This is a genomic window from Pseudoalteromonas sp. UCD-33C, from assembly GCF_001306895.1.
In the GTDB taxonomy this organism is placed as follows: domain Bacteria; phylum Pseudomonadota; class Gammaproteobacteria; order Enterobacterales; family Alteromonadaceae; genus Pseudoalteromonas.
Map to the genome: position 1 here is coordinate 1 of NZ_LJTB01000008.1, position 115,343 is coordinate 115,343.

82 protein-coding genes (1 of these 82 running past the window's edge) are annotated in these 115,343 nt (G+C 41.3%); 41 read left to right on the plus strand and 41 right to left on the minus strand.

Annotated elements, in window-relative coordinates; all coding sequences use genetic code 11:
• A partial coding sequence (locus AOG26_RS14685; protein ID WP_054563191.1) for a substrate-binding periplasmic protein occupies positions 1 to 582 on the plus strand: 582 nt, incomplete at its 5' end.
• On the opposite strand, the gene AOG26_RS14690 is transcribed toward AOG26_RS14685, so the two are convergent.
• The 3 genes from AOG26_RS14690 to udk all read right to left on the minus strand — a co-directional run bounded on the left by AOG26_RS14690 (position 579) and on the right by udk (position 3,339).
• A complete protein-coding gene (locus AOG26_RS14690; RefSeq protein ID WP_054563192.1) occupies positions 579 to 1,310 on the minus strand; it encodes a substrate-binding periplasmic protein in 732 nt (243 codons plus the stop codon). The two genes, AOG26_RS14685 and AOG26_RS14690, sit on opposite strands and share 4 nt — an antisense overlap.
• Before the next feature lie 157 nt (positions 1,311 to 1,467).
• Entirely contained in the window at positions 1,468 to 2,691 is a 1,224-nt protein-coding gene (locus AOG26_RS14695) for a NupC/NupG family nucleoside CNT transporter (protein WP_054563193.1), read from the minus strand.
• A gap of 18 nt (positions 2,692 to 2,709) precedes the next feature.
• Entirely contained in the window at positions 2,710 to 3,339 is a 630-nt protein-coding gene (gene udk, locus AOG26_RS14700) for a uridine kinase (RefSeq protein ID WP_054553619.1), read from the minus strand.
• Positions 3,340 to 3,530: 191 nt separating this feature from the next.
• On the opposite strand from udk, the gene AOG26_RS14705 reads away from it, so the two are divergent.
• The 5 genes from AOG26_RS14705 (at position 3,531) to AOG26_RS14725 (ending at position 9,896) form a co-directional block, all read left to right on the plus strand.
• Positions 3,531 to 4,760, plus strand: a complete 1,230-nt coding sequence (locus AOG26_RS14705) for a phosphopentomutase (RefSeq protein WP_054563194.1) — start codon at positions 3,531 to 3,533, stop codon at positions 4,758 to 4,760.
• Positions 4,760 to 5,461 (plus strand): purine-nucleoside phosphorylase, encoded by a 702-nt coding sequence (gene deoD / locus AOG26_RS14710; RefSeq protein ID WP_036972525.1) that lies wholly within the window; start codon positions 4,760 to 4,762, stop codon positions 5,459 to 5,461. The genes AOG26_RS14705 and deoD overlap by 1 nt, the downstream gene beginning before the upstream one ends.
• A gap of 281 nt (positions 5,462 to 5,742) precedes the next feature.
• Positions 5,743 to 8,100, plus strand: coding sequence for an Ig-like domain-containing protein (locus tag AOG26_RS14715; protein WP_054563195.1), 2,358 nt, complete (start codon positions 5,743 to 5,745; stop codon positions 8,098 to 8,100).
• A gap of 165 nt (positions 8,101 to 8,265) precedes the next feature.
• Positions 8,266 to 9,006 carry a ferredoxin--NADP reductase gene (locus AOG26_RS14720; protein WP_054563196.1) on the plus strand — a complete coding sequence of 247 codons (741 nt, stop codon included), beginning with the start codon at positions 8,266 to 8,268 and terminating at the stop codon, positions 9,004 to 9,006.
• 71 nt (positions 9,007 to 9,077) lie between these two features.
• On the plus strand, positions 9,078 to 9,896 hold the full coding sequence (locus AOG26_RS14725) for a nuclear transport factor 2 family protein (RefSeq protein WP_054563197.1): 819 nt from the start codon (positions 9,078 to 9,080) through the stop codon (positions 9,894 to 9,896).
• Positions 9,897 to 10,295: 399 nt separating this feature from the next.
• On the opposite strand, the gene AOG26_RS14730 is transcribed toward AOG26_RS14725, so the two are convergent.
• The 3 genes from AOG26_RS14730 to AOG26_RS14740 form a co-directional block, all read right to left on the minus strand.
• Complete coding sequence (locus AOG26_RS14730) at positions 10,296 to 11,507, minus strand: type II toxin-antitoxin system HipA family toxin (RefSeq protein WP_054563198.1); 1,212 nt, start codon at positions 11,505 to 11,507, stop codon at positions 10,296 to 10,298.
• Positions 11,497 to 11,796, minus strand: a complete 300-nt coding sequence (locus AOG26_RS14735; protein WP_054563199.1) for a helix-turn-helix transcriptional regulator — start codon at positions 11,794 to 11,796, stop codon at positions 11,497 to 11,499. The genes AOG26_RS14730 and AOG26_RS14735 overlap by 11 nt, the downstream gene beginning before the upstream one ends.
• Positions 11,797 to 12,140: 344 nt before the next feature.
• The gene (locus AOG26_RS14740) at positions 12,141 to 13,031 is read right to left on the minus strand and encodes a tetratricopeptide repeat protein (protein WP_054563200.1); all 891 of its coding nucleotides are present in this window, start codon (positions 13,029 to 13,031) and stop codon (positions 12,141 to 12,143) included.
• A 271-nt stretch (positions 13,032 to 13,302) separates the two neighbouring features.
• Here AOG26_RS14740 and AOG26_RS14745 point away from each other — a divergent pair, with 271 nt between their 5' ends.
• Positions 13,303 to 14,676 carry a GAF domain-containing sensor histidine kinase gene (locus AOG26_RS14745; protein WP_054563201.1) on the plus strand — a complete coding sequence of 458 codons (1,374 nt, stop codon included), beginning with the start codon at positions 13,303 to 13,305 and terminating at the stop codon, positions 14,674 to 14,676.
• Positions 14,677 to 14,739: 63 nt separating this feature from the next.
• On the opposite strand, the gene AOG26_RS14750 is transcribed toward AOG26_RS14745, so the two are convergent.
• A complete protein-coding gene (locus AOG26_RS14750; RefSeq protein ID WP_054563202.1) occupies positions 14,740 to 14,997 on the minus strand; it encodes a hypothetical protein in 258 nt (85 codons plus the stop codon).
• A 264-nt stretch (positions 14,998 to 15,261) separates the two neighbouring features.
• Between AOG26_RS14750 and katG the strand changes: the two genes are divergently transcribed.
• Positions 15,262 to 17,439, plus strand: a complete 2,178-nt coding sequence (katG, locus tag AOG26_RS14755; protein WP_054563203.1) for a catalase/peroxidase HPI — start codon at positions 15,262 to 15,264, stop codon at positions 17,437 to 17,439.
• Between the two features lie 527 nt (positions 17,440 to 17,966).
• On the opposite strand, the gene AOG26_RS14760 is transcribed toward katG, so the two are convergent.
• Both AOG26_RS14760 and AOG26_RS14765 read right to left on the minus strand, forming a co-directional pair.
• Positions 17,967 to 19,892, minus strand: coding sequence for a hypothetical protein (locus AOG26_RS14760; RefSeq protein WP_054563204.1), 1,926 nt, complete (start codon positions 19,890 to 19,892; stop codon positions 17,967 to 17,969).
• A 138-nt stretch (positions 19,893 to 20,030) separates the two neighbouring features.
• Positions 20,031 to 21,629, minus strand: a complete 1,599-nt coding sequence (locus AOG26_RS14765; RefSeq protein WP_082401694.1) for an ABC-F family ATPase — start codon at positions 21,627 to 21,629, stop codon at positions 20,031 to 20,033.
• A 994-nt stretch (positions 21,630 to 22,623) separates the two neighbouring features.
• Here AOG26_RS14765 and AOG26_RS14770 point away from each other — a divergent pair.
• Positions 22,624 to 24,249 (plus strand): methyl-accepting chemotaxis protein, encoded by a 1,626-nt coding sequence (locus AOG26_RS14770; protein WP_054563205.1) that lies wholly within the window; start codon positions 22,624 to 22,626, stop codon positions 24,247 to 24,249.
• Between the two features lie 56 nt (positions 24,250 to 24,305).
• On the opposite strand, the gene AOG26_RS14775 is transcribed toward AOG26_RS14770, so the two are convergent.
• The 4 genes from AOG26_RS14775 to AOG26_RS14790 form a co-directional block, all read right to left on the minus strand.
• The gene (locus AOG26_RS14775; RefSeq protein ID WP_054563206.1) at positions 24,306 to 24,713 is read right to left on the minus strand and encodes a hypothetical protein; all 408 of its coding nucleotides are present in this window, start codon (positions 24,711 to 24,713) and stop codon (positions 24,306 to 24,308) included.
• Between the two features lie 12 nt (positions 24,714 to 24,725).
• Positions 24,726 to 25,871, minus strand: a complete 1,146-nt coding sequence (locus tag AOG26_RS14780; protein ID WP_054563207.1) for a porin — start codon at positions 25,869 to 25,871, stop codon at positions 24,726 to 24,728.
• Between the two features lie 536 nt (positions 25,872 to 26,407).
• The gene (locus tag AOG26_RS14785) at positions 26,408 to 27,409 is read right to left on the minus strand and encodes an alpha/beta fold hydrolase (protein WP_054563208.1); all 1,002 of its coding nucleotides are present in this window, start codon (positions 27,407 to 27,409) and stop codon (positions 26,408 to 26,410) included.
• Positions 27,410 to 27,731: 322 nt separating this feature from the next.
• Entirely contained in the window at positions 27,732 to 28,502 is a 771-nt protein-coding gene (locus AOG26_RS14790; protein ID WP_054563209.1) for an EAL domain-containing protein, read from the minus strand.
• A gap of 307 nt (positions 28,503 to 28,809) precedes the next feature.
• Here AOG26_RS14790 and AOG26_RS14795 point away from each other — a divergent pair, with 307 nt between their 5' ends.
• Positions 28,810 to 29,403, plus strand: coding sequence for a class I SAM-dependent methyltransferase (locus tag AOG26_RS14795; protein WP_054563210.1), 594 nt, complete (start codon positions 28,810 to 28,812; stop codon positions 29,401 to 29,403).
• A 64-nt stretch (positions 29,404 to 29,467) separates the two neighbouring features.
• Here the strand turns inward: AOG26_RS14795 and AOG26_RS14800 are convergent, their stop codons facing one another.
• Positions 29,468 to 29,728 carry a hypothetical protein gene (locus tag AOG26_RS14800; protein ID WP_054563211.1) on the minus strand — a complete coding sequence of 87 codons (261 nt, stop codon included), beginning with the start codon at positions 29,726 to 29,728 and terminating at the stop codon, positions 29,468 to 29,470.
• A 395-nt stretch (positions 29,729 to 30,123) separates the two neighbouring features.
• Here AOG26_RS14800 and dptF point away from each other — a divergent pair, with 395 nt between their 5' ends.
• The 6 genes from dptF to AOG26_RS14830 all read left to right on the plus strand — a co-directional run bounded on the left by dptF (position 30,124) and on the right by AOG26_RS14830 (position 42,459).
• Positions 30,124 to 31,713 carry a DNA phosphorothioation-dependent restriction protein DptF gene (gene dptF / locus AOG26_RS14805; RefSeq protein WP_054563212.1) on the plus strand — a complete coding sequence of 530 codons (1,590 nt, stop codon included), beginning with the start codon at positions 30,124 to 30,126 and terminating at the stop codon, positions 31,711 to 31,713.
• A 3-nt stretch (positions 31,714 to 31,716) separates the two neighbouring features.
• Positions 31,717 to 33,015 carry a DNA phosphorothioation-dependent restriction protein DptG gene (dptG, locus tag AOG26_RS14810; RefSeq protein ID WP_054563213.1) on the plus strand — a complete coding sequence of 433 codons (1,299 nt, stop codon included), beginning with the start codon at positions 31,717 to 31,719 and terminating at the stop codon, positions 33,013 to 33,015.
• Positions 32,996 to 38,044: a DNA phosphorothioation-dependent restriction protein DptH gene (gene dptH, locus AOG26_RS14815; RefSeq protein ID WP_054563214.1), complete on the plus strand. Its 5,049-nt coding sequence runs from the start codon at positions 32,996 to 32,998 to the stop codon at positions 38,042 to 38,044. The genes dptG and dptH overlap by 20 nt, the downstream gene beginning before the upstream one ends.
• A gap of 1 nt (position 38,045) precedes the next feature.
• Positions 38,046 to 39,167: a PIN-like domain-containing protein gene (locus tag AOG26_RS14820; protein WP_054563215.1), complete on the plus strand. Its 1,122-nt coding sequence runs from the start codon at positions 38,046 to 38,048 to the stop codon at positions 39,165 to 39,167.
• Positions 39,168 to 39,295: 128 nt separating this feature from the next.
• Positions 39,296 to 41,245: a DNA sulfur modification protein DndB gene (locus AOG26_RS14825; protein ID WP_054563216.1), complete on the plus strand. Its 1,950-nt coding sequence runs from the start codon at positions 39,296 to 39,298 to the stop codon at positions 41,243 to 41,245.
• A gap of 2 nt (positions 41,246 to 41,247) precedes the next feature.
• A complete protein-coding gene (locus AOG26_RS14830; RefSeq protein ID WP_054563217.1) occupies positions 41,248 to 42,459 on the plus strand; it encodes a hypothetical protein in 1,212 nt (403 codons plus the stop codon).
• 31 nt (positions 42,460 to 42,490) lie between these two features.
• Here AOG26_RS14830 and dndE read toward each other — a convergent pair whose 3' ends face one another.
• The 7 genes from dndE to AOG26_RS14860 form a co-directional block, all read right to left on the minus strand.
• Positions 42,491 to 42,841 (minus strand): DNA sulfur modification protein DndE, encoded by a 351-nt coding sequence (gene dndE / locus AOG26_RS14835; RefSeq protein WP_054563218.1) that lies wholly within the window; start codon positions 42,839 to 42,841, stop codon positions 42,491 to 42,493.
• On the minus strand, positions 42,841 to 44,832 hold the full coding sequence (gene dndD / locus AOG26_RS14840; protein WP_054563219.1) for a DNA sulfur modification protein DndD: 1,992 nt from the start codon (positions 44,830 to 44,832) through the stop codon (positions 42,841 to 42,843). Before dndD ends, dndE begins: the two co-directional genes overlap by 1 nt.
• The gene (locus AOG26_RS14845; protein WP_054563220.1) at positions 44,829 to 46,454 is read right to left on the minus strand and encodes a DNA phosphorothioation system sulfurtransferase DndC; all 1,626 of its coding nucleotides are present in this window, start codon (positions 46,452 to 46,454) and stop codon (positions 44,829 to 44,831) included. Before AOG26_RS14845 ends, dndD begins: the two co-directional genes overlap by 4 nt.
• Positions 46,451 to 47,536 carry a DNA sulfur modification protein DndB gene (gene dndB / locus AOG26_RS14850; RefSeq protein ID WP_054563221.1) on the minus strand — a complete coding sequence of 362 codons (1,086 nt, stop codon included), beginning with the start codon at positions 47,534 to 47,536 and terminating at the stop codon, positions 46,451 to 46,453. Before dndB ends, AOG26_RS14845 begins: the two co-directional genes overlap by 4 nt.
• A gap of 119 nt (positions 47,537 to 47,655) precedes the next feature.
• Positions 47,656 to 49,695 (minus strand): DNA phosphorothioation-associated putative methyltransferase, encoded by a 2,040-nt coding sequence (locus AOG26_RS14855; protein ID WP_054563222.1) that lies wholly within the window; start codon positions 49,693 to 49,695, stop codon positions 47,656 to 47,658.
• 8 nt (positions 49,696 to 49,703) lie between these two features.
• Complete coding sequence (locus AOG26_RS20875; protein WP_200907871.1) at positions 49,704 to 49,856, minus strand: hypothetical protein; 153 nt, start codon at positions 49,854 to 49,856, stop codon at positions 49,704 to 49,706.
• Between the two features lie 329 nt (positions 49,857 to 50,185).
• Entirely contained in the window at positions 50,186 to 51,211 is a 1,026-nt protein-coding gene (locus AOG26_RS14860) for a nuclease-related domain-containing protein (RefSeq protein WP_082401698.1), read from the minus strand.
• A 235-nt stretch (positions 51,212 to 51,446) separates the two neighbouring features.
• On the opposite strand from AOG26_RS14860, the gene AOG26_RS14865 reads away from it, so the two are divergent.
• The gene (locus AOG26_RS14865; RefSeq protein ID WP_152966975.1) at positions 51,447 to 52,172 is read left to right on the plus strand and encodes a hypothetical protein; all 726 of its coding nucleotides are present in this window, start codon (positions 51,447 to 51,449) and stop codon (positions 52,170 to 52,172) included.
• 74 nt (positions 52,173 to 52,246) lie between these two features.
• On the opposite strand, the gene AOG26_RS14870 is transcribed toward AOG26_RS14865, so the two are convergent.
• Entirely contained in the window at positions 52,247 to 53,101 is an 855-nt protein-coding gene (locus AOG26_RS14870) for a LysR family transcriptional regulator (RefSeq protein WP_054563224.1), read from the minus strand.
• 81 nt (positions 53,102 to 53,182) lie between these two features.
• On the opposite strand from AOG26_RS14870, the gene AOG26_RS14875 reads away from it, so the two are divergent.
• The 3 genes from AOG26_RS14875 to AOG26_RS14885 all read left to right on the plus strand — a co-directional run bounded on the left by AOG26_RS14875 (position 53,183) and on the right by AOG26_RS14885 (position 54,723).
• Positions 53,183 to 53,404, plus strand: coding sequence for a DUF2798 domain-containing protein (locus AOG26_RS14875; protein WP_054563225.1), 222 nt, complete (start codon positions 53,183 to 53,185; stop codon positions 53,402 to 53,404).
• Positions 53,401 to 53,682, plus strand: coding sequence for a putative quinol monooxygenase (locus AOG26_RS14880; RefSeq protein ID WP_054563226.1), 282 nt, complete (start codon positions 53,401 to 53,403; stop codon positions 53,680 to 53,682). The genes AOG26_RS14875 and AOG26_RS14880 overlap by 4 nt, the downstream gene beginning before the upstream one ends.
• 348 nt (positions 53,683 to 54,030) lie before the next feature.
• Positions 54,031 to 54,723 carry a hypothetical protein gene (locus tag AOG26_RS14885; RefSeq protein WP_150114732.1) on the plus strand — a complete coding sequence of 231 codons (693 nt, stop codon included), beginning with the start codon at positions 54,031 to 54,033 and terminating at the stop codon, positions 54,721 to 54,723.
• 995 nt (positions 54,724 to 55,718) lie between these two features.
• On the opposite strand, the gene AOG26_RS14890 is transcribed toward AOG26_RS14885, so the two are convergent.
• On the minus strand, positions 55,719 to 58,295 hold the full coding sequence (locus tag AOG26_RS14890; protein WP_054563228.1) for a hypothetical protein: 2,577 nt from the start codon (positions 58,293 to 58,295) through the stop codon (positions 55,719 to 55,721).
• A gap of 109 nt (positions 58,296 to 58,404) precedes the next feature.
• Positions 58,405 to 59,862 carry a dGTPase gene (gene dgt / locus AOG26_RS14895; protein ID WP_054563229.1) on the minus strand — a complete coding sequence of 486 codons (1,458 nt, stop codon included), beginning with the start codon at positions 59,860 to 59,862 and terminating at the stop codon, positions 58,405 to 58,407.
• Between the two features lie 218 nt (positions 59,863 to 60,080).
• Between dgt and AOG26_RS14900 the strand changes: the two genes are divergently transcribed.
• From AOG26_RS14900 to AOG26_RS14915, 4 genes are read left to right on the plus strand one after another with little or no spacing between them, the layout of a single operon-like run.
• Positions 60,081 to 61,493 (plus strand): glycerophosphodiester phosphodiesterase, encoded by a 1,413-nt coding sequence (locus AOG26_RS14900; protein ID WP_054563230.1) that lies wholly within the window; start codon positions 60,081 to 60,083, stop codon positions 61,491 to 61,493.
• Between the two features lie 10 nt (positions 61,494 to 61,503).
• The gene (locus AOG26_RS14905; RefSeq protein WP_054563231.1) at positions 61,504 to 63,819 is read left to right on the plus strand and encodes a PEGA domain-containing protein; all 2,316 of its coding nucleotides are present in this window, start codon (positions 61,504 to 61,506) and stop codon (positions 63,817 to 63,819) included.
• A 17-nt stretch (positions 63,820 to 63,836) separates the two neighbouring features.
• A complete protein-coding gene (locus AOG26_RS14910; RefSeq protein ID WP_054563232.1) occupies positions 63,837 to 65,594 on the plus strand; it encodes a hypothetical protein in 1,758 nt (585 codons plus the stop codon).
• A 12-nt stretch (positions 65,595 to 65,606) separates the two neighbouring features.
• Entirely contained in the window at positions 65,607 to 66,800 is a 1,194-nt protein-coding gene (locus AOG26_RS14915; RefSeq protein WP_054563233.1) for an alkaline phosphatase family protein, read from the plus strand.
• A gap of 883 nt (positions 66,801 to 67,683) precedes the next feature.
• On the opposite strand, the gene AOG26_RS14920 is transcribed toward AOG26_RS14915, so the two are convergent.
• The gene (locus AOG26_RS14920; protein ID WP_054563234.1) at positions 67,684 to 68,220 is read right to left on the minus strand and encodes a hypothetical protein; all 537 of its coding nucleotides are present in this window, start codon (positions 68,218 to 68,220) and stop codon (positions 67,684 to 67,686) included.
• A gap of 450 nt (positions 68,221 to 68,670) precedes the next feature.
• On the opposite strand from AOG26_RS14920, the gene AOG26_RS14925 reads away from it, so the two are divergent.
• Positions 68,671 to 69,819, plus strand: coding sequence for a benzoate/H(+) symporter BenE family transporter (locus AOG26_RS14925; protein ID WP_054563235.1), 1,149 nt, complete (start codon positions 68,671 to 68,673; stop codon positions 69,817 to 69,819).
• Between the two features lie 60 nt (positions 69,820 to 69,879).
• Here AOG26_RS14925 and hemH read toward each other — a convergent pair whose 3' ends face one another.
• Positions 69,880 to 70,902, minus strand: a complete 1,023-nt coding sequence (gene hemH / locus AOG26_RS14930; protein ID WP_054563236.1) for a ferrochelatase — start codon at positions 70,900 to 70,902, stop codon at positions 69,880 to 69,882.
• Positions 70,903 to 70,980: 78 nt separating this feature from the next.
• Positions 70,981 to 72,288, minus strand: a complete 1,308-nt coding sequence (locus AOG26_RS14935; protein WP_054563237.1) for an HD domain-containing phosphohydrolase — start codon at positions 72,286 to 72,288, stop codon at positions 70,981 to 70,983.
• Positions 72,289 to 72,383: 95 nt separating this feature from the next.
• Between AOG26_RS14935 and AOG26_RS14940 the strand changes: the two genes are divergently transcribed.
• The 3 genes from AOG26_RS14940 to AOG26_RS14955 all read left to right on the plus strand — a co-directional run bounded on the left by AOG26_RS14940 (position 72,384) and on the right by AOG26_RS14955 (position 76,935).
• Positions 72,384 to 73,343: a sensor histidine kinase gene (locus AOG26_RS14940; protein WP_054563238.1), complete on the plus strand. Its 960-nt coding sequence runs from the start codon at positions 72,384 to 72,386 to the stop codon at positions 73,341 to 73,343.
• 82 nt (positions 73,344 to 73,425) lie between these two features.
• Positions 73,426 to 74,076, plus strand: coding sequence for a UPF0149 family protein (locus tag AOG26_RS14945; protein WP_054563239.1), 651 nt, complete (start codon positions 73,426 to 73,428; stop codon positions 74,074 to 74,076).
• Positions 74,077 to 74,391: 315 nt separating this feature from the next.
• Positions 74,392 to 76,935 (plus strand): TonB-dependent receptor plug domain-containing protein, encoded by a 2,544-nt coding sequence (locus AOG26_RS14955; RefSeq protein WP_054563241.1) that lies wholly within the window; start codon positions 74,392 to 74,394, stop codon positions 76,933 to 76,935.
• Positions 76,936 to 77,793: 858 nt separating this feature from the next.
• Here AOG26_RS14955 and AOG26_RS14960 read toward each other — a convergent pair.
• Positions 77,794 to 79,665, minus strand: a complete 1,872-nt coding sequence (locus AOG26_RS14960) for a monovalent cation:proton antiporter-2 (CPA2) family protein (RefSeq protein WP_054563242.1) — start codon at positions 79,663 to 79,665, stop codon at positions 77,794 to 77,796.
• A 233-nt stretch (positions 79,666 to 79,898) separates the two neighbouring features.
• Here AOG26_RS14960 and arfA point away from each other — a divergent pair, with 233 nt between their 5' ends.
• The 5 genes from arfA to AOG26_RS14985 all read left to right on the plus strand — a co-directional run bounded on the left by arfA (position 79,899) and on the right by AOG26_RS14985 (position 89,415).
• A complete protein-coding gene (arfA, locus tag AOG26_RS14965; protein ID WP_054563243.1) occupies positions 79,899 to 80,090 on the plus strand; it encodes an alternative ribosome rescue factor ArfA in 192 nt (63 codons plus the stop codon).
• 464 nt (positions 80,091 to 80,554) lie between these two features.
• Complete coding sequence (locus tag AOG26_RS14970; protein ID WP_054563244.1) at positions 80,555 to 83,719, plus strand: glycosyl hydrolase family 18 protein; 3,165 nt, start codon at positions 80,555 to 80,557, stop codon at positions 83,717 to 83,719.
• Positions 83,720 to 83,771: 52 nt separating this feature from the next.
• On the plus strand, positions 83,772 to 85,379 hold the full coding sequence (locus AOG26_RS14975; protein WP_054563245.1) for a lytic polysaccharide monooxygenase: 1,608 nt from the start codon (positions 83,772 to 83,774) through the stop codon (positions 85,377 to 85,379).
• 65 nt (positions 85,380 to 85,444) lie between these two features.
• Positions 85,445 to 88,078, plus strand: coding sequence for a glycosyl hydrolase family 18 protein (locus tag AOG26_RS14980; protein ID WP_054563246.1), 2,634 nt, complete (start codon positions 85,445 to 85,447; stop codon positions 88,076 to 88,078).
• 584 nt (positions 88,079 to 88,662) lie between these two features.
• Complete coding sequence (locus AOG26_RS14985) at positions 88,663 to 89,415, plus strand: substrate-binding periplasmic protein (protein ID WP_054563247.1); 753 nt, start codon at positions 88,663 to 88,665, stop codon at positions 89,413 to 89,415.
• A gap of 18 nt (positions 89,416 to 89,433) precedes the next feature.
• Here the strand turns inward: AOG26_RS14985 and AOG26_RS14990 are convergent, their stop codons facing one another.
• The 3 genes from AOG26_RS14990 to AOG26_RS15000 form a co-directional block, all read right to left on the minus strand.
• Positions 89,434 to 90,939, minus strand: a complete 1,506-nt coding sequence (locus AOG26_RS14990) for a phospholipase effector Tle1 domain-containing protein (protein WP_054563248.1) — start codon at positions 90,937 to 90,939, stop codon at positions 89,434 to 89,436.
• Between the two features lie 126 nt (positions 90,940 to 91,065).
• Positions 91,066 to 94,587 carry an ATP-binding protein gene (locus tag AOG26_RS14995; RefSeq protein WP_054563249.1) on the minus strand — a complete coding sequence of 1,174 codons (3,522 nt, stop codon included), beginning with the start codon at positions 94,585 to 94,587 and terminating at the stop codon, positions 91,066 to 91,068.
• A 52-nt stretch (positions 94,588 to 94,639) separates the two neighbouring features.
• Positions 94,640 to 95,590 carry a GGDEF domain-containing response regulator gene (locus AOG26_RS15000; protein WP_235575503.1) on the minus strand — a complete coding sequence of 317 codons (951 nt, stop codon included), beginning with the start codon at positions 95,588 to 95,590 and terminating at the stop codon, positions 94,640 to 94,642.
• A gap of 146 nt (positions 95,591 to 95,736) precedes the next feature.
• Between AOG26_RS15000 and AOG26_RS15005 the strand changes: the two genes are divergently transcribed.
• Positions 95,737 to 98,184 (plus strand): EAL domain-containing protein, encoded by a 2,448-nt coding sequence (locus AOG26_RS15005; RefSeq protein WP_054563297.1) that lies wholly within the window; start codon positions 95,737 to 95,739, stop codon positions 98,182 to 98,184.
• On the opposite strand, the gene AOG26_RS15010 is transcribed toward AOG26_RS15005, so the two are convergent.
• The 4 genes from AOG26_RS15010 to AOG26_RS15025 form a co-directional block, all read right to left on the minus strand.
• A complete protein-coding gene (locus AOG26_RS15010) occupies positions 98,181 to 98,753 on the minus strand; it encodes a manganese efflux pump MntP (protein WP_054563298.1) in 573 nt (190 codons plus the stop codon). The two genes, AOG26_RS15005 and AOG26_RS15010, sit on opposite strands and share 4 nt — an antisense overlap.
• Positions 98,754 to 98,838: 85 nt before the next feature.
• Positions 98,839 to 99,510, minus strand: a complete 672-nt coding sequence (locus AOG26_RS15015) for a hypothetical protein (protein WP_054563251.1) — start codon at positions 99,508 to 99,510, stop codon at positions 98,839 to 98,841.
• 227 nt (positions 99,511 to 99,737) lie between these two features.
• Positions 99,738 to 100,961, minus strand: coding sequence for a hypothetical protein (locus AOG26_RS15020; RefSeq protein ID WP_054563252.1), 1,224 nt, complete (start codon positions 100,959 to 100,961; stop codon positions 99,738 to 99,740).
• Positions 100,962 to 101,081: 120 nt separating this feature from the next.
• The gene (locus AOG26_RS15025; RefSeq protein WP_054563253.1) at positions 101,082 to 102,386 is read right to left on the minus strand and encodes an NAD(P)/FAD-dependent oxidoreductase; all 1,305 of its coding nucleotides are present in this window, start codon (positions 102,384 to 102,386) and stop codon (positions 101,082 to 101,084) included.
• Between the two features lie 259 nt (positions 102,387 to 102,645).
• Here AOG26_RS15025 and AOG26_RS15030 point away from each other — a divergent pair, with 259 nt between their 5' ends.
• Positions 102,646 to 104,580 carry a RecQ family ATP-dependent DNA helicase gene (locus AOG26_RS15030; protein ID WP_054563254.1) on the plus strand — a complete coding sequence of 645 codons (1,935 nt, stop codon included), beginning with the start codon at positions 102,646 to 102,648 and terminating at the stop codon, positions 104,578 to 104,580.
• A gap of 51 nt (positions 104,581 to 104,631) precedes the next feature.
• Here AOG26_RS15030 and AOG26_RS15035 read toward each other — a convergent pair whose 3' ends face one another.
• The gene (locus AOG26_RS15035) at positions 104,632 to 105,999 is read right to left on the minus strand and encodes a TrkH family potassium uptake protein (protein ID WP_054563255.1); all 1,368 of its coding nucleotides are present in this window, start codon (positions 105,997 to 105,999) and stop codon (positions 104,632 to 104,634) included.
• A complete protein-coding gene (locus AOG26_RS15040) occupies positions 105,996 to 106,655 on the minus strand; it encodes a potassium channel family protein (protein WP_054563256.1) in 660 nt (219 codons plus the stop codon). The genes AOG26_RS15035 and AOG26_RS15040 overlap by 4 nt, the downstream gene beginning before the upstream one ends.
• A 177-nt stretch (positions 106,656 to 106,832) precedes the next feature.
• Between AOG26_RS15040 and AOG26_RS15045 the strand changes: the two genes are divergently transcribed.
• The 3 genes from AOG26_RS15045 to AOG26_RS20575 all read left to right on the plus strand — a co-directional run bounded on the left by AOG26_RS15045 (position 106,833) and on the right by AOG26_RS20575 (position 109,796).
• Positions 106,833 to 108,137 carry a DUF4118 domain-containing protein gene (locus AOG26_RS15045; protein WP_054563257.1) on the plus strand — a complete coding sequence of 435 codons (1,305 nt, stop codon included), beginning with the start codon at positions 106,833 to 106,835 and terminating at the stop codon, positions 108,135 to 108,137.
• Positions 108,130 to 108,798, plus strand: coding sequence for a response regulator (locus tag AOG26_RS15050; RefSeq protein WP_054563258.1), 669 nt, complete (start codon positions 108,130 to 108,132; stop codon positions 108,796 to 108,798). The genes AOG26_RS15045 and AOG26_RS15050 overlap by 8 nt, the downstream gene beginning before the upstream one ends.
• Positions 108,799 to 108,893: 95 nt before the next feature.
• Complete coding sequence (locus AOG26_RS20575; protein WP_082401700.1) at positions 108,894 to 109,796, plus strand: diguanylate cyclase; 903 nt, start codon at positions 108,894 to 108,896, stop codon at positions 109,794 to 109,796.
• Positions 109,797 to 109,869: 73 nt separating this feature from the next.
• Here the strand turns inward: AOG26_RS20575 and AOG26_RS15060 are convergent, their stop codons facing one another.
• Entirely contained in the window at positions 109,870 to 110,487 is a 618-nt protein-coding gene (locus AOG26_RS15060; protein WP_054563259.1) for a glutathione S-transferase family protein, read from the minus strand.
• Between the two features lie 48 nt (positions 110,488 to 110,535).
• Complete coding sequence (locus tag AOG26_RS15065; protein WP_054563260.1) at positions 110,536 to 111,567, minus strand: NADP-dependent oxidoreductase; 1,032 nt, start codon at positions 111,565 to 111,567, stop codon at positions 110,536 to 110,538.
• A gap of 186 nt (positions 111,568 to 111,753) precedes the next feature.
• Here AOG26_RS15065 and AOG26_RS15070 point away from each other — a divergent pair, with 186 nt between their 5' ends.
• From AOG26_RS15070 to AOG26_RS15075, 3 genes are read left to right on the plus strand one after another with little or no spacing between them, the layout of a single operon-like run.
• Positions 111,754 to 112,161: a hypothetical protein gene (locus AOG26_RS15070; protein WP_054563261.1), complete on the plus strand. Its 408-nt coding sequence runs from the start codon at positions 111,754 to 111,756 to the stop codon at positions 112,159 to 112,161.
• Between the two features lie 11 nt (positions 112,162 to 112,172).
• Positions 112,173 to 112,472 (plus strand): hypothetical protein, encoded by a 300-nt coding sequence (locus AOG26_RS20990; protein WP_235575504.1) that lies wholly within the window; start codon positions 112,173 to 112,175, stop codon positions 112,470 to 112,472.
• Entirely contained in the window at positions 112,436 to 113,014 is a 579-nt protein-coding gene (locus tag AOG26_RS15075; protein ID WP_235575505.1) for an SMP-30/gluconolactonase/LRE family protein, read from the plus strand. The genes AOG26_RS20990 and AOG26_RS15075 overlap by 37 nt, the downstream gene beginning before the upstream one ends.
• On the opposite strand, the gene AOG26_RS15080 is transcribed toward AOG26_RS15075, so the two are convergent.
• Together AOG26_RS15080 and AOG26_RS15085 are read right to left on the minus strand one after the other, a co-directional pair.
• A complete protein-coding gene (locus AOG26_RS15080; protein WP_054563262.1) occupies positions 113,011 to 113,244 on the minus strand; it encodes a helix-hairpin-helix domain-containing protein in 234 nt (77 codons plus the stop codon). The genes AOG26_RS15075 and AOG26_RS15080 overlap by 4 nt on opposite strands.
• Before the next feature lie 143 nt (positions 113,245 to 113,387).
• A protein-coding gene (locus tag AOG26_RS15085) for a TonB-dependent receptor domain-containing protein (protein WP_054563263.1) crosses the window boundary here: on the minus strand, positions 113,388 to 115,343 show its 3' portion. 780 nt of this gene lie beyond the right edge of the window; only the last 1,956 of its 2,736 coding nucleotides appear in the window; its start codon lies beyond the right edge, outside the window; its stop codon occupies positions 113,388 to 113,390.

A 115,343-nucleotide genomic window follows, 5' to 3' on the forward strand; every position in this document is an offset into this window, starting at 1 on the left:
GCAGACATTGAATGTCAATTCGAGCTCTTACCTTGGTCTAGGGCGTATCACTTAGCTCAGCAAAAGCCGCTGTCAGGTCTGGTCTCTACGGCACGTATTCCCGACCGTGAAGATTTATTCAAGTGGATTGGTCCAATGGCATCCTCTCGTAACTTTTTTTATCGTTTACAATCAAATGACCGTATTAATCCTATCGATTTATCGCAAGTGAAAGATCATAGCCTGTGTGTTGTTAGAGACAGTATTTACGAAAAATTTGTAGAGAGCATTGGCTTTGAAGGGGATAAAAACCTCCTCAAAGTGAGTCACTATTACGAGTGTATTAATTTATTTTTCAAAAATAAAATAGAGCTCATTATTGGATCTGAGCTTTCGTTTAAGTACCAATTAATGCAGTACGGTCACCAAGGGCGAGAAGTGGTTAAGTTAGTTGAGTTGCCTCTAAATGGCACGGTAGGAAACTTTCTAGCCTTAAATAAGGCCTTACCCGAAGAGCTAGTCAGCCGATTACAGGCAAGTTATGACAAGCTGAGTAAGCAGGGCTTGTTAGAGACTTATATTGAGCAATATAAAGCAAATTAAGGGCGCTGTGCTAGCATCATCACAGCATTGTATTTAGGTGTCATTATTACTTCATTAAACGCTGCTTTTAAGGCATCGATATAGCGTTGGTCGGTATTAATATTTGCTGCGAGATAACCTTTCATGGTTAAAAAGTCGATTGCATGAGCAAAGCTGAAACGAGCTTCATCCAGTGCTAATTGCTCAGCCATGGCCGCTATATAGTTCTTATCATCAATGATTAAATCAACCTTGCCCGACATCAACAGGTGATACGACTTATTAATATCAGAGGTATATACTACAGTGTAACCTCGTTCTGTTAGGCGCTGCGCTGCTAGGTCATGACGTTGTACCGCTATCTTATATTGCTTGGCTTGCTCATTTGAAGTGATGTTTATATCGCTGCGAGAGCTCAACTTAACAAAGCCCATTTGATAGGTTGCCACTTCACCAATCCAATGAAAGTGTTTTTCGCGTTCAGCAGTTTTCGCCATACTATAAATAAATATATTCGGTTTCTTCAGTGCCATATTGTAGGCACGGGCCCAAGGGTAAAGTTCTATATTCGCGTTCAAATTAGCTTTAGCAAAAATGGCTTTCACAAGCTTGGTGCTCTCACCGGCAACTTGGTTATTGATTAGAGTTTGATTAGGTGGCGACAGTTCAGTCACAACGGTTAGGGTCGGCTTACTCAGTGCTGGCCAACTAAAGAAAAGAATTAGCAAATAAAGTCGTAAATAGTTCATTTATGTACTTAAAAGGACTTAGTAATTAAATCTTAGCACATAAAACGATAAAAGGGCCTTGCGGCCCTTGGTGAAGTATCGTTCAAGTCAGATAGACCTTTAACCCCTTAAAGTCCTATCCTATTGTTTTGCAACTACGGCTCATCTCATTAAGTTTCTAAGCTAGCGAGAGGAAAAAACCTGCAATTGCTGCACTCATGAGGTTAGCCATAGATCCTGCTAACACTGCTCTGAGCCCTAAGCGTGCGATATCCTTTCGCCGACTAGGCGCCATACCGCCTAATCCACCTAGTAAAATTGCTATCGATGATAAGTTAGCAAACCCACATAACGCGAATGTGACAATCGCTTGTGTGTGCGCACTTAACGTATCGCGATAATTAATAAAGTCGAGGTAAGCAACGAATTCGTTAACTACCACCTTCTGACCTATAAAACTGCCTGCGATTACTGCTTCGTTCCAAGGTACACCTAATAACCATGCAACTGGAGCGAATACGTAACCTAAAATTTCTTGTAGCGTTAATGTTGGATGATCAAACCAACCACCAATACCGCCTAATAACCCATTTAGAAGTGCAATAAGTGCTACGAAAGCAAGTAACATCGCACCTACGTTCAGTGCTAGTTGCATACCGTTTGCGGCACCTGATGCAGCTGCATCAATTACGTTAACCGGTTTTTCTTCTTGTACGTCTAAATCAGCTAAATCTTCTTTTGGTGTTTCGGTCTCTGGCACAATCATTTTTGCCATTAAGAAACCACCAGGTGCCGCCATAAAGCTGGCTGCAATTAAGTATTTAAGCTCTACACCAATTGTTACGTAACCTGCCATAACAGAACCTGCTACGGTAGCCAGGCCACCTACCATTACCGCAAATAGCTCTGACTTTGTCATGCTGGCGATAAATGGTTTAACAATCAATGGTGCTTCTGTTTGGCCAACGAAAATATTGGCGGTTGCAGAAAGCGATTCTGGGCGCGAGGTTTTCAATAGCTTTTGTAAGCCACCGCCTAGAATCTTGATTATCCAATCCATCACCCCGATGTGATACAAAACAGCAACGAGTGCTGAGAAAAACACGATAACGGGTAATACTTGTATCGCAAAAATGAATCCTAAGGTATCTTGCGATGCCAGTGAGCCAAATAAGAAGCTAATCCCGTCATTGGCATAACCAATAACTGATGAGACCCCTCGTGACATACTTGCCAGTACGTTTTTGCCCACTTCGAAGAACAAGACAAAGCCACCAATTAACACTTGAAGTAAAAAGGCGATGCCTACAGTTCTTAAATTAATTGCTTTACGGTTCGTTGAAGCCGCAAAAGCAATGCCTAGTAGCACAACTATGCCTACTAAGCTCATAAATGTTGTCATACTGACTATTTCCCGTTGTTATTGTTGCAGTAAATATTTTATTTTACTTTTAATTATATCAATGGCAACGCGATTCATACCGCCGCGTGTGACTACGAGATCAGCTTTGTGCTTTGATGGCTCAATAAACTGATAAAACATAGGTCGCACTGTCGCTTGATATTGATCAACAACGGACTGTAATGTTCTGCCACGCTGCTCCATATCTCGTTGCATACGGCGCATAAGGCAGATATCTAAAGGTGTATCAATAAACACCTTAATATCAAATTCTTTTCGAAGTGCCGGATCACTCAATAGCAAAATACCTTCAACGATAAGTACTTTTGCAGGTGCCACTCGACGCGTTTCATCGCTACGGGTATGCATTGCATAGTCATAAGTTGGTACGTCTACTGATTTTCCAGCGCGCAATTGAAGTAAGTGCTCATGCAAAAGCTCATGCTCGAAAGCATCAGGATGGTCGTAATTGGTTTGCGTTCGATGGTCAAACGGCAAATGCGACTGGTCTTTGTAATAAGCATCTTCTTCGATCACTGCGATCGCGCCCGGTTCAAGCTCATTGACTAATTCGTTATAAATTGTCTTGCTAAAAAGAGACTTGCCCGACGCAGATGCGCCAGCAATAGCTATAATTGTTCGTGTCACTAAAGTTCTCGCCCACACAGAAGGAAACATTGTTAGGTAGATCACAATAGCAAAAAAGACACGATTAATCTCTTTTGCTTCGCTTAGAGATGCAAATTTATAATGTTTCTGTTTTATGAAACAGGACTTATGTCCTGTACCAAAAATTCGAAGAGCATATAAAGTATTCACATATTGATAACGAGGTACCCATGGCAAGAGCACTCATCTTAATGGCAGATAGCCTAGGAATTGGCGCAGCACCTGACGCAGAGAAGTTTGGTGACGTAGGCGCAAATACCTTTGCTCATTTACTTAAAGCCTACGCAGAAGAAACAGGTGAGCACTTATCGCTACCTAATCTTACCCGTTTAGGTTTAGCTGATGCATGCGAAGCCGCAGGTAAAGAGCCTTGTTTAGTCAGTGACCGACAAGCACCTATTGGCGCATGGGGTTACGCTAAAGAGTTATCAAGTGGCAAAGACACGCCTTCAGGGCACTGGGAAATGGCCGGTGTACCTGTGTTATTTGATTGGGGTTACTTCCCTAATACACAGCCGTGTTTTCCACAAGAATTTGTTGACGAGCTAATTGCTCGCGCTGAGATTCCTGGCATTTTAGGTAACTGTTATGCATCAGGAACAACCATTTTAGAACAGCTAGGTGAAGAACATATGCAAACCGGTATGCCGATTTGCTACACCTCTGTTGATAGCGTGTTTCAAATAGCCGCGCACGAAGAATCATTTGGACTGGAGAAACTTTATCAGGTTTGCGAAATCGCACGGGCGCTGCTTGATGAAATGAACATAGGAAGAGTGATTGCGCGGCCATTTTTGGGTTCGAGCCGTGACGATTTTGCCCGTACAGGCAATCGTCGTGACTATTCGGTGCTGCCACCGTCGCCAACCTTGCTTGATAAATTATCGCAAGACGGCGGTGAAGTGATCAGTATTGGTAAGATTGCCGATATCTATGCGCACCAAGGCATCACCCAAAAACACAAAGCGCCAGGGCTAATGAACTTACTTGAGAAAACCTCAGAAGTCATCGCAAGCGCACCTGACCATAGTTTGATTTTTACAAACTTAGTTGATTTTGATGAAAAGTACGGTCATCGTCGTAATGCAGTTGGCTATGCCGAAGCATTAAAAGAGTTTGATGATTACCTACCGACTATTTTAAATCAGCTAAATAGTGATGATGTATTAATTATCACAGCCGATCACGGATGTGATCCAACAGCAGCAGGCACTGACCATACACGTGAATACGTGCCAGTACTTGCATACCAACCGGGAATGACAAACACCCCGCTTGGAGAACGAGCTAGTTTTGCAGACATAGGTCAAACCCTTGCCCAGTGGTTTAATCTTCCTGCACTTGAATACGGTGATAGTTTTAACGACAAGCTATTAGCGAACAAAAAAGGAAACCAATAATGAGTACTCCTCATATCAGCGCCAATGTAGGCGAATTTGCAGAAACGGTATTAATGCCGGGTGATCCGCTTCGCGCTCAATACATTGCTGAAAACTTTTTAGATGACGCAAAACAAGTAACAGGCGTTCGTAATATGTATGGTTTTACCGGTACCTACAAAGGTAAACCAGTGAGTATTATGGGCTCTGGGATGGGTATTCCATCAATGTCAATTTATGCCCGTGAATTGATCGTTAGTTACGGCGTTAAAAATCTAATCCGTATTGGTACCTGTGGCGGTATTGGTAGCGATATCAAAATCCGTGACGTTATCTTTGCACAAGGTGCAAGCACAGATTCAAACGTAAACCGTGCGCGAGTACGTGGTTACGACTTTGCCGCAATTGCTGATTTTGGTTTATTACTTAACGGTGTTAACGCAGCAAAAGAATTAGGTATTGAAGCGAAAGTAGGTAATGTATTTACAACAGATACATTCTACCAAGCAGATAACACATTCTATCAAGAATTAGACAAGCTAGGCGTACTTGCTGTTGATATGGAAACAGCTGGCATGTACGGCGTAGCTGCTGAATACGGCGCAAAAGCGATGGCACTATTTACTGTAAGTGACCACGTAATCACTGGTGAAGCAACACCAAGTGAAGAGCGTCAAAGCACCTTTAACGAAATGGTTAAAATTGCTTTAGAATCAATTTAAATAAGTTCCTTGGTAACGTATTCACTGAAATTTGGAAACACGCCCAAAGTGAAGTGAGACTAACCTCAAAGCCGCATTTATGCGGCTTTTTTTATAGCTGCTTATTTACCTCGCGTAAAATCCTGCCCGCATCTCGCATCTCGCATCTCGCCAATTTAAGCCTAAATTGTTAAAAAATAGTTGTATTCGTAAGCAATTATACTTTATTGTTAGGTTTCAGTTTTGTACCTGAAATGTAAATAATAAAAAGTAAATTTTCGGATTAAATACTAAGGAATAGTATGAAATATAAATACCTACCTCTAAGTCTCGTCTTTTCATCTTTACTTGCTGGCTGTGGTGGCAGTAGTGGTGGTAAAGAGGAACCTAAACAACAAGAATCAACAAACTCAGCACCCGTTGCAGTTATTGATACTAGTTCAACCCTTAATGGTGAAAGTGTTGCAATTAGTGTTCTGGAAAATGACACAGATAGTGATGGTGATGCGTTAACTGTTGCGCAAATATTAACGCAGCCAACTCACGGAACAGCAGCGATTTCAAATAATGAAGTGCTTTATACTCCGCTTGATGCAAACTTTGCAGGAAAAGATAGCTTTAGCTATCAAATAACAGATGGAGAAAAAACGTCACAAGCAAGCGTTGAGCTAACATTATATCAGCAGTTGACTTTACAAGGGCAAGTGGTTGATAAACCAATTGCAAATGCTGATGTCTCTCTAACAGTTAATGGCGAAACATTTGAAACTCAAGCTGATAGTAATGGCTTTTATCAGTTAGATGTTAAAACGTCAGATATAACCGATATGCTTTTATTAAAGGCGATTGGTACGGCTAATGATCAACAACACGTCGAGTTAGTTAATTTATTTGGGAGTTTTGAAAATGTGATGCTTACTTCAGGTGAGGACCGCATTTATTCATATGAGCAAGGAAATAATGCCAACATCACCCACTTATCGACTGCCCACTATTTATTGGCTGAAGAACAAAATGCTGAAGACACAATAACTACCCAAGAAGCTTACGATAGTTTATCTGCACAAATATCACCAAAGGAATTATTAGATACTGCAAGTTTTATAAAACTGCTGGTCGATAATGATAACTATACAATTGCTGAAGGTACATCGTTGACTTTACTAAACACTGGTGAAGTTAAAGAGGCAATAAATGCTTACTTAGTGAGTATTGCTGCAATGGATACGCAAGGTAATCTAACCGAGCAGTATGAAGCTGATTTCACACAAGCGAAAAATGACTCCATCAGCAGTACTGATTTGGCCTTTACTGAACAAGAGCTCATTGAGCAACCACTATTCACATTTTCAGCGTACCGTAAAAAGTTAATGCCGCTATATGCAGATAAAACACTTATTTTGAATAGTGATCATCAAGGTAAAAGTATAATCGCTAACAATAACAATATTCTAGAGGCTAGTGTTGAGTGGAAAATCGAACAAGGTAAGCTTGTATTCGATTTTTCAGAAGACTCTGTTTTACTGAATTTAATTGATTTAAGTTTCAATATTGACAATGCATTAACGGAGATTTCTCAAAAATGGGGCGAAGATATCGCCATGGCAATATATGATGCTTACACTGAGGAAAAAATAAATTCATTTATTACTTTTAAAAAGTACCCACTAAAAAGAACGGTTTCTAAATTAGCCAATGATAAGTCAGGTGTTTTAGCATACATTTCTGGGGTAGATGTTGAAGAGTTAGTGATCCCGGATGCCGTTGAATGGGAAACAGATACTTTAATTTACGAAAAACCAATTGATGGAGCATTGAAAATTGTTAACGGCACCAACGATGAATTTTCATTGCTTAGTTCAGAACAGTTAGTTGGGGAGTGGTCAGTCCCATCACTGTATGCCTCAGAGGAAATTTCAGGAAGCATTCTTAATCATGAATACTTAACAATTTCAGGCGCGACAGCAACTGCGAAACACACTGGTAAATCTTATGTAGTAGAACGCTTAGAAAATAGCTTGGTTCTTTCTAGCTCTACAGAAAAAGTGACTTATACGCCGATTATGTCTGATGGTAATCGTTACTTAACCTTTGTACAGCAATGGGAAAATGGCGAGCTAATTTTTCAAGGTACAGGCTCCGTTGTTAAGGTACAAGACGATGCTGAATTGTTTTTCGAAAATATGATTACAGAGCTACCAAAGGTGTATCAACCTATGATTACAGTAATGAATCATGGTAGTGAAAGTGTATATGAAGATGACTTAATGAATATTGATTATCTAAACGCTTATCAGTTTGATTCGAACAATACTGTAAAACGGGCTATTCGTTCAGCTCATTTAATAGATGGGCCTGATAACTATTTTCACATTGGTACCGAATGGACGTGGAGCAGAACAGATAACCAAATTAAAATGGGCTATGAAAGCGACTTTGAAATGCGCTATAGATTTTGGGACGTATTAGCGTATGTTCCTGAGTCAAATTCTGCATTAGTACATGAGTTTTCTCTTTATGGTTATGATGAGGATAATAATGGTGAAATTTCTGAGGATGAAATTGAAAACTTAATTTATCCTCGCATTAACTTTATCAAACTAGAAGATCTTAGCCTTTGGGAAGCTGCATGGCAAAACACGGTTAATAAAGGCTTATAACCTAATTAATGAAACCCTATCAAAGCCGCATTTATGCGGCTTTTTTTATAGCTGCCTGTTTACCTCGCGTAAAATCCTGCCCGCATCTCGCAACCGGCCCTTAAAACTTGAAAATTCAACCAATTGTTGCCACTTTTAATAGAGGAACAATAATTGAGGATGTGTATGTCTAATTGGGTTGAAGCTAAGGTAAAAGACGTTAAATGGTGGACCGACTCATTATTTAGCTTAATCGTTAATGCCGATGTTGAGCCATTCACGGCGGGGCAGTTTACAAAGCTAGCGATGCAAGTGGGTGATAAACGTGTAGCTCGTGCATATTCTTATGTGAATGCACCGAACAATCCCGACCTCGAGTTTTATCTTATCAATGTCAAAGACGGTCAACTTTCTCAACAACTCGCACAATTAAAGCCGGGTGACTCAGTGACTATAGAGCGCCGCGCGACAGGCTTTTTTACCCTTGATGAAGTACCAAGCAGTGAGCAGCTCTATATGCTGAGTACAGGTACTGCGCTTGGGCCTTTTATTTCAATATTAGAGCAGGGCGAAGTGTGGCAAAAGTTTGAGCATGTTCATTTAGTGCATGGAGTTCGTCTTAATGAGGACTTAAGTTATCAGGAGCGCATTAAAGCACTACAGCAGCAGTTTCCAAATCTTTACTATTCGCCTGTAGTCAGCCGAGAGTCAGCCACAATCGGTTTTAATGGCCGGATCACAGACGTAATTAAAGATCATCGTTTATTTGATGTAATAGGGTGCCCAACTGTACCTGATACCGCACAATTTATGATTTGCGGTAACCCACAAATGGTAAAAGATACTACGGCTATTTTGTTAGAGCTTGGTTTTAGCCGCAACAGACGCCGTGAACCAGGGCAGATCACAGTAGAGCAATATTGGTAAAAAACTATGCCAAACAGCTAGAATTTGCTACCTTAGCGCCTCAAATCAGGAATGATGCATTTAGGAAAAGTATGAAACCGTTATTTTTTGCAATCAGTTTATTACTCTCTTGGCAGTCAATTGCAAGTGACGAAACCACCGAACAAACCCAACCTCAAACGAGCAATGAACAAAAAGCCGAAAAGAAGGACGTACCTAGCTTAGAGTTTATTGAAGAAAAGCCAGCTACAGAGCAAAAATCAGCGTCTGAAACTGAAAAAGCGACTGTAGAATCCGCTCAAGTAGAAGAAAAAGCTGAAGAAGCCGCGAAGGCAACGAGTGAAACAACCACAAGCAGCGACGAACAAAAAGCGACAGCCGCAGCCTTAAAAGCGGTTGCAGAAGTTGATGATAGCAAAGTACTCGGTACACAAACCCCAGCACCTGCAGAGCAACCAAAAACAGTTGCCGAAAAACAGCAAGCCGTTGCAGAAGCAGAAAAAGCCGTTAACCAAGCTAAAGAAGCACTAACAGCGAAGCAGCAAGAAAAAGCACGTCAGTCACGTGAATCGATGGCGGTGATTGAACAGCTGATTGCAGCTTATAATGCTCGTAACATTGATGCTTTTATCAAGATGTACGATGAAAACGTTGAGTTTTATACATTCCCGAATGAGTTGATGTTCACCGGTAAAGAAAAACTCATTGCACGATACGGCATCATGTTCAAAAAGCTAAAGTGCATTAAATCATCGCCGATTAAACGCATTGTACTTGGCAACATCGTGATTGATCACGAACTCTCTGAAACCTGTACACAAGACCCTAAAGTCGTCGACAAGCGCTCTGAGTTCGTCACCAGCTACAAAATAGAGAATGGTAAAATAACTAAAGTGTTATTCTTCCGTTAGAAAAAAGAGCAGCTCAGCTGCTCTTTTTTTATGGGTGAAAGTTAGCAAGAGTAAAGTTAGCGAGAGTAAAGTTAGCAAGAGTAAAGTTAGCAAGAGTAAAGTTAGCGAGGCACGAGATTCGAGGTAGCAGCGATTTTACATCGCGTCCTAGAACCCAAAGCCTAGCGCCTAATGTTTCTCACGTAGGACTGGCTTTAGCCGGGAATTGTCTTAAGTTAGCGAGAGTAAAGGTACGAGTAACGAGATGCGAGATATGAGATGCGAGATATGAGGTAGCAGCGATTTTACATCGCGTCCCAGCGCATAGGATATCTAGAACCTAAAGCCTAAATCCTAGCGCCTAAATCCTAGCTCCTATGACGCGGGATAAAACGTAGGCGTGAAACTTGTTTCGCGCTATTAATCTTCATTAATTTCAGGAATTACACCTTTTAAACGGGTGATATCTTCATCACTAACGTCTGCAAAATGTTTAAAGTGAGTCGGCCAATCTTTGCAATATTCTTCAATCTCTTTAATGATGTTTTTTGCTGCTGAATTTGCTAACCCAAATCGCTTAGCCTGAGATAAAAAATTGCTTTTACTTGCATAACGCCCATCATCACCAAAGCCAAGACCGTGTTGTTTTGAGTTGTTGATTGGAGTGATGTCATAGGCTGGACTTAATCGCCAATTTTTTTGTGAAAATGAATATAGGAATGCATGATTGCGAGTGTGATCATCTGTATTACCAATATACGCATTGAACACCATTCGCTTAAACAACTCTTCAGCATCACCTGCATTTTGCATTGTTTGGTGCCTAATAAATTCAGCTAATTGACCATATGAGTAGTCATTTGAAAGATCACTCATAGCAACTTTGGGTTTTTGAAGTAAGCTATTCGCACTTAAAAAGTGGTGTGTTGGTAACCCATTACTAACATCAAACCGCTCAACAAGTAGCACATCACCGGTATGTGTTTTATGAATAAAGGTAGGAGCCGTTCGAATACCAAGCTGTTCCGCCATTTTCATTGCAGCATGTTCAGCTCTGACTAGATTGAATAAATCATCTTGGCGATTGAATTTTGCTAAGTAGAGTTTGTTGTCAATTTGGATAGAGGTCTTTGGTCTAGCTCCCCCCATGCTTTGGCCAAATTCAAATGCTTTCTTAGCTTCATCAGAAATTGTTTTATTCGCCAGCAAGTCATCTTTAGCTTGGTCTAGCAAGGCTAAATCAGACAAGGTATTTTTGTTAGTTTTATGCTTTGAGGCACTTCGCGAGAGACTAAAAACAAGAGCTCCTACGCCATACCCAGACCCGGCTAATAAAAATTCTAACTCGTTTTTGGGTTTTGTAGTATGAAGCGAAAGAATTAACTTGCGCCCCCACGAGTCGGCTCCTGCATCACTTAATACGCCAAATACACCTCTGTTTGCCCTGTAACTGAAAATCCCCGACTTTAATGGCAGATGTATTGGATCTAGAGCAAAGGCATCGCTTCGGGCTAAATAGCTCTTACCATAGTTGAACTCACCTCGACCTGATTGATTATCTAATTTAAAGTAACCACAGATAACGGGTTTTTCTTCTAAACCATCTATAAAAACATAGCACTCAGAAGTCATCATTGATTTCCTGTGGTGAATTTCGTTTGCGCTGGCGAGCATTGTATCCACCTACGTCGGCCGCTAATTCATTTATTTCATCAAGAAGCGATCCCTGTAAGTTAAGTACAACCAGCGCTTCAAAAAGAATGTCACTTTTCACAACATCACCTTGCTCTAACTTTTGTACAGTCGAACGTGATACCCCAATCATTTTCGCAAATGTACTTTGCGTATAATGAAGTGTTCGGTGCTGGCGTATCAAATCTCCCAGCTTTTGTGCCATTTTTGTAGCCTGTTCAGAACGCATATTGATTACTTTTATAATCATTAGATGTTTAATGATTAGTTTAGCGGTATTTAATGTTTTTGCAATAGAGGGGAATAAAGTTACAAGTTAGCGAGTTTCAAGGGGGAAGAGTAAAGTTAGCGAGTTTCGAGGTACGAGATACGAGGTAGAAGCGATTTTATATCGCGTCCCAGTGCCTAGGACCTAGAACCTAAACCCTAGCGCCTATGACGCGGGATAAACCCGCTGCTACATGTAGGCGTGAAACTTGTTTCGCGCGTCTGAGAGCTTACGGCTGACAGCTGACCGCTTCTATACGTTGGGCCTTGCTCTGCTCGGCCCAACGCATCCTTCTTTCGTCTTGGCTATGCTGTTTCGTTTAACAACGAATTAAAGCTGTCGTTGTCGTGTAGGCTGGCAAACGCGCTTTCGTGTAATAGCTCGTTACGTAGGTTAGGAGAATACTCAAGGGCCATACGAATATCAGCCATTGCATCGGCGTGTTTGTGCAGTAACGCATAGGCGCAAGCACGCTGCCAGTATGCGTAGCCGTAGTCGCTATCAATTTCTAATGCTTGATTACAAAGCTCGATAGCTTCACCTGTTTCGTTAATTTCTAACAGTGCATCTGCTTTATAGGCAATGGCTTCTACGTCTTCTGGTTTACGTTTTAAAATCTCGTCAAAAATCTCAATCTTATTCGCAACGTCGCTTTCTAAATTGGCACGCATCCATAAAGAGTGAACTTCATTAGTGATTGAGATCTTTTGTTGGTTTAATAAGATCTCTTCAGATCGCTCACGTAGCTTTTCTTCAAGTACTTTTAGGCGCTCTTCGTATTCTTGTGTAATCGCACTAACACGTGAGTTTACTATGTCTTCTACTTTGTTTTTCACATCACGCAGTGAATTCCAACCAACTAAAACCAAAATTGAAGCAGTAATCGTAATAATGAAAAACACATTATTAATGGTGTCTGTTGTATAAGTTAATGCTCGATCGGCAGTATCTAGTTGCGTATGAGCAACTTGTTTTGTCACATCTTCGCGCAGTTTTTGTTGGTCTTGGCGCACAGATTTTAATTCATCAAGAATATAGCGCTCTAACAATGGCTTATACATAGGTTCTTGAAGCTTATCGAGAGCTTGTTGTTGCTCTGCTTCGGTTAAAGCAGGGCGGTTTTCTGGCTCATTTTGAGCTGCTGCAAATGTACTAAAGCTCATTAAAAAAGTGATTAAAATTAAGGTATAACGCATGACATATTAATTTTTAGTGATTTCTGAGGTAACTGTAACATGCGTGAGCATTGTGGACTAGGCAAAAAAAAGCCAGCTCGGGGGAGAGCTGGCCAAACTGCTTAAACAACATAAAGTCGTAAGGGGTATCAACAGGAGTTAGGTACAATATACCCATTTTAATCTGAACAACTACTTAATACTTAATGAGTTTTTAAAAACTTATATTCGTTCTGTCAGAATCACAATGTTCGTCTAGACTTAAGGAGTCGTAAAACTAAAAGGTGAGAGTATGCGCCAACAACTAGTCCAACTGCTGTATGGAGTATCGATTTCTTCTGATCTTGATAGTGGCAATGTTGAATTAGCTGAACGCTTAATTCTGAATGCTGTACTTGATGGCCTAGAAATTGGCCGAGCTGGGATCTGGCTGTTAAACGACGAAAATACGGCGATTGAATGCCGTTTATTACTTGATAGAGAAAACGGCAAAGAAATTCAAATGTTAGTGCTCCCTCGTGATGCATATCCTGCCTATTTTAAAGCGCTCGACACCCAACGTACGATTACCGCAGTAGATGCTCATACCGACCCTGCCACCTTTGAATTTAGCGAAAGTTACTTAACACCTCTTAACATAGGTGCAATGCTCGATGCGCCAATTCGCTATAAAGGAAAAATGATCGGAATATTTTGCTGTGAGCACATAGGTGGAACAAGGCAATGGACAGAAGATGAATGCTCATTCATCGGTGCTTTGGCAGATCTTTATGGCAGAGCGCTCTCGGCACAAGAAAACGAACGTATCAATGCTGAACTTGAGCGTGCCAATCAGCATCTAGAACAACGTGTTGCAGAACGAACTCGTACGCTTGAAAAAACCTTATCTGAACTGACTGCGATGCAAGAAAAACTCATTGAAGCCGAAAAAATGGCTTCACTAGGTAACCTTGTTGCGGGGATTGCTCATGAGGTAAATACGCCGATTGGCATAGCTGTCACAGCAAATAGCTCAGCAAAAGATAAGCTAAACACGCTTAATAAACACATAGATTCAAATACCTTAACAAAAGCGGCCTTACTTGAAGGCATGAATCATTTAAACGAGTGTATCAAAATATCGTTTACCAACCTTGAGCGGGCCGCAAAACTGATTAGTGACTTTAAACAAACGGCGGTTGATCAATCATCCCTTAATTTACTCGAAACCAACATTAAAGATTACTTTGAAAATATTTTACATAGCTTAATGCCACTTACACGAAGTCATAATGTTGAAGTAAACATCAACTGTGTTGATGACTTTTCGCTTATAACTGTTCCGGGGGCGCTTAGCCAAATATTCTTAAATCTTGTAAATAACAGCTGTGTGCACGGATTTGTTGGCCGTGAGCAAAACCGCATAGATATCGCTGTAAGTATCGATAACGACACCAATAGTTACACCATAACCTATAAAGACAACGGTCATGGCATGACCGAAGATGTAATGTACAAGGTATTTGAGCCATTTTTCACTACCAAGCGAGGTAATGGTGGCAGTGGTTTAGGTATGTCGATAGTTTATAACCTTGCAACGCAAGCGCTGCAAGGCGAAGTGAACATCGATAGTAAACCTGATAACGGCGTTACTGTCACCTTCAAATTGCCGCAAAAACTCACATAACTAATTAATATTTATACAAGTTGTTGGCTAAATAATCTGGTGACTGGGTAATAAAATTAAAAATTAATCAGTTTGCTTAGCAAGGCAAGAAATATCAGTGCATTTGTTGTCTTTGCAAAACTGTTTGATACGTTTTTTAGAATATAAATAATTTATGCTTAAAGGTGTGATTAACAGTGCCAGCCAAAACAACACCGAACTTCTAAAGGTTAGCCCCACAAGCGAAGCAACTACCAGCCCCGTTAACATTAAAATAGGTAAATTGGCGATAAAAAAGTTAATGCTTAGTTGTCTAGCAACGTCAGGATTAATAGTTTTCATAAGGGCTACTCGCTGTTAAAAAATACCCTTATAAAATGGACGGTTTTACAAAATGAATCAAATCAGATTTTTCTATCGGTGCAATCGATTTAAAACCATGATCTAGATCTAGCTTTATTTATATACAACTCCTATAGTTTTAAACAACAGGAACTTATTTGCTATTAGTTATTCATAACTATTAGAAAATCTCTCTTTATGACGAAAGGGATAAAAGCGACTTTTTAGCGTTTCGTCATATTTTTAGCTTATGAGGAGCATATAATGAGTAATGGAAAAACGGGCCAATGCCCGGTAATGCATGGTAGTAACACTGTCACCGCTCAATCAAATACTGACTGGTGGCCAAACGCGCTCAATTTCGACATTCTTCATCAACACGACAGCAAAACGAATCCTTACGGCAAAGACTTTAATTACGCAGAAGCTTTCAAATCTCTTGACCTTGAAGCTGTTAAAACCGATTTAAAAAATCTAATGACCGAAAGCCAAGAATGGTGGCCGGCTGACTGGGGCCATTACGGTGGTTTAATGATCCGTATGGCATGGCACTCAGCGGGTTCATACCGTTTAGAAGATGGCCGTGGTGGCGGTGGTACAGGTAACCAACGTTTTGCGCCATTAAATTCGTGGCCAGATAACGCTAACTTAGACAAAGCACGTCGCTTACTTTGGCCAATCAAAAAGAAATACGGTAACAAGCTTTCTTGGGCTGATTTAATGATCTTAGCCGGTAATATGGCATATGAATCAATGGGTTTAAAAACCTTTGGCTTTGCCGGTGGCCGCGAAGATATTTGGCACCCAGAAAAAGACGTTTACTGGGGCGCTGAAAAAGAATGGTTAGCACCTAGTGATGAGCGCTATTCAAATGTAGCTAAACCAGACACCATGGAAAACCCATTGGCAGCGGTACAAATGGGCTTAATTTATGTAAACCCAGAAGGGGTGAATGGTAACCCAGACCCGCTTAAAACGGCAGAACAAGTTCGCGAAACATTTGCCCGTATGGCAATGGATGACGAAGAAACTGCAGCGCTTACAGTCGGTGGCCACACTGTGGGTAAAACTCATGGTAATGGTAGTGAAGAAAACGTAGGCCCTGAGCCAGAGGCAGCTGATGTATTTGAGCAAGGCCTTGGCTGGAACAACCACAATTCACGTGGTATTGGTCGCGATACCATGACGTCGGGCATCGAAGGCGCATGGACAACTCACCCAACTAAGTGGGATAACGGCTATTGCTACTTACTGCTTAACTACGAGTGGGAACTTAAGAAGAGCCCGGCAGGTGCGTGGCAGTGGGAGCCAATCGATATTAAAGAAGAAGACAAACCAGTTGATGTAGAAGATCCATCAATTCGTTTAAATCCTATTATGACCGACGCCGATATGGCGATGAAGATGGACCCAACCTATCGTAAGATTATCGAGCGTTTTAACGATGATTTTGAATACTTTAGTGATGTGTTTGCACGTGCATGGTTCAAACTAACGCACCGTGACCTAGGTCCTAAATCACGTTATTTAGGTGCCGATGTACCAAGCGAAGATCTGATCTGGCAAGATCCGATCCCAGCAGTGGATTACACCTTATCAGACAGCGAAATTAGCGAGCTTAAAACCAAGCTACTTAACTGTGGTGTAAGTCAAGCAGACTTAATTGCAACAGCATGGGATAGCGCCCGTACTTACCGTGGTTCAGACCATCGCGGTGGTGCAAATGGTGCTCGTATTCGCCTAGCACCACAAAAAGATTGGCAAGGTAACGAGCCTGAGCGTTTAGCTAAAGTATTAAGCGCACTCGAGTCAGTACAAGCGGGTTTAAGTAAACCAGTAAGCCTCGCTGATTTAATTGTACTTGGTGGCTCAGCAGCGGTTGAACAAGCAGCAAAAGCAGCGGGTGTTGATATAACCGTGCCATTTGCGCCTGGCCGTGGTGATGCCACAGACGAGATGACAGATGCAGATTCGTTCGACGTACTTGAGCCAATTCACGATGGATTCCGTAACTGGCTCAAAAAAGACTATGCGGTTTCAGCAGAAGAGCTAATGTTAGAGCGTACGCAATTAATGGGCTTAACAGCACCAGAAATGACCGCTCTTGTTGGTGGCATGCGTGTTCTTGGTACTAATCATAACGGTACTTTACACGGTGTATTTACAGATAACGTAGGCACACTCAGTACTGACTTTTTCGTTAACCTAACCGATATGGCTAATACGTGGAAGCCACTAGGTAAAGGCTATTACGACATCATTGATCGCAGCACAGGTGTAACTAAATGGACAGCAACACGCGTTGATTTAGTGTTTGGTTCAAACTCAATCCTACGCTCATACGCAGAGTTTTACGCGCAAGACGACAACAACGAACGTTTTGTAAAAGACTTTGTCGACGCATGGGTCAAAGTAATGAACGCCGATCGCTTCGATATTTAATCTAAAATTCCGTTAAGTACAAAGGCCACACAGTTTAACTGTGTGGCCTTTTTTGTTAGTTACGAGTTACGAGGGGAAAGAGTAAAGTTACGAGGGGAAAGAGTAAAGTTACGAGGGGAAAGAGTAAAGTTACGAGGTAAGAGATGCGAGATTCGAGGTGGCAGCGATTTTACATCGCGTCCTAGAACCCAGAACCTCGCTGATGACGCGGGATAAACCCGCTGCTACACGTAGGCGTGAAACTTGTTTCGCGCGTCTGATCGCTGAAGGCTGACAGCTGACCGATTCTATATGTTGGGTGTCGCTCCGCTCGACCCAACTTACCTGGAAAGTGAAAAGGTCGAATGCTGAGAAGGACACTCGACCTAAATAACCCCACAGATCTGCTGACATCTAACATCTGACCTCTATCGACTAAAAGCCTGCGATTTTACATCGCGTCCTAGCGCCTAGAACCTAGCACCTAATGTCTTCACCGTAGGCGTGAAACTTGTTTCGCGCGTCTGACCTGAAGGCTGAAAGCTCCTCTACTTCTCAACCCCAAACCAATAACTATTTTGAAAAATACTCTCTTTTAACTCTCTTTCACTATAAGCATACGTGCTTTGCCAAAATAGACGATCAAAAAGGTACTTATCACCCTCTTTAGCAAGAATTTTAAAATTGAGTAATGATGAATAGGCAACTTCTTGATTTGCTAACACTTCATTTTTACAGCTAGCATAATCAACTGCACCTGGGCACTGTGACATCATTGCAAAGCTAATGCTGTTATCAGCTTCTAATTGCCAATAACTACTTGGCGTAAAGTTAGCTCTGTTTTCTAGGCCATATTGGTCAGCATAATAGAAGCTGCCTTTACCATCATCATTTATATACCAGTATATCTTCTGGTTGCCACTGGTATAGCCTTGACGTAAGTAACTAAATAGCTGCTTATAGTCATCAAGTGTGATGGTTGAATCATCAATCACTTCCATAAATTCATACCCTAAGCGAGCTTGGCGTTCGTCTTTATTTCGTTCGCGCGCCATGATCATTTTGCCATCAGGCTGAGTGAAAAATTGTAAGCTAGTATCTAGGCCATTGCCTGTTACTTTAACTGTTTCGCCATTATTGTCTAAGTCGTAATGCCACTTAAACGAGTCAGTATTTTCAGGCGTATTAAATGTTACCGTTGCAGTATCGGCGGCAGTGATGGTGAAAAATGTTGGTAAATAGCGGAACGTTAGGCCTTCACCTGTATCTGAATTTTTGTTATTCAAACGGCCTGTATATGATTTGCCTACTGTAAGCTCAGGAACCGCAATAGGAGTAAGTTTGCGCAGTGTGCTAATCGTTGTTTTTACTTGCAATGCTTCAGCAAGTTCGGCTGACTCATTAATATAATTCTGAGCACTTTCATCTTGATAAGTTAGAGCATGACGTAGTTTTAGCACTAAAAAGTCATCAAATTGGGCAATGACTTCTGCATCAACAAGATCAAGATCAAATGCGACATCTACCTCATGACCAAGGTTACTAAATTGTTTTGTGTTTTGAGTTACAACTAATGTATCACTGTCAATTTTTAATGTTTTGCCATCTAATGTCGCCGAAAATTCAGCATGAGGGAATGACGTAGTATTTCCTGAAGCCGTCGGAATAAAGCTTGCTAAAGGTACTTCAAAGTAACTTTCTTCACCTGCTGCACTTAAAAAATTAACTGAGTGGAATGAGCTTTGCTCTACATCAGCGTAGTACGCAGAACTAAACTCTGTATTTGATTTATAAAGGGTAACGACTTCGCCTTTATCGGTTGAAACATTAAAAAGCTCAACACGAATAGCATCAGCGCGCTTAGCCAACACTTCCATTTCAAGAAGGGCTTGTTGATTACATTCTTGCAAGCAATCAATCGCTTGGGTATTTAATGCAATCACATCAGGGTTCGACCAATCAAAACGGCTTAGCTCACCATTTTGAGCAATTACCCCGACACCTTCAGTAGCAAATACCAGCTCTACGCTACCATCGCTTGATTGCCAATTACCCATCACTTCGCTATTGCTAAGCTCAATAGGTTGCCATGCAGCACGATTCTCGGCGACATTAACGGTTAGGGTATATTGATTACTCGCTTTACCGTCAGACACTTCCACAGTAAAAGCGTGGTTAGCTACTTCGAATAAGCTCGGCTCTGCACTAAAAGTTACTTGATTACTGCTGGTGGTTACAGTCAGCCACTCTGGTTTATCAATAATCGTTGTTGTCACACTGTCGTTTTGCTCATCTTTTAAATCAACAACTAAATTAGTTGATTCAAGCGCTTTGGCTGAGAGAGTGAGTGAGCCAGAAAGCGTCGGTGCAGTATTTTGCTCTACTTTTACATCTGGCGTTTTATCTGTTGATGAACCGCCACCACAGGCTGTTAGAGCCAGAGTAAGTGCCGATACGCTGAGAAGTTTTTTCATTTAGGTCCCTTAAATTTATTGTTCTATTGAAGTCAAAGAAATTTAAGTTACCTAAAACGGGTAATTCAGTAAAGTGAATATGTAACTGAACGTAAACAAAAAAGGTGAGCTAACTTGCTCACCTTTTAGGGGAAAGGGTTATTGCGCTTGTTGCGCAACATGGTCCATATATTCGTCAAACGTGCCCTGAAAATCGATAAGCTGTTGATCTTTAATATCGATGATCCGAGTCGCTAAAGACGATACAAACTCACGGTCGTGGCTTACAAAAATCAGCGTGCCTTGGTAATCTTTTAATGCATTATTGAGTGCTTCAATGGCTTCCATATCCATGTGGTTGGTTGGCTCGTCCATAATGAGCACGTTGATGTCTTGCATCATTAACTTACCAAATAACAGGCGGTTCTTTTCACCACCCGAGCAGTTACGTGCTTTTTTGTTAGCGTCGTCTGCGGTAAATAATAAACGGCCTAACATAGCACGCACCATTAAATCGTTGTGCTTAGCGGTGCGCCACTGCGACATCCAATCAAATAAAGTTAAGTCGTTATCAAAGTCTTTACTGCTGTCTTGCGGGCAATAACCAATGCTGGCATTTTCTGACCACTTAACCACACCTTCGTTACTTTGTAATTCATTCACTAGGCAACGTAGTAGGGTGGTTTTACCAACACCGTTTTCACCAATAACTGCAAGCTTAGCACCCGCTTCAAGTAATATCTCACCGCCGCTGAACAGAGTTTCGCCATCAAAGCCATGACCTAGCTTAGTAAGCTCTAATGCTTGGCGATACATCTTTTTGCCTTCATCAAAACGAAGTGATGGGCTAATACGGCTTGATGATTTTACCTCATCAAGCTTAATTTTATCCATGCGCTTAGCACGAGAGCTCGCTAGTTTTGCTTTTGATGCGTTAGCACCAAAACGGTTTACGAACTCTTGTAGCTCGTCAATTTCGGCGCTCTTCTTTGCGTTTTCAGCAAGTAGCTGTTCGCGTTGCAAGCTTGAAGCTTCGATCCACTTTTCGTAGTTACCTGGGTAAATTCTTAGCTCACCGTAATCGATATCGGCCATGTGTGTACATACCGAGTTCAAGAAGTGACGGTCGTGCGAGATGATAATCATCGTACATTTACGCTGGTTAAGCTCGTTAGCTAGCCATGTAATGGTGTGAATATCAAGGTTATTGGTTGGCTCATCAAGCAGTAAAATATCAGGGTTTGCAAATAGCGCTTGTGCTAACAGCACACGAAGTTTCCAGCCCGGCGCAACGTTTGCCATTAAGCCATAATGAAACTCTTGCTCAATACCCGCTTGGATCAAAATTTCTTCTGCGCGGCTTTCTGCTGTGTAGCCATCCATTTCGGCAAAAATGCTTTCAAGCTCAGCGACTTTCATGCCGTCTTCTTCACTCATTTCTGGCAGTGAGTAGATACGGTCGCGCTCTTGTTTAACTTTCCATAGTTCTGCATCACCCATGATCACCGCATCAACCACAGTGTATTGCTCAAATGCAAACTGATCTTGGCTTAGCGTGCCTAGCTTTAAACCCGGTGCAATCGACACATTGCCAGACGTTGGCACAAGCGCACCACTTAGAATTTTCATAAAGGTCGATTTGCCGCAGCCATTCGCACCAATTAAACCATAGCGGTTACCGTTACCAAACTTAGCTGAAATGTTCTCAAACAGAGGCTCTGCACCAAATTGCATGGTGATATTTGCGGTTGAAATCAACGAATTGTTCCTAGAAAAATACTGACAGGGTTATGGGCGCAGCAACTGCGAAAATAAACAAGCAATAGGGTAAATAATAGGCCGCGGATTATACAGATCAGCCCCTAATAACGCTATTAAAAAAGGAAAGTTTCATGTTACGAGGGGAAAGAGTAAAGGGGAAAGTTAGCGAGTTTCAAGGGGAAAGAGTAAAGTTACGAGATGCGTGGTGCGAGATTCGAGTCTGTAGCAGCGATTTTACATCGCGTCCTAGCGCCTAGAACCCAGATCCTAGCGCCTATGTTTCATTCGTAGGCGTGAAACTTGTTTCGCGCGTCTGACCGCTGAAGACTGAAAGCTCTTTTTATGTTCGATTCGGCACTAAAGTACCTCCTACAATAACTCCTAAAGGGTTGTCATTGCAGAGAAGAGAACCCGACCTACATAAACCCGCAGCACGCCTGACATCTAATATCTGACGTCTAACGACTAGAAACCAGCTATTTCATATAGCGTCCTAGCACTCAGAGCCCAGACCCTAGCACCTATGTTTCATTCGTAGGCGTGAAACTTGTTTCGCGCGTCTCACCGCTGAAGACTGAAAGCTCTTTTTATGTTCGATTCGGCACTAAAGTACCTCCTACAATAACTCCTAAAGGCTTTTCATTGCAGAGAAAACATTCGAACTAACCAACCCCGCAGCACGCCTGACATCTAATATCTGACGTCTAACGACTAGAAACCAGCTATTTCATATAGCGTCCTAGAGCCTAGCACCCAGCGCCCAGACCCCAGCACCTAGCGCCTATGTTTCATTCGTAGGCGTGAAACTTGTTTCGCGCGTCTAAGAGCTGAACGCTCTTATTTATTTTTGGTTCGGCACTGAAGTACCTCCTACAAGACCTCCTCCAAACAGAACAAATTACGAAAAAAACCTGAAAATATATAAATATAGTTAATACTTTAGGGAAATCAGGCGATAATACTAAGTAATATGACAACAAAGGTGGATTCAATGTCTGCAGGTATTTCTTTCAACAATTTGAGCATCACAAAAAAAATACACGCTATAACATGCATTGCCATAACGGCATTTGTCATTATCGTGGTGACGAACTATATCGCGATGAATGACAATAAAATCTCGCTCGACGAGTTAGAAAAGTCGTCTTATCAGGTAGTAAAACTTACTTCAGAAAATGTAGCATTACTCGAAAAACTAGATGAGTTATACACTCAAGCAGTCACGTTTGGTGAGTCAGACTTAGTCGATAGTGCTTCACAAACGTATAAAAAGATTAATGAAAACCTACAAAACATCATCAGCATTAACGACAGCTATGTGCAAGCCGATACAAAAAAACAATTAGAGCTTTATGCGCAAACCTCGTCGATGATTGCCACTTCAATGATCGATGGCACCGCTGACTTTAGTAAAATTCAGCAGCAAGCACAGCAAAAAACACAGCAATATGAGGCTGTTTTAGCGGGATTTAAACGTGCACAAACCCGTGCAGACGACCGCTTTTTTGAACTAGTGCAAGCAACTAAAGCCCGTTCAGACAATGCACTAAACTTAATGCTTATTGTGTCTGTAGTGTCACTGATTCTGCTTATTGCTACCTCAATTTGGATTGCTCGAGGAATTGGCTCATCAGCAAGTGCTGCGGCAAATAACTTACGTCTATTAGCTGACGGTAAAGGCTCACTAAGCACACAACTTGAAGTACACGCTAAAGATGAAATTGGCCAAGTGTCAATTAACTTTAATGCGTTTATACAGCTGTTAAAAGCGGCGGTACTTGAGGTAATAGCGGTTTGTGAACCATTAATGGAGAACTCAACGCGACTTGTGCAAGGTATGGAACGTGCAGAGCGCGCAACAACCAAACAAACATCAGATGCCGAAATCGTTAAACAGTCGATGGAAGAAATGCGTCAAAGTGTTGCTGATATTTCTCATTCAGCGGCAAATGCATCACAAGCTGCACAAACAGCCGAGCGCGAAGTTGAGCAAAGCAGAACGCAAATACAGCGCTCTGTGACTGAGTCAAAAACATTAAGTGATGAGATTAACCAAGCGGCATCAACAATTAACCAGCTGGCAAATGACACTAAAAATGTGACTCAAATCTTAAATGTAATTACCTCGATTGCAGAGCAAACCAATTTGCTTGCTTTAAATGCGGCTATTGAGGCTGCGCGTGCCGGTGAACAAGGCCGTGGCTTTGCGGTTGTAGCAGATGAAGTACGTGAGCTTGCCTCAAGAACGTCGCACTCAACTAACGAAATCAGGGAGCTGCTTTCAACTTTGACAACCGCAGCAAGCCATGCGGTAAATGCTATGAATTCGGCTCGTGATATGGCTACAAACAATGCCGAAGCAGCAGAAAATACAGGGCAATCGATAGATAAAATCTCTGAGCAGATTTTAGAAATTAACGGTATGAATTCGCAAATCGCCGCAGCCACCGAAGAACAAACATCAGTTGCTAGTATGGTTGTTGAGAACGTGTCGAATATGCATATGTCGTTTGAAGAAACAATGGATTCATTGTCGGCGGTACGTGATGTCGCGAAAAACCTTCATTACCTTTCTGATTCGTTGCTCGACGCCACAGCTAAATTTAAAATTGAGTAATTTAAGCGCATAAAAAACCAGGCATTGCCTGGTTTTTTATTAATGAAAGTAAAGACTTAAAAAGTACCGACTACTTTAACTTTATCAGTTACTTTTGCTGCATCGATATAACCAATGGCGTCGCCGTTGGCTGCAACAAAATCAATAACAGCTTGATCGTTTGCTAGTTTCTCAGGTGGCGTACCTTTACCGGTAAATACCAGTTTTGACCAATAAGCGTTAAGCTGGCTGCCCGACTTACCAACCACCTTATCGTTAAACTCATCGCTTACGCTGTTGCCGTCTTGGTTTACCGGGTTTACTTTAGTGCCATCGTCAAACGATTTTGTCTTGCCAAGGTAAATCTTTTTGATTGTTCCTTCATCAATAGCATTGCCATTTGCAGGATTTACAATAACAGCAACCTCAGCAAATGCAGCGTGCGAGCAAAGAGTCATTGCTGTAGCGATTAATAATTTTTTCATCATGAGCTCCAATTAAAAAACTAAATCAACAGCAACAGCAACAACGTCGGTTTCTGTATCTGAAATGTCATCTTTAAAGCGGCTGAAATCTACTTTTAATGCAGCAGATGGGTGGAAGTCATAACGAGTACCAATGGTATACACATTGCTTTTTGCTCTAACGCCTTCAAGCACCTGATTAATACCCGCGTTTAAAGCAGGTACTGCAGGTAGCGCGTTGTAGCGATTGCTATCGTGTTTGTCGTCGTTATTTTCGTAAGTTAAGTGCACAATCCACTCATCCATACGGTAACCAACAGACGTGTAGTATTGAGTTTGTTTAGCAAGAGCACTGTTTTCTACTTCAAACTCAGTGTATTCCGCATCAAACAAAATGTCGTTGTAATCAATTGAAAAGCCCACAGCGAAGAAAGAACCATCATCTTCGTCTACCGCAATATCATCTGCTTGATCAACAAAGCCGGCAGTGCGAAGAGTTTGCTCAAGGCCATTAAGTGCAACACCTGCATCTGTGTCGTTTTCAATTGCAATTGTTGTATCGGCTACAAAGTACGCAGCACGAGCACTGAACCAGTCATAGCTCATCGTCCAGTTGATACCAGCAATATCATTAAGCTCTGTATCGCCATTAACCGATACCACAGCAATGTTGCCATCGAAGCTACCGTAAATAACTTGAACGGTTGAATCCCAATCACCTAATTGCGTGTTATGTAACAGGCTTAGGCCTTCATACGTTGAAAATGGAAGGTTATAAACAGATTGCGGCGGACGAACCCAACGGTAAGTGTAACCAACGTCTAAGAAGTCTGAATAACGGTAAAAAGGCACGCGCATTTTACCAGCACTTACTTGTAGCTCATCGCTGAACTCATAAGTTAAATAAGCCCATTCAAATTCAGCATCAAAATCATCACTACCACGCGCCACAATTTGTGCCGTAGCGCTCAGCTTTTCTTGTAAATCTGCAGAAAGCTGTAATGCGAACATACTTTCGTTTTTAAACGAAATATCGTCATCGTAACCGTAAAGAGTAGCGTCGTCGTCAAGGGCTTTACCGCCAACAATAGAAGCAAAGCCGTTTATGCGAACCTCTGCCATTGTGTTTGCAGACACAAAAGCAGCACATAGAGCCAATGCAATAGGAAGTTTTTTCATTGTGTATCCCTAGTATTTAGTATGAAAATGTTGATTTCGCTTAATATTATAGTCGTGCGTAGCGAAATGGGCGACACAAGTTACAGATAAATTGTAACTACATCAACGAATACGTCGTTATTTTTCACAAAAACGGTACTAAAAGTGGGGAAAGAGTAAAGTTGCGAGATTCGAGATTCGAGATGCGAGATGCGAGATGCGAGATGCGAGATAAGAGTTTCGAGATGCGAGATGCGAGATGCGAGATGCGAGATACGAGATACGAGATAAGAGTTTCGAGATACGAGATAAGAGTTTCGAGATACGAGATAAGAGTTTCGAGATACGAGATAAGAGTTTCGAGATACGAGATAAGAGTTTCGAGATACGAGATAAGAGTTTCGAGATACGAGATAAGAGTTTCGAGATGTAGGAGGCGTTTTAACGCCGAACAAGTAGCAGCGATTTAACATCGCGTCCTAGCGCCTAGCACCTGATGACGCGGGATAAAACCGCTGTTACACCGTAGGCGTGAAACTTGTTTCGCGCGACCAAAATTAAAATGATAACGCTTTGTCTAATGCACCTTTAAAGCGTTCAAAATCCTCGATGTGAGGTAGGTGGCCAATATCGTCTAATTCAATTAATTGCGATTTTGGGATCATATTTGCCGCGGCTTTGCCTAATTTATCGTAACGGCCAAGCTCATGGTCAACATTTGCTTTTTTCCAATTGCGGCCAGGGCCTGTTCTATCGCGGGTGCCTATAATTAAAGACACAGGCATGTTTAACTGATCAAACTCCGTTATGACGGGTTGCGTAAAAATCATATCGTAGGTTTTAGCATTAACCCACGCCATATGCTTATGATCAGGGCCTTGAATTTGACCACTAATAAAATGGGTTAATTGCTCGTAAGAGCTATTCCATTTACCGTCGTAATAGTTTTTCTTCTGGTAAGCAATAACCTTTTCAGGTGTTTTAGCCAATTCATTTTTAAAGAAAAAATCGGTGTCTTTGTATTGCACATAATTTAAATAGTTCTCTAAACCAATTGGGTTTAGCAAAATGAGTTTACTAACTTGGCTAGAAAACATTAGGCTGTAACGGCTTGCTAGCATGCCGCCCATTGAGTGGCCAAGTACAATAGGGTTTTCAATATTTAAAGATGACACTAGCTGATGAGTGTTATTGGCTAATACAGCAAACGAAAATTGATAATCGGCAGGCTTTGATGATTTACCAAAACCAATTTGATCTGGGATCAATACACCATAGCCTTTGCTATTAAGGTATTTGGCATTATTGGTCCAATAATGACCGTTAAAGTTTTTGCCATGCATGAGCACAACGGTTGGCATATTATTACTTGATTTAAGGTAAGAGTAAGCCATTTTTAATGGCGTATTTTGTGACGAAAAATTAAAAAACTGTACAGGTAAGTCGTATTGATAATTGCTTAACTCAGCATCAAAACTAAGAGCCTGCTCTTTAGAGACTAGGCTTGCAGAAGACCATAAAACAAGTGCTGAGACTAACAGTATGCGTAAAAACATCATTATCCTTTCTCAATATGCTTAAAGAATATTCAGCCTAGCATCCTAAATAAAAATTTATAATACAAATACGATTAAATACTGGAAGAAGTTAGCAAGGTACGAGTTATAAGTTTTAAGCTACAAGCTACAAGGGGGAAGAGTAAAGTTACGAGATGCGAGATGCGAGATGCGAGATGCGAGATGCGAGATGCGAGATGCGAGGTAGCAGCGATTTTACATCGCGTCCTAGCGCCTAGCACCTAGCACCTAATGTCTTCATGCGTCTAATGGCTTACGGCTGAAAGCTCTTGTTTTGTCGCAACTCGATTCTCGTTTCAACCACTTACCCCAACTTACTAAAATCAACTTCTGGCAGGCTTTCAAACCCTGGGCGAGCGAAGAAATACCCTTGCATTAAACTTACGCCGGCTTGGCGCAACCATTGATACTCTTCAACTGTCTCAATGCCTTCGGCGAGGGCAGTGATGTTGAGCTCTTCAAACATAGCAATACAATGGTTCACTATGATTTGTCGTGCTTTATTTAAATGAATATCGCGTATCAGCTCCATATCGAGCTTAATAATATTGCTCTGAAAATCAGCCAATAAATTTAAACCAGAATACCCTGAGCCAAAGTCGTCGGTTGCGGTAATAAACCCGAGTGATTGGTAATACTCAACAACACGTTTGATGTGCGTACTGTCTTCAACCTTTTCAACCTCGGTAAACTCAAACATAATTTGTTCTACCGGAAAGTCATATTGTTTAGCAGCTTCAAGGGTTGTTCTAATACAGCGCTCAGGTTTGTAAATCGCGTTAGGTAAAAAGTTAATACTCAAAATAGAATCAAGCTTCAGCTTAGCTGCAAGCGAAATAGCTTTAATACGACAAAGCTGGTCGAAGGTATAACGGTTCTCATCGTTAACTTGTGAGATAACAGAATAAGCCGACTCATTATTAGGCCCTCTAACTAAAGCCTCATAGCCAAAAATATGTTTATCGGTGCAATCAATAATTGGCTGAAAAGCCATTGTAAAATCAAAACCAAGTTCTAATTTGTCTTTACAGTTATTGCAACCTGTTGGCTGGCAATGAGTTTGCTTGTCGTGCATGCTTACCTCAGACTAAAGTCTTCTTAATACATAATAGTGCTAGTAAATTGCCAATTGTGCAATGTTGTTGAGTTAAAAGTATAAAACCTCGCATCTCGTCCCTCGCATCTCGTCCCTCGCATCTCGTCCCTCGCATCTCGTTCCTCGCACCTCGTAACTACTACCTTTTTCCTCCCTCCAACTAACTTCTAATATCCATTCTAAAAGCTTTGATTCTTAGCATCTAAAATCACATTTCATCCTTTGCGTTACCTAGCTTTAATGGTATTTTAGCGCCAAGCAATCTTGCCAATATAAAGGAAGTAAAATGGCATCCAAAACCGTCGAATACTACAACCAAAATGCGCAAGCATTTGTTGATGCCACACTCGATGTAGACCTCAATGAACTTTACGACGAGTTCTTACCGCTGATCCCAAAAAAAGGCGCTTTACTCGATGCCGGTTGTGGCTCTGGCCGCGATGCTTTTATCTTTAAAGAGCGTGGTTATAGCGTAGATGCATTCGATATCAGCCCAGCTATGGCAAAGCTGGCGTCAGAATACTTAAACCAAGACGTAACAGTAAGCAGCTTTCTAGAGCTAAACGACGTTGCCAAATACGACGGCATTTGGTGCTGCGCAAGCCTTATTCACGTAGCAAAAAACGACTTAACCGACGCATTCAACAGCCTTGCCCGCGCATTAAAGCCACAAGGCATCGTGTATGTATCGTTTAAATACGGCGAAGGCGAGCGCGAACACAACGGTCGCGAATTTACCGACCTAAACGAACAAGCCCTTGAGAGCATTATTAAAGGCACAGACCTGTTTATCCTCAAGTCATGGCAAAGCGCCGACCAACGCCCAGAGCGCGCCACAGAAACATGGCTAAACGCCATTCTGCATAGAAGAACGATATAGTCGTTTGGCTGCTTAACTCTAGCGCAAATAATAAAAAAGGTCGGCAATTGCCGACCTTTTAGCTTTAGTAATTAAACTCTTTTGCATCAAGTTCACTTCTGCGTTCTTGCAGCGTTAATTGATGCTTTTTTGAATTCCATTTATTGTTTCTTGGGTTTGAGCTAAGTGCCGAAGTAATACACTTTGCAGTGTTAGCATAAAAACCAATTTTGCTTTCAAGTGCACTGCGCCAATCGTTTCTGCTATGACCAAAGTAAGACTGGTTTACAACTTTACTCTTTAATCTAGCGTAATGATGACGCCTTAATGAGCGCGATTTTTTCATATTTTATCTCCACGTTGGAAGTGGCTACTGCTTCCAGTAACCGCCTAATCGGGAGATGAAATACAATATTAGGTATTTGCATAGAGCTTGATATCCTTAAAAGCTCAATAACACGTGGTTATCATAAAAAAGAGTTCAAGTTTTAGATAGTTCTTTAGTCTGATAAAACAAAACTTGAAAATTGATTGTAACCCGTTGCAGTGCATTTCTGCACTAAAATCCTCTTCAATAAATTAGAGCTATTATTTCATTCATCGAAAAAACCTATATTTTTCATGGTTATTCATGCTAGATTGTTCCTAAACTTAATGCTGGCTTAACGGCTCGTCATTTAGTATCAAGAAATAACCATGGAGCGGTTTATTCATTTAAGCCGCAGTAACAGGATTTAGTTTATGCGCTTAAAAGAAGCACTCAGCGTTTTATCAAAGTCTTCACCTTACGCTGTTTCTACAGAAAGAAACGCTCAGCGTCAGTCTCTACTTGATGAAATCAAGTCATACCTGTACATCCAAATGCCAATTGAGATAGCAGTAAATAAAGCTATTTCGAGCTTTGGTGCAAATGATAAAAAAATTCTATTTTTATGTGGTAGCAGTGGTGATGGTAAATCAGAACTATTAACCAAAGCTAAGCAACAATACGGTCAACGAATTAACTTCCACTTAGATGCAACTCATAGCTTTGAGCCTCAAGGTACTGCTATTGAAACGCTCGACAAAGTCTTTGAAAAATTCAATCAAGGATCAACACCTCTTGTTGTAGGCATCAATGCTGGCATGATGGGCAATTATGCAGAGGAAGGTAAAGATCAAAACATTAAAACTGTTATAGCTCGCTATTTAACTAATCGTAAATCAATAACTGAAGACATTATCTTTATTAACTTTGAAGATTATCCTAAGTTTGCAATCCACGAGCATGGCTACGACTCAGAGTTTGCGCAAAAGTTATTAGATCGAATCACCCAGCCAAATGACAATATAATCAGGCAATTAGTCGAAAAAGAAAAACAACTAAATGATTTTGGCTCACAACGTATTATCACAAACTTTGAGCTTCTGAGTATCCCATCAGTACAACGAGTAATTGTTGATTTACTATTTAAAGCGAGATTAATGCGTGATCAATTCTTAACAGCGCGGGCGTTACTCGATTTTATTCATGAACTTTTGGTTTCAGATGGCTACTTGTTTGATAACTTATTTGCAGGCGGTGACAATGAGCTTGCAAATAAGATTGAAGATTTTGATCCTGCAAACTTAAGAACAAAAGAAATCGACCGTTTTATTCTTGCCTATGACTTAAACTTGCCAGATGAAGAATTCCACGCATTTAAAGGTGCTCTTCAAACCTTTGGAATTTGTGGTTTAAATACCGGTGCGCAATATTTAAGGTTGTTTTATGTTCTTAAATATGAAGATTTTGCTAACGACTTCCATAAACAATTCAAACCTGACTTCAGTGCTACTTTGATTGATAAATACATTGAAATTTATCAGCTCCATAAAGATTTCAAAGATACACCAGAGCAAAAAAGTGAAATAAAAGCTTTTTATCGCGAAATATTAATTGCAGCAATTAGAACTTACATAAATAGAAACGCACCTAAACTAGGTAAAAAGTACTTCTTACTGTCAGATTTTGGCGAGTACCAAGTGGCTGCTCCTGCTGATTTATCAATGGACTTAGCTGAAGTTAAGTTGAATACAACATCGAGTAGTGCTTTTTTTAATGCGCGACTCAAGTTGAAAAACACAAAATTTACCTTGCCAATAAACATCAACTTATTAGCGTTGTTAATGAATATTAATAATGGCTATCGCCCAAATAAGCACGACAAAAACTCAGTTATTCTATTGGATGAATTAGCCAGTGAAATTATTCAAGAAGCTAAATCGTCAAATGAGTTGGTCATTACCGGCGATGGGCAAAAGTACCTCTTAGAGTTAGATGACGAAGAAATAATGGTAAGTGAGGGATAAGCAATGCCATTAGTTGAACAATTAAAACCTAAAAATAACAGTGCAGCTAGCTATTTTCCTGTTTCAGCCAACAGTGCAAATAATAAGTATGAATGGGAAACCGTTGTTGGCTTTTTTATCAAGTCATTGCATAACATAGAGCTAGAGAAAACGATTAATTCGCTAGATGACTTTAAGTTGCTTTGTAAAACGCAAATTACAAACAAACTTGATGGTGAGCCTTTTTGGCATATTATTGAGAAAATGTACTTCGACAACGAGCAAGTACTCAATATTTCGCCAGAAATGCAAGCTCTGAAAGTATTAAACCCAGAAAGTAGCAATGCGGGTGATGAGCGTTTAACAGCTTTTTTAGTTGGCCTGTTGGGCGATTTACAACTAACTCAGCCACCAGAGTCACACTTAAACTTTTTAGAAAGAGAAATCAAAACTGTATTTGATTCGCCTCTGGTTACTAAAAAAAGTCAAAAACTAAAGAAATTTAACAAGCCATACTTACCTGAACTGAGTGAGTTTTTTCAAAAAGACTTAGAGTTTTTAGTAGGTTACCCAGAGCATTTTTTACAAAATATTAAGTCATTTTTAAAGCTATATGGCTTTTTATACACCGCACAACTTGCACTAAATGTACGTGGTTGGTCTAGCCAACCAGAAGTAAAGCCATGTTATTTCATTCTTGATAGCGAAAAAGCAAGTAAAGAGCGTACAAAGTTGCAGCTTCATGGGCACAAACAAGTTGTTGAATCTAGTTATGCTTTGTTTCCTTATCTTGCTTTAAACGAGAGCTTGCAAGACGCAAAATCATCAATTGTGCCGCTGTGGGAGCTTGTTGGTGAATTAACAAGTAATGATATTGATGCGCTTAACAACTATGCGGCTGATTTTCATGAAGACCGTAAGTTAACGAGTGAGCTACTACCGGCAGAAAATATAGATCAAGCCATAACAAGCCTAATAAAGTTATTTACTGAACAGTTTAAGAAAGGGGCTACACGTGAAACAGCCTTTAATAACTTTGTAAAAGCAACGCGTGAAACCTTAATTAAGCCTTTTGAACAAAGTCGTGGACGAGCTGGTTCATACCTTGTTTTAAATCAGGACTACCTTTTATTACTTACCAATATCTCAATTGGCTCAAGAGAAAAGCTAAGACTTCATGAGCTGCTAGTTGAGTTTCAAAACCGTGGCGTATTTTTTGATAAAAGTAGTGAAGAATGTTTAATAGACCTATTTGAGCGCATGGGTAATGTTGAGCGAATGAGTGACAGCGGGGATGCAGTATATGTCAAAAAAACTATATGAAGACTTTTTAGTCGAGCACTTTTGTAAGTGGGCAGCTAAGGGCTTTGAAGGCGAAAGTCGTTTTCAATTTCGTTCTCCGGATAGCTCAAATAGCCAAAACTTATATGAAGCCCTATTAAGAAAGGCAGACACGACTGTAGAAATAGTAACAGCAGATATTAACCAGCAATTTAAAGCTCTATCTCTAGCTGATAAAAAGCTCATTCCAGTTGTACACAGTGAATCTGAAAATGGCCTAAGTGAAAACTATATTTCGCACCTACGCGATTTAATATCCAGCCAAGATGGAGAGCTCGGTGATTGCATTTTACTTGTAGTACACAACTCGTACTTAGATACATTAATTAACTCTGCAAGAGACTTAGGCAATGTTGGCGAGGTTTGGCACCCTTCTACAATAAAGCATTCATTGAGTGAATTGATCACATCAATTAGTGGTACGGATCAAATTTCTCAATGCTTACTTGAACACCGCTTTAAACTAATAATTGAAGATGGTGCAACCATGTTCGGCTTCAGCGAGCTCTTTGAAGCACTTGAAGATGGCGTAATTCAATTTCGTGAGCTGGGCCTATTTAATGACAACACCATAATTGGCTGGGATGATACGGCACAAATAGATAAGCGATTATCGCAAAATCATCAGCTATTTGAAAACATCAGTGAAATCGTTGAAAAATACCCACAAGAGCTAGTAGAGAAACTGGGTGATCTAGACCTTGGTGAAAAGTTTGTATCAGAGCACTTTGGTGATAATAAAAACTGGCAAGATCTAGATTTTGGCGCAATTTTAAAAGAGCGTAGAGATAACAAAGAAAACCTACTTTCATTTGAAAAAGAAATTGCGCAAAACCTTACTTTTATTGCTCGTGAAAATAAAAAAGAAAGGCATCTAATCATTGAAATGCCAGAGGGTGAGTCTGAGTTTAAATTAGAGTCTTACTTCACTGGCGGCAAGATTTTAAAAAATGAATTAAAGCTGCAACACACAAAAGAGCCAATTACGCTAGATGTGAATAACCGCTCAGCAAAGCATAGTGTCGTTGAAGTTGTAGGCTCTTTCCCAGGGCAGCCTCTTTACTTTAGCGTTGACTTTAAAAGAGAAAAGCCGCAAGAGAGGTTTAAATACCGGATCCTTGTGTTACCAAAAGGGGCATTTTTCCTTGAGGACTTGGCTGATAGCTTTTTACTTGTACCACGAAAACAACTCATTACACTGCAAACTAATGCGGGGATGCTTAAAGTCTCAGAGCAGGGTAGTACAGCTAAGGTAAGTCAGCCTAATCAAACGTTTTTGGTTCAACAAACTCAAGTAGTTGATTTTGCAGAGTTCGCAAATGAAACCGATACACTTACCTTTGCCGTCCAAAGTGGCGAAAGTATTTTGAATTTTGAAGTCGATGGCGCAGTGTCATCAGACAGCCTATCTTTGCCATTAGTTTTAGATACCAATTTATTTAACCGACTATATAACGATGATTTTAACGGTCTCTATAATCGTGCGAAAGAGAAGGTGGTACTAGATGGTAAAGACCTAACACCTAAAGGTTTGCGTAAAACGCTATTAAAATGGGAAGCAGAACTACAAGACAATAGGGCTCTAGCAACTACAGTGGGGCAGCGACCTCAATTAATGCTAAGCGATATCGAAAGTACTCACCCATCACTATATAACGCTTACAGCGAACTATTTGATTATCTAGATGCACGTAAAGCGCTAATAAGTACATGCTCTTGGGGGCAACAGTTTACAAGCTTGGCGCAAAATGTGGTTGAGTGCTATTTAAGCGAAATAGAAAAAATAGAAACCAAAGCATTACTCTCGCCTGAGTCTAGCATGCTAGTAAATATTGGTATCGCGGAGTTTGAAGAGCAAGAGTTTATAACGCCATATCACCCACTATGCTTAGCTTATTTTACTCAATTAGTAACTAAAGCGAGTGATGAAAACGACAAAAGCTTTAATACATTACCAAAAGCCACGTTAAAACGCTTAAATGCGGAAGGACTATTACCTTTTGTTTGGCACGCAAAAGATGGTTTTGCATACAACCAAGCTCTGCCTGACAATCGCATGTGGTGTAATCTAGTTGCAAATAAAGACGTTAGTTTAGGTTATGTACGTCCACTGGTAAGACAAAAAGCAAGCGAGTTTGCTAAAGCATTTGATGTGCTATTTAGTAAGGGCAAAAAAGAAACTTTGCATATCAACTCAATCAATAATGCCGATAACAAAGCATTGTTTTTAGGGTTAGTTGATTATCTAAAAAAACAAACACCGGACGATGCAAATCGGATCCATGTAAATTTATACGATAAATCACTACAGCGTACTTACTTTGATGAGTTTGCCGATGCGCCAAGTTACGATGAGTTAAAGCAACTTGCAGAGCTGAGTGGTGAAAAAGACAAAGCTGATGCTATAGCAGATATGCTTAAAAACCGTATAACTTACAGCAAGTTCAAACTAGAAAGTGAACTTGACTTTGCTTATGCGCACATTAGTTTTGTTCGTAACGACACAAGTGTTGAGCCAACGCCTGTTGATGTATTAACCGAAAAGTCGGGTGTTGCATGTCATGGTTTATTAGCAGGTGAAACCGCCTATAACGAGCAAAATACTTACCTCACAACATACGGTTTGCAGAATTTAGCGTTAGATAATAACCCAAGCCTCAAACTGAGCAGTCAATTTAATAATCTAGCCAAAGCAGCTTGGTGCGGGCAAAAGTATGAAACCAACAATGGCTTAGCATTAAAAGTGGCGGGCAAGCTTACCGAGTTACTAGAAGATGTTTATGAGAGCTCTGTTTGGACAGTAATTATTGATCCAAAAGTAACCCTCGACTTTTTTAAATCGCAAAAAGATGCCGTACTAATACATTATTCAGATAACTTTTCCAATTCAGCTAATTACGATGCGATCACTGTAACAAAGCGCCGCGATTTATATGACCAAGTACTTTCGCAAGGTGTTAAAGGCTTAATTGATGAGTTTAATGCCTTTAATGGTGAGTGGTTGCTTAAAATGATCACTTGCAATGATAACGAGCGAAAAGAGAAAAAAAGTATCATCGGCGCTTATAAGTACATTAACTGCCTATTACACCAAAGCGATATTACCTGGGTACCAATGAGCGTGGCCGAAATGCTACGAGTAGCAGGTAATGTTGGTTTAAAAATGAGTGAAAGTGAGTTTTCGCGCTTTGCTCAAGGGTTTAAAAGCGGTGCTATTTCAGACGATGTATTGTTCGTTGGTTTCAAAGAGCAAAACATGTATTTGCTACCGCTCGAAGTGAAAATTGGTCAGCAACGTACACATGATAAAGGCGTTAAACAAGCTAAAGAGTTAAAGCGCTATTTAGTTGAAAATCTATTTGGCCGTGACGACTTAGCAGGGCATTTATATCGCGGCCTATTCGTAAGACAAATTTTAATGCAAGTTGATAAGTTTGAATTATATAAAGTTTATCAACCAGATTACTTTGATGCTCTTAAATCACAACGAGAATGGTGGTTACAAGGTGACTACAAAGTTGCTGATTTGGCTGAGTACCCGCAAGGTTTCATGATGGCATTTTTTGAAAATGCATCCTTTGCGAAAGAAGAATTCGACCTACAAGATGACATTCTGCAAATAAGATTACCAAGCGCAAATTTAAATCGCTTTATCAGCACACCATTGCAAAGCTTGCTAAGCAACATTCAAAGCAGTGAGCTTTGCTATATACCTGAACAATATATATTGAATGGCAGTACTCAAGCTGATGAGAGCATTAGCATTAAGCCTGCAAGTGACAACTCCGAAACGAGTGATAATGCACCTGCAGTCAATAATGAAACTCCAGTTGTATTACCTAAAGTTGCTGAAGCTGATGGGCCGATTGTAGTGGCTGAGCGAAAAGATAAAGAGCCATTAAAAGTATTGGTGGGTCATGTCATACCTAGTAACGAGCCTGTTTATTGGGAGCCCACAAATACCGCCAAGTTTATGAATACCAACTCAGGCATTATAGGCACAATGGGAACAGGTAAAACCCAATGTACTAAATCTGTAGTAACTCAGCTTTATCGAAATCAACATCTAAATGTAGAAGGGAAACCGATTGGCATTTTGATTTTTGATTACAAGTCAGATTATGTGGACGATAAATTTTTAAATGCTACGAGTGGCAAGAAGTTTAATTTGCATAAGCTCCCGTACAACCCTCTTAGTTTGTTTGGTGATACACCAATGTTGCCTGTGCACACTGCTCGAGGTTTCTCAGAGACGATGGGTAAAGCATTCAACTTAGGCACCAAGCAACAGCTTAAATTACGTAAGCTTATAGGTGAAGCTTACGACCTTGCGGGTATTCATAAATCTGACAAATCAACATGGCACAAAGCTGCACCAACAATGGCTGACCTTTGGGCGCTATTTTTGGATAGCGAGCCAGCTGAAGATTCGCTTTATGCTGCACTAGAAAGTGTTTGTGAGCTTGAAGTATTTGAAGATGATACTTCCAAGTGTATGTCGCTTTACGACCTAGTAGATGGCATTACGGTTGTAGAGTTAGCTGGTTACCCAAGCGAAGTTCAAAACTTAGTGGTAGCACTTACGCTTGATTTGTTTTACTCACAAATGCAAAAACAAGGAAAGCCCGAAGTGCAAGGTGACTTTAGGCAAGTGACTAAACTTGTGCTGGTGGATGAAGCAGACAACTTTATGTCACAAAACTTTCCAAGCCTTCGCAAAATACTAAAAGAAGGCCGTGAATATGGTGTTGGTGTCATCTTATCAACACAAGATATTACTCATTTTAAAACTGGTGAAAACGACTATTCTGCGTACATTTTAAGTTGGATAGTGCACCGCGTTGCGCAAATTAAAAATCAAGATATAAAAGGCATATTCAATGTCGATGATAAATCAGAGCAAGAGCTATTGATGAAAAATATTCGCGAGCTTGAAAAGCATACTAGCCTTTATATCAACGGTGAAAAGCAAATTAAACGTATAAAAGATAAAGCTTTTTGGGAGTTATAGAATGAGGAGTAAATTCCCAGGTTTTGATGATAATTATTTAGAAAAATATATTCTTACAAGTAAAAAAGTGACAGTTGTCTTTGACACAAATATTTTATTAAACTTATATCGTTATGAAAAGAAAATCGCTAATGACATTGTTTCTCAAATCAAGTCACTAAAAAGAGATGACTTTTTTGAGGTTTGGCTGCCTCATCAAGTCGCATTAGAATTTAACTTACAAAGAAAATCTACTTTTAAGACGCAAGGCAAAGCTGTTCAAATGTTTAAAAGTGATTTTGACTCATTTAGAAAAAGAGTTAGAGGGTTAGCTCAGGTTGGAGGGAAGAATAGTGAGCTAGCACCCTTGCAGGCTGAGCTGGGCCCTCACTTTCATGAGATAAGTAATATTATTGAAAAACATTTCCAAAAGCATAAAAAAACTAAACGAGATGATAAAGTTATAGATCAAGTTTACGAAATTTTTGATGGAGTTGTTGGGGAAAATTATTCTCTAGATAGAATGTGTGAGTTAGAGAAAGAAGGTGAATATAGGTATTTGCATAATATACCACCGGGGTTTGATGATTATGGGAAAGAAATCACTTATAGTTATTTGGGTACAAAAATTGAATCAAAATATGGAGATTTCATACTTTGGAGTCAATTAATCGATAAGGCTATAGATAGCCAAACTGCGCTAATTTTTGTAACTGGTGATGAAAAGCCTGATTGGCAATCAAAGGATTTCGGAAGAGTACACCCAGAATTAATTAACGAATTCAAGCTTAAAACAGGTCAAGATTTTTATGCACTTTCACTACCAAATTTTCAACGGTACTTCGAACCGAAGCTGATACGCAAACTATCAAAAGAGACCACTACAGAGATTACAAACTTAAATTTCAAAGATAATTCTGGTTGGCTAGAGGAAATTTTAGAAGTGTTTTACTGCTATAATAGACCACTGGCTTTAAAGGAAATTAGTAGACATTTTTACGAAAATACGGAGCGAGACTTACCTCCTACATGGGAAAAAATAATTCTCAGGACAATTTGTAACCATTGCTCTGATGTTAAAGCTTATTTAGGGAGAAAAGATATATTTAAGCGAGTAGAAAGTGGTTTATATGAACTAAGGTGACTTTGTAATTGTTTTAAATTCAGAGCTTAAGAAAAATCTTGCCTGCATATTTTGATTAAAAAAATAGAGGCAAAGGGTTTGATAACTAATAAAAAATTGAAAAATTATTAATTTATAAAGAGAAATTTATGAGTGAATTAAAAGGCTTTGCACCTAGAGATACTTTTGAACTGAAAAGAACAGGAACGTTTGGTAATTTTTCAGCAGCAGGCTCTTTTCCCGTTGATTACGTATTAACTTCATTTGATATTGAAGACTTGAAGCATCTAACATTTGCAAGGGAATTAGTTAGTAATAGTTTGGATTTCGAGATGATGATGCAGCGTGATATCGATGAAGATAGAGCCCGTAAAGAACTTGCGGAATATATATACCCATCAAATAAAAGCTCAACAGAACTAGAGTCAAATATAGTATTTTTTCCACCGATAATAGTAGCTATTTTGCGAGTAAAAGACGATGAAATACTAACTTACTACCCTGAAAGACAAGATAATATTGATGGTGATTTTGTTGAATCTAGGTGGGGTGATTTATTTAAGATTAAAGGTTTTTCTGATGAAAACCTGAAACAGTCTAGTAAGTTAGGTGATTACAGAGTCCAAAAGTCGCCTGTAGAAATAGGGTTGAACACAAATAGTGATGGAGCTAAGTTAGTTGTAATTGATGGCCAACATCGATTATTTGCAATTAAAGAAATGTTAAACTCAGATAAAAAATCGGCATTGGAAGATCTTCACTTACCTGTATGTATTGTGTTTCCTCCTAACGCAACTGAACCTAATCAAATAAATAAGGTACCTTCATCTACTGAAGTATTTCGGCATTTGTTTGTAGATGTAAATGCAACAATGGAGCAGGTTGGAGGGCACTTTACTATTTTATTAAAGGATAACAATATAAGTTCAGTGGCAATAAGAAAGCTCTGCGATAAGATAATTCGCGATAGCGACTATGGCAGGGAAACTCTCTCAGCAATTGAATGGAATACTAAGAGTAAAAAAGATGCCACTGTCTTAACTAAAAGGTACAGCGTGACAAGCATAGGCATCATTGAAAAAGCATTATCGGAAACAATTGGGAACTCACAAAGAGTAATTAATTATGTTTTAGATAATGAAGTTGAAATTGAGTGGGAAAACTTTGATCTATCTCAAAGAGCTTCTTTTGATGATGTTATTTCTAGAACATTGGTTGAAAGAATTTATACATTTATAATGGGCATCGATGTCTACAGGAGCTGCTTTGATAAGCATGTTGCTTTATTAAATGCCATAGAAGAAAAAACATGTGGTACTAACAATTCAACAAAATATAAAATAGTTCACAAAGCAATTTTAAATGCAACTACTATCCCTAGTGATGAAAAAGGAATAATCGAAGATATTTACGCTCAGCTTTTATCTGACTCTCAGCAATTTAGAAAAAATAATGTAACAATGGTAATAAATTACGCACTATTTCAGAGAGCTTTCTTTAGTGTTTGGTATACATTATTAACTAAATTGCGATCTTATTATAATGCAGAGGTTGTTACTGATTTTTCAATTATTGTTATAAATAAAGCTTTAAAGGATGAGCTTGGTTTGTTATCGCTGAGTAATAAGTTTTGCCAGTATAATATTTGGCTGGACGGCGGGATAAAAAAAGGAGAAGGTACTAAAAAGAATATCCATGACTTAATTATTGGAAACTTAAGTGGATTAAATGTTAGAGAAGTCCTGCTTGAAAATAATATGACTCATGAAAATATTGATAGTATAGTCGTTGAACTAGAAGGTGCCTCTGAAAAAGCACTAAATGATTATTTTGTTAAATATAAAGAAAATAGACAGAAATCATTTCAGGTTGAATATGTCAGATCTTCCCAACTTACTGAAGATGAAATAGAAGAGCTTGATCAAGCAAAGAGAATGTTCGAGATAAGCTTAGAGAAAGTRAGAACTGGGAAAATAGACAAGGCAGATATTGACTATACTTTCGAAAAGTTAGTATCTAATTATGTTTCTGACGAGGTAGAAGAAGCAATACAGGAACTTAGAAATCTTATTGGATTTGATTTAACAATAGTTAATTAATTATGGTTGTTTTTATTGTTGTTGATAAATCAGATAGTGTTACAAAAATAACAAATGTTTTAAGTGAGTTTATTCTAACTCGAACAGTTAAAGATTATGAGTTTGTTGTTTTTGGTACGTCTGTTACTTATAGGGATATTAAACTGATTATGAAAAGTCACCCGTTGTGTGACTTTTTTGACTTCAGTTTCATACCTATGAATGAAAAAAATAAAGTTCAATTAAATGAATATGTCAATTTAAAAGCGTTGTTAAAACTTAACGATTTATTTTACGGAGTTAATTCAGCTGGTAATGTTAAAGCTTTTTTAGTGGAAGCTAAATATGAAGGTGTTAAGCTATTAACAAAACTCTATGATAGTTGCTTGTACACGAAGAAAGGTATCATAAGTGGCTCTTCGGTAATAAATTTTGAAGATCCATATATTAATATTATCTATAAAAGAGTTATAAGAAAGCTATCGAACCTTATAAATTATGAGCTATTATTTTTAAATCCTTCAACTAGTCGTGATAATCATTATTTAACATTATGTGAAAAGGACAGGCTTATGGAGTTGTCTTTTAACGATTATAAAAATAGGCTTCTTCAGCTTCTAAATGATAATAGGTTTCTGACCAGTGAAGTATCTTTTTTATTGAATCAGAGGGTTACATATATAAAAAGGCTTGAAAGATTGAGCCATATCTACTACGCGAAAAGTGAAGATTCAGAAGTTTTTTATCATTTAGCATTCTATTATCATATAGTGGCTAAAAATTTATATAGCTCCAATAAAATAGCCGTCTGCTTAGCTATGTGTGTCCGAGTTTTGGAGGTTTATTTGACTGGTTACTTGATGAAACATTCTATGGCAAAACCTCATAATAAAAGGATAAAGATAAAAAATGATAAAGGAAAGTGGGTAAATGCTAATGGCTTCGGTGCTATTTGGGGCTGTTTTAAGCTTTTCTATCCTGGTACTCTGCCGACCAAGCTAGAGGATGAAGTTGATTCTATAGTAAGTTATCGTAATATATCATTCTATGGACATGGTTATTTATCATTGACTAAAGCTAGGGCCGAGACAGCCATAGATACGATAAGGAATATTATTTTTGAAATAGAATCTAATTCGAAAAGTACTTTCTTTAGCAAGTGCGACTTAGAGTGGGTTTATTTAGATAATGACCTACATAAAGGGTTGCTTTCAAAAGGTTTTAACTTGGCTTAAAGCTCAATTGACTTGAGCTTTATAACTTTGTTCAAGATACAACTTTAAAAAATTGATTAGTATTTTTATTTCTAATGCTGGAAATCCCATCCTCAACGTGCGCTGCCCAAGCTGTTTGTAACTCTTTATCAGAATACTCAGGGTAGCGCTGTTTTAGCAATAGTTCAGTGACTATTTGGGTTTTACCTAACCACGTAAATTTATCGAGCTTGAGGTTACCAGAGAGCTTATAATCAGTATCTTTATCAAATACAAAGCCCTTTTCAATAGAGCGAAAAAATGCAATACGGGCTGCAACGTTTGGTGTAACGCCTGTTTTGCCTTTTAGTGTTTGTAATTGCTCTTCAACGGCTTTATTCAGCCACATTGTTTGTGGGAGCATTATACGGCCTCCTGTGCAAGCTCAGCCCAAAAGTAACCCTCACGAAGAGTTGAGCTACTTGTTTGTTGATTAAATTCAATTTCGAACGCGTGAGACACTTTGTGCTCAATAGCTTGGTAGAAGCTTTCATCTACCTCGGTGTCTGTTGATAGTAAAATTACTTGCTCGCTGGCTTCTGGGAAGTAGTGCTTAATGAGCTTATCTCGATGTTTTGAGTCTAATCGGCCAAGAGGTGTGTCTACCACCACAGGTAGTACTTTGCCAGAAAGCTTACCTAGTGCCTCTAAAATAGCAAAAGCAAAAATCTGTTTTTCACCTGCAGACATTGATTTTCGGTTAATCACAGAGCCTTCAGCATCAACAAGGTTTACATCAAAACTGTTAGGGTCAATTTTAGCTGATAACTTTAAATCTTCTTTACGAGCAAGTTTGCGGTATGCCTTAACAAATAGCTCTTCAAGCTGGCTAACACGCTGTGAAGTAAGCGCTTCTTTAAACTCGTGGAGTACGTTTTGGCTCTGCTCTACACGCTCTACAGCTTTGTCTGATGAGTGTTTATTTTTAAGTTTTGCGTAGAACTTTTCTAAACGTTTTGCTAACTCGAGCTCTTTCGTTTTGAGTTCTTTCGCTTTAAGTAATTCGCTAATGTACTCTTTGCTAATTGTATCGCGCTGTTTTTCAAGAGCTCGTAACGATTCGTAAAGCTCTTTAAGCTCTTCTGCATCTGGTGCACGTTCAATATTTATTGATAAGGTACTTAGCTTGTTTTGAACAGCTTCAAGGGCTTGTGTTAGCTCTTTTAGTAATGCCTGTGACTTTTGAGCATCAGTAACTTGTGCTTGAATAAGCGCAAACTCAGAATCAGAAATATCTAGCTCAGGCGATTCCATACTGCTTTGAGCAACTAATTGGCCAAAATAGCTGTTTACCGTTGCAATAATATCGTTACTTTGAGTGCTAAATTGTGTTGCTAATTTAGCTTCTAAGTCAGGTAAAGCTTGGGTCAGCTCATTGCCAAACGCTTTTGCTTGTTTGATTTTTTGATCTTTTGTTAGCTGCTCAATTAAGCTTTGCATTGCCGTTGGCGCTAAAGCCATTGGTAATGAGCCACTTAATTCTTGGCGAATTTTAGCTATGAGCTCTTTTTCAAGTTCAATAAGCTCTGATACTTTGGCTTCTTCTTGAACTTTTGTTTTTGCCCAAGCGCCGCCACGCGCTTGAATGCTTTGCTCTTTACTGGCTATTTTTGTTTTAAGGTCTGTTAATTGAGTTCCAATATGGTCAGCATTACGTTGGGCTATATTGACTTGTTCTGATATCGCCTTTTTTTCGGCCTCAGCTGTATTAATCTTTTTAATGGTTTCTTTGTCTGCTGCTTCTGCACCCAAACCTTTAAGGTAAATACCTAAGTCAGAATCAAGGCGATTAATTATGTCGATACCAAGCAGTTTTTGTACTGCTTCTTTTAAGTACGAGCCTGTATCGTCTTCAGCAAGCTGTGCAATTTTTTCACCATCAAAAAAGAATAAGTCACCAATACCCGGCGGCACTAATTCATGTAAAAAAGCTTGCACCTGTTCGCTATTAAGTGAAGTGTCTAGCACTCCATTAATTGTAAGTGTTAATGTTTCATCCTGCTCTGCTTGCCACTGACGTGTGACCTCATAAAGCTTGTGTTCGCCTTGGTGAGTGTGTGTAAAGCTTAATGAAACTCGTGCTTGTGCGCCTTCATCACTTTTTAAAGCTGTGTTATTTGTCTGTTCATTTAAATAAGCAAGATAGTCTTTTTTAGTGATCACCGCACCAAGTGCGCGTTTACCAAGTAATGCTAAACGAATTGCAGTTAGAATTGATGTTTTACCTGCACCGTTTAAACCACCAAATAATATAATTGGGCGTTCAAAAACACCTTCTTTGCGAGGTGTTAAGTCGATACTGGTTTCGCCATTAAAAACTCGAAAGTTATTAAGCGTGAGTGTTTTAAAAATCATTCTATGCCCTCAGCTTTTAACATTGCGTTTATTTGCTTTAACTCGTCTTCAAGCGTTTTTACTTCATTACTTTGGCGCATTTGCTTTTGTCTGATATCTAAATTAGAGGCAATAATAGTCTCTGCGCTTTCCCAGTCTTGCTGAATTAAGCGACCAATACGATTGAATATACCGGTACGGCGAGCAAGCCCACTCATTTGTTTTTCAACATCAATTAGCTTTTTAACCATTTGCGGTGACACGCCATGTTTAGGTGCGATGTCATGTAATAACTGGCTTTCGGTAAAGCTGAATTGGTTTGAGTCATCAATCGTCCAGTCTAACTTAATACCTAAAATATCAAATACAATAGAAGGTAATGAATCGTCCCAATCAGGCTCGTTAGGATCGTTAAGCCACTCGTGACGTACAGCGTGCAACTCATCAACTGTAATTAGCTCTACATCTCTACCTTGCTCATTAAATTGCTTTTGAATATTAAGCAGCAAACGCATGGCATGTTTACGGTATTTTAATAGGTAAGGGCCCGTTGTGTAATCGTCGGTAAGTACACGTTCTTTGTCTTCTTTTAATGTTTTAAATGCAAGTCGACCATCACGGCGTATATGGTTGCGATATTTCTTTTTAAGCTTTGGTGAAGTACTGCGAGAAAGCATGTTGCGATACTTTAACAGCGGTAGCATCCATTGCTCACCATTTTGAATTAAGCTCTCCATTGCGCGGTCTTTGGTGACAACAGTACAAGTCCAGCATCCAAAGCGCGAGTTACCGCACGATGGTGTTGTTTCATCAATAACGAGAGGGCATTCACCTTGGCCAGATGAGTCTTTATATAGATTCCATAAAACTAGGTTTTTACCACCCCATGGGTTTTCCCATTCAAGGTCATACTTATCTAGCCATTTATTTTTTGTGCCGTATGGTGTTTCTTCCGTTTTTAAATGGCAAAGACGTAATATCTTCCATACGTCATCTACGCTCCATGTATCGATTGGAGTGTAAATAAATGCATTATTTAATGTAGTGTGTACAGCAAGGTCAGAACCATCAATTTTGTGCTTTTTAATAACTTGGGCACGAGAGGCACTTTCTTGAGAGCGAGAGCCAAGTACAACGATTACTTCGTCATACTCACTAACACGCTCTTTTATAAATGTACTGACCGGATCAATTTTCATTCGCTCAGTACACCAGCGGAAGTTACGCGTTGGTGCTGGGTAACCTTTGCCTAGTAAGTTTGCCCAAAAAGTATTGTTAGATTTAGGCACAACCTTATGCGAAGTAATTGGTAAACCTTCGCGTCTTGCGCCTTCTTCAATAAGTTTTAGAGATTTATCGACGTGATCAACAACCATAGGCGTTTCGACTAGGGTGTCTGATGCAACAACAAATACAGGCTTGTGGCGATCTTCGGGCTTTAAGCCTAGTAACGCAAAATAAACGAGTGTCATCACTGCTGATGAATCTTTACCACCGCTGTAGCCTATAACCCAAGGACGTTTGTCGGCCATATACACTCGCTGCGTATTAGCTACAAATTCATGAAGCTTTCCACCTGCAAATGACTCGTTTTCTATAAACTCGATATAGTCGTCTAGATCGTACTGATTTAATAATGTCATGTATTTAACAATTCTTTTTCTTTAGCTAGCTCTTCAACAGAGGGCTTTAAGCCAATTTGTTTTTTTATTTCTATGGCTGTTAAAAATATATTTGAAACGGCTTTAGAGAGTCGACCATGGTTCATTGCACGGTTTTTCCAAGCTGGGTTTGCTTTTCGCCAATCAATTTTATGTAGCTGAGTGTAACATTTACTCTGCTCAGGCTCACTGAGTTTTAGTAGTTCGTTGCCTACTATTGCCAAAGCTTGAAGCCCTATACCATGCGCACTAATGTACTCTTGTCGAAACTCTGTGGCTGAAAGCTGTTTGTCTCTTACTTGCTGCCACTCAGGCATATATTGGTTTAGATTTCGCCAAAATGAGACCGCTACTTTTCTCTCTTCATCGGTGTATCCCTCTTTAAGGCCTTTACCAAATAAGGCTTTATTAGCTTGCTTAATACCGCTAAGGGTAAAAAGCTTGCTACTTTTTGCTGCAATTGCAGAGCGTTCAAACTCTGTAAAGCCCAGAAATGGTTCACATTCTAAAGCAAGGTAACGAGCCAACTCAGCGGCTTGATCTCTGTGATCGTACAAGGTCGACAAAGATGCACTCGGTCTTACGGCATACTTATTTAAATCGGCAAACATCTGCTGACTGCGTTGTAAGCCTTCGTCAACAAAGAAAAGTACAGCAATGTTGTCTTGGCAAAGCTCTGGTCTTTCTTTAATTGCTTCTTCAATGGCGGCACGTCTATGTTGGCCATCGTTTATAAGTATTTGGGCATCCATAGGTACTTTTAAAGTTCCTAAGTTAATACCATCACCCGTGCTAATAAAGTCAACTTCTGAGCCAACAGATGCAGTGATTGCTGAAAAAACATAATCATTTGGAGAATCAACCAAATAACGCGCCATTTCAGGAATACGGTTTTTATTTAAAGTACGTTGTGCACGTAATTCGACAGGGACTTCTTCTTCATCATAAACGAATATTTTTGGGATAAGTCGAAGCGGGCAGGTAGCAATGTAAAAAGGTTTGCCAGCTTGCTGGCCTCTCACAGCAGGGAAGCTGTAACAATAGTTTGAATCTAAATTACTCATTGGTGCAAGTCCATTATGCAGGTTTACGTAATATTATTACGTACCTTACGTAATATTTCTACATAAAACTTGCTTTCAAAGAGGTTATTTTATCAAATTAAATAAACTTTGATAGGATTTTAATGTTTTAGTTTTATAAAACGATCTCCTTTTAATTCTATCTTCCAATACTCAAACACCTTTTGCAGTATTGGCCAGTTTGGCCACTCTGATTTTTCGACTCCTTTGAGCATGGTTGCTAGTTTCTTATCGAAGTTTTGCTGGCTTTTGTATTCACTACTGCCTTTTTGTAAATAATCAATTTTGTTGTACATGGGTTGATTTGGGTAATCATCGCCATAGAAAAAGTAGTCTATATCTTGTTCGAGTAATTTTACTTTTACTCGCTCAATAAGCAGTGGCAGCTTTTTACTAAAGTCATCGTATTTTAAAAAGGTCACTTTCCCAGAACGCATATGTATTTTTACTAAATCAATGTCGTCTATGTCGCCATAAAGCTGCGCTGCAGAGCCAATGTAAACACGTAAAATAGCAGGGAGCTGGTTTAAAAAACGGGTAGACAAAATGTAAGAGTGATTGTCGTGCAGTTCGCCAAGTTTTATATTTTCATATGCTTGATAACATGCATTACCAATATTGGCAGGCTCAGAAATTGAAAATAACAGTGACTTAGCTTCTTCGAGTGCATGATTATAGCTTTCGAAGTGTATTTTTATATCGCGGGTAAGCTTTGCTGGCATATGGCTTTTAGCTTTGCGTTTGCCAAACAGACTAAGGGCAAAATACACAAGTAAATCGTCATGCCTTTTGGTTTTTGCTTGATTGAATTCGGACTGGTCGTAATAGCCTTGTAAAAACTGAAATGCCTTATTATGGCTGGTAAATATTTGCCTAATTGCGAGGCTTTGTTCAAATTCATCATTTGCAGGCACTCTGCCTAAGTGTAAGCAGTATTGCCAAAAGTCAGCTAATAAGTCTTGATGCTTTTCAAATAACGATTTTTGCTCAGCTTTATTTACAACCTTAGGTGTTGGGCGTTGTGTAATGTGCTGCCAGTTATAATTTTTAAATTGCAGCTCAAGATGGTGTGCTTCTTCAAGTTCTGCAGATTTAAAAACAGCAATGATACCTTGCCCAAATGGAGTTGTTTTTACTTTTAGAACTTGCTCTATGTAGCAGCGTATTTGCGCTTGGCTAAAGTATTTTTGAAACGTATTACGGCTAGTAATTACACCATCTTTATATGGCTTAAAATGCTCTTGCTTAGCTTCGTTAGCAAGCATGACAGAAACAAGTAACAATTTATTTGTATATTGATATGCGGCTTTTAGAGTATCTTGTCGCTCTGTTTGATCTTCAATAACATTAAGTACAAAGCCAAGATTAACAATATCGCACGGTGTTTTAGTTGCATTAGGGCGATGAACAGGATCCCAGGCATTTATGTTTAGTCCATGAGCTTCAAGCTCGGTCGCATCGTCACCTAACCCGCAACCGTAATCGAGTATTGAATAGTCACCATTTAAGTAGCCATACTTTGCAAGCTTTTGGAATGGTGCTGATAATCTGTCTCTGTTTATAGCTGTTAGGTGTCGCTGTATTTGTTGTGGCTGTTCGGGGTTTTTTGATTCAACTATTTTAGCTACTTGATGAAGTCTGCCATTTTCATCTAACTTGTAGCCTTTGCGTTTTATTAAGTTTTGCCATTGCTTTTTGAAGCCAATACTTTTGGTGTTTTGATAAAGGCCTATTTGCTCACCTTCTTTCGTTAATTCTTCAAAGAGCTTGTAATTAGGGTAGTTAGGTAAAACGAATGTTTCTTTACGATGTAATATTGGTGGGTTGGCAGAGCTACTGTAATCTGTCGTTTTTACCGTGTTTTCGTAAATGTCTATTGTGTGGCTTTTTAGAAGCTCTGGGTATGAGCATTGATCAAAACTTGGGTACTCGAGCAGGGTAAATTTAAAATCACGTTTATAGAGCTTTATTAGATTCCAATCAGCATCAACCTCTAACGTTTTTATTGTTGTATTTATTAATGCTGATAGGGCCTCTGGCAAGCATTCTGCGATACAAGATTTATGAAGATAAACAGCGGTAGGTAAAGACTTCCCATGCTTTAGGCTTTTAATTAATTGCTTGTATTCTGGAAAGTCCATAGGGTTATTTATTCAACATAATAAAAATAAGCGCGACCGCGTTTTTCAAACTTAAGCAAACCTCGCTCACGACGGTGCATTAATTCACAAGCACTTATTTTAAGGTGCTTCATCGCTTCTTTGCTGCTAAGCCAAACACCTTTTGGATTTTGTTCTGTCATTTTAATTTCTCAGCTAAGTTAAAATTAATATACATAACTCTTTGTACATCGACAAATTTAGCCTTAAGAGGATGTTGATTTTCCCCGTGTTCACACCCAAAATTGAATTAATTATGAGTAATTAACAGCATGGATGCTGTAAAAAGCGTATCTTGGCCACGGGTGAGAAGCGAAGCTTTGAACGAGAGGATATGGATATCCGAACTGGGGTGCGTACAGGAATGTGTAAGTTGTGCCTATCTACGCTGTTTACGTTCATTTAATTAATTCAAATTGAGGGAACAGTGTGAACCTCGGGGCACCGAGAGATTCCAAAGAGAAGTCGGCGTTTACTTCTCTTTGGTTGCCGTCGCTAACGCGACATTATTATCAAATTTTATTAGCGCTTTATTACCACAGCCATCACAAATCAATGAGTAAGTATCTTTACGCTTACTAACTTTCGTATTTTGATCATTACATTTAATACACGGTGCTTTCATCGGAGTATTCGTATTACAGTTTGAGCAATTGACATAGTATCCATATCGCCCTGAACGGGCTTCAAGAGTGTGTTCATTACTACAATTTTTACACTTTAAGTGTATGACTTTAGGTTCCTCAGCACTTAATAAAACCTCTTCTTTAACTTCACTTTTGTAAACTGATTCGGGTTCATTAAGGCTTACGGGTGACTCGTCGTTTACTGGCTGCTCGGTTGATTTAATATTTTGAGCTAAAAGAAACTGACAAATCTTAGATAGGCTTTCCCCACTAAACCATGGGCGCACGTTAGTTGAAAAAAAGTGCAGTGGGTTAGGGGGGGATGCTGGTAACTTCATTATCTCTAAAAGCTTATCAGCTAAAAATTCAGATTTAATTAATCGATCTTCAAGTGACTTTGGCATGCTATCTCGATTGATTATGGCATTACTCGAAATTGCGCAGATACTGTGCCATTCTCGTCCCCCAAAGTTCTGCTGTAATTTGCCAAATATTTTGGGAAGTAACTGCTCTGCGTTACTCGTCATTAAATTCTTTAATAAGGCTTGTTGGAGTTCAACTTGCTTTATTGGTGATGGCATTCCTTGCCATTTTCCTCGATAACTACGGCTCCATTCCTGATGCTCATTTATGGCAACTTCGCCTGTTATGCTTTTTGATTCGATTAAAATAAACCCATATGTATAAACAATTAAGTGGTCTATCTGTGCTGATTCGTTATTTTGCTTAAATTTAACATCATTAAATACGAACACTTGTGAGTGATCTTTAAATGCTCGGCGCAAATAAAATGCGACATCTAGCTCTTGCTTGTCCCCAGCTTTAATCTTGATTGATGGTGAAATTGAAGGTGTTTTATCTTTTAAAATCATGAGAAGTCCGTTCTGTCATGTATTCGTATAGGGTACCATCGAAATGCAAAATTTAAATATTAAACTTAATGATGGATTTTAGGTAATGAAATTAAATGCATTTCATAGCTTGATGTTTATTTCTCTTTGATTACCGCAACAACGCGACATAACTAAATAAATAGTTAAAAGGTCACTTTTTCCTCGCCCTGAATTTGGTACAATGTGGCCTACCAAATTACACAGATGTAATGTTATGAATAAATGGATTTTATTACTCGCTACTTTGCTTGCGAGTTTCAACACGGTTGCTGAAGAGCAATATTCAAAAAGTCGCTGCGATAGTATTGAAGCTGAGCGTGAGAGCATTCGTAAAAGAATGAATCGTAGCTATACGGCTAGGCAAGGTGAACGTTGGAATCAGCGTTTAGATGAGCTTTTTACGCTGCTTGCGAGACACTGCAAACACCCAAAAAGAAGCTCTGGTAATGGCGGTAATTATACGTATCGCTCGAACCCTACAGCACTTTTAAACACCAAAGTACATAACTCTACGGTGTATTCAAACTCATATAATGACGATAAAAAACGCCATGCTTGGGGGCAATTTTATCAATTACCAGATCGTTGTAGAGCGAAAAATATTCAGCAAGCTGATTTTGTATGGTGTAGTGAAAATAAAGCTGAGCAAAAGGCGCTATTTGAATCAGCTTGGAGCGGTAAAGGAAAAGTAGACTATAAAGATATTGTTATTACTGTAAAGCCGACCATTACAGAAATAAATACAAACAAAGTCACAAGCCAAGTTGCAATAAAGAGCCAGATAACCGAAGCACCCGTTAAACAAGCTTCAACTCCTTTAAATGAGACTGTTGGTCCGCAATTAACAAAGTTGAATGACCTTAAAATTTGGCAATTAGCCTTGGCTGGCATTGCAGCCATGTTTTTTGTGTTTGGTCTTTATCGTTGGTTTAAAGATTGATGTTTCACGGGCTAAAGCCGGACCTACGATGACGAGAAGCGAGAAGCGAGAAGCGAGAAGCGAGAAAATTGCAACTAAAGCGCTAATATTTCTCCTTGCAAGCTCGGTGAGTCTGCAATACTGGTTTGGAGTTGTTCTATCAACAATTGGGCATTCGCTGATGGTGTGCGTGAATGTGGCCAGAGAGTGTAAATTGGCCTTGCGGGAATACTGTGGGGGGAGTCGATATAACTAAAGTTGCTGGTGTCGTCTATACAGCAAATTTCGCTCATGGGTAGCAAGCCAATGCCATAGCCTGCTTCAACCATTTTTCTGGCGATTGTAATATCAAAGCAAAAGCTTATATGTTCATACTCGGTTTTTAGTTTGTTAAGTAAACCGCTGGGTAGTTGTGACTCTGAATAGGGCAGTATCAGCCTTGATGTTGGGGCATCTTTCTTTTTAATCAGCTTAATTGCGATCATGCCTAGGCGCTTTTGGAAATAACTTGAGTCTTGTTGTTCGCCGATGCGAATGGCTAAGTCAAAACGTTTTTGGCTTAGTTGGCTGTTGGCATTACTTGGGTAAATGTGGAGGTTTAGCGCAGGGTTTGCCATCGCAAACTGATTAACTGCCCCCATCAGTGGGCCTGCAATGATGTTTTGTGGGCACAACAGGTAAAACTCTTTTGCGGCGGTTGAGTCATTTAGTTGCTCAAGCTGGCTGTTAAGAGCAAGCACTTGCTCGCCTAATTCGTTATACAGTGATTCACCTTTGGCGGTTAACACAATGCCTCGGGCTGTACGTTGCAGTAATGGCTCAGCGAGTTTTTCTTCTAACGCCTGAATGCGCCTTGATAGGGTCGATAGATTCAGTCCTAAATCTTTTGCTGTTTGGCTCATGCTTTTATGGCGCGCTATTTCAATAAATAAATGCAGATCATCCAGCATACGACTCCCTCAATCTTAGTTTGCATTTTCGTGACTGTTGCCACTTGGCCTGTGCAAATATAGTAACGCCAAGGAGGACATATGAAAATTCATTTTACTTTTACTGCGGCATTTTCGTTTTTAATGTCGTTTTTACTTTCGGCATGGGTCACTTATGTCAACTTAGGGCTAAGCGATACATTTTTTCTAAGTTGGATGAAGGCGTTTGCTAATGCGTGGCCTGCTGCGTTTGTGGTGGCTTTTACGGTTGCCCCGCCTATTCGGGCATTGGTTTTAAAGTTATATAGTAAGGAGTCAGTATGATTAATATCGTGGCAAAAATTACCCCAAAGGCGGCATTATTTGACGACTGTAAAGGGCATTTACAGAGCATATTAGCAGTCACTCGTGCAGAGCCTGGTTGTAATCGTTTTGAATTGTTTGCGAGTAAAGAACAGCGTTGTTTGTTTTTAGTTGAGCAGTTTGCATCGCAAGCCGCCCTTGATGAGCATTATGCTCAGCCCTATACCAAAGCGGTGTTCGCATTTTATGAAAATGCGTTGGCGGAGCCGGTTGAGGTAGAGAAGGTGGAGGTGTGTTGAGAAAAAGTTAGCGAGATGCGAGGGGAAAGGAGCTAGGCTCTAGGGGCTAGGTACTAGGGGAAAGTCGATCTGTGGGGTTGTTAAGGTCGAGTGTTCTTCTCTGTAATAACAACCTTGTAGGAGGTATTGTAGGAGGTACTTTAGTGCCGAATGAAACATAAAAGAGCGATCAGCAGTTTGATAGTGGAAATAATTAACCTTAAGCCCTTCATGATTATTACTCGTTCGCTATGTAAAATTGTTAGGCAGGTAATTTGTCATTCTTTTAGATGAATTTGCCGCAGATTTGTTGCAGTTTTATTAGAAACTGATAATCTGTACCCCTAACCTTTACAGTGACGTAAATTAATGATTAAACGGATTTTAATGACAACAGCCTTGTTGTTGCCCGCTTTTGTTTGGGCGCAGCAAAGCGCTCCTTCAGATGCATGTCAAAGCATGCAAGCCGAACGTATAGAGCTACAAATAGCCCTGCGTAAAACCAATCTTCTCGACAAAATTGAAGCCTATAAGCAGCGCATTCAAAGCTTGTCGGCGCGAATATCTGAAACTTGCTTTAGTGAAGATCAAATTGCTGAGCTAAAGTCGTCTTTGTATAACCCTGATATTACTGAGCTTGAAAACACCTTGGCAAAGCCATTAACTGAGCAAGCCTACATCAGTAAGCAAGCTGCATGGGACCGCTTTTATGTTATGCCGCCACGTTGTGCTGCTCGTTCGTTACAGTTGCAAAACCTTGAGTCGTGTCTTGAAAATAAACAAATTCAGTTTCAGCAATTTGATATGTTATGGCAGCAAAAAAGTGCGCAACTTGCCCGTACAGAAGCAAAACCAACAGATTCGTTTCATGAGTTTGTTTTACCTAGCAAAGCCGAACGAGCTAAATTAAGCGCCGAGCAAGAATTAAAGCGCTACAGCTACAGCACAGATTCGTTCTTACCAACCAACATCATTGTGTTGTGTGCTTTAGCTGTATCGGTGTTCTTTGGTTTGATATTTATTTTCCATTGGTTAATGCGCCCTCGGCCAGTGGTGAAGTGAGCATTTAGTTAGCGAGGGGAAAGTTAGCGAGTTTCGAGGTACGAGATGCGAGGGGGAAGTTAGAAAGGAGCTAGGTGCTAGGAACTAGGCGCTAGGACGCGATGTAAAATCGCTGCTTTAGTCGTTAGAGGTCAGATGTTAGATATCAGTCGAACTGTGGGGTTGGTTAGGTCGTGCGTTCTTCTCTGCATTTGAACCTTGTAGGAGGTACTTTAGTGCCGAATCAAACATAAATAAGAGCTGTCAGCCTTCAGCTCTCAGACGCGCGAAACAAGTTTCACGCCTACGGGGAAACATAGGCGCTAGGACGCGATGTAAAATCGCTGCTTTAGTCGTTAGAGGTCAGATGTTAGATATCAGTCGAACTGTGGGGTTGGTTAGGTCGTGCGTTCTTCTCTGCATTTGAACCTTGTAGGAGGTACTTTAGTGCCGAATCAAACATAAATGAGAGCTTTCAGCCTTCAGCTCTCAGACGCGCGAAACAAGTTTCACGCCTACGAATGAAACATAGGCGCTAGGATCTGGGTTCTAGGCGCTAGGACGCGATGTAAAATCGCTGCTTTAGTCGTTAGAGGTCAGATGTTAGATATCAGTCGAACTGTGGGGTTGGTTAGGTTGTGCGTTCTTCTCTGCATTTGAACCTTGTAGGAGGTACTTTAGTGCCGAATCAAACATAAATGAGAGCTGTCAGCCTTCAGCTCTCAGACGCGCGAAACAAGTTTCACGCCTACGGGGAAACATAGGCGCTAGGATCTGGGTTCTAGGCGCTAGGACGCGATGTAAAATCGCTGCTACAGACTCGAATCTCGCACCTCGCATCTCGCACCTTTCCCCCGTAACTTGAGACTCGCTAACTTAAAACATTTCCCGGCTAAAGCCAGTCCTACGGGGGAAACATAGGCGCTGGGATTTAGGCGTTAGGACGCGATGTAAAATCGCTGCTGCAGTCTCGCATCTCGAATCTCGAATCTCGAAACTCGTACCTCGTAACTTAATCACTCATCCGTTTTAAACTGTTTGGCGCGTTCTTCTGCGTCAATTAAGGCTTGTGATTTTGGCTGTTTGGTTTTACTTTCTATCACAGGTTTTTCGTCAGAATTTGGGTCCCAGGTTGGATCAAGTGATAAGTTTGCAAATGGATTATACGGCTTATCATCTTGTTGCTCTGGCTCTTTGTCGGCTTCTTCACTTTTTTCTTCAGGCGTTTCTTCAAGCTTATCGTCGTTACTCAGTTCGTCAGACAAATCAACAGTTTCTACCGCTGGCTGTGACGGCTCTTCTACGTTAACGGAAGCTGGTTCATCTTGTAGTTCTTGTTCAAGTGCTTGTAAGGCTTTAGCTAAATCATCATCGTTAATGTCGTCGTGTTCTTCTGCTGGGTTTGGCGCAGTGACTGTGTGCTCATCTTCATTAAAATGATCAGCAAACGATAAATCATCACCCATAAATGATGATAAGTCATATTCGGGCACTTCATCTTTAGACGGTTCTTCGTCAGTAATCGGCTCTTTTGTAGAATACTCATCAAAACCGAAAGATGAAGATGCAGTAAAGCTTGGCTCTTCAAATTCTGGTTTCTCAAACTCATCGATTTCCGGCTTTTCGAGTTCTTCTATCTCAGCTAATACTGGTTCATCGTCGGCAATAGGTTCTTTAGTTGAGTATTCATCAAAGCCAAACGATGACGAACTCGTAAAGCTTGGCTCTTCAAATTCTGGTTTCTCAAACTCATCGATTTCCGGCTTTTCGAGTTCTTCTATCTCAGCTAATACTGGTTCATCGTCGGCAATAGGTTCTTTAGTTGAGTATTCATCAAAGCCAAACGATGACGAACTCGTAAAGCTTGGCTCCTCAATTTCTGGTTTCTCCAGCTCATCGATTTCCGGCTTTTCGAGTTCTTCTATCTCGGCTAACACTGGTTCATCGTCGGTAACAGGCTCTTTTGTTGAATACTCATCAAAACCGAAAGATGAAGATGCAGTAAAGCTTGGTTCTTCAATTTCTGGCTTCTCTAGTTCATCGATTTCCGGCTTTTCGAGTTCTTCTATCTCGGCTAATACTGGTTCATCGTCGGCAATAGGCTCTTTAGTTGAGTATTCATCAAAGCCAAACGATGACGAACTCGTAAAGCTTGGCTCTTCTAATACTGGCTTTTCAAAGTCATCAAGTTCAGTTACTTCAGGGGCCTCGGATTTAGGCTCTGCAAATGGCTCAGGTGTAAGAGGCTCGTCTTCAATAGGCTCTTTGGTTGTGTACTCGTCAAAGCCAAATGATGACGAAGCAGTATAACTCGGTTCTTCTGATTCCGGCTGTGTTTCAGGCTCGTCTTGCTGAACGTCATCAGCTTGCGGCTCAGCTTCCTCGTTGATGCTATACGATGAACCTTCTAGGCTTGCTAATTTTAGCTCTTGCTCTAGGCCGCGCTGCTCATCCAAAAAGTCGTCATCAGCGTCACTTACGTTTTTCTCGTCGTAACCTAGTTCAAGATCTTCGAATTGATGGGCATCAGCAAAGTCTTCTGCTGGTGGTTGTTCAGGTGAAGTTTCAGACTCTTGTTCTTCTTTATCACGCTGAGCACTAAAGTGCATAAGCTCAGAAAGCTCGTCATTATTATCTGTTTCGGTTGCTGTAAATGTATCGTTGGCAAGCGGGTAGCTGTCTTCATGAGGGTGCTCTTGTTCTTCGGCCAGCACTGCGGCTGTTGCTTCTTTGAGTTCTTCAGCTTCTTTTTCAGCAGCTGCTTGTGCTTCTGCAGCTGCTTTAAGGGCTTTAGCTTGCATTAAGCTTTGTTCAAGTTCTGAATCGGCGTCTGCTTTTTTGCTTTGACGAATACGCACAATCACTAAACCTGCAACAAGTAATACCAACAACACAATTAAGCTTGGCATTAATAATGAGCTTGAAGAGCTATCGCTGTTTGCAGGAATAGGTTCTGGCATAGGTGCAGGTGTTGGCGCAGGTTTTGGTGCCGGTTCTGCTTTTACTTCAGGTTCAGCTGGTTTTTCAGCCGTTGCAGTCTCAGCACTTTGGGTTTTCACTTCAGCGGCTTGATCTTGAATAGCAGAGCTAGTAGTTGATTCTACTACAGGTTCTTCAGGAGCATCAGAAATCGTAATACGGTCAACTTTTGCTGGTATTTCGGTTTGTTCTGCTGAGGCACTTGTTTGTTCGGAAAGCTCTGGTTCTTGAACTTCTGGCTCAATTGCTGGCATTTGCTGTTCGATAGGTTCAACGGTTTGCTCTGCAATAGGTGCCGTAGTTTCTTCAGGTTCTGCTTGAATAGCGCCTGAGTGCACCCTAGGGTTAGCCGCTGCAGTTGAATTAACTGGGGCTGTTTCTTTCGTTTGTTGTTCTAGTTTTTCGAAAGCAGCTGCATTGTTTACTGGCGTTGGATTTTTGCAGTTTTTCTCATAGTTTCTGGCAGCTGAGCGATAGTTTTTATTGCTGGTGTTAAAGCGGTACTCATGCATTTGCTGTTTTAACAAAATACACATGGCTTCGTTGTACTGCGCTTTACTCGTAAAGCTTAAGCTTAGGAGTAATAAGAGAAAAGTTGTTTTTATAATTGGCATAAGTTCTGGACCAGTAAGGTTTAGTCGATGACCTAACAGTTAATTAATTCTAAGCTGAGACGAGTAATTTATCCACATTTGGTTAACAAATTAAGCGTATTCGTAGTGGTTAATCAATTACCATGAGCGCACGGTATTCGTCGTAAGCAAATTGGTCAGTCATTCCGCTTATGTAATCTTGAATTAAGCGGCAGCGATAATAGAACTCGTAAGCGGCAAAATGATCCGGTTCGGCTTTTAGGGCATCAATGGCTTTTTGGTAGCTATTTAAATGTTTATTAGATAGTTTTTTAACAAGTCGAGTTTCAATTAAGTAGTTTTGGTCGCCTTTTAACACGCGTTTAAAAGCATCAGCATCAAGGGCTAGTAAAGGTTTATAGCAGTCAAGTAAACCGCTAATTATACGGTAACCCTGTAGCTCTAAACGCTCTACTTCTTTGTGGCAAAATACATGCTTTAATGCCACTTGTTTTAAAGTGAGCGTGACGGCATGCAAGTGACTTCGATCTTCTAATAAAGCCTGATTAAAATCACCGTGGTAAATGGCTTCAATATTATTAATAAACCGCTCTGCTGCGTAGCTTACTAATGGGTGTAGCAAGGTCACGCGCAGGTAGATAAAAAATTCGCTATTAAAATTGTACGGCTGCTCTTGTGCTTTACTTAACGCATAATCAATGGCTTTTTCGGCAAAGTCGCTGTGTTTGGTATCGTCTATGGTTAGGTTCGTGAGTGTGCGGGTGTATTGCTCTTTTAACTTTTCGCAAAGCGACTCAACACTAATAATGCCTTTTTCTACGGCATCTTCAATATCGGCCAAACAATACGATATATCGTCAGCTGCTTCCATAATGTAGCTAGCAGGATGACGGCAGTATTGCTCAATTTCGAGTTCAGTTTGCAGCGCTTCAATAAACGGCTTTTCGCTGAAGTAGTAACCCACTTTTTTCATCAAGTAGTTTTTATCTTGCGGGCTGTCTATTTTCGCCATGCTGGCCGGGCGTGTATATTTTAAAATTCCGGCACTTTGGCTGTAGGTTAAGTTTAGAGAAAGTAATGAATGAATTATGCGAATTCCTTGAGCATTACCTTCAAAACTTTTTATGTCTTGGGCAAGGTGTTTAAAGATCACACTAATACCAATGCCTTTACAGCGCTCAGGAGTCAGTGCGTCTAAGTGTTTATCAAACCATTGGTTGATGGCTGCTTCGCCAAAGTGACCAAACGGTGGGTTGCCTATGTCGTGCATTAGGCACGCCATTTCTACTAGGCTTTCTAGCGGCCGCTCAAGCCCAGCTAAGCCATATTCTTTTTGTTTTGCATCACTGAGCTTATTAAAAATGGTTTGCACAATAAACCTACCCACTTGTTGTACTTCAAGAGAGTGGGTAAGCCTTGAGCGCACTGCAGCATTACGTTCGAGTGGAAAAACTTGGGTTTTTTGCTGCAAACGGCGAATTGCTGCACTGTTAATAATGCGGCCCCGATCACTTTCAAGCGCCGTGTGTAAATTATTGGTAGAACGCATTTCGCGCGCTGGAGTAATTTTTTTACCAAAATCGATCATTTTTCATTCCCACAAAGCGGTAAAATCGGGCTTTTGCGTTTTGTTAGCAACATTTTGCCATTTATTAAATTAAATCTAACAGCTTGTATCTTAAATTAAAATATTCATTTTTATTAAAGTTATTACTTTAAATCGTGGCCTTTATTCATATATTATTCAGTTTTACGCACTTCTTCATTATCTTGTATTAAAAAGGAAAGCCTTTTGGCTATAAAGCAATGATGCAAACTCTGTCTCAAAAACCATGGCTCCTTGCCAGTATTCTTCTGTGTTGTATTGGTTTAACGGCTTGTAAAAACACCCCAGAGCCAAGCGCTGAAAGCACCTTAACGGTGGCCGAAAAAAATGCCATTAAGGCCAAGCAGGGTGCACTGTATGCACGAGGTTTTTATGAAAGCCAACTTGGTAATATCAACTACGCCTCTGCTAGGCAATGCAGTAACTTTAATTTGCAGAGCCACCGTGGCTCAATTCGTTATGCAGAAAACTCGCTTAACGCGGTAATTGATGCCATCGACAACAATTTTGACGTTGTTGAGATTGATGTGCGAATTACCCGTGACGATGTGTGGGTTGTGCATCATGATGCCCGTACAGGTCGGGAAACCGGCACAGTTGACAATAAGCGCCGCAAAATTGAGTCGATGAGCTATAAAAAAGAGTGGGGCTATTTACGTCATCGTAACCAAGATACCGGGTTACTTACCGATGATATGCCACCTTCATTTAGAGAGCTTGCTGCCACATTTGCGCGCTATCGTAAGCCTCATCAAAAATTGAATATTGAGATAAAATCAAAGGCTTCAGTTAACGATTTAAAAATGCTGGATTATTTAGCATATGAATTTGTTGGTGGTGGTAACTACTTTTTTAGCAGTTTAGAAATGCGCAACCTGACTCGCATGCGCGATATTAACCCAGATATTTACTTGGCATTTATTCAGTCACCAGCAAAAGCCTCTATGAATAAGTTAGCAAGTGACCTAAAACGCGGCGCTGGTAGCGACCCAATTTACGAGCGCAACAAAGAAGAGCTTGAGAGCTTACAAGCTCTGGGTAATCGCTACCATCATGAAAAACGTTACGATAGCCCAGTTAAGCTCGATAGATTAGCAAAACAGCTAAAACGTAACTTTGGTTATGTGCTTGATATTCGTCATTACAAGCAAAGTGCAGCACGCTTAAAGCCGGTTGCTAAAGCGCGCGGTATTGTGATTGCCACTTATTCTATTAACGGCCACGACTATCATGAGCGCAGCCTATTAGCGCAGTCGCGTTCTCTTCGCCCTGACTCTGTGATTATGGACGATACCGTTTATGGCTTTTGTTCTGTGTTTGAGTTACCAAAAATGCAGCCGTATTTTAGCGATGAAGCAGACGCTAAGTTGATTGCCAGCATGCCCACAGACCTTGATTTAGAGCGCCTTGATGAGCTGTATGCTTATAAAGGGAATCAGCTTTACCCAGCGGTCGGCGGCACGCTTAAATCAACTCAGGCACAAACTTATATTCCCAAAGTAACATCGACTCCTTCAGCACCTAATTTAGAAATTGGGACTCGCCAAGCCGATGAAGATTTTAGCCTAGAAACAGATCCTGCTGTTGAACTAGAACTGCGTAAAAAACAATAAGAATAAAACTATGACTGATTTAATAAAGCCGTTTTGGTGGCGCTGTTTGCTACTTGTTTTAGCTACTTTATATTTATTACCTGAGGCAATTTTTAATGCCCAGTTAGTCTCTTTAGTCGGTTTAGGTACCCCTTCGGCAGAAGACCTTGAACACCTCGAAATTTATGGCCGAGCTGTATCTGGGGTGGGTGTTGCACTGCTGTTAGCTGACTTTTTACCAAAAGCTATGGTTGCCAAAGTGGGCCGCGGGATTATCTCGTTTATCGCTTTATTATGCTTAGTTTGGCCGGTGGTGTTTTTTGGCCAAAAATATGCCATTGAAAAAACCTTAATTGAGCCTTCAACCGCAGAGCAGCGCCAGTTTGCTACCTACAGTGCAGCACTTAGAGACGCGCTGGCGATTAACTCGATTAAAGTGAACGACCTTGATTACAACCCTGAGCAATTACATAGCTCAGAAAACCTGACCTTTTTGGCGCTGTTTGGTGGCTTACTGTATAGCGATGCCGCGCTTTCAGACAACCTAGAGCAAGATAAGCGTAAGATTATTGCCGCGTTTGTACAGAAAAAAGCGTATCAAGATTTTGATAAACATTATAAAAACTACAGCCAGTTATATGATGAGCTGGTGGTTAAATACAAAGCCTATGCTGATGGCAGTAAAAAGTACAACAGCACTTTGGCAAGTATCGGTGAGCGCGAGCAAGGTTATTGGCAGCAAGTTGAACAAGAGATCAATAGCGGCTGGAACAAGTACCAACAAGCGCAAAAAGCCCATATCGCAAAAGCGTCAGCGCGTGCACAAAAGTATGGCCCGAAGATTTATGATTACCACCACAGCATTGCAAAATGCCGTGAGCGTTATGACAAAAGCAGTGAAAAAGACCGCCGAAATCGTTGTTATGAACGCGAAGCAGCAGACTACCGAAGCAATATTTTAAAAGCCGGTATTGGCTACATAGAGCCTGATTACTGGCTTATTGAAGAAGATGTTTCGGTTGCTGAAAATGCCGCAGGCACTATTTTAATGGGTGTGCTTACTGGTGGTGTTTATACCGCACTACAAGCTGCTAGTTTAGCAACCGGTGGTGATGGCGGCTTTAAAGATAAGCGCTACAAATACACCGATGACCCAGATCATTACCAGCTGCGTTTTTTACAACATCCAAATTTTCATAAGATGTTTGTAAGTGAAACGGGCTACCCATTTACAATCGAAAACTTAATGGCGTTTCGTGCTCACGAAACAACACAAAAGAAGCTTAGAGGACATTTTGCCAGCAAAGGGTTACAGCTTGAAAGCAACTGGAATGTGAATCAACGCCAAGCATTTGCTAATGCTGTAGCCAATAAGGTTACAAGTGAAGCTAATGCACAATGGCAAAGCGAAATGCGCAAACGCGGCATGAGTTTAAAGCCAAACTTAAGCTGGGTTGCGTTTCAGCTACACCCACAAATTCAAGCAAAAATTGCCGATAGAATGGGTGATTTATACGTAAAAAACATTCGTGCCGATTGGAATAAAAAGAACTTTAAAGATAAGGTGCTTGATCCAAACATTGCAAAACGCACCGACAAATACCTAGCCATGCTTAATAGCTCAGAAGGTAAATTTGCTGATGGTGGCGAGTATGCTGAGTACGGTAAGCAAGCATTGCGTTCGGTGATTATTCCGCCTATCTCGATGTCGTTATCACTGTTTTTGATTTGCTTAACCTTTAGCAAGCTGCCGTTAAAACTGTGGCAACTGGTTAAACCTAAGCAAGAAAAGCAACCAACGACAGGTGTATCTGTTTTGCAAAAGCTGATTATGCCTGCGCTGATTTTGATAGTGCCAGTAATGTTTGTGCATAACACCTTTACCAAGGATGATCAAAGCCCTGTTAACTACTTTTTAGACAAGGTCGATGAGTCGAGCAATCCGGTGTTTAGTTATGCTATTCGTTGGACTTTGCATGCCCAGCCTCTGCTGCATCCTCTTGGTTTAAAGTTTGAAGAAAAACTGCATATTTACGAGAACTTTAGCCCGCTGAGCCATGCTTTAGCCAAGGTTGATATTTTGCGCCATGGCGATGCCAGTTTAAGTGCTGAGCAGCAACAGCGTAGACAATATCTGGTTGAGCAAAAAACTAAACTTACCATTACTACAAACCCGGCGAACGCCACTATTCGCATTATGAATATCGGCCCTAAATATCGCCCCGGCATGACATTAAAAACTGGCGCTTATGATATTCAAGTGTCGGCGCCTGGGTATAAAACGTATCGACGTTGGCACCAAGTAGATGCTGGCGAACAAACATTAACCATTGATTTAAGCAATTAATTAAGCAAGGAATGAAAATGCAACATTGCCAAAATACGGTGTATGCCACCGATCTTCACTGTTGTGACTGTGGAGAAGCTCTTGAGCAAAAAAGACAAATGCACACGGTTGAAGAACTCAGCCCTGACTTGCTGGTTGATGTGAAAAACTATTCGCCACAAGCGAGTACGATCACAGGCGTTGTGAAATCAATGTTTTACTATAAGCGTCGTTATAAAACCAATAACGACAACATGCTGTACGGTTATTGGTGGCTAGAAGTTGAAGACAAAGATGGCATTATTCATGAGTTTAGTGTTGATGCTGAAAAAGATGTGATTGCTAACCTACAAAAGGGCAATGTAATCACCGCATTTCAAGAAACACCGTTAACGCTTAATTATCGCATTGCTGATGGCAATGCTAGGCGGGTAGTTAAAAATGACCGCTTTATGCCTGTTGTGATTGTGCATTTTGCCGACCAACAATATCGCAGCTGGGACAAAACCATTAGCCGAAACTACACTGGCGGAACCATTTTGTGGCTGGTGCTAAGTGTTATTACATTCTTAATCATGTTGTTTGCTGCAAAGCTTGAGTTTTTGCCTGCGCTACTTGCGTCATTGCCAGTTGCTATCGGGGTATTTATGGCAGAGCACAACTACCATAAAAAAGCCAAAGCCAAACAAGAAGCAAAGTATGATGCGATTTTAGCTGCAACAGATGTGATGCTATCGACCACCCTAAATCAACTGGGTTATAACATGCTGGCAAGAACGCCAAGTAAGTCAGATGTTATTTGTATCTCTTGCCAGCAGCGTATTAGCCAAGATGCTGCGCATTGTTATTGCTGTGGCGCTAAGCAACACGTTGAAGCGATTGCTGAAAAAGAACAATCACTTGCAAAAGATGATGAGCAAGCCATTAGCATTCAAAAAGCGTTAGAGTCGAGCATAACTAAACCGACCAGTATTGCTGAGCTTGAGCATGCCATTATGGATGAGTATAGCCTTGCATATGAAAACGCTTATGAGCATAAAAATGTTTGGGCACGTAACGAAAAAGGCACTATTCGTCATCGTGCTGTGCTTGGCAAAGTACTAGAAAAAGAGCAAAGCGCACATGCTAATGAAACCCGCCAAACAGTGACCACGACAGAAACCACAACGACGTATCGAGGTGGCACGTATGTAGGTAGTGACGTAAAAGAGCGCGTTGAAGTTTATCGTAATCGTAGCACCACTTTAAAAGGTGAAATCATGCTCGAAACCGCATCGGGTGAACCATATATTTTTAAAGCGGGTGAAGATTTACTGGGCTCTGTTGATATTGGTGATTGGGTGTATTACGCCTACAGCAGTGTAGACACAAAACGTTATTATAAGTATTACCGAGAGTATGCCGTTAATGTGAGTAAAGACATTACTTATGACAACTCATCAGTACGCAGTTTTGGTATGGTGCATGGCTTTAACCGTATGGTACTACTTGGTCTTACATCAATAGGGTTAGCTTGGTACTTTGATGCGCAAGATTTTTATCCATTAGTAAATACACTTGTGCCAGATGTTGGCATTGATTTACTCAATGATTACCCGCAAGTGGTTGAGCACTTAGATGGCCTACCGGTTGCTGTGTTTATTGTGTTAAGTGTGGTTACAGGCGTTTGGGGCTTTATTTATAGCCAAATAAACGGCTCACGTTTAAAACGTAGTGTGAAAAAGCTAGAAAGCATGATCACAAAATTTTCAAAACAGTTTGGTAAAGTTTCTGAGCAAATTAACAAATTGAACTAAAAAGGGTTACGCATGCGTATTTGGCAATTAGTTTTAGCGGGTTTATTAGCGTTCAGCTCTCTTGTAAAAGCGGAGCAAGAGCAATCTGTGGTACTTATTTCGATAGATGGATTTCGCTGGGATTACATTGAAAAACATCATGCAAAGCACTTAAAAGCAATCAGTGAACAGGGCGTGAGAGCAAACAAAATGCGCCCTGTTTATCCGACCAAAACCTTCCCGAATCATTTGTCGATTATTACCGGTTTATTGCCTGTTAATCATGGCATTGTCGAGAACCGCTTTTGTGATACTGAGCGTAACGACTGCTACAAAATGGGTAAAGGGAAAGACGACAGCACTTGGGTAAATGGTATTCCGCTTTGGAATCTAGCGCAAATGCAGGGCTTAAAAGCCGCCACCTATTTTTGGCCTGAATCAGATGCGCGCTTTAACGGCATGCTACCTGATTACTTTTATCATTATTCAAAACACAGTGATTACCAAAAGCGTGTTGATCAAATTATTCAGTGGTTGAGTTTGCCAAAAGCACAGCGCCCACGTTTAGTGGTAAGTTATTTTTCGTTGGTCGATAGCATGGGGCACGAGTTTGGCCCTGATGCTAAAGAAACTTATGACGCAGTGCAAAAGCTAGATAGTTTAATGGCTGATTTATCGAGCCGTTTAAGAGCGCTTGATGAAAACATTAACTTAGTGATTGTGTCTGATCACGGTATGGCGTCTGTAGATCCAAGCCTTAGTATTAAAATTGATAGCCTGCCACAAGACGAAAACTTCATCGTGCAAAACACTGGCCCTCGGGTTTTATATTATGCAAAACCAGATAGCAAAGCAGACATCAAGGAGTTCAGCAAAAAGCTTGCTAAAGCCGCAGATGGTCGTTACGTCGTACTAAGCGAGCAGCAAAAGCGTGATTATCACTATAATAAAGGCCCGCGCGTTGGCGATATTATTTTACAAACCGACGCACCTAGAGTGTTTACCGACAGTAAAATGGCCGGTTATTTAGGCACTCATGGTTACGCTTACAGCGAAGATATGGCCGCAACCTTTATCGCCACCGGCCCCGCCTTTAAACAAGGCCTACGTTTAGACAAAGTAAGTAATTTAGATGTGTACCCGCTGATCGCCAAAATTCTAGGCCTTGAGATTTTAAGCCCAATCGACAGCGACGGCGCAAGTTTATGGCCCGCGATTGAGGAGTAGGTGTGAGTTGGTGAGGGGAAAGGCTCTAGGGGAAAGAGTAAAGTTAGAAAGGGGAAAGGAGCTAGGAGCTGGGTATTAGGCGCTAGGCTCTAGGCTCTAGGCTCTAGGACGCGATGTAAAATGGCTGCTACGAGTTTGATTTCACTTGTAGGAGGTACTTTAGTGCCGAATAGAATCAAACATAAATGAGAGCGGTCAGCTTTCAGACGCGCGAAACAAGTTTCACGCCTACGGATTAAGACATTCGGTTCTAGGAGCTAGGCTCTAGGCTCTAGGCGCTAGGACGCGATGTAAAATCGCTGCTACAGACTCCTATCTCGCACCTCGTATCTCGTCACTTACTCAAACCATTCCCGGCTAAAGCCAGTCCTACAGGGAAGCAATTGGTGCTAGGATTTTGGTTCTTGGGCGCGATGTAAAATCGCTGCTACGAGTTTGATTTCACTTGTAGGAGGTACTTTAGTGCCGAATAGAATCAAACATAAATGAGAGCGGTCAGCTTTCAGACGCGCGAAACAAGTTTCACGCCTACGGATTAAGACATTCGGTTCTAGGAGCTGGGCGCTAGGTACTAGGCTCTAGGACGCGATGTAAAATGGCTGCTACAGACTCCTATCTCGCCCCTCGTATCTCGTCACTTACTCAAACCATTCCCGGCTAAAGCCAGTCCTACAGGGAAGCAATTGGTGCTAGGATTTTGGTTCTTGGACGCGATGTAAAATCACTGCTACAGACTCGAAACTCGTTCCTCGTATCTCATATCTCGCATCTTGTAACTCGCATCTTGTAACTCGCTAACTTTACCCTCGCATCTCGCATCTCGTATCTCGAAACTCGCTAACTTTCCCCTTCCCCTTGAAACTAGCAACTCGTACCTCGTTACCTACATCTTCGTTACCCACCCGTATTCACCATGGCTTTGAAACTTGTAGCTTTGATTGCCGGCATCAAATTGGCCTTGTAGGGTGTTTTCTGTGAGGGTCATCACGGCTTGATGGCCTGCTTTGGCATGATCATTGACCTTGCCAAATACACTTCTATCGCCATTGCTGGCTTCGATGATGTTACTAATTTCGACGGTGTAACTGAGGTATTCGTCGATCACTAAAATAAAGTGATCGCCGGGTTGTAGGGTTTTTAGGGTGTCTAAATCAAATTCGCTGAATGCGGTGTTTGCTAATTGGTCAGGCAAACGGCCTTGTTTATATAGGTAATCGTGCGCATGATTAGATAGCTGATTAAGCGGCGCAGTTAAATTCACAATGGGTTGTGGGGCTATTTGGTCGGCTTCTGCTTTGTAAGAGGCAACAAACTGCTGTGTGCTTGGTTTTGTTTTAAAACCATCACTTTGAATATGCCACTCATTCAGTGCAAATGCTGTAAGTGGCAGAATGAAGATTAATGCAAGCGTCCTGTTCACATGTTTCTCTTACGGGTTTTTATGTTAACTCATTGTTAGTTTTTACCTCAAGTTAACAACTCGGTCAATAGTTAATCACTAAGTAGTGGTTTTTATTATCGTGTCGATAAAACTAATTTGTTTTACTCGGCTCTGAATGCTGAGCATAATCCGTGTTTTTTTGTCATCGAAACTCCAAGACTAGAGGTACCGACCATGCGCGGGTGGATCATTTATAAAGATAGCCAAGGCTTGTTAAAGCAAGAGACCTATGAAATAGGACGTTAAATATTGAAGTAGCTAAAGAGCCTTGTTTAGAGATGGTTTTAACTTTATAAAAGCGTGTTTATAGCTCGCCTTTTTTGTGTCATCTGTATAGTAAATAAATCTTAAAATACTACAAAAGTGTACAGTGCCATCTGGCAAATCATAGGATATGGTAGATTTTTAATTGCCAAGGAGTGTGTGTACATGAGTCAGCTCATCAGTCGAGCAACCGCGGGTTTAGTGGCCGTTATTATTGGCTTTACCAGTTCAATCGCGCTTATTTATCAGGTTGTTATGGTGTTAGGTGGCACACCTGATTTAGTTGCCAGCTGGGTATTAATGCTTGGTCTTGCGATGGGCGTTAGCTCAATTGCGTTGTCTTATTATTACAAAGTACCCATTCTTATTGCGTGGTCAACAACCGGAGCGGCACTCCTTATTTCAAGCGCCCAAGGGTATAGCTTAAACCAAGCTGTTGGTGCGTTTATGTTCTCGGCGGCGCTGGTTTTTTTGTCTGGAATTACCGGTGTGTTCGAAAAAATGATGAACAAAATTCCAAGCCAATTGGCCTGTGCCATGCTTGCAGGCGTGCTGGTGAATTTTGGTATTGATGTGTTCAACTTTATGAATGAGCTGCCTTTAGTGATTGGTTTAATGGTGGCTGTTTATTTATGTGGCAAGCGCTATTTTCCACGCTTTGCTATGCTTGCAGTGGTTGTGGCGGGCTTTTTAATAGCAGGTGTGACTGGGCAAATTGATACCTCTAGCTGGCAGTGGAAAATGAGCGAGTTTGCTTATATTGCGCCTGAGTTTGACTTAAACGCCATGATAAGTGTTGGTTTGCCGCTATTTATTGTGACCATGACGTCGCAAAACTTACCGGGCATTGCTGTTTTAAAGGCGCATCAATACAAAGCCCCTGTATCGGCAGCGTTAAATGTAACCGGACTTTTAAATGTATTTATTGCACCATTTGGTGGTTATGCCATTAACCTAGCGGCCATTACCGCTGCCATTTGTATGAGCCCTGAGGCAGATAAAAACCAAAGTAAACGTTATTGGGCAAGCATTGCTGGTGGTGTGTTTTACATTATTATGGCGCTCCTTGCGGCAACCTTGGTCGGTTTGGTAGCAAGTTTGCCACAGGCATTAATTTTGGCATTGGCAGGCATTGCGCTATTCGCCACTATTGCTAGTAGTTTACAGCAAGCATTAACTGAGGCGTATTATACCGAAGCCGCAATCGTGACCTTTTTAGTTACAGCTTCAAACCTAACTTTGTTCTCGGTTGGTTCTGCATTTTGGGGAATTGTTGCAGGTACGGTGACTTTGGTTATGACACGTAAAGATTAATGTCAGGTTTCTATATTAAAAAAGGCCCTAGTTACTGTATATAATAACTAGGGCCTTTCGTTATTTAAGTAATGGTTTTATCACTTCAAACATCGCATTGATATGGTCATCGCGGGTATTCAATGCAGGAATGTAGCGGTACTTTTCACCGCCTGCGTGTTCAAAGTTTTCGCGGTTTTCGCCTTCGAGTTCTTCTAACGTTTCTAAACAGTCGGCACTAAATGCAGGGCTTAAAATTGCAACGTCTTTAATACCTTCAGCAGGGTAGCTTTCAAGGGTTGCGTCTGTGTATGGCTTCAACCATTCAGCTTTACCAAAACGGCTTTGGAAAGTTGTTACAGCAAAGTCTTTCTCAAAGCCAAGTTTCTCTGCCACTAAACGTGTGGTTTGCATACAAAAACAATAGTAAGGGTCGCCGTTTTCTAAAAATAGTTTCGGTGTACCATGGTATGAAAACACCAACTTTTGCGGCGTGCCATGGGCATTTAGATCTTCGCTAATGCTAGCAGCTAGGGCATCAATGTAAGTCGGATTGTCGTGATAACCATTAATAAAGTGTAGCTCTGGCACCCAACGCCACTTACGAAGAACATTCGATACAGCATCAAACGTTGAGCCAATAGTAGTGCTTGAATATTGCGGGTACATTGGCAGCACAATCACACGAGTGATGCCTTTTTCGCGCAGCTCTTCAAGGCCTGCTTCAATTGAAGGGTTACCATAGCGCATGGCCATAACCACTTCGGTGTCGTGGTGTCCTTTGTCTTTTAAAAGGGCTGCCAATTTTTTGCTTTGCTCTCGGGTAATATGCGTGAGCGGTGAGCCGTTTTCAGTCCAGATGCTTCTATAAAGTGCTGCTGAGCGTTTTGGGCGTAACGTGAGTACAAAGCAATAAAGGATGATCATCCAAATGAATCGTGGGATCTCGACAATTCGAGGGTCCGATAAAAACTCGCGTAAATAAGTTCTAAGTGCCGCGGTAGTAGGGGCGTCTGGGCTCCCTAAGTTGGTCAGTAAAATGCCTGTTTTTTTGTTGAATCGGCCGTCATGCGGCTTATCGGTAATGGCGGAAAATCGCGACACTGAGTGCTCCTGTATGAAGTAATCGTAATATAAATCACATTGTAACGAAGTAAGCTGATTATGTGATCACTTTATTCGCTAATTTTTGATCATGATCCTGAAAGGGTTTGGTTTTCTTGCTTCAAGCTGCTGCAGTTTTGCAATCGATTTTGCACCAAACACATGCCCTTTAGGTAATAACAAGATACCGTCGTAGCTTCTTAATGCATGTCCAAGCACCATACCGTTTTTAAGATCTTGAGCCGAGATAATTTTCATGGTGCCGACTTTTTGATCGCTCGCACAGGTTATTTTTATGCTATCTAATACGTCTAAAATTTTTGGGTGATAGTGAGTGCCGCTGTATAGCCGTAGCTGATCAAGTGCGCTTTCGTAACGGCTGTTATCTTGCACTGTGATATGCGCAATAGCCTGCCAGAAATCGCGGGCTACCGCTAAAATCATTGCCGTAATTGGTATTTCTTTGCCCTTTAAGCCCTTCGGTGTGCCCGTGCCATTGTAATGCTCAAACTGGTAATAAATCGCCTCAGAGACATCATGTAAATGGGGCGCTGGCATGAGCATCAGCTGAGCGGTACTTGGGTGGGTGTAAAAGATTTTTTTTTGGTTTTCGGTTAGTTCCCTTGTTGGCTTTTTATAAAGCTCAGGCTCCATGGCGAGCAAGCCTATTTGTGCAAGATAACCTGCCATTTCAGCTCTTTCGATATGTTGTTTGTCTAAACCAAGTTGCTCTGCAATTTGCTTACTGGTGGCAGCAATGTTTTGTGCTTGCATACCATCAAGGTACGGATTGGCATTGATAAAGTTATATAAAATTTCAAAAGTACTGCGATGCTCGTGTTTTTCACGCTCATTGACTTCTTCGAGCTGTTTGAGCACTTTTCGAATTTGTAACGTACGCTTTTCTACCATTTGCTCAAGGTTGTTGTTTAGCTCTTTTAACTGGCTGTTTTGCGCTTTTATTTTTTGCTCTAACTGCTTGTTTTGGCGCTTTAATGAGGTTTTTTCTATGCCATCACTAATATTGCGTAACAGTAATTCGTTTTGCCATGGCTTTTGGATATAGGCATGGATTTTACCTCTATTAACGGCGGCAATGGTGTTGTCTATATCTGAGTAACCGGTTAGCAAAATTCGGTGTGGTTCTGGGTCTATATTAAGTGCTTGTGCAAAGAAGTCGGCGCCGTCCATATTTGGCATACGCATGTCGCAAATGATCACATCAAAGCTATAAGTAGCCAAAACCTTTAGCCCTTCAAGTGGATCTGAGCAGGCTTTTGCAGTGATGTTATTCGCTGATAACAGGCGCAAAAGAGTCCTCAAGACGATTTCGTCGTCATCAATGCATAAAACCTGAATATGTTGCTTGCTAACTTGTTCTACCATACCGTTTTACTATGAGTCATCGTTAATCAATAACATAGCCTTAAATCAAGCCTTGTGCTAGGTTTTAAAAGAGACAAACAGAGTTTGAGACGAATATGGATGACTTTAAGCAAGCCTATTTGTTAGAAAAAGCGGCCAGAGAAGAAGCTGAACAATTGCTCGCAGACAAAAGCCGTATTTTAGTGGCATTAAACAGTGAGCTTGAGCAAAAAATTGCTGATTTAGAGCATCATCAAGCTATGTTCATTCAAGCCGAAAAAATGGCCACTTTGGGCACTCTTTGTGCTGGGGTTGCCCATGAAATAAATAACCCTCTTGCCTATAGCATTAGTAATGTCGATTGTTTAAAAAATTACTGTAATTACTTTAGCGAGCTACTTGCTGTATGTGATGAATTTGCCTGCAACGATGCTGATAAAGCCACGTTTTGTAAGCAGTTAACAGAGCTTAATAAAGTGCACTCGTTTCGCTTTATGGCTGATGATTTACCTGAACTAATAAGCGACACCTCAAAAGGCTTGCAAAGGATCAGTAAAATTGTTGCCAATTTACTGGATTTTTCTCGGCCAAAAGGTCACGACAAGCAATTTGCTGATATGACCGAGGCGGTAAAAAGTGCCGTTAAACTACTAGCAAACCAACTCCGTGATTGTAATTTACAAACCCAATACAGTCCTATATCGCAAAGTTGGTGTAACTTACCCGCAATAAGCCAAGTAATTGTCAATATTCTGATAAATGCTAAGCAAGCGTGTAACAGCCTAGGTGAAAAAGCTGAAATATCTGTCGCTGTGTATGAGCTTGAACAGCATATTTATATCGATGTTGAGGACAATGGCGCCGGTATGTCAGAAGAAACCATTGCGAAAATATACGATCCCTTTTATACCACTAAACCCGTTGGAGAAGGTACCGGCATGGGGATGACCATGGTATATGCCATAGTGCATGAACATCAAGGGTGTATTGATATTCAAAGTACAGAAGGAATGGGCACACGAATTAGCTGCGTGTTCCCGGTACAAAGTCAGGTCAGGAAGACTGTAACTAGCTGACTATATTTCAGTTGTTGCAAAAATTTGTGAATTCGCTAGGGTAGGAATACACCCTTACCAAAACAACATGTAAAGGCTCAATATGCTTAACCAACAAAGTTCGGATGTATTTAAAAATTACCTCGCTAGTCAAAGCGAAACTAATCAAGTCAGCTTGGATCAAGTGATTGGCTATATGTCTGGTTTGTTAGCCTGCTCAGAGTTTTTTGGTGAGTCAGAGTTAGCAAATTATATTGCCGATAATGATGAAGCGGTATTCAACACCTTAATGACAGATTCAGAGCCGCGCGATGCAATGATTGAGCTGCTCGACAACGTAACTGAAGCACAAGTTGAACAAAAGAAAATCTTAGCCGAATTATACCCAAATGAAGTTAACAGCAATGAACCAAGCCAAGCACTACAAGACTTTTGTAGCGGGTATATTGCAGCGTACATTGTGAACCAAGATATTTGGCACAGCGATTTACAATTTTTACTCAAGGCTGATTCGCAGCAAGAAAACGAAAGCGAAGATGGCCAGTTGTTTATTGATAATTTTGAAGCAACACTCGATTTACTTACTACTTTTGCAATGTGGGATCAGGCGCTGGCAAATCATCCTGAACCAGAAAAACTAGGCGAAGGGTTTGTCACCTTCTTTAATGCGCTAGACGAGAGCTTATCTGAGATTGCCACTATGGCGTTAATGCTTGAAGATGAAAAACTGGCGATGCTTGAGCAAGATCAGTAAACATTTCCCTCCTCAGTAGAGATAAGCTGATAGTTGCATTATTTTGCTTATTTCTACTGAAAAACGAATAATTCCAACTTTAAAAATTCCATTAATACTACAAATGGAAATATTTATACCTAAGTCGTACCTGATTTTTCTTTCATTTTGTGGATTTGTTGATAGGATGTTTTGCAAGAGTTAATTCGCAGGCTTGAGTTAGCTTTCAAAATCGTGATTTCTAAAATCAACAACACGTGCTTAGTGCTTTTCTTAATTTCTCCAAAAGGGGCGTCTTTTTGTTTTAAGGAAAGCCGGAATATCAACAGGATACACATGACAACACATTCTTTAAGTATGCTGGCCGTTGCGGTTAGTGTGGCTGTTTCTGCGACTTCAGTGCAGGCAGCAGAGCAAGCATCTGCTGTAAAAGCAGATAAAAACATCGAACAAATCTCTGTATTAGGCTCACGAGTTGCCAATCGTACAGCTACCGAATCAACATCGCCGGTTGATTTGATTGATGCTGACGACTTAAACAAAGGTGGTTTCACTGAACTGGGCCAAAGTCTGCAAGCGACGGCTCCTTCATTTAACTTTTCTCGAACGCAAGTGTCAGATGGCTCTGACTTATTTAGACCTGCAACTCTTCGTGGTTTACAGCCAGACCAAACGTTAGTGCTTATCAATGGTAAACGCCGTCATAACCAATCTATTTTTGGTTTAAATGGTACTGTAGGTGCCGGTGCTGCAGGTACCGATATGAATGCGATTCCGCTTACTGCGTTAAAAGGTGTTGAAGTACTTCGTGATGGTGCTGCGGCGCAATATGGTTCTGATGCGATTGCCGGTGTTATCAACTTATCGTTAAACGATTCAACGGGTGTTACAACGGGCTATGTGCAAGCGGGTAGCACGGGGGAAGGCGATGGTGACACTATTTCAATGGGTTTAAACCGTGGCTTTGATTTAGGTGATGAAGGCGGCTTCATTAACTTTTCTTTAGAATACCGTGATGCTGATGGCACCAACCGAGCTGAGCGTGATACTGGAGGCTCAGTTGATGTACCAGCCGGTACGCTGTCTGACGAAGTTCGTTGGGGACAGGGTAATGCTGATAGCGAATTTACCTCTGTGTTTTATAACATGGCATTACCATTTGGTGAGACCGAGCTTTACTCATTTGGCGGATACTCAAACCGTACTGCGCTAGGTAATGGTTTTTACCGTAACTTTGACCAAGCAGCGAAGAACGTTGTGCAAGTATATGGCGATGGCTTTTTACCTCGTATCGATAACGAAGCCGAAGATATTTCGTTTTCACTTGGTTTGCGCGGAGAGTTAAATCCAGATTGGAGCTATGACGTATCTGCCGTATATGGTGAAAATAGCTATGATTTCACTTCAAAAAATACTCTAAATGCGTCGTATGCTGCTGAATATGTGGCGAATAACCCAGATGCAAGTGATGCTGATATTGCTGCTAATGCAGGCCCTTCAGGCGGATACTCAGGTGGCTTTAGATTTGATCAAACAACAGTAAATGCAGACCTTAATGGTATTGTAGATATTGGTCGCAGCGAGCCTTTATATGTATCTGTGGGTGCTGAGTACCGTAAAGAAAATTATGAAATCGTGCCGGGCGAAGAAGCCTCTTATGCGTGTGGTTTAGCTAATTCAGATAGCTCATACCCTGCGGTAAACGACAGCAGCGTATTCGCTGAGTGTGGTTTCCAAGCTTATAACGGTTTGCGCCCTGAAGCGTCAAACAAAGAGAGCCGTCACAGCTATGCATTTTATGTAAATGCCGAAACGCTGATCACGGACGCATGGCAAGTAAGCACAGCGCTTCGTTATGAAGACTTTTCTGATGCCGGTGATGACATCATTGGTAAGCTAGCAACGCGCTATGAAATTACCGATGACTTTGCCGTGCGTGGTGCGATTTCTTCTGGCTTTAGAGCACCATCACTGCAACAAAGTGCCTATACAGCTTACACCACAAACTTAGGTGCTGGTGGCGTGTTATTGCAATCATTCACAGCAACAGCGGGCTCTGATTTTCCGTCAGCACTTGGCGTCGATAGCCTTGGCCTTGAAAGCTCAGAAAACTTAAGTGCAGGTTTTGTTTACAACGTAACCAGCGATTTATCGCTAACTGTTGATTTTTACCATGTTGCTATTAAAGACAGAATTACCCTTGGCAGCTTAATGTCGGCGGACGATGTTTCGTTTAGTGCCGAGGCCGTGGCCGCGCTTAATGCAACAGGAGCACAGCAAGCTAACTACTTCTCAAACTCAGTTGATTCAACCACTAAAGGGGTTGATATTATTGCTTCGTACCGCACCGATTTGTACGACGGTAATTTCTCAGCAACCTTTGCGGGTAACATTAACGAAACTGAAATTGATGATGTAAATGCACCTGAGGGTATTCCTGAATCAATCGCCCTTGATGATTTACAACGTAGTTTCTTAACAGACGGTCAACCAGGTGAGCGTGCTACGCTAACGTTTGAATACGATCGTGGCGATTTCAACAGCATGCTACGCTTTAACTACTATGGTGAAACAGACGTTAAATACTTTGGTAATGACCACATTGGTTTACCTGATGAGCTATCACCTACCGGTGAGTTTAAAGACACAAGCACGGTAGAGTCTGCGGTATTAGTGGATGTTAACGTGGGCTATCAGCTAACCGATGAACTCATGCTATCGGCGGGTATTGATAATATCTTTGATGTAACGCCAGACGAGCTAGGCGAAGATGAAGCACTTGATTTTATTACGAATAAAGCATTCAAATACCCTGTTCGTGCACTACCTTATGGTTTTGATGGTATGACCTACTATGCAAAATTAAGTTTTAGTTTTTAATTCCTAAGTTGATATGAAACTTAAATAGCGCCTAATGGCGCTATTTTTTTGCTTAATTGTAGTATCCGACATTTGTCGCTTTATCAATGACAGTTGTCTTTAATTAGAGAGTTGCAAAAGGAAAGTTTGCGAGTTTCGAGGTGCGAGAAACGAGATACGAGATACGAGATACGAGATACGAGATACGAGATACGAGATGCGAGATGCGAGATGCGAGATGCGAGATACGAGATACGAGATACGAGATACGAGATACGAGATGCGAGACACGAGACAAGAGATACGAGACAAGAGATACGAGACAAGAGACACGAGATGCGAGACACGAGACACGAGATGCGAGATGCGAGTCTGTAGCAGCGATTTTATATCGCGTTTCTCTCGAACCTAGCCATGTAGGCGTTATGCTTGCATGGCGCGCGAAATAAATTTCACGCCTACGTCTAATCGTTTTACATAGGTGTGGTGTTTGAGAGTTCATGGCTGAAGCCATTCCTACAAACGACATCAAATTTGTAGCAGCGATTTTATATCGCGTTTATTCTCACACCTAGCACCTAGCACCTCGAACATCTCATCTCATAATTCGCATCCCTCACCAATGTCGCGGCATAAAGCCGCTGCTACGCAGGCGTTATGCTTGCATGGCGCGCGAAATAAGTTTCACGCCTACGTCGAGTAGTCTTATATTTGTGTGGTGTTTGAGAGTTCATGGCTGAAGCCATTCCTACGAACGCATCAGATTTATATCGCGTTTACTCTCGTATCTCTCACCTCGCATCTCGCACCTCGAACCTAGCTCCTAGCTCCTAGTTCCTAGTTCCTAGTCCCTAGTCCCTAGCACCTAACCCCTCGAACCTAGTCCCTTTTAACTCGTTCGCATATCTCGCGCATTTGTTGTTTTATTTCGGGTTCTTTTTCATCGAATAATTTGGTGATACGTTCGATATAGGCATGGTTTTCTTCGAATGGCACGCCGATTTCGTAGGCATCGGCAGCTTCTCGTAGCATTTCTTTATCAAACTCACTGAAAATATCGACCATTTCTTGGGCTTTTTCTCGCTCAATACCGAGTGCTTCAAATGATGAACGGCCCATGCGCATGGTGCTGTCGTAGGTTTCGCGAATAATATCTCGACAGCCGTAAGCCCATAAATCGTATACATGATGGCGGTCTACAGCGCGGGCAACCACATGTAAATGCGGGTAATTTTGCATCGCATAACGAACTAATTTAGTTATTTGTTCGGCATCATCAAGCGCAACAACCAGCAGTTTTGCATCTTCAATGCCTGCAGCACTGAGTAGATCTGGTCGAGTGGCATCACCAAAAAAGTTACGAATACCAACACGCTCAAGGGCCTCAAGTTGTTTGTAGTTGTAATCAATCACAGTGGTTTTATAGCCGCCAGCTTGTAAAATACGGTCAACCAGCCCACCCATTCTGCCTGAGCCTGCAATGATCACATGGCTATCATCAGGGAACTCTTCTGTTTCTTGCCCTGCTTGCTCACAAATAAAGCGTGGTGCTATCACACGTTGATATAGAATAAATAATCCCGGCGAAACCAGCATGGATAAGGTCACAACCAGTAATAGCTGGTCGGCAACGGCTGCGGCTAAAACATTATTAGAAACACTGTAAGCCAGTAGTACAAAACCAAACTCACCAGCTTGTGCAAGCCCCAGTGCTAGCAACCAAAGTGCGGCGCCTTTTAGGCCAAAAATACGGCCTAAAATTAATAGCACAACTGTTTTAGTTACAATCAGTGCGCTAGTTAATAGCACGATGGTAGCTAGGTTATCTGCGAGTAATTGAAAATTGATACTTGCGCCAACGGTGATAAAGAATAATCCAAGTAATAGTCCTTTAAAGGGATCGATATTACTTTCGAGCTCATGTTTATAAGGTGAGTTTGCAAGTACAACACCCGCTAAAAAGGTGCCAAGCGCAGGGGATAAGCCAACTAACGACATCATTAAAGCGATACCAATAACAAAGAATAGGGCTGTTGCGGTAAATAACTCGCGAAGCCGTGCCAGTGCTACAAATCTAAAAATCGGTGCGGTTAAGTAGTTACCACCAAAAACGACGAGCGCGATCATACCTAAAGTAACAAGCGCTGCTTGCCAGCTCTCAAGGTTTGCTACCAAACTTAAACCACCATGACCGTCTTCGCTTGCATGGGTTGTATCTGCAATAGCGGGCGCTAATTCAGGTAAAGCAAGTAATGGAATAAACGCAAGCATAGGAATAACGGCTATATCTTGGGTGAGTAATACGCTAAATGAGGCTTGGCCACCATCTGATTTTAATAGCCCGCGCTCTGAAAGCGTTTGCAGTACAATAGCGGTCGATGAAAGCGATAATATTAAGCCTATTGTAAGTGCTGTTTGCCATGCATGACCAAATGCTAAACCAATTCCAGTAAAAGCGGCTGCTGAGAAAACCACCTGTCCGCCACCTAGGCCAATAAGCTGCTTTCGCATTGACCAAAGCGCTTTGGGTTCTAGTTCTAAGCCAACAATAAATAACATCATTACCACACCAAACTCAGCAAAATGCTGGATGGCAATCACATCAACATTTAAAAATGTCAGTGTTGGCCCAATAACAATACCTGCGAGTAAGTAGCCAAGCACTGAGCCAAGCCCAAACTTGCTGGCAATAGGCACGGCAATAATGCCTGCAATAAGGAAAATATAGGCGATTAAGAGAAAGTCAGTCATCGTAATCCTGTTTGTTTTTAATTAACTATGATTGTTTTCGCTAGTTTTGCCAGCAGTTAGGTAGTGAATGCAATAAAAATACGAATTTAGTCAGAAAAATGACAACAAGGCATGGTGTTTAGTAAAAGCGCTTAAGACAAAATAAGTGGGGAAATCGTCGTTTTTTCCTTAAAAACCGCTTGCGTAGCGCTTAGGTAGGTATATACTCGCAACACTTTAAATAGGAGCAAAAAATGAGCAAAAAGAAACAACGTACACAAGGCCAAGTTGATACTGGTCGTGGTGTAATTAACGATAATGTGTACGCCGCAATGGTTACATCTAAGCTGTTCACCGCAAAAGTAGAGAAACCTAAAAAAGGTAAAGGTGCATATCAACGTAAGGCAAAGCATGCAGGACGAGAGTCCTATTTAATCGCTGCTTAATTAAGTTGTGATCAAATAGGATTTTTGTGAAAAGCAAACACTGAGTGTTTGCTTTTTTTATGACTAAAATTCGTGTTAAGAATAATTTTCACTCAATTTTTATAGAAATTTTTACTTGAAAACTAATTTATTCGTTATATACCCATAATCGACACAATCATTATTTTCACCTACCCTCACACAAGTGTTGCTTGTTTTTTATACAAGCCAGGAGTACCGCGCTTTCCGCGGTTAAATTATTGTTAATTTTATGTTCATTTTCACTCGGTAGAATCATCCTCGTTTTTGCTTTTTGATAAAAATAATTAATTCTTTTTTAGTGGTTTTAACTGAGCCTAGCATCAAAAAGTGTGTTTATTTTACCCTTTATAGGTAAATGTAAGCTTGACGTAATAGCGCTTTGTGTTACTTTAAAGTTGTATTTGTAAAATAAATGTTATTAAAACTTTGGGCGGAGGGAGCGAATGAGCTCGCATAAATTAATAAAAAATGCCTTTAAACTGAGTGCGCTGTCACTAGGTTTATACGGCTTTACAGCACAGGCTGCGATTGATTGCAGCAACTTAGAAGTGTGGCAACAAGGGCAAACACATGTTGGTGGTGATCAGGTTCAGGCACAAGGTAGCGCTTATGAAGCTAAGTGGTGGACGCAAACCAACCCTGTGGAGACTTCTGGTGTCGATCAAGAATGGCGTTTATTGGGTGTCTGTGACAGCGTTGTCAATGAGAATCAAGCGCCTCAAATTAGCAGCTTAACACCCGCAGAGGGTTCTTTATTTACCACTGGTGACAGCGTTGTCATAAGTGCTGTCGCTACTGATCCTGATGGTAGCGTGGCAAGTGTAGAGTTTTTTGTTGATGGAACATCGCTGGGTGTTGTGACAAGCACACCTTACTCAGCGAGCTGGCAAGCAACGCAAGGCAGCCATGTGATTAGTGCGGTCGCAACGGATGATTTAGGGCTAACCTCTACAGCGGTTGCACATTCAGTGAGTGTGTCTGATGACGTTGAGCCGGTTAACCAAGCGCCAGTGGCAAGCATTGAATTTAGCTCACTGCCATCACAAGTAATGGTGGGTGACAGTGTGGTGTTTGCGCTTTCTGGCACTGATAGCGATGGCCAAGTAACCGCATTATCGTTAACTGAAAACAGCACTGAAGTTCATCAAGCAAGTGCTGCTTCTTCAAGTTACAGTTGGCAGGCTCCAGCACTTGGGCAATTTTCATTTACCTTAACAGTGACCGATAACGAAGGCGCGACGGATACACAAAGCAAAGTTGTTAATGTTGTTGAAGCAACAGAACCCGGTACAGATTGTAAACCACAAGGCTTATACCAAACACCGGGTGTCAATACCCCATACTGTAGCGTGTATGATGAAAATGGTCGCGAGAAAATGGGCGCCGATCATCCACGCCGAGTTATTGGTTATTTTACGAGTTGGCGAAATGGTGCCAACGGTCAGCCAAGCTACTTAGTTAACGATATTCCTTGGGACAAGATCACCCATATTAACTATGCCTTCGCGCATGTTGATGGCAATAACAAGGTCTCGATTGGTGATCCAAATGCTGCTGGCAACCCAGCGACAAACATGACTTGGCCGGGCGTTACAGGCGCTGAAATGGATCCAAGTTTTAGTTACACAGGTCACTTTAACTTACTCAATAAATTCAAAAAACAACACCCAGATGTAAAAACCTTAATCTCTGTAGGTGGCTGGGCTGAAACCGGTGGTTATTTTGGTGAAGACGGTACTCGCGTAAACAGTGGTGGTTTCTACACGATGACAACCAATGCCGATGGCTCTGTGAACCAAGCGGGAATTGATGCTTTTGCGAAAAGCGCGGTTGAGTTTATTGAAACCTACGGTTTTGATGGTGTCGATATTGATTACGAATACCCATCGTCAATGAACGACTCAGGCCACCCTGATGATTTTCCTATTTCTAATGCTCGTCGCGCAGGCCTTAACGCCTCGTATCGTGTATTGATGCAAAAACTACGTGAAGAACTTGATATTGCAGGTGAAAAGGCAGGTAAGCATTATTTGTTAACGATTGCTTCGCCATCTTCGGGTTACTTATTACGTGGCATGGAAACATTCCAAAGCGTGAAGTATCTCGATTACGTTAACATTATGTCTTATGACTTACATGGTGCATGGAATTCACATGTAGGGCACAACGCAGCCTTGTTTGATACCGGTCTTGATTCTGAATTAGCGCAGTGGGGCGTTTATACCACCGCTGAGTTTGAAGGAATTGGCTACTTAAATACGGATTGGGCTGTGCGTTACTTCCGCGGTGCGGTCTCTGCAGGTCGAATCAATATTGGTATTCCATATTACACCCGTGGCTTTAAAGATGTGTCGGGTGGTACTAATGGTTTATGGGGCCAAGCAGCGCTGCCAGATCAATCAAAATGTGCGAAAGGGACTGGTGTTGGTGAGAAAAACCAATGTGGTAATGGCGCTCTTGGCATAGATAACCTATGGCACGATAAGAATGATGTTGGTGAAGAAATGCCAGCAGGTTCGAACCCACTATGGCATGCGAAAAATCTCGAAAATGGAATTAACCCTTCTTACCTTGAAATCTACGGCTTAACGCCAGAAACCGATGCAGATGATGTATTAACGGGTACTTACACACGTTTCTACGATGATGTAGCTGTTGCTCCATGGCTTTGGAATGCAGAGAAAAAGGTATTCTTATCAATTGAAGATGAGCAATCAATGGCAACCAAAGTTGATTATGTTATCAACAATGGCCTAGGTGGCATCATGTTCTGGGAGCTTGCCGGTGACTATGATTATGACTCAGCGAAAGGTGAGTATTTCATGGGCTCAAGCTTAACCACACTTGCTTACGATAAATTTAACCAAAGTGGTGTGGCTTACAACACTCATCAAGGTAATGTCGATTTCACCATGCCAAGCGAAGCTGTTGACGTAAGCTTTACAGTGAAAGACTTCCCAATTGGTGATGATAACTATCCAATTTCACCTACATTCGCATTCACCAATAACTCAGATATCGATTTAAGCGGCGCGAAAATCAGCTTTGATGTGCCCGTTTCTACCTCGGCAATTTTCAAATCGAATTGGAATGCACAAGAAAAGCTCGGCATGGCAGTTGAAGCGAATGGCTCTAATGCGGCTGGCGATAATATCGGTGGTTTTGAAAATGAGTTCCATCGTTTTTCAATCACCTTAGTGAATGAGTGGGGCGGTATCGAAAAGTCATTTAACACTGGTGAAACCGTTGAGGCGCAAGTTATGTACTACATGCCAATTACGGGGCCATCTAACTTCACGATTGAGAAAAATGGTAAAACCTACGCCTTTAAATTTGAATACCCAATGCTACCAGATGGCACAGCTGGCAGTGGTGATACTGGCGGTGACACCGGTGGTGATACGGGTGGCGAGGGAAGCTGTAATGGTGTTGATGTAGCAAGCATCCCTGTGTATCCAAATTGGCCGCAAACTGACTGGGCTGGTAACCCAAGCCATGCTGTTGGCGGCGACCTAATGAATCACAACAACGTGATTTACGAAGCAAAGTGGTGGACGAGCACAGAGCCAGGCACATCTGCTGACTGGACGGTGAGTTGCACGCTTTAACCAACTAAGCGGAGCAAGGACTTTGCTCCGCATTTCTACAGCGAGAACAACAATGAAAGTAATGAAATCAAAGGCATTGTCTTTATCGGCAGTGGCAACCAGCATGCTGCTTGCCTGTGCATCAAGCCATGTGAATGCCCACGGATTCTTAGAAAGCCCGAAGGCACGCCAAGCATTTTGTAATGCTGATGGCGGGTACTGGTGGCCTGCTGATGGCACTGGGATCCCTAACCTTGCTTGTCGTGCAGCGTTTGTTGAAGCAGGGCATGTACAGTTTGTGCAAGACATTGAATTTTCGGCTAATACCATTGATTACACAAACCTAGAGGCAGTAAAGCAAAGTGTACCTGATGGCCGATTATGTGCAGCAGGCGACCCAGAAAAACGCGGTATGGATTTACCTTCAGCGCATTGGCAACGCAGTGAGGTTATTCCTAATGCTAATGGCGATATTTTAGTGCGCTTTTTAGCGAGTACGCCGCATAACCCGAGTTTTTGGCAGTTTTATTTAACAAAACCGGGCTTTGATAGTGCGACTCAAGTGCTTACTTGGGATGACCTAGAGCTTGTTGAAGAGTACGGTAATCTTGATTTTAGTATTGATGCTAACAACGACCGTTACTATGAAATGAGCGTGTCTATTCCACAAGGGCGCAGTGGCGATGCCATTTTATACACGCGTTGGCAGCGAGATGATGCCGGCGGCGAAGGCTTCTACAACTGTAGCGATATTAATATTGTCAGCGATGCGACCCCGACAGAGCCAACTGAATGGACATCAATTAGCTACTTTGTTCGTCAAGGACAAGACGCTGAGGTTGGCGGTAGTGTGTCGGCTCGGTTATTTGATGAAAATGGCCAAGAGTTACTTACTCAACAAATGCAGATCACAGCTGATAATCAAGCTAATTGGCAGGCTGAATTTGCAGCGTTGTTAAACCTTAATTACGCGCACTTAGTTAATATTGGCGTGCAAAATAGCGCCGGAGATATTGCCTTTGATGCGTCTGATTTAATGACTAATCAGGTCTTTACAACAAATGAAAATTACAGCTTTGCACTAAGTGTACAAGCGGCTCCTGACAATACCGCGCCGATTATTCATCAACCAGACGACCTTCAAATCGAAGAAGATAGCAGCACTGCGATACATCTTCATGCCTTTGATGATCAACAAAGCACATTAACTTATAGCTGGGATGTACCTGCACCACTGAGCTTTACGGGCAGCGATGCCAACATCACGCTAAATGCACCTGCTGTGGATGCTGATGCAAGTTACACCGTGAGTGTATCGGTGTCAGATGGTGAGCTCACAAGCCAAGTTAGTTTTACCGTGACTGTGCTTAATAGCACTGTGGTCGACCCTGATCCAGTTGATCCGAGCGTGCCTGCTTGGAATAGCACAAGCCAATACAACACGGGCGATAAAGTGAGTTTTAACGGCGGAGTTTACAGTGCGAAATGGTGGAACCAAGGCGCACAACCAGACAGTAGTGATGCATGGCAGCTTGAATCTGGCAGTGTATCAATCGAATGGAACAGCGGCAAAGCCTATCAAGGCGGCGACGAAGTAACCTATCAAGGACAGCGCTATCGAGCGCAGTGGTGGACCCAAGGAGATGTACCGGGTGCCAGCCAAGTATGGACAGAAATCTAAAGTTTTGTAGTTCAAACTTTATCAATAACAGCGTAACGCTATATAAAAATAGATAAGAGAGAATCATGAATATAAAACAATTAAGCGCAGCCATTGGTGTTGCACTCTTTGCAAGTGCAGCGAATGCTGCACCTTCAACACCAACCATTATTTGGGAGCCACAAGAGTACTCATTTGTTGAGGTTGACCTTGAAGGCACAGGTTCATATAAGAGCTTGGTGAACCGTGTAGATGAAGTCACTATCAGCATTGAATGGAATGCATGGAGTGGTGACGGCGGCGACAGCTACAAAGTGTATTTCGATGATATGCTGGTTAATGAAGGTTCGCTGGCAGCAGGTACCAAAAGTGGTGTTATTAGCTTCCCGTATGATAAAGCAGGTCGTCACACATTATATGTAGAACTATGTGAAGGCGGTACCACCTGTGCTCGCAGTGAAGGTAAGCCAATTGTTATTGCCGATACAGATGGCGGCCACTTAGCGCCATTGCCGATGGATTATGATCCAAATAACCAAGATATTGGCACCAAAGACGGCCTAGTAACAGGCGCCTACTTTGTTGAATGGGGTATTTATGGTCGTGACTATGATGTAACCAATATTCCAGCGCAAAACCTCAGTCATATCTTGTATGGTTTTATTCCAATTTGTGGACCGAATGACTCGTTAACGGGCGGCCCTAAAAACGCGCTAAATACTGCTTGTGCGGGTTCTCAAGATTTTGAAGTGGTGATCCACGACCCATGGGCTGCGATTCAAAAAGCGCTACCAGGTGTTGATAGTAATGACCCAATTCGTGGTACGTATTCGCAGTTAATGGCGTTAAAGCAGCGTTATCCTGATCTGAAAATTTTACCATCGGTAGGTGGTTGGACTTTATCAGACCCATTTGCCTACTTTACCGATAAAGCCAATCGCGACACGTTTGTGGCATCAATGGAAGAGTTTTTAAGAACCTGGAAGTTCTACGATGGTGTTGATATTGACTGGGAATACCCTGGTGGTCAGGGTGCTAATCCAAACTTAGGCGACCCAGTTGCTGATGGCCCTGCATACGTTGCGCTAATGCAAGAGCTGCGCGCGATGCTCGATAAGCTTGAAGCAGAGACAGGTCGTGAGTATGAGTTAACATCAGCGATTGGTGCAGGTTACGACAAAATTGAAGATGTCGACTACTCACAAGCTCAGCAATATATGGATTACATTTTCTTAATGAGCTACGACTACTATGGTGCATGGAGCAATGTAACTGGCCATCAGGCTGCGCTTTATTGTTCATCGCATTTCCGTGTTGGTCAGTGTGATGGCACGGGTGTTGATGAAGAAGGCGTTCCATATAAAGGCCCTGCTTATACAACTGATAATGCAGTGCAAAATCTACTTGCGCAAAACGTACCATCGAAAAAAATCGTGGTAGGTGCTGCTATGTATGGCCGTGGCTGGGAAGGTGTTTATCCAGAAAACGCGACTATCGCTGATAACCCTATGACAGCACCGGGCAACGGCAAACTTAAAGGCACTACAGCGCAAGGTGTATGGGAAGACGGTGTAATCGATTATAAAGGCATCAAAACTTACATGTTGGGCGCTGCAGAAAATGGCATCAATGGGTTTGAAACAGGTTATGACGAACAAGCCGAAGCCGCTTATGTATGGAACCGTAGCAACGGTAAATTAATTACATACGATAACCGTCGTTCTGTTTTGGCAAAAGGTGCTTATGTTAATCAATATAATCTAGGTGGTCTGTTTGCATGGGAAATTGACGCTGATAATGGCGATATTCTTAATGCCATGCACGAGGCACTTGGTGGTACCGTCACTGAGCCTAGCAATAGAGCGCCAGTGCTATCTGTATCAAGTACAGTATCTGTTAATGCGGGCGAAAGTGTATCTGTTAGTGCATCGGCAACTGACGCAGATAACGATCCACTAAGCTTTAGCTGGACAGCTGACAGTGCGTTAACAGTAACTGGTGAAAATTCAAATACCCTTGTAATCACAGCGCCATCAGTGACTGCTGATACGCAATACACGGTTGCTGTGAGTGTGAGCGATGGCGAGGCAAGTGTAAGCCGTAACGTTACAGTAAATGTAGTAGCACCAACGACAGGCGAGAATCAAGCACCAGTCGTTGCGGCAATTACTGATAAAACAGTGGCAGAAGATGCGAGTGTGGACGTGGCTGTTTCGGCATCTGATGCTGATGGCGATGCGCTTTCATACAACTGGAGTGTGCCAGCAGGCTTAACGCTAGTGGGCTCAGGTGCTGATGTGAGTTTACAAGCGGGCAGCGTTGATGCAGATACTAGTTATGTTGTGTCGGTTTCGGTAAGTGATGGCCAAACAGCAACAGCAGTGAGCTTTAATGTCACCGTGACAGACTCGGGTACAACAACTCCGCCAGATGGTGAAACGACATGGGATGCAGCGGCTATCTATGTAGGTGGTGATACGGTAATTTATAACGGCGTAGAGTACACCGCTAAATGGTGGACACAAGGCGAGCGCCCTGATTTAGGCGGCCCATGGGAAGCAACTTCACAACCAACCGACGGTAATGGTGATGTTGTATGGCAAGCTGCGGGTATCTATAACGGTGGCGACCAAGTTACTCACCAAGGTAATAAATACGAAGCGAAATGGTGGACTCAAGGAGACGAGCCAGGTGTCGCGGATGTATGGAAAGCACTTTAAGTGTAATAACCACATTTAATGCCCATCATTAAAATGTGATTTCCCTTCAAAGCAGCCGTATGGCTGCTTTTTTGTGGGGGAAGTAAGAAAGAGTAAAGTTAGCGAGGGGAAAGGGGAAAGAAGCTTTCAGCTTTCAGACGACCTGTGGGGTTGGTTAGGTCGAGTGTTCATCTTAGCGATTTAAGTCTTGTAGGAGGTACTTTAGTGGCGAATAGAACCCAACATAGTCCATGTAAACCTTTTCAAATTTCCTATCTTCAGGCGCGCGAAACAAGTTTCACGCCTACGAATGAAAACATTAGGCGCTAGGTTCTAGGACGCGATGTAAAATCGCTGCCACAGACTCGTACCTCGAATCTCGCACCTCGTATCTCGCACCTCGTACCTCGCACCTCGCACCTCGTATCTCGTACCTCGTACCTCGCACCTCGAATCTCGAATCTCGAATCTCGTACCTCGTAACTTTACTCTTTCCCCTTGAAACTCGCTAATTTATGGTTTCCCACTTCACACATTGGTCTTTCAGACATTATCAACCATACTTGAATAATATGATCTGTAAGTATTTAAACTAAGGTGGCTTAATGGGGTTAAAAGCGCTGTTTTTACTTGTTGTTGCTGTATTGAGTAACTCGGCTTTTAGCTGCGATAAAACCCTAAAAGTGGGGATTAGTCAGCAGTGGGCACCTTATGCTTTTAAGCAAAATGGCAAGCTCACCGGAATTGATATTGATGTGGTTAATTTAGTGCTAAAAGAAGCAGGATTTTGCGCTAAATATGTTGTTATGCCTTCATCTAAACGGGGCTTTGCAGAGCTTAAGCACGGTAAAGTCGATTTACTACCTGCAGCAAGCTATAGCACTGAGCGTGACTCTTTTAGTTTCTTTTCAGAGCCTTACCGTAATGAAGTGATGCGTTTGTTTTGGTACCCGCATGGCCGCTTAGAGTCTCTAGACTTACAAGGACTGCTCGAGCATCAGCAAGTTATTTTAACTAATAGTGGTAGTTATTTTGGCCCTGACTTTACTCATTTAAAAGAAGACGCAAAATATAAAGAACAACTCGTTACTGTGTCATCTTTGCGTCAGCGCCTCGCTATGCTAGTTGCTAGGCGGGTCGATTTTTTTGTTGATGATGAACTAGCTGGTTTATATTTAATTCAAAAAAATAATCAGCAGGGTATCGAGCTGCATCCGTATATTGTCAATAATGACAGCGTTTATTTTATGCTGAGTGAAACAACCCTGTTAGCAGAAGACAGAGCGGCTATTAACTCAGCAATTTTAAACAACCAGCAAGCGATAACTGAGATCATCGCTCGCTATGTTAAGCACTAAACTATCCCAAACACTAAACTATCCTAAACGAGTCACCCGCAGTTTAATACGCCCCGCATTCGCCCCATAAAAGCGGTTTAGGTCGTTAGCAAAAGGGCAAAACTCGCCTGATTTAGCAATACGAATATCGGCACCTTCAGCAATTTCAAACAAATGATCGTCGTTGTTATCGATAGCGCCAATCAACGCAAACCATTGTGCGTGGGGTAAACGTCTAAACGGTTCAAGCACGGCCATCGGGATTTCTTTCACCCCAAGTTGGATATTGTCACGGTGCCAGCCGGCAGGGCCGCAACTAATGCCGTCGTCATACCAAGTTTGCTCTGGATAAGGCGTAAATCGGTAAGTACCACCTTGCTCTAACATTAAGCCTGTGTGGTTGTATTTTTCAGCGCCATAAACAAACACATCTTTACTTTCGTCTATGCTCAGCACCGTCATATTTTGTTTATCAAGCGCAATATGCGGGCTTAAACCCTTAAAGCTTAAGCGAGTTTCGTCATTATAAAGTACTTCGTAGTGAAGGCTCTTTAACGATTCAGGGCGATAGCTCGTTAAACGATTAATACGCTCTGCTACTGTGTAATGAATAGTTGGCGCGAGCTTGCTTTGTTCGTTATCAACCAATACACAGCATTCGCGATCTACCAGTTTAAACAAAGGGTTAAACCAAAAATAGTTTTGCTGATGGCTTAGTGCCAATGGATCTGGTGTAACGGTGACATCATCTTGAGCAATGAGGTTACGATGCTCTTCTGGGAGCAAGGTGTTGTAATTGATATCCGCACTGGTAAGTAAGTTTAATGCGACGGTTTGTTCAATCAGCCACTCAATCGCATAGCGTAGGCAAATGTCGGCTAAACCATCACGATAATAGCCGCCACCCACATCTGAATGAGCGCCCGCAAACCAGATCTCTTGTACATGTGGCGCACTATTAATAAGTGTGGGTTCAAATGCACGGCGCTTTTCATCAAGTGCCACGCAATGAAGGGCTGCTTTTATATTGCTTGCTAGCGTGTAGTTTTCAAAAATAACGTGCTCAGCACCGCGGGTTGCTTTTGTTACCTTTGAAAAACCAATTGATGCAACAGTATCAAATACACATAAGTAAACATCATCACTAATAAGTGGCTCTAAACATTTGGCAAAGCGCCTAGCAAGGGCAGCACCGCGGCTAAAACCAGTTAGTAGTATTTTATCACCCACAGTGTAGTAGCTTTTAAAGTCGCTCATAGCACGGTTTAAAATGCTAGCTACATCATCACCTCTTGGAGCAAGGGCTTGATTGAATAAACGTCGAAAGCGGCTACCTTGGGTGCCTATACCCTGATAATAAAAGCTAAGTTGGGTTGGAAATGGTGTTTCGGGTTCGCTATTGAGTGCGCCACCAAAAAGTAAATGAAGTTTAAGAATATTAGAAATACTGGCGTCTTCTTTGAAGTGTGCAGCGCTGAATTGTTCTGCATCACGAGGCTCGCTGCCTGTGCCATCAAAGTTGAAAATCAGCGTTTTAGCGGTCATAGCGTCATTCCTTTAGTGGTTTGTATAAACATACTCCCACTTTATGAAAATTAGAAGACAAATATGCGGCGCTTTAATGAAAAATGGGCTTTGATTTTAAAGCCCATTTATTTGCTATTTATAAAATTAGCCGACTCTGGCTACGGTATGCTTTTGTAAAATTTCTAACAAAATTTCGTAGTCTTTTTCGATTTCGAGTAGCTTAAGTTGAATATCTTTTAGCGTATTGCCCTTACTTGCGGCCAGTACCTCTAGTTCAGTAAAGTGCAGGTGCAATTTGGCTGCGCCCACATCGCCGCAGGTCCCTTTAAGCGCATGGCTGGTGGTTGCAATCGCATGGTAGTCTTTGTCTTTGATTGCTTGTGTTAGCAGCGTTATTTTTTTATGTGAGCTTTCTAAAAACATCTTACTCACTTTGTTTAATAGCACCTCGTTATTCATCAAACGACCGAGGGCTGCTTCGCGATTCCAATGCTGTTTTTCTTCATCGATTAATTCTTCTTGCAGTATAGCGGGCGACTGATTTACCTCAGGCACAGCAATCGTTTTTGGCGCTGTATGATGTTTGGGGTACGTTGATGCAACCCATTTCGCCGTAGTGGTAATCAATTTATCTGCACTGATAGGTTTTGTGATGTAATCGCTCATACCTGCATTTAAGCACTTTTTACGCTCACCGAGCATGGCATTGGCTGTCATGGCAATAATAGGAATGTCGCTATGGTACTCTCCACCAGCCCCTTTGCGTATTTGTGCTGCTGCATCATAGCCATTTAACACGGGCATTTGGCAGTCCATTAACACGCAGTTAAATGGGTCGTTTTCAGGTGCACTGGCCAATATTTCAATGGCTTGCTGACCATTCGACGCCATTTCAAAGCGCAGTGCCAAGCTCATTAATGTGCCTTTGGCAACTGCAGCATTTATATCGTTATCATCAACGATCAGGATTTTTGCTCCAGCAATATCAACATCTATGTGAATTTGCGTATCAGTCTCGCGACGAAGTGGTGTTGTGTCTTGAGCAGGCTGCTCTTTTATGAGTCGTTCATCAGCTAGTTTAAGTAAAAACTCAGAGATAAGCACAGGTTTAGATAAGCGCATAAAGGTGCAGAATTTAGCTTGCGGTGGTGGTTCGGTTGGGTTTATAAGCACCACTAATTTAAAGGGCAGGCTATGGTCATAGGTATTTTCACTAAAGCTATCAAGTTTTGCGAGTAACGGATTGCCAGGCTCTAAAATTAGCGTATCAAAGGGCATGTTATCGCTTACCTCAAAGCTTTCTAGGTCAACATTCGTGAGCTGTCCACCGCAATGAGAGATTAGTTTTGTTAGGCTTCTTTCAAGCTCAGGTTGTTTGACCGACACAGCAAAAACGCTGTCTTTTAAGCGGCTGCTTGGTTGGCGTTTTTCTACATTTTGGCTGTCTAACTGAATGGTAAATGTGAAAGTACTCCCTTTACCTTCGGTTGATTCAAAGGAAATTTGCCCATTTAACAAACTAGCTAGCTGCTTACAAATTGATAAACCGAGCCCTGTGCCTCCGTATTGTGCGGCCACACTGTTATCGGCTTGGGTGAAAGCACTAAACAATTTATTTTGATTTTCAGGCGCAATACCAATCCCGGTATCTTGAATTGTGCAGCATAGCTCAACGTTATCATCGCTAAGTCGTTTGCTTGTGGCGGTAAATTTTATAAAGCCCGTTTTAGTAAATTTAATTGCGTTATTAATTAAATTGGTAATCACTTGTGAGTAGCGATGAGGGTCTGTAACAATCGAGCTGTACTCAACATCGGCAATATCTAAAATAAATTCAAGGTTTTTCTCTTGTGCTTTAACAGCCATGCTGCCACTTAAGCTTTCAAAAAACTTAATAGGGTTAAACGCTTTTTTGTCCAAGTCGAGTTTGCCAGCCTCAATTTTTGATAAATCAAGAATGTCGTTAATAAGTACGTTCAAGCTATTAACGCTTACCTCTGTCATTTCTAAATAATGCTGTTGTTGATTACTTAGTGACTCTCGTTTTATTAAATTGAGTGTGCCAATAACACCGTTTAATGGTGTTCGCATCTCATGACTGATATTTGATATAAAAGCGCTTTTAACTTGGCTGGCTTTTTCTAGCTGGGCAGTTCTTTGTGCGACTTTAATTTCGAGTTCGTTATTTATTTGCTTAATTTTGTCGCTCGCTTGCTTTTCAACGGTAGTGTCGCGAATGAGGATGGCTGTGCCGTTGTGTTGATGATGTTCATCAAAAATAGCTGAAAAAGCGAGTGCTAAATGAGTCGTGTGTTGATTGCTTTGCTGATAGTCGACTTCAATTTCATGTTGCTTTCGTCGGCTTTTAACCTCGTTACATACCTCTTTAATGTTAATATTTGGAAATAGATTCAGTTTGTTTATATCTGCCCCTAAGACTTGTTCACGTTGAAAACCAAATAATTCAGTGGCTGCTTTATTCCAACTAGACACTAGGCCGATCTCACTTATTGCAATAATGGCATCTTTTGAGCCGCTAATAATGGCTGAAGATACCGCTCTTGCCTCGGCAAGCTCGCGGTTACGCTTTAAATTTCGATGCAAAAATCCAAGTACAAACACCAAAAAAGCAGATACGCCGAACAAAAATGCATAAGTGCTGATCCTTTGCTCGCGTTCCATCGCATTAATTTCAGAGTGAGGCAGCATAATGTGGGCATCTATAAACCCCGTTTCTAAATCTCCAGTAAATGGAATGCGCTTAGTTAACGCTTCGTATTGTTGTTTACCAGCAAAGTTAGAGCTAATACTGAGTATATTTTCTAAATAGGCAGGTTCAGACTTATACACTGAGTCCCAGCGTTTGTTTGGTGCTAAGTCACGGCTAAAGCGAAAGTCTTCATTAGGGTGAACTAAAAAGTAGCCTTCGCTGTCTGTTAGGATCAATGAGTTTGGTGCTTGTACCATCGCATTAAGAGATGCAAATAACTGAGATGTATTAATGTTTGCAATAATCAGCCCATAGCGCTGCATATTTTCATCAAAGATGGGTAAGGCAATACGTAGCATAGGTTTATAAGGATAATCGAGCTTTCCATATTCTCGGTTAAGTGTTATTGCTGATAAATACATATCACCCTGTGACAATTGCGAACTTTGCTGGTAATAGTCACGGGCACTTTTATCCTGTAACTGATTATCTGCTTTTACAACTATGCCACCGGCAGCTCTGTCTACCCTGATCAGTTCTTGTCCTGCTCGTTGTGTACTGATGATACGTAATTGCTCGAATTCAGAATTTGATTGTAAAAATGCAACGAATATCGTTTCTAAACGTTTTTTCCATTGCTCTGAGGTAGTGTTATCAAGAGGGTCGTTACCACCATTTGCTGCAGCTCTGGCAAGTCCTGATATAGGTGGAGTGGAATATAAAAACTGTAAATCGTTTTTATATTTATTTATTTTTTCATGGACTTGCACATCTACGGTAGCGCTTGATTCTCTCAGTCTTTCTGCAACGCTGTTTTTAATATTTTTATGAAGTTGTAGTTCGAAAAAGAAAATTGCTGAGCACATAATTGCGGCTATAAAAGCAATCGCTAATGGTATTAAAAAGCGTCCTTCAGAGGTTGTCGCTTTTTTCTGGTGTAATACTTCGTAATCCATGGTTTAGCCCTCCATACCGAAAACGTGAGTTGGTAGTAAGGTTTGATTTAGCTCAAAAGCTAAAACTGGGTTCAGCAAGTATGCAAACACAGCGGTTTCTCCCTTGATGCTTGGCTTGATATAGCGCTTTATCGGCACAGCGAATTAGTTCGTCAGTGTCGATGGCTTCATGCCCAGAAAATGTTGCGCTACCAATACTAATAGAGAGTACTCCAGAGGTTGCATGTGGGTGTTCAATATTTAGTTCACGGATGTTTGCCAACAGCTTGTGAGCAATAAATTGTGCCCCTTGAATATCGGTGTCTGGCAAAACACATAAAAATTCTTCACCACCATAGCGAATAGTGGTATCAGTTGGGCGATTAACACTTTTTTTGATTTCATCAGCAACGCGTTTTAGGCATTCGTCACCTTGTTGATGACCAAGAGAGTCGTTGTACTGTTTAAAGTAATCAATATCGAGCATTAATACCGAAAGAGCTTTATCGTTTCTGACTGCTAATCGAATGTTTTGATCAAGGGTATTTTGTAAAAATCGTCGGTTGTTTAAACCAGTGAGGCTGTCGTGCTCACAAAGACTTTTGAGTAAATCGGCTTGTTTTTTTAAGGTCAAATGCGCTTTTACGCGATTAAGTAATGTGACGCCATAAACCGGTTTTGACACAAAATCGACAGCACCTGCTTGCCAACAGCGATTTTGGTCATCTTGATCCATAATGGCGGTAATAAATATCACCGGAATATCTTTGTATTGGGAGTGTTTTTTTAATTGCTTGCAAACATCAAGGCCGCTCATGGTGCCAAGCATCACGTCAAGCAGTATTAAATCAGGCTTAACGGTCTCGCACAGGTGCAGTACGTTTTCACCGCAATCTGTTGTGTGGGTTTTATAGAAGGGTGAGAGCAAACTTTCTATTACGGTTGTATTAATTGGTTCATCATCAACAATTAAAATAACAGAATCTTTAAGCTTTAAATCTGTGCGACTAGCTACCGGTTGCAAACTATTCCCTCCAAGCGATGAATAAAGCATAGACTGGATTTTGGGATTTTCTACAACTTAAGAATTAAAAAGTTATTTTTTATATTGGCGCGTCTGGTGAGATAGGACTAGAGTTTTTTTATGTACTACTTGCAGAGGCGATGGATATGCTTTTTTCTCATCATGAAAATTCACACAACAAAGTGCTTGTAGTGGATGATGAGCCTACTAGTTTGATGATTATGGCAGAGTCGCTTAGCGACCTTGGTGAGATAGTTTGTTGCGATAATGGTGCTCAAGCAATTGAAAAAGCAACTTTCTTTCAGCCTGATGTTATTTTACTAGATATCGAAATGCCTGGTATGAATGGCTTTGAGGTATGTAAAAAGCTTAAAAACAACCCAAAAACAGCACAGAGCCATGTGATTTTTGTTACTTCTCACAATGAACAAATTTTTGAGTATCAAAGTTTTGCAAGCGGCGGGATTGATCTTATTCATAAGCCCGTTGATTTGAATATCTGCCGGCTCAGAGTACAAAACCAGTTAAAGCTTAAACACCAAGAAGCACAGATATTAGCTGCAAGAAATGATATTTCGACACTCGTTGCTCAAGTACCTGTGTATATATCTTACTGGTCAAATACCGAGGAAAACCTTTTCAGCAATGATGAAACCAGCCATTGGTTTTCAAAAAGCAGCGAGCAAATGTTAGGTTGTTTCGCCAAAGATGTATTACCTGATGAATTGTATGAGGCTTTTCATCGCTGCTTGACTGAGGGAATAGAGCAAGAAGTTTTAAATATTCAGTTGCCTAGCCCTCGCAATAAGATTGAATATGTTAGAGCGCAAATAAGTTTAAGAATAAAAGAGCGAGAAGTTGTAGGTGTTATTCTTACTCTTTCGGACATCACCTCAATTACCCATACAAAAAAACTGCTATCGAATGAGTCTGAACGTTTACGGGTTATGCTTAATTCTATTGGTGATGCCGTAATAGCCACGGACAACAACGCAATTATTAACTTTATGAACCCCATTGCTGAGCGATTAACAGGTTGGCTCGTTGAAGAGGCAAAAGGGCGCCATATTGAAGAGGTAATGAAGCTCGTTGATGCAACATCGAACAAAACACTCGTCAATCCTATATCTGTTGCTTTAAAAGAGCAGCGCATTGTTGCTATGGCGTTAAACAGTCAATTAACCGGGCTTGATGGGCGAGTTTATAGGGTCGAAGATTCAGCTGCGCCAATACGAGATATTGAAGGTAACATCATCGGCGGTATTATCGTGTTTCATGATGTCAGTGAATCAATCGCGATGGCCGTGAAAATGAGTCATTTAGCAAATCATGATTTACTAACCGATTTGCCTAATCGGGTGTTGTTACATGATAGAGTCACCCATGCATGTAAAGTTGCTCGTAGTATGAAGAAAAAAGTGGCTTTAATGCTGATTGATATTGACCACTTTAAGTATTTAAACGATACCCTAGGTCATCATCAAGGCGATTTAATTATTAAACATGTGGCTAAGCGCCTTGAGTCTCTCATCGATTTAAACACCACGTTAGCTAGAATTGGCGGTGATGAATTTGTGATTTTATTACCTGACGTGCAGAGCACCTCCGCGATAGATGCCATTGCCAGCGACATTATTAACACCATGAATGAGCCGTTTCGTATTGATAGCCAAGAGTATATTTTATCGGTCAGTGTGGGGGTGAGTGTTAACCCTGCTGACTCTACTCAAGCAGAAGAAATGATGACTCATGCAGATGCAGCCATGTACCGTGCGAAAGAGCAGGGGCGTAACCGTTTTTGCTATTACTCCGATGACTTAGAGTATCAATTTAAGCAGCGGCAAAGCGTTGAAAAGCTCTTAAGACATGCTATTGAGCAAGATAAGATTGAGGTGTTTTATCAGCCGAAACTAGCTCTCGCAACCCGGAAAATCATTGGTGTCGAAGCCTTAGTACGGCTTCGAGATAACGACAATAAACTTATTTCACCACTGGATTTTATACCCCTTGCAGAAGAAACAGGTCTCATTCATGCTTTGGGTCAGTCAGTGATTAAGCAAAGCTGTAAAGCGGCTAAAGAGTGGGCCGACAAAGGGCATAACATAAAGGTTGCCGTGAACATTGCAGCAAAACAATTTACCGATGGTAATTTTTGTAATCTCGTTGCTGATACGATTGAACAAGCGGGGCTTGCCAGTGAACTGTTAGAGCTTGAAGTAACCGAAAGCGCGTTGATGCATGATTTTGAAGAAATAAAAATCATGCTTAATAAACTCTCTGATTTGGGGTTAACCATTGCTATAGATGACTTTGGTACGGGCTATTCAAGTTTGTCTTATTTAAAACTCTTCCCCGTTGATGTACTCAAAATAGATCAATCTTTTGTGAGAGATATGCTCACTGATACGCAAAGTATGGACATTGTTAGAACCATCACCAGTTTAGCGCATACCTTGAATTTGCAAATTGTGGCTGAAGGTATTGAAGAAAAACAGCATTTGAATAGTTTAATCGATTTAGGCTGCGAACTTGGGCAAGGGTACTATTTTCATAAGCCCATGCCCAAAGAAGAGTTTGATAAGCTATTAGGTTAAGCCATGGTGTGGCTGTACAGGATTCCACAACCAATAAAGATAAGTGCAACACCGCCGATTGCTTCGGCTTTTTTGCCAACCCAGCCACTTATTACGTTACCAAGTAGCGCGCCGATGGTAACCATAATTGTGGTTGCTAGGCCTATCATGGCGGCTGCTAAGTAAATATTTACTTTCATGAAAGCTAGGCTAATACCGACTGTCATCGCATCTATACTGGTGCCAATAGCGGTTAGTAATGTGGCAATGAAAGAGCGCTTAGTGTTAGGTGTAACTTCTTCTTCATCGTCGTCATCTTCTTTACGACTCTCAAGCAACATATGGATGCCTAAACCCACTAACAACACAAAGGCAATCCAGTGATCAAACGCTTCAACGTAATCTGCACCGGCACTGCCAATTAGCCAGCCAACAATCGGTGCGATAGCTTCGATACAGCCAAACAATAAACCAAGCTTGATTGCACTCAGAACGCGAGGATTTTTAAGCGTACTGCCTTTGGTGATTGAAGCTGCAAAAGCATCAGTCGACATAGCAAGCGATAAAACGCTTAGGGTAATAATATTCAATTTTTGCGCCCCACAAAAAGTGGGCATTATACGCGGCTGAGCCGTAAACAGATAGGTTAATTTACGGCTCAAATAGCTAAGGAGCTTAATAAGCGCTGTACTGATAATTATTCATTACAGTGCCATCTTTGGGTGCAAGTTTTGGCTCAAGTTTAATAAGCTCTTCATAAACATCAGGGACAAAAACTTTTAGACGCTGGGCACGACGAAAGTGGTTAGGCTCATATTGCTCAACAAGTTTTAATGCGCTTGGCATATAGTCTGCGAGGGTTTGTGTGTTATAGCTTTGCTCCAGTGCTTGGTCGAGAATATCAAGCCCAGGCTTAGAAAAATCATGCGTAACTGCAAGGCTCATTAAAAACTCAACTGCTGCATTTGAATGCATGCTTGCATAAAAATACATATCGTTGTTTTGCATGTCTTTTAATGAAAAATCAAAGCCGTTGTCAGCTAATGTTTGCCATTGTTCTAACGCTAACTTAGTAAATACATAAAGATTTTCTGGTGCGGTTGGGTCGACTCTGTTTTGCCAAATAGACGTCAGTTGTTGAGGGTTTTCTATTGTTGCTGCAAGCAACATATTTGTCTGGTGGGTACTGAGTTTTGCTGTTTGGGTAATCGTTGCAACAGTATTAAGGTCTTTTTCGACAATTGCTTCTTTAAAGGCTTGATACTGCGTTGAGGTTTGATATTTATAATCATTTAAATGCAAGAATTGCCAATTATGAACCTGCACTGGGTCGATTTCTTGAAGCATATTGGGAGTTAGTAAGCCTTGTTGAGCTTCGAGCGTTTCTAATTCTTCGAGTGCTTGAGAGCGTGTTTTTATCGCTTCTAGTGAATTGATCCGCTGATCTATCGTTTCACACTCAGGAGTTATTTTTTTGGCTTGCTGTTTTTGTCTCTCATAGGCACTGAGAGCTTTTGATATTACAGAGTTATCTTTTTCTTTACGTTTAAATGCTTGGTTATTTGGGATTAGCTTTAAATCTTTGAACTGAGAAAAAGCATCATTAGCAACTTGGTCGCCAACAAATAAAAGGCTACTCGGTAAGATTTAAGCATCAGTAGCCTATCGTTCGGTGTGTCGCGCACAAGCTCGCCGTGAGCTCGATAACCTTTATTTTTTAGATAACTTAGTGTTTCTAAGTGTTTGCTCTCTAGTGGCTGTACTTCGCTATTTGAGCTGCCCTTAAGGTTTACAATGGCTATATCCATCGCTGTAAATACATTTGGCTGATTAGTGGGCTCAATACCTCGTTCACTTAACAACTTTAAAATTGGTACGTTAAATTCACTCACAGCCACATCAGCAAGGTTTAAATACAGTTGTTCATCCATAAAGTCATCACTCATTGCTGTAGGCGAGCCGTTTAGCTGTGCTGGTTGAGAGATCAGTGCTGTTAAATAATCATTAGGTAAGTTGCTTTTTAAAGCCACAGCGATATCGTTAACAGTAAACTCTTTGCTGGATATTGCGTTTTCAAACTCAGTCAAACTAAGCGTATGAGCATTAGCAAGAAACAAAATAGATGGTGAAATGAGCCGTGATGGACCGATTTTAAATGGTGTTTTTAAATAGGTATTAAAATCATCGTTGTTATCTAATAGTTTGTACAATGCTGTTTTGTTTACTTGCTCAGGTAATGGAACATTAAACATCATTGAACCTGTATTTTGGCTAAGGGGTCCATTAATTGCCGTTAGTTGATTGATTGTATCTGCATCAAAATAATCAATGACCTCAAGCCCTTGCCAGCTTTTTAATATGTTAACTGATGAGGCATATTGAAATTGCTGTTCTGCATTCTCTTTGATGGCGTTAATAACTAAGGTATTAAATGAACGGTAAGATATTTTCACAAGTTCCGAATAACTTAAAATATCTTCAAGAGAGTCGCCGTCTTTTAATGCTTGTTTAATCGCTGCCTCTATTTGACTGTGATCAGCTGCAACTTGAGTGGCTTTTAAACTTTGTTGCTTACACTGGCGTTTGGCTAGCTTGAGTTTAGCCAGCTCCAATGCTTTACTATTTGGCTGGCTTAATGGTTCAAATAAACTCGTAGCGTTATTTTGTTCAGCGACAGTAGCAGTAGATGTTGAGACTTCATTGCTTATCGCTTCAATGGGAGTGGGGTTATCTAATATCAGGTAGGTACCAAAGGCACAAAACCCTGCAAAAACGGTTAGCGAAATACCTTTTTTCATATTCAATCCATGGATTTATCTTGCCTGAAGTGTATGTCTTTATAGTTTAATGTCAATGACTTGGGGACGAAGTGCACAAGTAGCCGACAAACAACTAATTTGTCGGCTTTATGCCGTAGCTTAATGCAGTTTCATTTTTGGCCTAACAACGCGTAGTACTTTTTCGCTGATCCACAGTGCAAAGGTTTTTGCACTGCCATGAATGGCACGTTGATGCATACGATAGAGCGAAATATACATAAATCGCGCTATTTTACCCTCTATAAAAAAGCTATTGCTGGTTAGGTTGCCCATTAAACTGCCTACCGTGCTGTAGCGTGACAAGTTAACTAAAGAGCCATGATCACTGTAAGTAAAGGCACTGAGTGGCTGGTCTTTGAGTGTAGCTATAAGGTTTTTTTCAACACATTGCGCCATTTGATGGGCCGATTGCGCTCTGGGTGGCACTTGTGTGCCATCTTCTTGAGTAAATGCACAGCAATCACCAATCACAAAAATGTCGTCGTTAACGCTACTTTGCAGATATTGGTTCACCTTAATTTGGTTATTGCGGGTAAGTTCAAAGATACCAATGTCTTTTATGAAATCAGGTGCTTTTACACCCGCAGCCCAAACCATAATGTCGGCTTTGATATGTTCATCGTTTTTGGTGATAAAGCTGTTTTCTGTGGCCTCTTTTACTTGCGTTCCTTCGCGTACTGTTACCCCTAATTTAACCAGTTCACGCTTAGCTGAGTTTGCAATGCGCTCTGGTAACGCGGGTAAAATTCGCGGCCCTGCTTCAATTAAATCAATATGTAAGCGTTTAGCGGTCATTTTATTCAGGCCATACATTTTTAGCATGTCTGATACATGATAAAGCTCTGCCGACAGCTCGACCCCAGTTGCACCACCCCCCACTATGGCAATGGTTAAGGAGTGCTGTGGGTCATCATCTTGATGTAAGCGGGTGAAGTTATCGAGTAGAGCATGCTGAAAGCGCTCAGCTTGCTGGTTTGAATCAAGGTAAAAACAGTGCTTGTTAACACCTGGGGTATTAAAGTCGTTACTAACACTGCCAATGGCAAGTACGAGGTAGTCATAACTGACTTGGCGCTCAGGTAAAATACGGTGGCCAAGCTCGTCTTTTAACTCGCTTAAAGTAATGGTTTTGTTGGTTTGATCTAAGTGGCAAAAGCTGCCGAGTTGAAAATTATAATGGTGTTTTGCTGCATGAGCTGAGTATACAACGCCGTCTAAATCGGCATCAATCGACCCCGTCGCTACTTCATGAAGTAACGGCTTCCAAATATGGCTGCGGTTTTTATCGATTAAAAGTATCTCTGCTTGGCGTTTTTTCCCGAGTTTGTGTCCTAATTGTGTTGCTAGTTCTAAGCCACCAGCGCCACCACCGACTATCACGATTTTAGGAGGTTGGTTAATCATTACGTTGCCCTCAAAAGTATAATACCTAAACACTCTTGCGAAAAAGCGCTTAGGTATTGCAAGTCCATCCTTCAATACCCCATGGCAACGTGCTCATTGTGCGCCTTTTTGATGATTTTGTCAGTACCTGTTAAGAACAATATAGTGCGCTTAGTTATATCAACGGCCTTGGGAGATTGAGTTAAACAGGTTAACATGGCTAATTCGCAGTAAGAGACCTATCATTACCTGAAAAGGGAAATGACAGTGAGGGATCAGGATGACTACACCACTACACACTTCGTTGAATCAATACTTTGGCTTTAATGAGTTTCGCCAAGGTCAGCAACAAACCATTGAGCAGTTATTAAATCAGCAATCGTCGTTGGCAATTTTTCCAACTGGCTCGGGTAAATCCTTGTGCTATCAATTAACTGCAATGCACCTACCTAATTTGACCTTAGTGGTTTCGCCATTATTGGCGCTGATGAAAGACCAGATCAGCTTTTTAAATAGCAAAGGTATTTACGCGGCAAGCCTTGATTCAAGCCAAACCAGTGAGCAAAGTCATACGGTAATGAGTGATGTACGAGCAGGAAAGGTGAAAATTTTAATGGTCTCAGTTGAGCGTTTTAAGAATGAGCGCTTTCGTGAATTTATTAAACAAGTGCCTATTTCGATGCTGGTGGTTGATGAAGCGCACTGTATATCTGAATGGGGTCACAATTTTAGGCCTGATTACCTAAAACTGCCGCGCTATCGTGAAGAGCTTAATATTCCACTGGTATTACTTCTCACTGCTACAGCGACTAAAAAAGTAAAGCGCGATATGTGTGAGCGTTTTGCTATTGCCCCAGAATGTGTGGTGCAAACTGGCTTTTACCGAAGCAACCTCGACTTATCAGTGCTCAGTGTTGCAAGCCAAGAAAAACCTCAGCAATTAGCCAGTATTATAGCCAGCCAACAAGGTGCTGGGATTGTTTATGTCACCTTACAACATACCGCTGAGCAAGTAGCAGAAGGTTTGGCAAGAGCCGGCTTTGATGCGGTGGCCTATCATGCAGGCCTTGAGGATGATAAACGCTGGCAAATTCAAGATGATTTTATGGCGGGTAAAATCAATATCGTCGTGGCAACTATTGCTTTTGGGATGGGTGTTGATAAGTCTGATATTCGTTTTGTGATCCACTATGATTTGCCAAAATCGATTGAAAACTATAGCCAAGAGATTGGCCGTGCAGGGCGAGATGGTGCGCCGTCAAACTGTTTTACCCTAGCAAACCTTGATGGCTTGAATACCGTTGAGAACTTTGTTTATGCCGACACTCCCGAGCAAAGTGGGATTGACTATGTCATTAATAACATTCGCAACGAGCAAACGAACAACCAGTGGGAAATGCAAGAGTACAGCTTATCGAGCGAAAGTAATATTCGTGCTTTAGCGTTAAAAACCTTACTAGTACAGTTAGAGATGCAAGGGGCTATTACGCCTTTATATGCCTATTATGCCGATTTTAAATATAAGTTTTTAACGGATCAAAATGAGCTTCTTAGCCAGTTTGATGCTGACCGACAAGCGTTTTTACAACAGGTATTTAAACATACTGAGTTTAAGAAAATTTGGGGCACACTTAATTTTGATGCATTAACCAGTGCTACTCAAGTAGATAGAAAGCGCGTAGTTGCAGCGCTCGATTATTTGGCTGAAAAGGGCCACATAGCCCTTGAAACCAAACGTATTACGCAAGTGTATGAGGTGAATAACTCGGTAATAAACCACGCTGATTTAGCACAGCAACTTCACCAATATTTTATCGAAAAAGAGCAGGCCGAAATTAAACGTATCGCCACTTTAGTACGCTTTTTTGAACTTGATAGCTGCTTAAGTTATAACTTAGCTCGCTATTTTGATGACCAGAATGCACCCCAGCAATGTGGCCATTGTTCAGTGTGTAGAGGCCAGCAGGTAAAACTTAGTTACTCATTAGTGCATCAAATGCCTGAGCAAAATGTGATTGCTAGCAAAGTTGCTGAGCTTAAACAGCACTTAGCTGCTAAAGGGATTAGTGATGTCAGCATCGATACTCAGTGCCGCTTTTTAGCGGGCATGAGCGTGCCTTTATTTACCCGCAACAAAGTCAGGCAGCTATCAGGTTTTGGCCTTTGCGAGCAACAACGATATAGTGACATTAAAGCCCTGCTACAGCAGTTGTAGCAGGGCTTTAGGTGTAGAGTTTTGCCATTAAAAAGTGCCAAAACTGTACACTTAACCAATTTGAATACTGGTAGTCGGGTAGGTCAAAGGTTGGCTGTGCTGGCGAGCAAAACAATAAGCAAACGTTAATGGCCCAACCCGACCTATCAACATCAATAGTATGATGATGAGCTGACTAGGCGCACTTAAATCCCCAGTTATACCACGTGAAAGGCCCACGGTACTCAGTGCCGAAATTGCCTCAAAGGTGATATCAAGTAACGACCCTTGTTCAAGCTTGGTGATGATCATAATGCTGGTAAAAGCGATAAATAAGTACAGTATCATGACGCTTAGTGCCTTGATCACCAACTTGTCGCTCAGCTGGCGGTTAAACACGGTGACCGTGGTTTGCTGTTTTAAATAGCTGCGCATCGCTAAAATTAGGATCACAAAGGTGCCGAGCTTTATGCCACTTGCCGTACTAACTGAACCACCGCCAATCACCATCAGCAGCATAGTCAAAAGCGTTGAATCTTGACTCAAACCATCAATTGGCAGGGTATTAAATCCTGCGGTACGAGGTGTCACCGCTTGAAACCAAGCCGTTAATATTTGCTCAGACGTTGATAGCGGCGCTAATGTCGCCGGATTGGCGTGTTCAAAGAAAAAAATCAATATAAATGCGATGCAGTTGAGCATTAAGGTGGCAATTAACACCAAGCGGGTATTGGTTGATAGTAACGACCAGCGCTTTTGTTTGTAGATATCAATCAGTACAGTAAACCCTAAGCCGCCGATGATAAACAAAGCGGTGATCACCACGTTTACGGTTATATCGCCTTTGAATGCCGATAAGCTATCGCCGCTTAACGCAAAGCCCGCATTATTGAACGCCGAAATCGTATAAAACAGACTGTGATAGGCGCTTTTTAGTACACCGTAGTCATCGAACCAACTAATAAAGAGTAAGCAAAATGCCACCGACTCAATCACTAATGAATACACTAAAACATACTTAGCAACCTTGATCACCGAGGTTAAATCGTTAGTGTCAAAAGCGCGACTGGCTAGTAAGCGTTGCTGTAAGCCTAGAGTTTTTCCTAAACTTAATATTGAAATCACCGCCACGGTCATAAAGCCAATGCCACCTATTTGAATCAGCAGCATGACCACGCTTTGACCAAATACAGTCAGATCAGTACCGGTGTCGATGACCACCAGCCCTGTTACTGTAACCGCAGAGGCTGCCGTAAATAATGCATCGAGCCAGCTGATCGGTTGGGTGCTTGCCATTGGCAGCATGAGTAAGCCTGTGCCAAGCATAATTAACACAATAAAGCCGATAGTGAGCACTAAAGGTGGGTTTACTTTTTGCCGCTTACGACACTTTACACCGCTAAATTGTTTAGGGTAAACATTGGCTTGCCAGTTAATCATAATGCACGAAACCGTTTTGCTAATTTAGTTAAGTAAGTCTTAGAGCCCAGTAGCACCAGACTATCGCCGTGGCGCAGTTCGGTGTCGTTAGTCAGCTCTGTATTGAAGTAGCCATCACGGCGAAGTGTTAGCGGTTTTATATCGCTATTACGCTCTTTGAGGAGCCAGCCAATTTTGCGACCTGAAAGCTGCAGATCAATGCCTAGTTCAACAATAAACGTGGATTGGTTAAGCGGGAAATATTGATTAACCATCGGGTAGTTTAGCGCTTGTGCAACCCTTACGCCCATTTCTTCTTCAGGGTGAATGATACGGTCAACGCCGAGTTTACTTAGAATTTGATGGTGGCTTTTGGTACAGGCCTTTACCCAAATTTGCTTTACACCTAAGTTCTTTAAATGCAATACACATAAAATACTGGCTTCAATATTCTCGCCAATGGCCACCAATACGGCTTGGCAACTGGGTAAATCGAGCCGTGCTAATTGTGTTTCATCACTGGCATCAACCACTACGGTAAAACTGAGTTGGTCGGCATAGTGATTAACGGTGCTTTCGCTAATATCGGCGGCACATACTGTATGACCTTGTTTTGAAAGTTCTAAACAGGCGGTTACGCCAAAACGTCCTAATCCGATTACTGCAAACTGAGCCATTGTCTTTCTCGCTATTGTGGGTACGCGCTAAATGCTAATGGCAAAAAAACAGAAGTCTTTAGAGAGCTTGAAAGCTTTATAAAGATTTTATGCTGAGATAAAAAAACTTTATAAAAACTTTATAGTGACAAAATTAAAAACCCTTTAATCTAATAGGGACAAACGATAAGTGAAAAGATGATGCAGTCAGTATTCAAAATACAGTATTTAAAAGCCGCATTTTTAAGTGTGTTGATGCCACTTGTGGTGGTGCTCGCGATATTTCCATTTCGAGAACTGTTTACAACCACCGATATTGTGATGCTACAGCTGCTGTGGGTGACATGGGTTGCGGTGCGCAGTAATCGTCGTGTTGCAGCGCTTACCACCTTGGTGAGTGTTGCCTGCACGGACTGGTTTTATGTGGTGCCTTACTTTACTTTTCATATCGAAAATATTGAATATGTGGTCACTTTTTTGGTGATGTTGATTGTGGGTTTAGTGATAAGCCACTTAGCCGGGGAGCTCAATACCAAGGTTCGCGATGTGCAAGCCCATGCTAGTAATAGTCGCTTATTGTATGAGTTAGCTAAAAAGCTTAATGATCTCGATAGCCTTGAGGAGCAAAAGCAGCTGTTTTTAACAACCATGGCCGCGCATTTAAAGGTTGCGTGTGATTGGCAGCTAGCAGCCTCTAAGCAGTTTATTTATTTAAATGAACAACAAGCTGAATTTGGCGGCATCGCGTTTGCTAAAGCGCTTAATGCCGAGCAACTTGCTTTGGCGAATACAGCGTGCTCTTTACTGTATCAGGTTCAAGAAAAAACCTTACTACGCGAGCAATCAGCGGCGATTAAAGTACAGGCGGAGTTAGAGAGGTCAAAAAACACCTTGTTGCGCAGTTTATCCCATGACTTACGAACACCATTAGCGACTATTATGGGTGCATCAAGCATGTTGGCTGATGATGATATTCAACTAAGCTCTGAGGTTATCAAAGAGCAAGCTGCTAATATTTATGAGCAAAGTAAAATACTTAACCAGCACTTTGATAAAGTCATGGAGCTCAGTAAAGTGAATAAGTTAGCTGAGAATATTAAATGGCAAAAACTACCCATTTTGACCTTAATTAGCGAAGCTAAATCACGCCGTCAGCAACAACTACAAAACTTTAAACTGCATATCGAAGCTCAGCAACAAAGCATCTGTTTTGGCGATGAAACCTTACTTGAAATTGCCTTTGCCAATATGCTCGAAAACGCAGCTCGTTATGGAGATGGTTCGGCGAACATGCAATTTATTGAAACACTGGATGAATACCAAATTGTGTTAACTAACCCTTTTGCTAATAAGCACGAGACGAGTCAAGATGAAGGCGTTGGCCTAGGGAGTGTTATTTGCGATGTGGTTGCTAAATGTCATCAGGGGCGCTTTGAATTAACCCTCAATGAGCAGACAAAGCAGGCAACAGCTATATTAATTTGGAGTAACAGCCGTGGCTAATATTTTGGTTTTAGAGGACTCACCGCCTCTGCAAAGTTTTTTAAAAACACTGCTCAAAGCAAGTAACCATGAAGTCAGTGTGTGCGCGAAAGGGCTTGATGCGTTTGCACTTTTAAGCCAGCAGCAGTTTGATTTAGTGCTGCTTGATTTAGGTTTGCTCGATATGGATGGGCAAGATTGGCTGGTGGAGTTTAGGCAGTGGAGTTTACTCCCTGTTCTGGTACTTTCTGCGCGCGACGGCGAAACAGAAAAAGTCACCGCCCTTGATAACGGCGCTAACGATTACCTAACTAAACCATTCAGCGCAAACGAATTACTAGCACGTATTCGGGTGCTACTTCGCACACAAACAACACCAAGCCTAACGTTGCAATGTGGCGATATTCACATAGACCCGCATAAACATGTGGTGCGTAAAGGTGCTGAAGAAGTCAAACTAACTAAAAAAGAGTACGCTATTTTGCTGTTGTTATTTCAGCAAAAAGATAAGGTGTTAACGCATAACGCCATATTATCTGAGGTGTGGGGCGAGCAGTATATTAATCGCCCTGAATATGTGCGTGTACATATTGGTCAGTTAAGACAAAAGCTTGAACAAAATGCGGCGAGTCCTAAACATATCTTAACCGAGCCCGCCGTAGGTTACCGCTTAGTTGAATAAACTATCGCTTAACAACGCTTTAAGTTGTGTTTGTAACAGACCTTAGGTACTGTTTTAGGAAATAAAATAATAAAGCGGAAGTCTTTTCATTGGCTATGCATCAAAATACCGGACACGGCATTAGTTCACTGTCGAATACACAGCTTGAAGAGGTTATTGCAGAAATCGAGCAAGCCATTAAGTGGCACCAGTCATGGTATAGAAATTTATTAAGGTGCTTAATTGCAGACATACCTGCAGATGAACAAGACTTAGCAGATAATGCTCATAACCTTTGTCGTTTTGGGCAATGGTTTAATAAGCTACCCGAGCAGACCATAAATCTTCACCCTTACTTTTCTGAAATCGCTTGTGCGCATCAAAAGATGCATCAAGGTGCCAAAGTCCTGTTATCGTTAAAAGAGTCTAAGTCTGTTATTCCGGCTAATTTATTGGACCAGTTTCATGCTGATTTAGATAGCTTGCATGAATTTTTTGAAACTCTTATCGATGAATTCTCTGAGCTGCTTCACACAAGAGATCCTTTAACGGGGGCATCGAACCGAACAAACTTAGTAGAAAACCTGCAAAAAGAGCATGAGCTGTGCAAGCGTAAATCGCTGAGCTGCGCGCTGGTAATGATCGACCTTGATCACTTTAAGCAAGTGAACGATGAGTTTGGTCATGCTGCGGGTGATAAGGTATTAATCGCCCTGGTTAAATGCATTAAATCTCATCTAAGAGAGTACGATCAACTATATCGCTATGGCGGCGAAGAATTTTTAGTCTGCTTACCCCAAACAGAGCTAGAAGGTGCCAAATCATTTTCTGAGCGATTAAGAGCAGGCGTTGAAGCTTTAAAAATCGAAATCGGTAATGATCAACACATTAATGTAACAGGCTCATTTGGCGTTGCGCTAATAAATGCTGAAGATGATATCGAAAAGGCAATCGAGAGGGCCGACCAAGCCATGTATCAAGCTAAAAAGTCAGGCCGCAATCGAGTGTCTGTGGCTTGATTAGTAGCTTTGGAGCTTTATTTTATTGAACAGGGAAACAGTGACAGTGTACACACTGTCACTGCACATCAGGTCAGTCGTATTTCGCTTCTAACTCGTTTGCTGTGTGATAACTTTCGTGAGTTTTTAGCTGCTCTAAATAACGTTTAATTTCAGGGAAGTGCGCAAGCAGACCTGCCTCATCAGCTTTTTCTACAACAAAAGACATCATGAAATCAGCACCGGTCAATTCCTCATTTACTAAGTACTGCTTACCTTTTAATTGCTGGTTTACATAACTCAGTATCTTGCCAATTTCATGGTCAGCATAATCACCAATAAAGTTGGTTTTACAGCCATCTTTTGTAATAAATAATTTTAATAAAAAAGGGACCATTGCTGAGCTTTCTGCAAAATGAAGCCATTGCTGATAGTCAACATAGCTGTCGCTTTGCTGGCTCGGCATATACTTGCTTTTGCCGTAATTACTAATTAAGTAGTCGGTAATTGCGCCAGACTCAGTAATTACTTTGCCGTTATCTTCAAGAACGGGCGCTTTGCCCAGAGGATGAATTTGTTTTAATTCATCGGGTGCTAAAAATGTTTCTTTATTGCGTTGATAAGCAACAATGTCGTAATCTACGTCTAGCTCTTCGAGTAACCAAATAATTCGTTTAGAGCGTGATTTATTTAAATGGTGTAATTTAATCATTTGTTATCCTGAATAGTGACGCAACACTGTTTACTGCGCCTAAAAATTTTAAATTGGTTGCTGAACTTGCACGACCGTTTTACCGAAGTTTTCACCATTTAACATTGCATTAAAGGCGTTTAGGGTATTTTCAAAATCAGCTTCAAGGTGTTCTTTATATTTGACTTTTCCCTCGCTTAGCCACGCTTGCATGTCTTTTGCGAATTCATCATAACGGTGAGCGTAATCATCAAAAATTATAAAGCCTTGCATTTTAATTCGTTTGGTAAGGATTTGACCCATAAGCATCGATAAACGGTCTGGACCTGGGGGTAATTCGGTCGCATTATATTGCGACACTAGCCCACACAATGGCACCCGTGCTTTTGTATTCAACAGGGGTAACACGGCATCAAATACATGGCCACCGACATTTTCGTAATAAACATCAATACCATTATTACACGCTGCGCTTAACTGCTCTGCAAAATCATTTGCTTTGTGATCAATACAAGCATCAAAGCCTAGGTTTTCAACAGCATGTTGACATTTTTCTTTACCGCCAGCTACGCCAACGACCTTACAGCCTTTTAATTTAGCTATTTGCCCTACAGTTGCACCGACAGGCCCTGTAGCTGCAGCAACCACTACTGTTTCGCCCTGTTTTGGCTCACCAATATCTAAAAGCCCCATGTAAGCGGTAAAACCAGGCATACCCATAATACCAAGTGCATACGAAGGGTTTTCAGGGTTTTTCCCCAGTTTCATTAAGCCTTCAGTGTCGCTTATTGCGTATTCTTGCCAGCCTGTGTATGCCAATACCCACTCGCCCTTTTGATAATCAGGGTGGTTCGACTGCTCAACTTGGCATACGGTTGCGCCTACCATCACATCACCAATCTTTACAGGATCAGCGTATGATTCAGCATCGCTCATTCGTCCTCGCATGTAGGGATCAAGTGATAGATAAATTGTTCTAAGTAATACCTCACCATCTTTTGGCGCAGGTACTGAGTTTGTTTTTAATACAACATTGTTATCATTCGCTACGCCATTTGGACGCGATTTAAGAATATATTGACGATTTTGAATATCAGACATACTAAGCTCCTTTTGCCAGCAGTAAATTAAGATACGCCTTTAACGTTTTGCGGGCATAACATTAAAAATCAATACTAAAATTGTAATTGCTGAGTAACACGCTCATTATAGGGTTATTCACGGTTTTGAACTGGTTATAGGAACGGTGTATGCTAAATCTAGTTTAAGCTTATCAAAAGGATTGATATGAAGCGTATTTTACTATTGATTGCAGCGGTTTTTGCAACCTCTTTGCAAGCCAACACTGATGTACTATCGGTGGATCCGGTCATGCTCTCTGGCAGTGCTTTTTCATTTGAGAATGATGCCAAGCGTTACCCTAAGCAAAGCCAATTTAGCATTGTCCATAGTGTATTAATGAGCAGTGAAAGTGGTCGCCGTTTAGCGGTTGTGACGATTGAAAATAAAGCATCGGGATCGCGAATTCTTCAGGCTGACCATATTATGGCGCTGTTTGCCGATGGGCGTCGTGTTCATCCTCAGAGCTTTGACGAAGGTATTAAGTTAGATGATGGCGAAAAGCGTTCTTTGACCTTATCTTTTGGCGAAAACGAATACCCGATTTTAGCGGTATACACGAGTTTAAATGAGTAAAAGGAAGTCCTATGAAACGACTAAAGCCACTGGCAATAACACTACTTTTAAGCTCACCGTTAAGCTTTGCAGTTGATAGCCAAGACTTTGTTAAAGATAACGTTTTTACGCAAGGCGTTGAAGGGCCAACCATGTATAACGGTGCCTTATACGCGGTGAACTATGCCCAGCAAGGAACCATTGGCCGCGTTGATAATATGGGCAAAACATCTTTATTTGTGCGGTGCCGAATGACAGCGTTGGTAATGGCCTCCAGTTTGACTCACAAGGTAATTTGTTTATTGCGGACTATGTTAACCACAATATTTTAAAAGTCCCTGCTGGCAGCAATAAAGCAGAAGTGTTTGCCCATAATAGTAAAATGAATCAACCCAATGACATTGCTATCACTAAAAACGGGGCGCTGTTTGCAAGTGACCCTAACTGGGCGGAAGAAACGGGTCAGCTGTGGCGTATAAATGCAGATGGCAGCACCCATTTACTCGAAAAAAACATGGGAACCACCAATGGGGTAGCGGTTAATCACGACAACACCAAGCTTTATGTGAACGAGAGTGTGCAGCGAGTTGTTTGGCAATATGACTTAGATGAGAACTTAAACATTAGTAATAAAAAAACTTTGATTAAGTTTGCTGATCATGGCTTAGATGGCATGCGCGTTAATAATCAAGGGCATGTGTTTATTACTCGCTACGGCGCAGGGAAAGTGCTTGAAGTATCGCCTACGGGCAAGCTCTTAAATAGCTACCAATTAAAAGGCCAGCATCCAACGAATTTGGCTTTCAACGAAACGCAAAACAAAGTGTATGTCACCATGCAAAAGCGCGGTGCAATAGAAGTCATTGAGCTTTAGCCTTGTTTTGCTCGCGCAATCGCGGCAGTGATTGCCGCTTTTGCCTGCGGACTATTCTTCCAGCAATTTGAATGTAGCATCGACGCGACTCGCTCAGCAATGGTATTTGCATCAAACCCGGCTAACTTCTCAAACGATTCAATACCAATTTCTTCAAACCGTTTTATCACTGTTGGCCCAACACCTTTGAGTGCTAAAAGCACGCTGCGCTCTTGCTCGTTAAATGGCATGTGTTACTCCTTATAAATCCTTTTTTTGGTACTTTGCCATATTAATTGTGCATAGCAAGTCTAATTTTTAGGTAATAAAAAAGCGCACCGGGCAGGGTGCGCTTGAGGGGATCAATCCTGTGTAGCTAAAACAGTAGGATTAATTAAAAGCTTGGGGCATATCTCAGTGAAACACCGACTGAGCGGCCAATCACACTATAATCACTTACGGTGTTAAAGTGGTTTGCGCCTACTTCAGGTGTTGGTGGTTCACGGTCTAATAAGTTATCGACACCAAAGTTAACAGCAAGTTCCTCATTAACTTGCCATGCAGCAGCAAAATCTAAGTAATTTTGTGCTGAGATTGTTTCTGAACGGTCGACAGCATACTCTACTTCACCGATTCTGCGCCAGCCAAGTTGGAAATTCATGTTATCTAACTGCCAATCAATGCTTGCGCGGTGTTTGTAGTCAGCTTGCAAGATACTCGCAAAGTCACCCGAACAGGCGCTGCCATAAGTTCCTTTACAGTCTACTTCAGGTACAGTGCTGTTGTTCTGACGGGTTTGTTTAGTAACAAAGTTACCTTGGTACGAAAACCTAAAACGACCACCCATTTGCTCTGGTGCATCAATCACATAATTTGCTGCAACGTCGATACCTTCTTGCTCAATAGCGGCTAAGTTAAAGTCATTAACGATGGCTGTGCTAATAAAGCCAGTGTTTGGATCGCGAAGTACCGCACCACACAGTGGGTTGTTTGGATTCGGGTCATCAACATAACAGCTTTGCAGTGCTGCACCAGGTTGAATTTGGCTTACCGCATCAGTTACGCGAATACTGTAGTAATCAAGTGATAAATCAAAGCCTTCTAAATAGCTAGGTGTATAAACAATGCCTAATGTATCTGATTCAGCTTGCTCAGGTTTAATATTCGGGTTACCACCATAGGTGTACTCTGCGGTACTTGAATCAAACTCGGTGCCAACAGGCGGCGCACCAAACGCAGCACATTGAGTTGCATCACCGGTGCCAAGTAAACATGGATCGCCGTTATAACGCCCTGCTAGTCGTGGCACAAACTGGTCGCTATTTTGGTCGAATAACGATAACGATAGCGCTGTGATTGGGCTTGCAAACTCACCTAAGTTAGGTGCTCTAAATGCGGTTAAGCGGTTGGCGCGAATACGAATGTCGCTGTTTATTGCCCAGTTGATACCTAGTTTGTAAGTGTCTTCTGCTTCGGTATTTGAGTAATCAGAAATACGGTAGGCACCTTCAAAGCTAAGCTCTTCAGCAAAAGGTTTATCAACTAAGATAGGCACTAAAATTTCAGCATAGAACTCTTCAGAGCTAAAGCTTGCATCCATATCAAATGCGCTGATAGACGCAAAGCTGGTGCCGTTTCTAAATGCATCACCTGGAGTTTGTTTTCCGGTTTCTTTACGGTATTCATAACCAATTGCAAAATCGATAGCACCGGCTGGTAATTCAAATAAGAACCCAGAATCACCTGATAGTGTTGCTGAGATCACACTTTGTGTACGGTCGCGAGTCGTATAAAGCAGCGGATCGCTAAAGTCGCTGAAATCATGGTTTGGATCAAAAATATCCACTGAATTTGCAAGGGCAGCAAAGCGACTATTACCGCTGTTATCATTACGGTATGCGTTGTTGTAAATGGTGGCTACTTCGTCAGTTTTGCCATACTGGCCATATACGTCATAACGTAAGTAGTCAGTAATATCACCTTTTAAACCCAGCTGAAATTGCATTGAGTCACGCACCGCTTCGGTGTGTTGCACACCTAAACCTAGGTTACGTTCAACATTAACAAGGGCATTGCCTTCGCTATCAAACGTAAGTTGGTCACGTAGTTCATCAGGAATATAGGCGTTGTCTTGCGTGAGGGTCACTTGTTCGTTAACAAAAATCGGTGTTTGGCCACTGGCACCCGCACCATTTACGGTCACTTTAGAATACATTGCGCGGCCATAGGCAATGGCACTGTCGCTCACATCGACGTCAAATAATAAGCCCGCAGAAAAACGGTCCATCGGTTGAGTTAAATAACGGTCAGCTGTGAAATCAGTTGTTTGACGCTCACTTGTTACGGCACC

Excerpts from the sequence above, each read along its gene's own strand:
- AOG26_RS14690 (WP_054563192.1), bottom strand. The coding sequence starts at position 1,310 with ATGAACTATTTACGACTTTATTTGCTAATTCTTTTCTTTAGTTGGCCA.
- AOG26_RS14695 (WP_054563193.1), bottom strand. The coding sequence starts at position 2,691 with ATGACAACATTTATGAGCTTAGTAGGCATAGTTGTGCTACTAGGCATT.
- AOG26_RS14705 (WP_054563194.1), top strand. The coding sequence starts at position 3,531 with ATGGCAAGAGCACTCATCTTAATGGCAGATAGCCTAGGAATTGGCGCA.
- deoD (WP_036972525.1), top strand. The coding sequence starts at position 4,760 with ATGAGTACTCCTCATATCAGCGCCAATGTAGGCGAATTTGCAGAAACG.
- AOG26_RS14715 (WP_054563195.1), top strand. The coding sequence starts at position 5,743 with ATGAAATATAAATACCTACCTCTAAGTCTCGTCTTTTCATCTTTACTT.
- AOG26_RS14720 (WP_054563196.1), top strand. The coding sequence starts at position 8,266 with ATGTCTAATTGGGTTGAAGCTAAGGTAAAAGACGTTAAATGGTGGACC.
- AOG26_RS14725 (WP_054563197.1), top strand. The coding sequence starts at position 9,078 with ATGAAACCGTTATTTTTTGCAATCAGTTTATTACTCTCTTGGCAGTCA.
- AOG26_RS14730 (WP_054563198.1), bottom strand. The coding sequence starts at position 11,507 with ATGACTTCTGAGTGCTATGTTTTTATAGATGGTTTAGAAGAAAAACCC.
- AOG26_RS14735 (WP_054563199.1), bottom strand. The coding sequence starts at position 11,796 with ATGCGTTCTGAACAGGCTACAAAAATGGCACAAAAGCTGGGAGATTTG.
- AOG26_RS14740 (WP_054563200.1), bottom strand. The coding sequence starts at position 13,031 with ATGCGTTATACCTTAATTTTAATCACTTTTTTAATGAGCTTTAGTACA.
- AOG26_RS14745 (WP_054563201.1), top strand. The coding sequence starts at position 13,303 with ATGCGCCAACAACTAGTCCAACTGCTGTATGGAGTATCGATTTCTTCT.
- AOG26_RS14750 (WP_054563202.1), bottom strand. The coding sequence starts at position 14,997 with ATGAAAACTATTAATCCTGACGTTGCTAGACAACTAAGCATTAACTTT.
- katG (WP_054563203.1), top strand. The coding sequence starts at position 15,262 with ATGAGTAATGGAAAAACGGGCCAATGCCCGGTAATGCATGGTAGTAAC.
- AOG26_RS14760 (WP_054563204.1), bottom strand. The coding sequence starts at position 19,892 with ATGAAAAAACTTCTCAGCGTATCGGCACTTACTCTGGCTCTAACAGCC.
- AOG26_RS14770 (WP_054563205.1), top strand. The coding sequence starts at position 22,624 with ATGTCTGCAGGTATTTCTTTCAACAATTTGAGCATCACAAAAAAAATA.
- AOG26_RS14775 (WP_054563206.1), bottom strand. The coding sequence starts at position 24,713 with ATGAAAAAATTATTAATCGCTACAGCAATGACTCTTTGCTCGCACGCT.
- AOG26_RS14780 (WP_054563207.1), bottom strand. The coding sequence starts at position 25,871 with ATGAAAAAACTTCCTATTGCATTGGCTCTATGTGCTGCTTTTGTGTCT.
- AOG26_RS14785 (WP_054563208.1), bottom strand. The coding sequence starts at position 27,409 with ATGATGTTTTTACGCATACTGTTAGTCTCAGCACTTGTTTTATGGTCT.
- AOG26_RS14790 (WP_054563209.1), bottom strand. The coding sequence starts at position 28,502 with ATGCACGACAAGCAAACTCATTGCCAGCCAACAGGTTGCAATAACTGT.
- AOG26_RS14795 (WP_054563210.1), top strand. The coding sequence starts at position 28,810 with ATGGCATCCAAAACCGTCGAATACTACAACCAAAATGCGCAAGCATTT.
- AOG26_RS14800 (WP_054563211.1), bottom strand. The coding sequence starts at position 29,728 with ATGAAAAAATCGCGCTCATTAAGGCGTCATCATTACGCTAGATTAAAG.
- dptF (WP_054563212.1), top strand. The coding sequence starts at position 30,124 with ATGCGCTTAAAAGAAGCACTCAGCGTTTTATCAAAGTCTTCACCTTAC.
- dptG (WP_054563213.1), top strand. The coding sequence starts at position 31,717 with ATGCCATTAGTTGAACAATTAAAACCTAAAAATAACAGTGCAGCTAGC.
- dptH (WP_054563214.1), top strand. The coding sequence starts at position 32,996 with ATGTCAAAAAAACTATATGAAGACTTTTTAGTCGAGCACTTTTGTAAG.
- AOG26_RS14820 (WP_054563215.1), top strand. The coding sequence starts at position 38,046 with ATGAGGAGTAAATTCCCAGGTTTTGATGATAATTATTTAGAAAAATAT.
- AOG26_RS14830 (WP_054563217.1), top strand. The coding sequence starts at position 41,248 with ATGGTTGTTTTTATTGTTGTTGATAAATCAGATAGTGTTACAAAAATA.
- dndE (WP_054563218.1), bottom strand. The coding sequence starts at position 42,841 with ATGCTCCCACAAACAATGTGGCTGAATAAAGCCGTTGAAGAGCAATTA.
- dndD (WP_054563219.1), bottom strand. The coding sequence starts at position 44,832 with ATGATTTTTAAAACACTCACGCTTAATAACTTTCGAGTTTTTAATGGC.
- AOG26_RS14845 (WP_054563220.1), bottom strand. The coding sequence starts at position 46,454 with ATGACATTATTAAATCAGTACGATCTAGACGACTATATCGAGTTTATA.
- dndB (WP_054563221.1), bottom strand. The coding sequence starts at position 47,536 with ATGAGTAATTTAGATTCAAACTATTGTTACAGCTTCCCTGCTGTGAGA.
- AOG26_RS14855 (WP_054563222.1), bottom strand. The coding sequence starts at position 49,695 with ATGGACTTTCCAGAATACAAGCAATTAATTAAAAGCCTAAAGCATGGG.
- AOG26_RS20875 (WP_200907871.1), bottom strand. The coding sequence starts at position 49,856 with ATGACAGAACAAAATCCAAAAGGTGTTTGGCTTAGCAGCAAAGAAGCG.
- AOG26_RS14860 (WP_082401698.1), bottom strand. The coding sequence starts at position 51,211 with ATGATTTTAAAAGATAAAACACCTTCAATTTCACCATCAATCAAGATT.
- AOG26_RS14865 (WP_152966975.1), top strand. The coding sequence starts at position 51,447 with ATGAATAAATGGATTTTATTACTCGCTACTTTGCTTGCGAGTTTCAAC.
- AOG26_RS14870 (WP_054563224.1), bottom strand. The coding sequence starts at position 53,101 with ATGCTGGATGATCTGCATTTATTTATTGAAATAGCGCGCCATAAAAGC.
- AOG26_RS14875 (WP_054563225.1), top strand. The coding sequence starts at position 53,183 with ATGAAAATTCATTTTACTTTTACTGCGGCATTTTCGTTTTTAATGTCG.
- AOG26_RS14880 (WP_054563226.1), top strand. The coding sequence starts at position 53,401 with ATGATTAATATCGTGGCAAAAATTACCCCAAAGGCGGCATTATTTGAC.
- AOG26_RS14885 (WP_150114732.1), top strand. The coding sequence starts at position 54,031 with ATGATTAAACGGATTTTAATGACAACAGCCTTGTTGTTGCCCGCTTTT.
- AOG26_RS14890 (WP_054563228.1), bottom strand. The coding sequence starts at position 58,295 with ATGCCAATTATAAAAACAACTTTTCTCTTATTACTCCTAAGCTTAAGC.
- dgt (WP_054563229.1), bottom strand. The coding sequence starts at position 59,862 with ATGATCGATTTTGGTAAAAAAATTACTCCAGCGCGCGAAATGCGTTCT.
- AOG26_RS14900 (WP_054563230.1), top strand. The coding sequence starts at position 60,081 with ATGATGCAAACTCTGTCTCAAAAACCATGGCTCCTTGCCAGTATTCTT.
- AOG26_RS14905 (WP_054563231.1), top strand. The coding sequence starts at position 61,504 with ATGACTGATTTAATAAAGCCGTTTTGGTGGCGCTGTTTGCTACTTGTT.
- AOG26_RS14910 (WP_054563232.1), top strand. The coding sequence starts at position 63,837 with ATGCAACATTGCCAAAATACGGTGTATGCCACCGATCTTCACTGTTGT.
- AOG26_RS14915 (WP_054563233.1), top strand. The coding sequence starts at position 65,607 with ATGCGTATTTGGCAATTAGTTTTAGCGGGTTTATTAGCGTTCAGCTCT.
- AOG26_RS14925 (WP_054563235.1), top strand. The coding sequence starts at position 68,671 with ATGAGTCAGCTCATCAGTCGAGCAACCGCGGGTTTAGTGGCCGTTATT.
- AOG26_RS14935 (WP_054563237.1), bottom strand. The coding sequence starts at position 72,288 with ATGGTAGAACAAGTTAGCAAGCAACATATTCAGGTTTTATGCATTGAT.
- AOG26_RS14940 (WP_054563238.1), top strand. The coding sequence starts at position 72,384 with ATGGATGACTTTAAGCAAGCCTATTTGTTAGAAAAAGCGGCCAGAGAA.
- AOG26_RS14945 (WP_054563239.1), top strand. The coding sequence starts at position 73,426 with ATGCTTAACCAACAAAGTTCGGATGTATTTAAAAATTACCTCGCTAGT.
- AOG26_RS14955 (WP_054563241.1), top strand. The coding sequence starts at position 74,392 with ATGACAACACATTCTTTAAGTATGCTGGCCGTTGCGGTTAGTGTGGCT.
- AOG26_RS14960 (WP_054563242.1), bottom strand. The coding sequence starts at position 79,665 with ATGACTGACTTTCTCTTAATCGCCTATATTTTCCTTATTGCAGGCATT.
- arfA (WP_054563243.1), top strand. The coding sequence starts at position 79,899 with ATGAGCAAAAAGAAACAACGTACACAAGGCCAAGTTGATACTGGTCGT.
- AOG26_RS14970 (WP_054563244.1), top strand. The coding sequence starts at position 80,555 with ATGAGCTCGCATAAATTAATAAAAAATGCCTTTAAACTGAGTGCGCTG.
- AOG26_RS14975 (WP_054563245.1), top strand. The coding sequence starts at position 83,772 with ATGAAAGTAATGAAATCAAAGGCATTGTCTTTATCGGCAGTGGCAACC.
- AOG26_RS14980 (WP_054563246.1), top strand. The coding sequence starts at position 85,445 with ATGAATATAAAACAATTAAGCGCAGCCATTGGTGTTGCACTCTTTGCA.
- AOG26_RS14985 (WP_054563247.1), top strand. The coding sequence starts at position 88,663 with ATGGGGTTAAAAGCGCTGTTTTTACTTGTTGTTGCTGTATTGAGTAAC.
- AOG26_RS14990 (WP_054563248.1), bottom strand. The coding sequence starts at position 90,939 with ATGACCGCTAAAACGCTGATTTTCAACTTTGATGGCACAGGCAGCGAG.
- AOG26_RS14995 (WP_054563249.1), bottom strand. The coding sequence starts at position 94,587 with ATGGATTACGAAGTATTACACCAGAAAAAAGCGACAACCTCTGAAGGA.
- AOG26_RS15005 (WP_054563297.1), top strand. The coding sequence starts at position 95,737 with ATGCTTTTTTCTCATCATGAAAATTCACACAACAAAGTGCTTGTAGTG.
- AOG26_RS15015 (WP_054563251.1), bottom strand. The coding sequence starts at position 99,510 with ATGCTTCAAGAAATCGACCCAGTGCAGGTTCATAATTGGCAATTCTTG.
- AOG26_RS15020 (WP_054563252.1), bottom strand. The coding sequence starts at position 100,961 with ATGAAAAAAGGTATTTCGCTAACCGTTTTTGCAGGGTTTTGTGCCTTT.
- AOG26_RS15025 (WP_054563253.1), bottom strand. The coding sequence starts at position 102,386 with ATGATTAACCAACCTCCTAAAATCGTGATAGTCGGTGGTGGCGCTGGT.
- AOG26_RS15030 (WP_054563254.1), top strand. The coding sequence starts at position 102,646 with ATGACTACACCACTACACACTTCGTTGAATCAATACTTTGGCTTTAAT.
- AOG26_RS15035 (WP_054563255.1), bottom strand. The coding sequence starts at position 105,999 with ATGATTAACTGGCAAGCCAATGTTTACCCTAAACAATTTAGCGGTGTA.
- AOG26_RS15040 (WP_054563256.1), bottom strand. The coding sequence starts at position 106,655 with ATGGCTCAGTTTGCAGTAATCGGATTAGGACGTTTTGGCGTAACCGCC.
- AOG26_RS15045 (WP_054563257.1), top strand. The coding sequence starts at position 106,833 with ATGATGCAGTCAGTATTCAAAATACAGTATTTAAAAGCCGCATTTTTA.
- AOG26_RS20575 (WP_082401700.1), top strand. The coding sequence starts at position 108,894 with ATGCATCAAAATACCGGACACGGCATTAGTTCACTGTCGAATACACAG.
- AOG26_RS15060 (WP_054563259.1), bottom strand. The coding sequence starts at position 110,487 with ATGATTAAATTACACCATTTAAATAAATCACGCTCTAAACGAATTATT.
- AOG26_RS15065 (WP_054563260.1), bottom strand. The coding sequence starts at position 111,567 with ATGTCTGATATTCAAAATCGTCAATATATTCTTAAATCGCGTCCAAAT.
- AOG26_RS15070 (WP_054563261.1), top strand. The coding sequence starts at position 111,754 with ATGAAGCGTATTTTACTATTGATTGCAGCGGTTTTTGCAACCTCTTTG.
- AOG26_RS20990 (WP_235575504.1), top strand. The coding sequence starts at position 112,173 with ATGAAACGACTAAAGCCACTGGCAATAACACTACTTTTAAGCTCACCG.
- AOG26_RS15080 (WP_054563262.1), bottom strand. The coding sequence starts at position 113,244 with ATGCCATTTAACGAGCAAGAGCGCAGCGTGCTTTTAGCACTCAAAGGT.